This is a genomic window from Streptomyces sp. NPDC048191 (genome assembly GCF_040652655.1).
Lineage (GTDB): Bacteria > Actinomycetota > Actinomycetes > Streptomycetales > Streptomycetaceae > Streptomyces.
Genome location: NZ_JBEZMO010000021.1, coordinates 25,157 through 140,499 on the forward strand (window position 1 = coordinate 25,157; position 115,343 = coordinate 140,499).

The window sequence follows — 115,343 nt, forward strand, 5'->3', positions numbered from 1 at the left end:
TTGTGTTTTCAGGTGTGTACTCCGCCGCCGCCGGCCGGCGCGCGGCCCCCCCCCGTCCCGCCCTTCCCGCCCGGGCCTGTGCCTAGAGGTTGCCCCGCTTGGCCTGCTCCCGCTCGATCGCCTCGAACAGGGCCTTGAAGTTGCCCTTGCCGAAGCCCATCGAGCCGTGCCGCTCGATGATCTCGAAGAAGACCGTCGGCCGGTCCTGGACCGGCTTGGTGAAGATCTGCAGGAGGTAGCCGTCCTCGTCGCGGTCGGCGAGGATCTTCAGCTCGCGCAGGGTCTCGATCGGGACGCGGGTGTCGCCGACCCACTCGCCGAGGGTGTCGTAGTAGGAGTCGGGGGTGTTGAGGAACTCGACGCCGGCCGCGCGCATGGTGCGGACGGTCTGCACGATGTCGTTGGTGTTCAGCGCGATGTGCTGGACACCGGCGCCGCCGTAGAACTCCAGGTACTCGTCGATCTGGGACTTCTTCTTGGCGATCGCGGGCTCGTTGATCGGGAACTTGACCTTCAGGGTGCCGTCCGCGACGACCTTCGACATCAGCGCGCTGTACTCGGTGGCGATGTCGTCGCCCACGAACTCCTTCATGTTCGTGAAGCCCATGACCTTGTTGTAGAAGCCGACCCACTCGTTCATCCGGCCGAGTTCGACGTTGCCCACGCAGTGGTCGACGGCCTGGAAGGTGCGGTGGGCGGGCGGCTCGACGATGGGCGCCGCGGCGACGAAGCCGGGGAGGTAGGGGCCGTCGTAGCCGGAGCGGTCGACCAGGGTGTGGCGGGTCTCGCCGTAGGTGGCGATCGCGGCGAGGACGACGGTGCCGTGCTCGTCCTTCACCTCGTACGGCTCGACGACCGAGCGGGCGCCGTGCTCGACGGCGTAGGCGTGGGCGGCACGGGCGTCCGGGACCTCGATGGCCAGGTCGACGACGCCGTCGCCGTGCTCGGCCACGTGCTGGGCGAGGAAGTGGCCCCAGTCGGTGCTCGCCTTGATCACCGAGGTGAACACGAACCGGGCGGAGCCGTTCTCCAGCACGTAACTGGCGGTCTCGCGGCTGCCGTTCTCCGGTCCGGAGTAGGCGACCAGCTTCATGCCGAAGGCGGTGGAGTAGTAGTGCGCCGCCTGCTTGGCGTTGCCCACGGCGAAGACGACCGCGTCCATTCCCTTGACCGGGAAGGGGTCGGCCTGCCGGGCGGTGTCGGGAGTGTGGTGTGTGGTCTGCGTCATAGCGGAAGGGTGGCCCCACTCTGCAAGGTGCGCAATAGTTCGCGTATTCACTGGGCAATCTGTTCAGTGACAGGACCGCACTGACGGTCTTTCTGTACAGGATGCCCATCCCTGGGGGTGCCGTGGCGATCGATCATCTGGACGGGCGGATCATCGTGCTCCTCGCCCGGGAGCCGCGGATCGGCGTGCTGGAGATGTCCCGGCGGCTGGGCGTCGCCCGGGGCACCGTGCAGGCGCGTCTGGACCGGCTCCAGTCGAACGGAGTGATCCGCGGATTCGGTCCGCAGGTGGATCCGGCGGCCCTCGGATATCCGGTGACGGCCTTCGCCACCCTGCAGATCCGGCAGGGCCAAGGGCCGGACGTGCGGGCGTACTTGACCACCGTGCCGGAGGTCCTGGAGCTGCTGACGACCACCGGCAGCGGGGACATGCTGTGCCGGCTGGTGGCCCGCTCGAACGCCGATCTTCAGCGGGTGATCGACCGGGTCGTCGGTTTTGACGGCATCGTCCGGGCCTCCACGGCGATCGTCATGGAGAACCCCGTTCCGCTGCGGATCATCCCGCTGGTGGAGCAGGCGGCCGCGGACAGCGGCGAAGGGACGTAGGCCGATGCCGGGGTGAGCGCGGGAGAACGTCCGGCACGGCGGGCAGACGGAGAAGCCCGTCTAACAGCCCGGCACCGAGGACGCGTGCTTCTCCAGGGCCACCAGGGAGTTCACCGCGTCCTTCAGTGTGGTGACCGGGACCAGGCGCAGGCCCTTGGGGAGTTCCGCCCTGGCGTCGGCGCACTCGGCCTTCGGGACCAGGAAGACGGTGGCGCCGTCGCGGCGGGCGGCCTGGGTCTTCAGGGCCACCCCGCCGACCGCGCCGACCTTGCCGGAGGCGTCGATCGTGCCCGTGCCGGCGATGGTGCGGCCGGCGGTGAGGTCGCCGCCGGCGCCGTCGCCGTGCAGCTTGTCGATGATCCCCAGGGTGAACAGCAGGCCCGCGCTCGGCCCTCCGACGTCGGCGAGCTTCAGCGTGACCTTGACCTTGTCCGGGCTCAGCCCGAGGTACTTCAGCGCCGCCTGGCTCGCCGCGTCCTGGGACTGCCGCATCTGCGCCTCGTTGTGCTTCTCGATCTCCTTGACGGTGTCACCGCTCGGGTAGACCGCGTCGCGCGGCATGACGGCCCGGTCGGTGCGGAACCAGCTGCCGGCCACGTCCCCGAGGGTCACCCGGGCGTCGGGACCGGTCGCCACGATCGTGACCATCCGCAGCTGACCGCTGGTCCGGCGGACCGGCGCGCCGGAGACGGTGATCACCTGAGTGCCCTGGTTCGAGCCGAGCACGTTCGCCGTCATCCCGGGCTCGGCCACCGAGAACGGCAGCGGCGCGAGGGCGGCCGTGGCCAGCAAGGCCACGACGGGCAGGGCGCAGACGGCTACGGCCTGGGGACGCGTGAGACGTGAGAGCACGGGATCAATCTAACGCGACCACGACCTGCGCCTTATGCCGCGTACAGGTCCCGTCGCGCTCTGGTGAACCGGCGCAGCGCCTCCGGCCGGGGTTCGGTGCCGATTCCGGGGGTGGTCGGGACCGGCAGGTGGCCGTCCACCAGCACGAACGGCTCGGTGATGTCCTCGGCGAAGTAGCGCGAGGAGGCGGAGGTGTCCCCGGGGAGGGTGAAGCCGGGCAGGGCGGCCAGCGCGAGGTTGGGGGCGCGGCCGACGCCCGTCTCCAGCATGCCGCCGCACCACACCGGGACGCCGTGCGCGTGCGCCACGTCGTGGACCCGGCGGGCCTCCAGGTAGCCGCCGACCCGGGCGGGCTTGACGTTCACCACCCGGCAGGCGTCCATCGCGATCGCGGCGGCCGTGTCCGAGGCGTGGTGCAGGGACTCGTCCAGGCAGACGGGGGTGCGCAGGCGCTTCTGCAGCTGGGCGTGGGCGTGCAGGTTGTTCTCCTGCAACGGCTCCTCGATCAGCAGCAGCCCGAACGCGTCGAGGCGCCGCAGGTGCTCGGCGTCGGCGAGGGTGTAGGCGGTGTTTGCGTCGACCTGGAGGGGGAGCTCGGCGCCGAAGCGCTCGCGGACCGCGCGTACCGGTTCCACGTCCCAGCCGGGCTCGATCTTCAGCTTGATGCGGACGTAGCCCTCGGCGAGGTACCGCTCGACGTCGTCCAGCAGCTCGGGCACCGAGTTCTTGATGCCGACCGACACCCCGGCGGGCACCCGGTCGCGTACCGCGCCCAGATAGGTGGCGAGCGGCATGCCGTACGAGCGCAGCTCGGCGTCCAGCAGGGCCGTCTCCAGGGCGGCCTTCGCCAGCTCGTGGCCCTTGATCTTCGCCAGGGCGGGAGCGAGCGCGGCCGTCGTGAGGTCCGGCAGGGCGGTGACGCGCGGGATCAGGAAGTCGCGCAGCACGATCTCGGCGCCGGCGACGAACTCCGAGCAGTACAGCGGCTCGGGGTCGGCGGCGAACTCCGACCAGCCCTCGGCGGAGTCGGTGACGACGTGGAGGAGGAAGGTGTCCTTCGTCGTCATCGTGCCGAAGGACGTACGGAACGGGGTGACCAGCGGGATCGCCACGTGCACGATCTCGACGCGCTCCAGCTTCACGCGGCCTGCTCCGTCCGTGCCAGCGTGTACCAGCCGTCGCGGGACATCCCGGTGGCCCGGAACCCCTCCGTGAAGGCCTCCACGAAGACGTCCCGCACCGCGTACCGCCAGCGCAGGGCCAGCGCCGGGTCGGCGGCCCGCAGCTTGACGACGTCCTCGGGCACCCGGCACCACAGATGCCGGCCGTCTCGCCGGGCGAGGGGGTCGCCGTCGGGCGCCGTCCGCACGACGGGACCGCGGGCCGGGACCTCGTGCGCGCTGCCGGGCGCCGCCGCCAGATCCCAGGTCACGGTCAGCCGGTCGCTCTCGTCGCCGTCGTTCACGCCGTCGGCCATCGGGCCGTAGAAGTCGACCAGGTACTCCGTGCCGGTGGCGCCCAGCTTGGCCAGGTTGAAGCGGGCGTTGCGGCCCACCAGCGGGTCGAAGGTCCAGCGCATGGTGCGGGCGCCCGCGCCGAGGGCCCAGTCGCGCTGGGCGAGCTTCACGGCGTGCCCGAGCCCCCGGTCGGCGGCGGCCACCAGCGAGTACGTGCCGCGCTCGGGGCCGAGGACGGCGACGGACGCCCCGGCGAGCCGCTGCCCGTCGTACGCGGCGTGCACGGCTCCGCCGGCGTGCACCAGGCTGTGCAGGACCTCGGCCGGGTAGGGCGGGGCGGTGCGGGGGGTGCGCCAGACGTCGCTGAAGTGGTCGGCCACGGCCGCGAGGGAGGCGACGTCGTGGACGGTACGGATGGTGACTCCTGCTGTCATGGGCACGAGTCTCGAAGGAGCCGGCCCCGCGTGTGTTGTGCGAGTGGCCAACGCCTGCGTACGTTCGTTTCAGCATCCGCCAATCGCACATCCCGCCCCCGTCCCGCTCCTGGGAGCTCCTCATGGACGTCTGCACCCTCGGCGACCTCCTCGACGTCGTCGGCGGCCCGGCCCTGCGCCTGCACACGGCCCCCGCCGGTCAGGCCGCACCGGTCACCGAGGCGGTGCTCCACGACGGCCGCACCCCGCTCCCCCGGCTGCCCGGCGCGCTGCTGCTGGCGGTCGGCGTGCCCGCGGCCGAGGCCGGGCCGCTGCTGCGGGCGGCGGCGGAGGCCGGGCTGACCGGGGTGGTGGTGCGGGGCGAGGACGCGCCGGTCGCGGAGGCGCAGGAGCACGGGGTGGCCCTGCTGTCCGTCGCCGAGGACGCCCCCTGGCACCGGGTGCACCTGCTGCTGGCCTCGGCCATCGCCGCCCGGCCCGCCGCCGGGACCGCCGACAGCGGACTCGGCGACCTCTTCGCGCTGGCCGACGCGATCGCCACGGCGGCCGGCGGAGCCACCGCCGTGGAGGACCCCCGGCAGCGGATCCTCGCCTACTCCACGGTCCCTGGCCAGCCGGTGGACGAGGACCGCCGGCAGGGCATCCTCGGCCGCCAGGTGCCGGCCAGCGCGGAGAACACCGAGCAGTACCGGCGGCTGTTCGCCGCCGACCGCCCGCTCAGGCTGCCCGCGCTCTCGGACGGTGACCTGCCGCGGCTCGCGATGCCGGTGCGGGCCGGCGGGGAGACGCTGGGCTCGGTGTGGGTGATCGACTCCGGCTCGCTCGCCCCGGACGCCGAGGACACCCTCGCCCAGGGCGCCTCCGCGGCCGCCCTGCTCCTGCTGCGCGAGCGCGCGGCCCGGGAGCTGGCCCGGCACCGGGGCGGCGAACTGCTGCGCCGCCTGCTGGACGGCACGGCGGCGGATCCGGCGGCGGCCGCCGAGCGAGTGGGGGTCGTGGGACCCGCCCGGGTGGCGGCCTTCGTCCTGGACTCCGCCGCGAGCGTCCCGGACGCCGAGCGCACGGCACTGCGCCTGCTGGACGTCGTACGCCTGCAGTGCGAGGCGCGTTACGGACGGCACGCGGGCGTGCTGGCGGACGGGGTGGTGTACGCCGTGCTGCCCGGGCCCGGAGAGCGGCACCGCAGGCTGGCCGAGGACATCGTGGCGCGGGCCGGGCAGGCACTGCGGGTGCCGGTGCGGGCGGCGCTCGGCGAGGTCGTGCCGGACGCGGCCGGGCTCGCGGACTCCCGGGCGGACGCGGACCTGGTGCTGCGGGTGCTGGACGCGGAGCTGCCGGTGGCCACCGTGGACGAGGTCCGGCCCCGCGTCACACTGCTACGGCTGGCCGAAGTGATGGGAGAGCGAAGGGAGTTGAGCGCGGGCGCCTGGCGGCGGGTGCTGGCGTACGACGCCGCGCACGGCACCGAGTACGCGCGCACACTCGTCTGTTGGTTCGACGCGGGCTGCGACATGGCGGGCGCGGCCAGGCTCCTCGCCGTGCACCCCAACACCTGCCGCTACCGACTCCGCCAGCTCCAGCAGCACGCCGGGGTCGACCTGGACGACCCCGACGAACGACTGGTGCTCTGGCTTCAGTTGCGGGTGCTGGCGGGTCTCAGCCCAGCCATGCCGTGAGCCGCTCCGCGCAGGTGTGCAGGTGCTCGACGGGCACGTACTCCCCCGCGGTGTGGGCGAGGGAGGGGTCCCCGGGGCCGTAGTTGAGCGCGGGCACGCCCAGCGCGGCGAACCGGGCGACGTCCGTCCAGCCGAGCTTGGGCCTCGGCTCGGCCCCGAGCGCGGCGACGAGCCCGCCGACCCGGTCCAGGTGGGGCAGCGCCCCCGCTACGGCCTCGGTGACCCGCACCTCGTACTCCGGGAAGAGCGAGCGCACGTACGCCTCCGCCTCGCCGGGTGAACGGCTCGGCGCGAAGCGGCAGTTGACGGTGATCACGCACTCGTCGGGCACGACGTTCCCGGCGACCCCGGCCCGTACGGCGACGGCGCTGAGCCCCTCCCGGTACTCCAGCCCGTCGACGACGACCCGCTGCGGCCGGTGCTCGTCGAGGCGCCGCAGCACCCGGCCGGCCTTGTGGGCGGCGTTGACCCCCTGCCAGGCGCGTGCGGTGTGGGCGCGGGCGCCCTCGACCACGATGTCGGCGGTGAGGATGCCCTGACAACCGGCCTCCACACCGGCGTCGGAGGGCTCCATGAGGATGGCCAGGCCGGCGTCGGCGAGCAGCTCGGGACGCTCGGCGCCGATGCGGGCGAGCCCGTTCCGGTCGCCCTCGACCTCCTCGCACTCGTAGAAGACGTAGGTGAGGTCGCGGGCGGGTGCGGGCACGGTGGCCGCCAGCCGCAGGGCGACGGCGACCCCGCCCTTCATGTCGCAGGCGCCGAGCCCGTGCACCCGGCCGTCGGCGAGCCGGGAGGGCAGGTTCCCGGCGGCCGGAACGGTGTCCAGGTGCCCGGCGATCACGGCGCGTTCACCCCGTCCGAGAGCGGTGCGGGCGACGACGGAGTTGCCGACCCGCTCGACGGTGAGGTGGGGCAGGTCGCGCAGGGCCGTGTGGACGGCGTCAGCGATGGCGGCCTCCCGCCCGCTCTCGGAGGGCAGGTCGACGAGGGCGCGGGTGAGGGTGACGACGTCGGCGGAGAGGTCGAGGGCGGGGGCGGTCATGCGAGGTCTTCCCGGGTCCGGTCGAGCTTGGAGTGCCGGATGCCGTAGAGGCCGTAGATCACCAGTCCGACGGCCATCCACGCGCCGAACGCGATCCAGGTGTCGGCGCCCAGGCTGCCCAGCATGTAGACGCAGAAGCCGACGCCGAGCAGGGGCGTGACGGGCGAGAACGGCACCCGGAAGGAGCGCGGGGTGCCGGGGCTGCGCCGGCGCAGCAGCACGACGGCCAGGTTGACCAGCATGAACGCGAACAGGGTGCCGATGCTGGTGGCGTCGGCGAGGCTGCCGAGCGGGACGAGGGCGGCGAGCACCGCGATGAAGCCGGACACGATCACGGTGTTGGCGCGGGGCACTCCGGTGCGGGGATGCACCTTGGCGAACAGGGGCGGCACCAGGCCGTCGCGGGCCATCGCGAACAGGATCCGGATCTGCCCGTACTGCACGGTGAGCACCACGCTGGTGGTGGCGACGACCGCACCGGCGGACAGCAGGACCGGCCACAGGTTCCCGCCCCCGACGGAGCGTACGAGCACCTCGCTGAGCGTGGCCTCGGTCCCCGCGAACTGCTTCCACGGCATGGCGCCGAGCGCGGCGACCGCGACGAGGACGTACAGGGCGGTGACCAGGACGAGGGACAGGATGATGGCGCGCGGCAGGTCCCGCTGTGGATTGCGCGCCTCCTCGCCCGCGGTGGAGGCGGCGTCGAACCCGATGTAGGAGAAGAAGAGCGAGGCCGCTCCGGCGCTCATGCCGGCGGCGCCGAGCGGGAAGAGGGGGTGGAAGTTCCCGGCGCGGAAGGCCGTGAAGGCGACCGCGCAGAACAGCACGAGGGCGGCGATCTTGACGCCCACCATGACGGTGTTGGCGACCGCGCTCTCCTTGGCCCCGCGCAGCAGGACGACCATGGCGAGCACGACGATGAGGGCGGCGGGGATGTTGAGGGTCCCGCCGGCACCCGGCGGAGCGCTGAGCGAGTCCGGCAGGGTCACGTGGAGGGTGAGGTCGAGCAGCTCGTTGACGTACTGCCCCCATCCCACGGCCACGGCGGCGACGGACACCCCGTACTCCAGGATCAGACACCAGCCGCACACCCAGGCGACCAGCTCGCCGAGGGTGGCGTAGGCGTAGCTGTACGAGGATCCCGAGCCGGGGATCATGCCGGCCAGCTCGGCGTACGAGAGCGCCGAGAACAGGGCGGTGACGCCGGCCAGCACGAAGGAGACGACGATGGCCGGACCGGCCTCCGGCACGGCCTGCCCGAGCACCACGAAGATGCCGGTGCCGAGGGTGGCACCCACGCTGAGCAGCGTCAGCTGGGCCACGCCCATGGTCCGCCTGAGCGGGCTGCCGGCGGCTTCCCCGACGAGGTGTCGCACCGGCTGGCGCCGGGTGAGCCGACGTGTCCGTCTTACCTGTGGTCCGGCCTCCGGCCGGGTGCCGACTGTGTCCACCGCGGTGATCCCTCCGCCTCAGGGGTGTTTGGCCCTTGATGATGCGGAGGTACGGAGGGGGTCGGGTGGGCCGATCGGCCAAAGGTGCCAGCGGCTCTTTGGCCGGATCGGCAAGGGGGTGGTGGGCGCCGTGTGCCGGGCGCGGACGCGTTGTGCCCCTGAAGCACAGGCCGGCCGGTCAGCGCAGGGCCTCGGCGACCTCCCGCGCCGCCTCCACCACCCTCGGCCCGACCCGCTCCGGCACGGAGTCCGCAAGCATCACCACGCCCACACTGCCCTCGACCCCGGTGACCCCCACCAGGGGCGCCGCGGCGCCACTCGCCCCGGCCTCCAGTTCCCCGTGCGTGAGGGTGTACCCGGGATCCACGGACGGCGACTGCCGTGCGGACAGGATCGCCCTGCCCGCGGCCCCCCGGTCCAGCGGATGCCGGAAACCGGCCCGGTAGGCCACGTGGTAGTCGGTCCAGGTCGGTTCGACCACGGCGACGGCCAGCGCCTCCGTGCCGTCCACCAGCGTCAGGTGCGCCGTCGCCCCGATGTCCTCGGCGAGCGACCGCAGCGCGGGCAACGCGGCCTCCCGCACCAACGGATGCACCTGTCGGCCGAGCCGCAGCACCCCGAGTCCGACCCGGGCTCGCCCGCCCAAGTCACGCCGGACGAGGGCGTGTTGTTCCAGGGTGGCGAGCAACCGGTACACGACGGTACGGTTCACGCCCAGTTTCGTGGACAACTCGGTGACGGTCAGCCCGTGGTCGGTGTCGGCCAGCAGCTTGAGGACGCGCAGTCCCCGGTCGAGCGTCTGAGAGGTCTCCGCGGTCACGACGCCCACTCCTTTGGTGGTGAGGTCGGCGGACCCCTGAGCGACGGATGCGTCGCCGAGTCCCGTCGGCGACGCGCTTCAGAGGCCGCCGATCGGCAGGACGGTCCGGCGGCTCCGGGCCATGTCGCTTCACGGCTGCGCTCCGCGGCGGCGCTGCCACGGGGCGTGTGCGTAGCGGGACAGTAGCGAAGCTGGTTCGCTGAGCGGAAGCCTCCGTCCAGAATCCGGGCAAGACTACTTCCGGCCTGCCTGTATTCGTCCGGATACGCACACGCACCAGCATCCTGCACCGGCGGAACCCCGCACCGGGCGGAGTGTCACCGCATACGGGTCGCCCACTCCTGCACCTTGGCGATCCGCTGCCGCAGCTGCCCCGCCGTCGCCTCCGCGCTCGGCGGCCCGCCGCACACCCGCCGCAGCTCGGTGTGGATGACCCCGTGCGGCTTGCCGCTCTGGTGGACGTACGCGCTGACCATGGTGTTGAGCTTCTTGCGCAGCTCCATCATCTCCTTGTGCGAGACGACGGGCCGCCGCTCGGCCGGCAGTTCCAGCAGGTCGGCCTCGGTGTCCGGCTTCTTGCGGCTGTGCGCGATCTGCCGGGCCTGCCGCTTCTGCAGCAGCAACTGCACCTGGTCGGGCTCCAGCAGCCCGGGGATGCCGAGGTAGTCCTGCTCCTCCTCGCTGCCCGGATGCGCCTGCATGCCGAACTCGGCGCCGTCGTACAGCACCCGGTCGAAGACGGCGTCGGACTCCAGCGCCTCGAAGGGCAGCATGTCCTGCTCGCCGGTGTCCTCGTCCTGCTGCTTGTTCGCCTCCTCCATCTCCTTCTCGGATTCGGCGTACGGGTCCTCCTCGCCCTCCTTCTTCGGCTTGTCGAGGGCGTGGTCCCGCTCCTTCTCCATCTCGTTCGCGAAGGTCAGCAGGTCGGGCACGGTCGGCAGGAACACGGACGCGGTCTCGCCGCGCCGCCGGGACCGTACGAAACGCCCGACGGCCTGTGCGAAGAAGAGCGGGGTGGAGATGGTCGTGGCGTAGACGCCCACCGCGAGCCGGGGCACGTCCACGCCCTCGGACACCATGCGCACCGCGACCATCCACCGGTCGTTGCTCTCGCTGAACTCGTCGATCCGCTTCGAGGCGCCGGCGTCGTCGGACAGCACGAGCGTCGCCTTCGTCCCCGTGATCTCCCGGATCAGCTTGGCGTAGGCGCGGGCGGAGTCCTGGTCGGAGGCGATGACGAGGGCACCGGCGTCCGGAATGGCCTTGCGGACCTCGGTGAGCCGCTGGTCGGCGGCGCGCAGCACGCTGGGCATCCACTCGCCGCGCGCGTCGAGCGCCGTACGCCAGGCCTGGCTGACCGCGTCCTTGGTCATCGGCTCGCCGAGCCGGGCGGCGATCTCGTCACCGGCCTTCGTGCGCCAGCGCATGTTGCCGCTGTAGGAGAGGAAGATCACCGGGCGGACGACGTGGTCGGCGAGCGCGTTGCCGTACCCGTACGTGTAGTCGGCGGCGGAGCGGCGGATACCGGCGTTGTCCTCCTCGTACGTCACGAAGGGGATGGGGTTGGTGTCGGAGCGGAACGGCGTACCGGTCAGCGCGAGCCGGCGCGTGGCGGGCTCGAACGCCTCCAGACAGGCCTCGCCCCAGGACTTGGAGTCACCGGCGTGGTGGATCTCGTCGAGGATGACGAGGGTCTTGCGCTGCTCGACCCGGTTGCGGTGCAGCATGGGGCGCACGCCGACACCGGCGTAGGTGACCGCGACGCCGTCGTAGTCCTTGCCGAGGGGGCCCGCACTGTACTCGGGATCGAGCTTGATCCCTATTCTCGCGGCCGCCTCGGCCCACTGCTTCTTCAGGTGCTCGGTCGGCGCGACCACGGTGACCTGCTGCACGACGTGGTGGTGCAGCAGCCAGGAGGCGAGCGTCAGCGCGAAGGTCGTCTTGCCGGCGCCGGGCGTGGCGACGGCGAGGAAGTCACGCGGCTGCTCCTGGATGTACTTCTCCATCGCCCCCTGCTGCCAGGCACGCAGTTTGCTGGCGGTACCCCAGGGCGCGCGGCCGGGGAAGGCGGGCGACAGGTGGTGGGAGTGGGAGGAGGTGGCGGCGGTGGTAGTCACGGTCTCCGTTTAGTGGGGCTGGGCGGATCGGCTACGTATGACAACCGGGCCACCCTACCGGCGCCCCGACGCTGTCAACGCGCGAACGAGGCCGGGTCGCCCACGGGTGGGACCCACGTCACAGCCGCCGCAACCGCCCGGCGATCACCGTCACGTCACCGGCGGCCCCGGAGGCCACATCGACGACCAGGTCGTATGCGGTGTCCTGGTCGACGTCGGCGAGGTCGACGCCGTCGACGGCGAGGAAGGTGGCCATCGCCAGGTCCGGTCGGCGGTCGCCTTTCCCGGCTCGGCGGTCGACCGACTTCGCGGGTCAACGACCGCGCGCCCGCACCCGTGTCGTCACCCACGCCCCCACGAGCGCCACCCCGGCCATCGGCAGGAAGACGGCGGCGAAGGCGGCGGGACGGGTGCCGTCGGCGGCCGTGGCCGTGGCGGCCGCCGTGCCACCGCCACCGAGGGCGGCGAAGGCGGCGCCGGTCGCGGCGAGGAGGACGACGTTGGAGAGGGCGTCGGAGATCTGGAGCGCGGCGGAGTTGGCGCCGGCCTGCTCCGGCGCGGACAGCTTGAGCAGGAGGACGCTGGTGGAGGAGATCACCAGGCCCATGCCGAAGCAGCCGAAGGCCCAGGCGACGGCGACGGTCCAGACGGGCACGGAGTGCACCAGCACACCGGGCGCGGCGGTGATCGCGGCGGCGACCAGCACCATCCCGACGGTCATCAGCCGCTCCCGGTACGGCTGCACGCGCGGACGGGACTGCACCCAGGAGCCGAGCGCCCAGGTGCCGCCGCCCGCCGCCAGCGAGAACCCGGCGAGCGTGGGGGTGAGGCCGCGCTGGGTGACCAGCATCAGCGGGACGAAGGACTCGGCGGCGACGAAGGAGCCGGCGGACAGTCCGCGCAGCAGCACGACGGAGGGCAGCCCGCGGGCCGCCCGGTAGGTACCGCGCGGGAGGAGACCGAGCACGGCGGGCACCAGCAGGGCGGCACCGGCCAGCCCGGGGAGGAGGGAGAGGAGGCGCAGGTCCTGGGCGGCGTACTGGAGGAGGCCGGCGCCGAGGGAGATGCCGAGGGCGAGCCGGATCCGCCGGCGGTCGAAGGAGGGAGTGCCGGCCTCCTCGTCCACCGGGCCGGACGCCGTGCGTCGTATCTGCGGCAGGGCGAGGGCCAGCGGGAACACGACGAGGACGGGGATGCCGAGGAAGACCCAGCGCCAGCCGAGGTGTTCGGTGACGGTGCCGGAGGCGAGCGGACCGACGATCGAGGGGACGACCCATCCCGCCGCGAAGGCCGCCATGATCGCGGGGCGCAGCCGCTCGGGGTAGGCGCGGCCGACGACGACGTACAACGCGACGATGACGAGGCCGCCGCCCAGGCCCTGTACGGCGCGGCCGAGGATGAACACCCACATGCCCTGTGCGGTCCCGGCGACGACCAGTCCCGCGGCGAAGGCACCGATGCCGGTGGTCAGCGCGCCCAGGGGGCCGCGCCGGTCGGACCACTGGCCTGCCAGCACCATGCCGGACAGGCTGGTCGTGAAGTACCCGGAGAAGGCGAACGCGTACAGGGCGACGCCGTCCAGCTCCCGCGCCGCGACCGGCATGGCCGTCCCTACGGCGGTGGCCTCGAAGGCGATCAGCAGCACGACGGAGACGATCCCGATGCTGAGCGCCCGGTAGGAGCGGCTCAGGACGCCGTCGTCAGCTCTCTCGGCGGGTTCGGGCACGACAGCGGCGTCGCGGGGCTCCAGTGCGGTCATGTCCGTCAGGGTAAGGGCCGCAACCCGGTTTGACCCCTGTCGATGGTCGGGCCCGCACCGCGACCTTGGTCCTACGCCCCCGTTTCATGAACGCCGTGTGGCAGTCGCGTTGCGGCCCCGCCGATCCCCTTGAGCCGCTCGGCGCCGGCGCCGTAACTTCGTTTCCACGAACACGGCCGTGTGCCCGAGTGGTTCAGGGGCTCGCCTGCAAAGCGAGTTACGTGGGTTCGAATCCCGCCACGGCCTCCATTTTCCCTTGCGTTCAGCCCCGGAGCCGTTTCGTCCAGTAGTGCCGGTCGGCGTCGGATGCCGTGCTCGTGGGGTCGACGGCCGACAGGATGTGGATCATCACCGCGGCCACCTCGTCGTACGCCACGGTCGTCAGTTCGTTGCCCAGGTGCTCGTCGATGGTGCGCTCGTGGTGCAGGAGCCAGAGCGTGAAGGCGAGGGTGGAGACGTCGGTGTTGAGGCGGTGGAGCGTCGCCTCCGGCTCGCTGAAGGTCAGGATCGCGCCCGTCCTGCCGTCGAGCACCAGGCTGTTGGCCTCGGACAGCCGGCCCAGGCGGATCAAGTGGTCGGCGTGGGCCGGGAGTTCGGCCAGGGGGTGGTCGTCCGCGCACTCTTCGGCGAAGTACTCCCGGAGGGTCGGCAGCGGGACGTCCGTGTCGGCGTGGAAGAGGACCGCCTCCTCGGGCAGCCCGGTCTCGCGCAGGAAGCGCCGGGTCGGCTCGTGGGTGAGCGTCGCCGGGAAGTCGACCTCCTCGAAGCGGGCCACCCTGCCGTGCCCGAACTCCTGGTCCAGCAGGCGCGCGGGGACGTCCAGGGTGAGGCCGGACGTCGTGCCGGGGCCGGCGGCCAGGGCGAGCGGGCGGATGAGGGCCGCCACCTTCCAGTACGGCGGGACCTCCCCGTCCGCGCCCTCCGCGAAGAGGGACAGCAGACGGCGGGTGGCCTCGGCCACCGCCCCGGGGCCGTACTGTCCCGCGAGGGAGGCGAAACGGCCGCGCAGTCCGGCCAGTTCCTCGGTGACGGCGGCGAAGCGCAGCAGCGTTGCCAGGGAGGGCGCGAAGGGGCGGGGGGCGGCCGGGTCGAAGAGGTAGGCCGTCGTCAGCTCGCCGGTGCCGCCGTCGAGCAGGATGGACTCGCGTGCCATGCCCGCCGGGTTGAGGAGTTCGCCTATGACCAGGCGGTCGCGCAGCTCGTCCGCCACCCGGAACGGGCCGTCGGTGGCGTCGGCGAGCGTGCGCAGGCCGTGCGTGAGCAGGGGGGAGAAGGTCAGCAGGTCGGTGTCCAGAGGCAGCCCGGAGCCGCTGAGCAGGCCACGCGTCGGCGCGTGCGTGACATAGCGGTCCAGCTCCGCCTCGGTCAGCGTGATCGCCGGGATCCCGGCCTCGGTCGTGCTCATCGCTCCCCCGCGATCTTCCCCATGTGCGCCGACGTGCTGTGCGCCCGCGTGCGTACGTCGTCGTGCGCGGCGCTCACCCGGCCGCCCCCACTGCCCCGCACACTACGCCGCCCCACTGACAACGGCCCTCACCAGGAAGGACGTCAGGCGACCCGGGCACGTTGCGTCGGTGACGGGCCGACTGCCGCCGTGGCCGGTCTTCGCGCGGCCGTTCTCGCGGGCCCCGGCCTCGGGTCCTCGCCGAGCGGCACGTCCCGCACCACCCCCGTGGAGCCGGCCTCCGCGCACGCGTCCGTCGTCGCCGCCGACTGGCGGTGGCGCAGCCGGAGTCGGGGCGTCGCTTCCCGTTCCCCTCGAGGGGGTGCTCCGCCGGCCCCTCGCGGCCATCCGGCGGAAGGCGTCACACCGGACGGGCGCCGCGCGGCCGGGCTTCCGCCAGGAGCTGCGCCACCGTCGGCCCGCTCGCGGCCATCACCCCGTGACGACCACGGCATCGTCGATCACGTACGGCGGCGGCTCACTGGGCCGTCACCACCGCCGCCTGCGGGCGGATCGGGAGCCGGTTGACCGGGCGGCCGGTGGCCGCGCGGACGGCGGAGGCGATCGCGGCCGGCGCCGTGACGACCGGGACCGCGCTGACGGACTTCGCGCCGAAGGGGGCGACCACGTCCCGTTCCTCGACCAGTTTGACGATCCGGATGTCCGGGGCGTCCAGCGCGGTCGGCAGGGCGTAGCCGGTCAGGTCGGGGTGGCGGATCAGGCCACGCGGCGTGCGGAGGTTCTCCGTCAGGGCGATGCCGACGCCCTGGGTCACGCCCGCCTCGATACGGGCCGCCAGCTGGGTCGGGTTGAGGACGCGGCCCACGTCCTGGGCGACGGCCAGTTCCACCACCCGGACCGAGCCGAGCTCGATGTCGACGTCGACCACCGCGCGGACGGCGCAGAAGGCCAGGCCCACGAACGCGTCGCCCTGGCCGGAGGCGTTCAGCGGCTCCGTGGGATGCGGGCGGCACTGCGCCGTCGCCCACAGCTCCTTGCCGTCCATCGCCTCGGTGACGGTGGTCGACAGCACACCGTCGTACGAGGTGATCTTGCCGTCGGTGATCTGCAGCAGCTCGGTCGACATGCCGAACTTGTGCGCCAGGGGCTGCAGGAGCTGGGTGCGGACCATCTTCGCCGCCCGCTCCACCGCGCCGCCCGACACCCAGGTGTGCCGTCCCCGGCAGCCCGCGCCGGCCGGTGGCTGGTCGGTGTCGACCGGCGCCACGTGGACTTCCTCGATGCCGAGGGTCTCCTGGACGATCTGCCGGGCGAGGGTGGTGAAGCCCTGGCCGGTCTCCACCGCCGCGCAGAGGACGGTCGCGACACCGTCGTGCACCTTGACCGTCGCCGTGGACACCTCGTCGGCGCCCTCCGCGCCGAGCATGTGCACCATGCCGAGGCCGTAGCCGACGCCCCGGCGCACCGCGCCCGGTTCGCCCGCGCCCTCGGGGCCGCCGGGCAGCAGCCACTCGTCCTCGGGGGTGTCCTTGGGCAGGGCGGGCAGCGGGAAGTCCCGCACCGCCTGCAGGAGTTCGGCGACGGGGGCGGGGCACGTCACGGTCTGGCCGATCGGGAGCACGTCACCCGTCGCCAGCACGTTGCGCAGGCGCATCTCGGCCGGGTCCAGGCCGAGCTTCTTGGCCAGCTTGTCCATCTGCGCCTCGTAGGCGGCGCACACCTGCATGGCGCCCTCGCCGCGCACATGGCCGGAGGGCGGGTTGTTGGTGCGCACGGCCCAGCCCTCGATGAAGGCGTTCGGGACGATGTACGGGCCGCACGCGAAGGAGACGGCGGCGGCCAGGGCGTCGGAGGAGGTGTCGGCGTACGCGCCCGCGTCGAGCAGGATCTGCGCCTCCACCTTCACCAACTTGCCGTCAGTGTCGGCGTGGTGGCGGTAGCGCAGCAGGGTGGGGTGGCGGTGGGCGTGGCCGAGGAAGGACTCCTCGCGGGTCGCGGTGAGCTTCACCGGGCAGCCGGTCTTCAGGGCGAGCAGGCCGAGCGGCAGCTGGAAGCCCTGGTCCTCGCGGTCGGCGGTGGCGCCCGGCACCCCGGTGACGACGATCTTCACCCGATCGGGGGGCAGGCCGTAGCAGGCCGCGGCGGTGTTGCGGTCGGCGTGCGGGTCGGTGGAGGCCAGGTACAGCTCCACGCCGCCGTCGGGGCGGGGCACGGCGAGGCCGGCCTCGGCGCCGATGGGGGCCGGGTCCTGGCGCCCTATGCGGTACAGGCCCTCGACGACGACCTCGCCGACGGCCTCCGGGTCGCCGTGGTGCAGCGGGATGTGCCGGATCAGGTTGCCGTCGGGGTGCAGCGGCTCGGCCTCGAAGGCCTGCTCGGGATCGGTGACCGGGTCGAGTACCTCGTACTCGACGATGACGGCCGCCGCGGCCATCCGCGCGGTGTCCGGGTGGTCGGCGGCGACGGCGGCGATGGGCTCGCCGTGGTGCCGTACGACCTCGGAGGCGAACACCGGCCGGTCGGGCGCGCCCCGGCCGTGGCGGGGGGTGCCGGGCACGTCCTCGTGCGTGACGACGGCACGTACGCCGGGCATCTCGCGCGCGTGGCTGGTGTCGATGGAGACGATGCGCGCGTGCGCGTGCGGGGAGCGCAGGACGGCCGCCCACAGCAGGCCCTCGGCCCACAGGTCGGCCGCGTACGGGAAGGTGCCCTCGGTCTTGGCGCGGGCGTCGGCGTGCGGGAGGGAGGCGCCGAGGCCGTGCGGCAACGCCTCGGCCTCGGGAGCGGGTTCCGCGGCGGTCGTCGCCGTGGCGGCTTCGTTGCTCACCCCTGGCCTCCGTCCTGGCCGTAGTGCTGGTCGTGCGGGCCGTGCGGTCCCGGTGTGCCGTGCGGCGGTGTGCCGAACGGGTCGGGCGTGCCGTACGGCGGCGTGTCGCCGTAGCCGCCGGGAGCGGTCTGCGGCGTGTCGAACGCGCCCGGCGCCTCGAACGCCGACGGGTTGACGCCTCCGGCGCCGGGGCCCGCCTGGTGCGGGATGCGGGCCTCGTCCGCGTCCGGCTCGGCGTCGGCGCCATGGGAGGCCTCGCGTTCGGCGACGACCTCCTGCACGGCGTCCAGCACGCCCCGGTAGCCGGAGCAGCGGCACAGGTTGCCGCACAGCGCCTGCCGGGTCTCCAGTTCGGTCGGCGCGGGGTTGCCCTCGAGCAGGTCGTGCAGGGTCATCGCCATGCCGGGCACGCAGAAACCGCACTGCACGGCACCGCAGCGGGCGAGAGCGCGCTGCACGTCGGAGGGCTGCCCGTCGGTGGCCAGGCCCTCGACCGTGCGCACCTCGCTGCCGGCCGCGGTGACCGCCGGGACCAGGCAGGAGGCCACCAGCCGGCCGTCGACCTGGACGTTGCAGGCCCCGCACTCGCCCTGCGAGCAGCCGTCCTTGGCGCCCGCGAGACCGAGCCGTTCCCGCAGGACGTACAGCAGTGACTCGCCGATCCAGGCGTCGCCGACGGGCCGGTCGGCGCCGTTGACGCGCAGGACGTAGGAGGCGAGCGGGTGGTCGTCGTGCGCCGGCCGGGGTGCGGCGCTCTCCTCGGCGGCCTCGTCCTCGGCCGCCTGCGCGGCGGCGGTTGCCGCGTCCGCCGGGAGTTCCCCGGGCTGGTCCTCGGGGTGCTCCGGGTGTCCGGGGGCGCTGTGGGCGGAAGCTTCCGGGGTTGCGGCGGCGGGTCCCTCGCCGGGCTCCCCGGGCGCTTCCCCCGTCGTGTCGTGCGGGGCGCCCGCAGCGGCTCCGTGCTCGGGTGCGCCGGCCGTGTCCGCCGTTGTGGCGGCCTGCGGAGCGGAGCCGTGGCGTGTGGGGCCCTCGTGGCCCGCCGGGCCGTCAGCGGGGCTCTCAGGGGCCTGCGCGGGCGCCTGCGCGTCGGCGGGTGCGCCCGGACGGCCGGCCTCCACGTGACCGTGACCGGACTCCGCCCCGGAACGGTCGTGCCCGAACTCCGGGTGACCGGCCGCCGCCTGGGCCGTTTCCGCGGGGGCCGCGCCCGGCTGACCCGGTTCCGGGTATCCCGCCGGGGCGTGCCCGTACGACACCTCGCGCGCGTACGACGCGTCCTGCGCCGGCGTGTCGCCGGCCGGGTGGGCGCGGTCCGGCCCGGCGGCGGGTTCCGCGTCGGCCGGGCTCTCGCCCCAGGCGTGGCCCGCGCCGTCCGTCGCCCAGGGCGCGGGCGCGCCGCCCGGCAGGGTGGCCGGCGGGGTGCCGCCCCACTGCTCGACCAGGGCGGACGTGGTGAACTCGCCCGACTCGTCCGGCAGATCACCGCCGACGACGGGGATCGACCACTGCCCGGTGACGTCGTGCCCCTGCCCGGCGGGAGCGGCGGGATCCTCGAAGGTCCAGTGCTGGGTCGCGCCGGGGTTGTAGGTGAACCGGTCGTCCGCCTGCTGTGCCTGCGGCGTGACGTTCGGGTCGGGCCATTCGGCGCCGCCCGCGGGCGCGGCCCAGGTCCCGGGCGCGGCGGGGTCGCCGGTGCCGGGGTCGGCCGCTATCCGCGGCGGCACATAGCCGTGACCGGGCGCGGCCAGCGGGCTGTCGCCCGCCAGCAGGGCGTCGATGCCGCCCTCGGGGAGCTTGACGAAGGCGGTGGCGCCGTCGTCGTAGTCGCCCTGGGGCAGCGGGTCCCAGCGTCCGCCCTGGGGCCTGCCCTCTCCGTGCTGGTCGTCGGTCACGACAGCGCCCTCCCCAGTGCTCGTCGGGCCAGCGCGGCGACGGTGCGCCGCAGGTGCAGTACGGCGGGCGGGAGCGGGGCCACCGAGCCGTCGGGCTCCGGCGCCGGGTCCGGGATGCAGGCCGCGGCGACGTACTCGCCGAAGGCGTTCAGGGCCTCCGGGACGAGCGCGCGGTCGTTGTCCCAGTCGATCAGCTGGGCGACCCACTGCTCGGCCTCCAGGGGCCTGAGCGGCATCGGCGCTATGGCGCCGACGGCGCACCGCACTCCGCGCCGGGCGGGGTCGAGGACGAGGGCCACGGAGGCGAGCGCACGGCCCGGGCCGGTGCGTCCGGTCGCCTTCAGGAAGACCTGCGGGGCGTGCAGCAGCGGCACGCGCACGTACCCGATGAGTTCGCCGCCGCGCAGCATCTCCATGCCGGCCAGCAGGTGCGACACCGGGATCTCCCGGCGGGCCCCGCCCGGGCCCGCGATGATCAGCGTCGCCTCCAGGGCGGCCAGTACGGGCAGCGCGTCACCCGTGGGGGCCGCCGAGGCGATGTTGCCGCCGAGGGTGCCCGCGTTGCGGATGTGCGGCGGGCCCGCGGCACGCGCGGCGGCGGCGAGCGCCGGGATCAGGGCCGCGAAGTCGGGGCGGCCCATGCGCGCGTGCGTGAGGCCCGCGCCGAGCAGCGCGTGGCCGTCCTGGTACTGCCAGCCGCGGATCTCGCTGATCCGCCCGAGACCCACCAGGGCGGCGGGCCTGAGCTGACCGGAGTTGACGGCGGCCATGAGGTCGGTGCCGCCCGCGACGGGCACGGCGGCGGGCATGGCGGTGAGGGCCGCCACCGCCTCGTCCAGCGTCGTGGGCAGCGTGACGGCCTGCGCCGCCTGCGGTGCGTGCGTGGTCAAACCGGCTGCCCCTTCCCGCTGCCCCACCTGGTCCCACCTGTGTGGCCGTACGGTACGTGCTCACAGGGCGGACGTGGCAACTCTGGCACATCTTCGCAAGGGCCGAACGCACGGGTCCGCTAGGAGGCGCTAGGAGGCATTCGCCCACCTCATCGCAGAGATGGTCCGTTTTCGCACGGCATCGCCGGTGCGCTCCGATTGACACTCTTCGGTGACCCTTGGAGCGGTTTTCCGGCACTTGTTCGGGAAAGACGCCTGGACCGGGCGGTCACTTGTTCGGCGGCCGTCCCTCGATCGGGCGGCCGAGCACGCCGGGCCGCTTCTGCCACGGCCGGGGCCCGGTGGGCGGCCGGTAGGCGACTCCGAGGGCGTCGAGGCGCGCGTAATGGACGTCCATACGGCACTCGAAGCCGGCGAAGTCCCGTTCGGCGGGGGCGGGCAGCCGGCTCCAGGCCACCTCGGCGAAGGCCGCGAGCCGGGGGAAGGCCTGGTAGTCCACGCGCCCGGCGTCCTCCAGCACCTCGGTCCAGACGTTGGCCTGAGTGCCCAGCACATGCCGGGCCTCGTCCTCGGTGAGGCCGTCCGGAACGGGTTCAAACCGGTAGACGTCCTCCAGGGTGCGCACGAACCCGATCGGCACCGGCTCGTCCTCGCCGGGGGCCTGACGGTGGTCCAGATACACGTACTGCTCCGGGCACATGACGACGTCGTGGCCGGCCCGCGCGGCCGCGATCCCGCCGCCGTAACCGCGCCAGGACGACACCGCCGCGCCCTCGGCGAGCCCGCCCTCCAGGATCTCGTCCCAGCCGATGAGCCGGCGGCCGCGCGCGGCGAGCCAGGCGTCGAAGTGCCCGATGAACCAGGACTGCAACCCGTCCTCGCCGGCGAGAGCGAGTTCCGCGATCCGGGTCTTGGCGGTCACCGACGCGGTCCACTGCTCCTTGCGGCACTCGTCGCCGCCGACGTGGACGAACTGTGAGGGGAACAACTCCAGAACCTCCTCGAACACCCCCTCGTAGAAACGCAGGGTGGTGTCGGTGGGGGCGAGTACGTTGGCGGAGATCCCCCAGTTGTCCCAGACGTTGAGGGCGGTGGTGTCGATGACGTCGGTGTTGCCGAGTTCCGGATACGCGGCGATGGCGGCCTGCGAATGGCCCGGTACGTCGATTTCCGGGACGACGGTGATGTGCCGCTCGGCGGCGTAGGCGACGATCTCCCGGATGTCGTCCTGGGTGTAGTAACCCCCGTGCGGTTTCTCGTCCCACAGGGGCGAGGCCCGGTGACCGAATTTCGACCGCGACCGCCAGGATGCGGTTTCGGTCAACTTCGGATACCGCTTGATCTCGATCCGCCAGCCCTGGTCGTCGGTCAGATGGAAGTGGAAGACGTTGAGCTTGTGCGCGGCCATCAGATCGAGGTAACGCAGCACGCCCTCCTTGGGCATGAAGTGCCGGGCCACGTCGAGGAGCAGACCGCGCCAGCGGAACCGCGGGGCGTCCCGGACGGCGACCGCCGGGAACTCCCACTCGGTCCGGCCGCTGACCGGAGCACGCCGGAAGGCCTCCGGACCGAGGAGTTGACGGAAGGTCTGGGCGCCCCAGAACAGGCCGGCCTCGCTCGCGCCGTCGACGCGGACGAGCAGGCCGTCCGCGCACAACTGGTAGGCCTCGGGACTGCCCAGTTCGTCCGCCAGCGAGGGCCTGATCCGCAGCAGGACGCGGGAGCCGCCGTCCCGGTGCGGGGACAGCGGCAGCCCGGTCGCCGCGCCGACGGTCGTCCGCAGCCAGTGCGCGACCCGCCCGGTGCCCTCGGTGGCCTCGATCCCGGTGTCCGCGTCGAGGACGAATCCGGTGCCGCCACCGGGCAGCGAGGCCGAGAGGCGGCTCGGCGCCGGGATCAGCGCCACGTCGGGTTCCGGGGAAAGGGGCGTGTCGCTCATGTCGTCGTCAGTCCTCTGCCGCGCCACCAGGAAGGGCATTGCACCATGCGCAACGGCCATTTCGCCACGCACAACATCGTGAGGCTACGGACTCCCCGGCCCCGCCCACAAGAGGTCTGAACCACTCGTCCCGGGCACCCACGCGAAGGCCCCCGGCACACGCGCATCGCACACGCACCGGGGGCCCACGACCGCGGGCGGACCCTTACTTGTCGCCGCCCTTGTCGTCGCCACCGCTGCCCATGGACTCGTAGATCTCCTTGCACATGGGGCACACGGGGTACTTCTTCGGGTCGCGGCCCGGCACCCAGACCTTGCCGCACAGCGCCACGACGGGGGTGCCGTCGAGGGCGCTCGCCATGATCTTGTCCTTCTGGACGTAGTGGGCGAAGCGCTCGTGGTCGCCGTCGCCGTGGGACACCTGTGGCGTCGGCTCTACGAGGGTCCCCGTACCAGTCCCGCGCTCGGGCTCAAGAGTGCTCATATCAGCAAGAGTAATCAACCGCCCGGGACTGTGGGCCCAGGGCTTGCACAACGAGCGTCACTGGCTGTGACACGGCGTTTGCGTCCAGTCCTACCGGGAGACTTCCCGGGAAGGTCAGGGGCGGCCGACTGCGCCCCGCGTCGCCACAACGCCCATGCACGTGCCTGGATGTTGCGGGAGCTGTTCCGGTCCGCGTGATCAACGAATCCACAGTTCCGGCACGCGAACCGGGCCTGCGAGATCCGGTTCGCCTTGTCGATGTGCCCGCACTGGGCACAGGCGCGGGAGGTGTACGCCGGATCGACATACACGACCGGCACCCCCGCCTTGCGGGCCTTGTACGAGATGAACTGCCCCAGCTGGGCGAAGGACCAGCTGGAGTGAGTGGCCCGTTGGGGCTTGCGAAGCCGTACCCGTCCGCGGATGCCCGTCAGGTCCTCCAGGGCGATCCCACGGCCGGTGCGTTCCGCCTCGGCCACCACATGCTTGGCGATCTTGTGGTTGATGTCTCTGGTCCGTCGCGCCTCCTTGCGCCTGCGCTTCTTCAGGCGCCGCTTGGCGGAGGAGGTGTTCTTGCGCTGCAGCTTGGTGCGCAGCTTCCGCTCACGCACGCGCAGGCGATTGAGCTCGCGCCCGGCCATGATCTCACCGTCGGAGGTGGTCGCGATGTTCACGATGCCCAGATCGATGCCGAGGAAGTCTCTTGGCTCGGCGTTCAAGGGCGCTTCCGGGACCTCACACGTGGCGTTCAGGAACCACATACCGTCGCGGCGCACAAGGTCCGACTCGCCTTTGCGGCGCAGGGCCAGGGTGGCCAGGTGCTCGGGCCTCGCGGTGAACACCACGTCCTTCAGCCGCCCGGCCACCGTCCAGATCGAGATCCTGCGTTCCGGGATCTGCCAGGACAGCATCCGGTCGTCGTACGGCTGGGCCCCCTCCGACCGGAAGACAATCGGTTTCTCCGAGGCTCGCCGATACCGTTTCGAGCCCGGTTTGCCGAAGTTGCCGGCCCTCAGGTTGGCCTTGAGCGTGGCGTATGCATCGCACGTCTTCTTGATCACGTGCTGGGCGGCCTGCGCACCAAGCCCCCACCTGGCCTTGACCTCGGCGTAGGTGTGCTCGCGCAGCGCGAATTTCCTCTTCACGTCGTTTTCAAACGCCACCTCGCTGACCCAGGTGGCCGCGTCGTTACAGGCGCGCAGGGTCGCCTCAAGCGCAGCCGCCTGCACGGGGGTGGGCACCAGCTTCACCTGCACGACCAACTTCACACTCGCCAGGTTATGCACCGAAGTCGGACCTGCTTTTCGAGAGCACAGACGACTTACCCGAAAGAGTGATCCATCGCTGCCTGGCTCTGCGTCCGCACCCGCATCAGTTGAGCGAAGGGTCGTCCGGATACGTGGCCACCATCGCCAGCTCGTTGCGCTGGCGGCGCAGCACCTCGCGCCACAGGCGCTCGGGGGCCGGTGAGGACACGTCGCCGGGCTCCGACTCGACCACGTACCAGGCGCCCTCGACCAGCTCGTCCTCCAGCTGGCCCGGGCCCCAGCCGGCGTATCCGGCGAAGATCCTCAGGGAACCGAGGGCCGCGGCCAGCAGTTCCGGCGGGGCCTCCAGGTCGACCAGGCCGATCGCGCCGTGCACCCGGCGCCAGCCGAGGGGGGCGAGGTCGCCGTTCGCGCCGCCCGGGATGACCGCGACGCCGAGCGCCGAGTCCAGCGAGACGGGCCCGCCCTGGAAGACCACTCCGGGCTCGCCGGCGAGGTCGGCCCAGCCCTCCAGGATGTCCCCCACGTCCACCGGCGTGGGGCGGTTGAGGACGACGCCGAGGGAGCCCTCCTCGTCGTGGTCGAGAAGGAGCACCACAGCGCGGTCGAAGTTCGGGTCCGCCAGGGCGGGAGTGGCCACGAGCAGCCGCCCTGTGAGCGAGGACACCTCGGTCATGCCAGACATGATCCCGCATCTTCCCCTCCGGTGGGGAGCCAATCGGAGTGCGGGAGTGAACGCAGCTCAGGGAGCACGGAAGCGTCCCGGGCGCACATCCGTGTCCGGTGACCCCATGTGCCCGAAAGGGAACGGTTCGTGTTGTGACACAGCTATGACGCGGTTGGGTGGTACTCGGGCTTACGGACGGGGGGTAATCGGCGATTACCCTGTCTTCCCGGCCCCTGCGCACAGTGATCGGCCGGCCCCTGCCCAACTCATCGGAACGCGAGATACATGACCGTCAACGACGATGTCCTGCTTGTCCACGGCGGAACCCCGCTGGAGGGCGAGATCCGTGTCCGCGGTGCGAAGAACCTCGTACCGAAGGCCATGGTCGCCGCCCTGCTGGGCAGCGCGCCGAGCCGCCTGCGCAACGTTCCCGACATCCGTGACGTGCGGGTCGTCCGTGGCCTGCTCCAGCTGCACGGGGTGACGGTCCGCCCGGGCGAGGAGCCCGGCGAGCTGGTGCTCGACCCGACGCACGTCGAGAGCGCCAACGTGGCTGACATCGATGCCCATGCGGGGTCGAGCCGCATCCCGATCCTGTTCTGCGGGCCGCTGTTGCACCGTCTCGGCCACGCGTTCATCCCCGGCCTCGGCGGCTGTGACATCGGCGGCCGGCCCATCGACTTCCACTTCGACGTGCTGCGGCAGTTCGGCGCGACCATCGAGAAGCGCGCGGACGGCCAGTACCTGGAGGCCCCGAAGGGCCTGCGCGGTACGAAGATCCGGCTGCCGTACCCGTCCGTGGGCGCGACCGAGCAGGTGCTGCTGACGGCCGTACTGGCCGAGGGCGTCACGGAGTTGTCCAACGCGGCCGTCGAGCCGGAGATCGAGGACCTCATCTGCGTGCTGCAGAAGATGGGCGCGATCATCGCGATGGACACCGACCGCACGATCCGCATCACCGGTGTGGAGAAGCTCGGCGGCTACACGCACCGCGCCCTCTCGGACCGTCTGGAGGCCGCCTCCTGGGCTTCCGCGGCGCTCGCGACCAACGGCAACATCTACGTCCGCGGCGCCCAGCAGCGGTCGATGATGACGTTCCTGAACACCTACCGGAAGGTGGGCGGTGCCTTCGAGATCGACGACGAGGGCATCCGTTTCTGGCACCCGGGCGGCCAGTTGAAGTCCATCGCGCTGGAGACGGACGTGCACCCCGGCTTCCAGACCGACTGGCAGCAGCCGCTGGTGGTGGCGCTGACGCAGGCCACGGGGCTGTCCATCATCCACGAGACGGTCTACGAGTCCCGGCTGGGCTTCACCTCGGCGCTGAACCAGATGGGCGCGCACATCCAGCTCTACCGCGAGTGCCTGGGCGGCTCCGACTGCCGCTTCGGCCAGCGCAACTTCCTGCACTCCGCGGTCGTCTCGGGCCCGACCCGGCTGCAGGGCGCCGACCTGGTCATCCCCGACCTGCGCGGCGGCTTCTCGTACCTGATCGCGGCCCTGGCGGCCGAGGGCACGTCCCGCGTCCACGGCATCGATCTGATCAACCGCGGCTACGAGAACTTCATGGAGAAACTGGTCGAGCTCGGCGCGAAGGTGGAACTGCCGGGCAAGGCGCTGGGCTAGTCCGCGTCAACGGCGAAAGGGCGGCCCCCCTGCGAGGGGGGCCGCCCTTTTCAGCGTCTTCGGCTCAAGCGCCCCAAGGGGGCGCGGGGAACTGCGCGACCAGCCACGACGGGCCCGCAGCCGCCCACGGCGCTCCACCGCAGCGGCACTCCGGTGGACCGGCGCTCGAAGCGGAGCGCTTACTTGCCCTTGGCCGCTTCCTTGAGCTTGGAGCCCGCGGTGACCTTCACGCTGTAGCCGGCGGGGATGTTGATCGGCTCGCCGGTCTGCGGGTTGCGCGCGGTGCGAGCGGCACGGTGGGTGCGCTCGAAGGTCAGGAAGCCGGGGATGGTGACCTTCTCGTCGCCCTTGGCGACGATCTCGCCGACGGTCTCGGCGAACGCGGCCAGCACGGCGTCGGCGTCCTTGCGGGTCACCTCGGCGCGGTCGGCCAGCGCGGCCACCAGCTCACTGCGGTTCATGTTGTTACTCCCGTGTTTTTCTTGCCGTTGGGGTGTGCCACGCGGCGGATCCGCCCGAGGCACTGCGATGCCGATGCGCTCGCGCCCTTGGGGGTGCCCCCGGGGGACGTAGTCCCTGGGGGAGCATCCTGCCCCTACCTGCGGCGGTAAAGCCAATCCGGCACCCGTAGGAGTCGTGAGAACACCCAGGGGAGTCACACGAAAGGCGCCCGCTCGGCGTCACCCTAGAGCGCGCCCGGCATCAGCTGGTTCCACGACGCGCCGGTACGGGCGCCGCCGTGGTGATCCTCACAGCCCCTGCACAGTACGACACGCCGTCACCGGGCCGACGCCCGGCCGCCGCTTTTCCTTCACCCGGCCGGGCACGCGGCGGCGCCCGGACCGGATCCCGGTGCGGCTAGGCCGTCGCCCCGGCGGCCTTCGCGGCCTCGCGGACCGCGCCGGCGACGGCGCCCGCGACCTTGTCGTTGAAGACGCTGGGGATGATGTAGTTCGGGTTGAGCTCGTCCTGGCTGACCACGTCGGCGAGGGCCTTCGCGGCGGCGAGCATCATCTCGGTGTTGACGGTGCGGGACTGGGCGTCCAGCAGGCCGCGGAAGACGCCCGGGAAGACCAGCACGTTGTTGATCTGGTTCGGGAAGTCGGAGCGGCCGGTGGCCACAACGGCGGCCGTCTGACGGGCGATTGCCGGGTCCACCTCGGGGTCGGGGTTCGCGAGCGCGAACACGATGGCGCCGTCGGCCATGGCGGCCACGTCGGTGCCGTCGAGGACGTTCGGGGCGGAGACGCCGATGAACACGTCGGCGCCGCGCACGGCCTCCTTCAGGGTGCCGGTGAGGCCCTCGGGGTTGGTGTTGTCGGCGATCCAGCGCAGCGGCGAGTCGGCCGGGGCGTTCACCAGGTCCTCGCGGCCGGAGTGGACGACACCGTGGATGTCGGCGACGACGGCGTTCTTCACGCCCGCGGCGAGCAGCAGCTTGAGGATGGCCGTACCGGCCGCGCCGGCGCCGGACATGACGACGCGGATGTTCTCGATGGCCTTGTCCGTGACGCGCAGGGCGTTGGTCAGGGCGGCGAGGACGACGATGGCGGTGCCGTGCTGGTCGTCGTGGAAGACGGGGATGTCGAGGGCCTCGCGCAGGCGGGCCTCGATCTCGAAGCAGCGCGGCGCGGAGATGTCCTCCAGGTTGATGCCGGCGAAGCCCGGGGCGATGGCCTTGACGATCTCGACGATCGCGTCGGTGTCCTGGGTGTCCAGGCAGATGGGCCAGGCGTCGATGCCGGCGAAGCGCTTGAAGAGGGCCGCCTTGCCCTCCATCACGGGGAGGGCGGCCTTCGGGCCGATGTTGCCGAGGCCGAGCACCGCGGAGCCGTCCGTCACGACCGCAACGGAGTTGCGCTTGATGGTGAGGCGGCGGGCGTCCTCGGGGTTCTCGGCGATCGCCATGCAGACGCGGGCCACACCGGGCGTGTAGACCATGGAGAGGTCGTCACGGTTGCGGATCGGGTGTTTCGACGCCATCTCGATCTTGCCGCCGAGGTGCATCAGGAACGTACGGTCGGAGACCTTGCCGAGGGTGACGCCCTCGATGCCGCGCAGCTTCTCGACGATCTCCTCGGCGTGGGCCGTGGAGGTGGCCGCGATGGTGACGTCGATGCGGAGCTTCTCGTGGCCGGACGCGGTGACGTCGAGGCCGGTCACCGAGCCTCCGGAGGACTCCACGGCGGTGGTGAGCTGCGAGACGGCGGTTCCGCTCGCGGGCACCTCCAGCCGGATGGTCATCGAGTAGGAGACGCTGGGCGCCGTTGCCATGGCCGACTTCCTCTGCTTTCACCGTGTCGCGAGTTGTGCCGTCCGATCGTCGCACCTACCGCGGAGTACGCGGTAGTCGCCCTGGATTGCGGACGTTTTGTTCATGAGCGGTGCCTGATTGCCGCACGGTTTCGGAAAACCACTTCCACCATACGAGAGACGATCAGACAAAGAAAGAGACCCACGTCACACAGACGTGGGCCTCTCTCACGCTTACGACACCGACCCGCCATGCTCGCCTCGCGGCAAGTGGTCCCTCGCAGGGACGAAGGTTGGGCCCGGGGGCTTGGATCGAGCCGGTGCCGCAACCAGGCTAACAAACGGATGCCGAGGACCATTCCCCTCGCGGGGAGTTCACAGAAATCTCAGTCTCTCAGCAGATCCGGCACCCCGGCCGCGTCCGGCTCGTCCCGCTCCCCCGACACCACCGTCAGCTGCTGGGTGGCGCGGGTGAGGCCCACGTAGAGCACGCGCAGGCCGGCCGGGGACTCGTCGGCGATCTCCGCCGGTGAGACGACGACCGTCGCGTCGTACTCCAGGCCCTTGGCCTCCAGGCTGCCGAGCGCCACCACCCGGTCGCCGAGCCCGGCCAGCCAGCGGCGGGCCTCCTCGCGCCGGTGCATGGCGACGACCACGCCGACCGTGCCGTCCACCAGGTCCAGCAGCCGCTCGGCCTCGGCCCGTACGGTCCGCTGCAGCGAGTCCCGTACGACGGTGAAGCGCGGCTCGACCCCGGTGGAGCGGACCGCGCTGGGCGCCTCGGAGCCGGGCATGGCGAGCGCGAGCACCTTGGCGGCCAGCTCGGCGATCTCGGCCGGGTTGCGGTAGTTCACGGTGAGCTGGAAGCGGCGCCGGGGCCGGGTCCCGAGGGCCTCGTCGCGGGCCTCGGCGGCCTCGTCCGGGTCGGACCAGGAGGACTGGGCCGGGTCGCCCACGACCGTCCAGGTGGCGTGCCGGCCACGGCGGCCGACCATGCGCCACTGCATCGGTGTGAGGTCCTGCGCCTCGTCCACGATGACGTGCGCGTACTCGGTGCGCTCCTGTGCGAGGCGCTCGGCCCGCTCGCGCTGCGTCTCCTCGCGCACCGGCATCAGCTCCTCCAGGCCGGTGAGCTGGTCCAGCGGGTCGAGCTCGCGCTTCTTCTTCGGGCGGGCCGGGGCGCCGAGGATCGCCTGGAGCTCGTCCAGCATGGCGATGTCGTGCACGGAGTGGCCGTCGCGCTGGAGGGAGCGGGCGACCTTGCGGATCTCGCCGGGGTTCAGGGTCCGGCGGGCCCAGCGGCCGAGCCGCCGTTCGTCCGCCATGGCGGCGAGGACCGCCTTCGGGGTCAGCTCGGGCCACCAGGCGGCGAGGAAGGCGAGGAAGGAGTCCTCCGAGGCCACGTCCTCGTCGAAGGAGGAGCGCAGCTCGGCGGCCAGCTCCGGGTCGGAGTGCCGGGTGGCCGCTCCGGACTTGGCCCACAGGGCGTCCAGGAGCAGCTTGCGGGCGCGCGGACGGAGCAGGTTGACGGGCGCGGTGCCGCCGAGGGCGGTCCTGCGGATACGTTCCAGTTCCTCCGCCTCCAGTTCGAGACGGCGTCCGAAGGCGACGACACGGAGGCGGGACGGCGGCCCGTCGAAGGGGCGTGGCCCACCGTCCTCGTCCGCCGTGCGGGTGTCGGCCGGCCCGAGTTCCAGGGCGCCCCGGGCGGCCTTCCGCAGCACCTTCAGCATCCGGTACGAGCCCTTGGCGCGGGCCACGGACGGGGAGTCGTACAGCGTGGCCTCGACGCCGTCGACGAGGGAGCCGATCGCGCGGATCGCGACCTGGCCCTCCTCGCCGAGCGAGGGCAGCACGCCCTCGGTGTAGGCCACGAGCAGCGGAGTCGGGGAGACGATGAGGATGCCGCCCGCGTACCGGCGTCTGTCCTGGTAGAGCAGGTAGGCGGCGCGGTGCAGGGCGACGGCGGTCTTGCCGGTGCCGGGGCCGCCCTCGACGTAGGTGACGGAGGCGGCGGGGGCGCGGATGACCAGGTCCTGCTCGGCCTGGATGGAGGAGACGATGTCCCGCATGGTGTGGGTGCGGGCCTGACCGAGGGCGGCCATGAGGGCGCCGTCGCCGATGACGGGCAGCTCACGGCCGTCGAGGAAGGCGGTCAGCTCGGGGCGCATCAGGTCGTCCTCGACCCCGAGCACGCGGCGCCCCTTGGACCGGATGACCCGGCGCCGTACCACCCGGCCCGGCTCCACCGGGGTGGCCCGGTAGAAGGGCGCGGCGGCGGGCGCCCGCCAGTCAATGACGAGTGGCGCGTAGTCCGCGTCGAGCACGCCGATGCGCCCGATGTGCAGGGTCTCGGCGATGTCGGCGGTGCTGTCGTCGCGCACGGCGCCGTCGGCGGGTTCCACTGCGGTGTAGGCCCCGTCGGGGCCCTTCTTGCCGTCCTTGCCGAGGAGCAGGTCGATCCGCCCGAAGAGGAAGTCCTCGAACTCGTTGTTGAGCCGGTTCAGGTGGACGCCGGCCCGGAAGACCTGCGCGTCCCGCTCGGCCAGCGCGCCCGGGGTGCCGACCTGGCCCCGCTTGGCCGCGTCGTTCATCAGGAACTCGGCTTCGTGGATCTTCTCCTCGAGCCGCCGGTACACCCGGTCCAGGTGTTCCTGCTCGACGCTGATCTCCCGGTCACGGACGGAATCCTGTGCGTCGTGTACCGAGCCGACCGCGGACTGCTGAACCTGAGCGGCCACCGGGCCCCCTTCTGACGTGCTGAGCAACCGTCAACCGTACGCGAAGAGGGTCCGTCAAAGCTACGGGACGACACCTTCCCCGGGGGCGCGGGGCGGTGTCGTGTGCGGCTGCGCCGCCCGGGCGCGCCCAGCCGGGCGCGGGCGGCCGGCACTCGGCCGGACACGCCCGGCCGAGTCCGCCGCGGGTGCTACGCGTCGACCTGCACGAGCTTCTTGCCCTGGAAGGTCACGACCTCGAAGTGGTCGATCTCGTTGGGCTTGAAGGCCGCCGCGCCGCCGATGTAGAGCGGTTTCTTGGACTCCGGCGTCTTCCCGTCCGGGATGCCGTAGCCCGCGTCCGGCACGGACCAGGAGGACATCGTCACGCGCTGCCCGTTCTTCGCGACGAGCACCAGGGAGCACTTGATCGGGCCCTTGGCGTTCTTCAGCTCCAGGACCGCCTGGGTGCCCCAGTCCTTCCGTGCCATGCCGACGGTGGCGCTGATCTGCGACGACGGGTCCGTGGCCGACTTCTTGTCGGGCATGGACTCGAAGGTGGTCTGCGCCGAGGAGGCGGCGACCTGGCCCCCGCCGCCGTCGGAGCCGCTGTTCGCCGCCACCGCGGCCAGCGGTCCGGCGATGATCAGCGCGGCCGCCGCCGCGATCATGTAGAAGCCGCGCCGGCGCTTCTGGGCGCGCTTCTCCGCGACCTCGTCGACCAGCTTCTCCACGATCCGCGGGCTGGGCCTGGCGGACAGCGACTCGCCGATCGCGGGGGTGCTGCCGGAGCCCGGCAGGTCCGCGAGCGCGGCCAGCATCGGCTCCATCCCGGCCAGCTCGTCCAGCTGCTGGGCGCACCACTCGCAGCCTGCGAGATGCGCCTCGAAAGCGGTTGCCTCGGCGTCGTCGAGAATTCCGAGGGCATAGGCGCCGACGGTCTCGTGCTCGCTCGGCACCGAAGATCCCGATTGGGGGCTCATGGGCCCAGACATACCCGGACCACCCGCACCGAATCCCTGCATCCCCCCGTAACCACTGCTCATCACGCCGTCACCCCCCGCTCCTCCAGTGCCAGCTTCATCGACCGCAGGGCGTAGAACACCCGAGAGCGCACCGTGCCGCTGGGTATACCAAGCGTCTCGGCCGCCTCATTGACCGTACGCCCCTTGAAGTACGTCTCGACGAGGACCTCCCGGTGGGCCGGGGTCAGGTCGTCGAGCGCGTCCGACAGCGTCATCAGCCACAGCGCCTTGTCGATCTCGTCCTCCGCGGGGATGACCTCCAGCGGCGACGGATCGACCTCCTGCGGCCGGGCCTGCCGGCTGCGGTGGCCGTCGATGACGATGCGGCGCGCGACCGTCACCAGCCAGGGGCGTACCGATCCGGTCGCCCGATTGAGCTGACCGGCGTTCTTCCAGGCACGGATGAGGGTTTCCTGTACGACGTCCTCGGCGCGCTGCCGATCACCGGCGACCAGCCGCAGGACATACGCAAGCAGAGGTCCGGCGTGCTCTCGATACAGCGCACGCATCAGCTCCTCATCCGGTTCCGAGGGCTGTGAGGACATGCGATGTCGGGCCCTCGATCCACGTTCATTGGCCACGGCCGCATCCTTGCGCACGCCCACCTCCGGTGTCCGGGGGTTCCCCCAGTCGGTCGCTCGCCCACCCGTACGGAAGGGAGCGGCGCGGTGTTCAAACGGAGGTGACAGTTTTCTCGGGGGTGACGTGACGAGGGGGACATGGCCGCACATACCCCCCGCGTGATCTTCACAATTCCGACACGCCACCGAGGGTGATCACAATTTCCGGTGTACGGGCCACTCAAACGCGGTGTTGCGAAAATCACGCCCTCGCGAGCGCGGCCCGTCGCCGGTGCCGGGCCACCCGCTCCCGGTTCCCGCAGACCTCGCTGGAGCACCACCGCCGGCGCCGCCCCCGGGACGTGTCCAGGTACACGAGCGGGCAGTTGTCCCCCTCGCACTCCCGTACGGCCGCCCGCGCGACGGGATCGGTGAGCAGTTCCACGGCGTCCCGCGCGACGAGCGCGAGCAGCCCCGCGCAGGCCGGCGGCTCGGCCAACTCCCGGACCAGAGCGCCTCCCTCACCGCGTACGGCGCGCAGGACCGGGGGCGCGGCTCGGGCGAGCTCGTTGACCCGCCCGAGCGCCCGCACGGACGAGGGCGTGTCCACGGCGTGCGGGCTGCGCACCAACTGCCCGACGTACACGCGCAGTTCCCGGAAGGGGGCCGGCCACGAGGCGTCCGCGTGACCGAGCGCCGTCCCCTCCGGCACCAGTCGGGCTCCGCCGATCCACGCGCACAACCCCTCGACGGAGTCCAGCCGTTCGGCCGGGTGCGTGGTCGCGAGGAGATCGAGACAGATCCGTCCGGCGTCGAACCGCGGCTCGTAGGGGGGCGTGGCCGTACCCAGTGCCATGTGCCTGTCACCGCCTAGGCAGGAAGCGTGGGGTCTTCCCTTCACAGTGCCTTCCCCGGCGCCCGGCCGGAACCCCTCGTACCGGCTGGACGCACACGCATGCGGACGCGCGCCTCGGCCATGTCCGGGTGCCGGGGTCTCCCGGTTCCCTGGGGGCATGACGAACACGACGAACCAGACCACCCCAGCGGGCGCGATCACCGCGACGGCCACGCCCGGCAGGTCCGCCGTCCTGATCGCGGCCACGATCACCACGGGCCTGAGCGCCGGGGTCTTCTACATCTTCGCCTGCGCGGTGATGCCGGCCCTCGCCCGCAGCGACGACCGGACGTACGTCGAGGTCATGCGGAACATCAACACCGTGATCCAGAGCCCGGTGTTCTTCCTGTGCTTCATGGGGGCGCTGCTGCTGACCGGCCTGTCGGCGTGGCAGCTGCGCCGGTCCCCGTGCGGGAGATGGGTCCGCGCGGCCCTGCTGGCGTACGCCCTGGTCCTCCTCGTCACGACGGCGTTCAACATCCCGCTCAACAACGCCCTGGCGGCGCAGGGCGATCCGGCCGCCCTGCGCGAGCACTTCGAGGGCCCCTGGGTGGCGTGGAACGTGGTACGGGCGCTCGGCTCGACGCTGTCCCTGGGGCTGCTGAGCCGGGCCCTGATGCTGTACGGCCGCTCCGCCCGCTCCGCGTAGGAGCCCGGCCGGCGGACCTCGCTCGCTACGCGTCCGCGTACTTCGCGTCCGCCGCCGGGTCCAGGGCCAGCCGGTAGCCCCGCTTCACCACCGTCTGGATCAGCTTCGGCGCCCCGAGAGCCGTGCGCAGGCGGGCCATCGCCGTCTCCACCGCGTGTTCGTCGCGGCCCGCGCCCGGCAGGGCGCGCAGCAGGTCAGCCCGGGGCACCACCCAGCCGGGACGGCGGGACAGGGCCCGGAGCAGGGACATGCCGGCCGGGGGAACCGGTTTCAGGGCGCCGTCCACCAGGACCGCGTGCCCCCGGATCTCCACCCGGTGCCCGGCGATGGGCAACGCGCGGGCGCGGGCCGGGAGTTCCTGGCACAGCAGCTGGACCAGGGGGCCGAGGCGGAAGCGCTCCGGCTGGACCGTGTCCACGCCGTGCGCCTGCAGCGGCAGCGCCGTGACCGGGCCGACGCAGGCCGGCAGGACGTCGTGGGAGAGCGCCGCCAGCAGCTCCGGCAGCAGGCGGCGGTCCTCGGCGCGGGACAGGAGGGATGCGGCGGCCGGGGCACTGGTGAACGTCAGGGCGTCCAGGGACCGCGCCACCGTCGCGTCCAGCAGGCGGTCCAGCGGGGTGACGTCCTCCGGGGGCATCCAGCGGTACACCGGCACCGGGAGCACCTCCGCTCCCCCGGCACGCAGGGACTCGACGAACCCCGGCAGCGGTTCGCCGTGCAGCTGTACGGCGATACGGCGGCCGTCCACGCCCTCCTCGAGGAGGCGGTCCAGGACCTCGGCCAGGGATTCCGACGACGGCGACCACTCCTCCGTCAGACCGGCCGCCCGGATCGCCCCCTTGACCTTGGGACCCCGGGCCAGCAGCTCGGCCTGCCGGAGCCGGCCCAGCAGCGGATCGCCCAGGCCCCAGCCCTCGGCCGCCTCGACCCAGCCCCGGAAGCCGATCGCCGTGGTGGCCACGACCACGTCCGGGACGCGGTCGATGATCTCCTTCGTGGCGGCGAGGAGTTCGCCGTCGTCGGCGAGCGGCACGATCCTGAGGGCCGGTGCGTGCAGGACCGCGGCACCGCGCCGGTCGAGCAGGGCGCTCAGCTCCTCGGCCCGGCGCGCGGCCGTGACGCCCACGGTGAATCCCGCGAGCGGTCCGTGCTCGGGGTGCTGCTCTTCGTCGTACATCGGCTCTCCTAGCTGACCGGCGCGCCGTTCGAGCCTGTCAACGGTGCGTGACAGGCTCGGTTCGGCTTGATGTCACCGGTGTTACGTCACACTTCGGCGTAGCTGAGCTGCGGCTTTGTCTCCGCTGCCGGCACTGTCCCACCCTGCCGCGCCGCGCGGCGAAGGTATACGGCCCACGTCACCGCGAAGCAGAGGGCGTAGAAGGCGAGGAAGGCGACGAAGGCGCCGGTGCCGGATCCGTAGGAGAGGAAGGACTGGCGGAAGGCCAGGTTGATGCCGACGCCGCCGAGCGCGCCGACCGCGCCGATCAGCCCCATCGAGGCGCCGGACAGCCGCCGTCCACAGGCCACGGCCGCCTCCCCCGTCAGCCCCTTGGCCAGGGCCTTCGCCTGGAAGATGCCCGGGATCATCTTGTACGTCGAGCCGTTGCCGAGCCCGCTGAGCACGAACAGGACGACGAAGACGGACACGAACAGCCCCAGCGACTTCTCCCGGCTCGCCACGATCAGTACGGCGGTGGCGGCGGCCATGGCGACGTAGTTCCACAGGGTGATGCGGGCGCCGCCGAACCGGTCGGCGAGCCGGCCGCCGAGCGGGCGGATCAGGGAGCCGAGCAGCGGGCCGATGAACGTGAGGTAGGCCGCCTGGAGCGGGGTGCGGCCGAACTGGATCGTCAGGACCTGGCCGAAGGCGAAGCTGTAGCCGATGAAGGAGCCGAAGGTGCCGACGTAGAGGAAGGACATGATCCAGGTGTGGGCGTCCCTGGCGGCGTCCTTGGCCGCCCCGGTGTCGTTCTTCACCGTCGCCAGGTTGTCCATGAACAGGGCGGCGAGGGTCGCGGCCACGACGATCAGCGGGATGTAGATGCCCAGCAGGACGCGCGGGCCGCCGTTCGCGCCGATGACGGCGAGGGCGACGAGCTGGATGACGGGCACGCCGATGTTGCCGCCGCCGGCGTTCAGGCCGAGCGCCCAGCCCTTGCGCCGCAGCGGGAAGAAGGCGTTGATGTTGGTCATGGAGGAGGCGAAGTTGCCGCCGCCGATGCCGGCCAGCAGGCCGACGAGGAGGAACGTGGTGAAGGACGTTCCGGGTTCCATGACCGCGAAGGCGGCGATCGTCGGTACGAGGAGGAGGCAGGCCGAGATGATCGTCCAGTTGCGGCCGCCGAAGACCGCCACGGCGAAGGTGTAGGGGACGCGCACGACGGCACCGACGAGGGTGACCATCGAGGTCAGCAGGAACTTGTCGGCGGGGGTGAGCCCGTACTCCGGGCCCATGAAGAGGACCAGCACGGACCACAGGGTCCACACCGAGAAGCCGATGTGCTCGGAGAGCACGGAGAACCAGAGGTTCCGGTTGGCGATCCGCTCGCCGGTCGCCCTCCAGAATCCCTCGTCCTCCGGGTCCCAGCGCTCGATCCAGCGGCCACTTCGTCGGGTGGGGACTGGGGCTGTCATCGCTCCTCCAGGGGGCTCCGGGCTGCTCTGTCTGCCGTACGACTCACTGAGCCCGAAGGTAGGGAGGACGCGTTTCCGTGCCTGTGGCTGCGGGTGACCGGAAGGGAACGTTGCTCTCACTCGCGGGGAGGCGGCCCGGTGAGGGCGGGCCGCCGGGAGCTCAGGACGCGATGCGGTACCGGTGCTCCGGACGGCCCGTCGCCCCGTAGCGCAGGATCAGCCGGACCATGCCCTCCTTGACGAGGTACGACAGGTAGCGCTGGGCGGTGGCCCGGGAGACGCCGGTCAATTCCGCGGCCTCGGCTGCCGACAGGTCGCGGTGGGCGGCCCGCAGCGCCTGCTGGACCAGCGCGAGCGTGGGCGCCGAGTGGCCCTTGGCCGGCACCCGGGGGACGGCGGGTGGCCGGACCGCGCTGAACAGGGCGTCCACATCGGCCTGTTCGGTCTCCGTGGTCTGCCCGAGGGTGTCGACGCGGTGCTGGAGTTCGCGGTACGAGGTGAGCCGCTCGGCGAGGTCGGCGGAGCCGAAGGGTTTGACCAGATAGCCCACGGCGCCGAGTTTCATGGCGGTGCGCACCGAGGCGATGTCCCGGTCGGCGGTGATCATGATGGCGTCGGGGCGGGCACCGCCCGCGTCCCCGGTCAGCCGCCGCAGGACGTCCAGTCCGCTGCCGTCGGGCAGGAAGACGTCCAGCAGGAGCAGGTCGGGGCGGAGTTCGGAGGTGGCCTGGAGCGCCTCGGTCACGGTCGCCGCCTCGCCCACCACCTCGAAGCCCCGGACCCGGGAGACGTAGTCGCAGTGGATGTGGCTGACCCGGAAGTCGTCGTCCACGACCAGGGTGCGGATCATCAGCGGTCACCTCCCACGGGCGACGACTTCGTCCGCCCGGCCGTCACGAGGTCCGGCAGGGGCAGTCGTACGGTGAAGACCGCCCCGGGGCCCTCGCTGACGGTGATCGCACCACCGTGCCGCGACACCAGGCGATGGACCAGGGCCAGGCCCAGGCCGCGTCGGGCGGTGCCCCGGTCGGGGCGGGTCGACCAGCCGTCCTCGAAGATCGTGTCGTGGGCGCCGGGCGGAATGCCGGGGCCGGAGTCCGCCACCCGTACGGTCGTGCCCCGCTCGTCCTCGGCGAGCGTGAGCCGCACCGCGCGCCCGCCCGCCGGAGGCGGCCCGTCGCCCGCCGCGTCGATCGCGTTGTCCAGCAGGTTGCCGACGATCGTCAGCAGCCGCGGCAGATGGGGCGGGTCCTGGCCCAGCGCGGAGTCGTCGTCGAGTTCGACGCACACCCCGCGTTCGGCGGCGACCGTGGTCTTGGCCACGACCAGGCCGACCATGAGCGGGTTGCCGATCCGCCCCCGCACGGACTCGGTGAGCGCCTGCCCGCCGCCCGCCGACTCCACGGCCAGCTCGTACGCGTCGTCGTGCGCCCCGATGTCCAGCAGCCCGGCGACCGTGTGCATCCGGTTGGTGAACTCGTGCTGCTGCGCCCGCAGCGCGTCGGTCAGCCCGCGCACCGAGTCCAGCTCCCGCAGCAGCCCGACCAGTTCGGTGCGGTCGCGGACGGTCACCACCGCGCCCAGTGCGCGCCCGTGCAGGGTCACCGGCATCCGGTTGACGACCAGGCAGTGCTCGTCGGTCAGCACGCTGATGTCGGTTCCGGTCAGCGTCCCGTCCAGGGCCCGGCGCAGCCGTCCGTCGGGCAGCACCTCCGCCAGGGTGCTGCCGAGCGCGGTGCCGAGGCCGAGCAGGCGGCGGGCCTCGTCGTTCACCACGGTGATCCTGCCGTCCGGGGCGAAGGCGAGCACACCCTCCCGGATGCCGTGCAGCATCGCCTCACGGTCCTGCAGCAGCCCGGCGATCTCCTCCAGCTCCAGCCCGAACGTGGTCCGCTTCAGCCGCCCGGCCAGGCCGAACGCGGCCACCGAACCGAGCGCGGTGGCGATCGCCGCGTACACGGCGAAGGTGGGCAGCTCGTGCCACAGTTCGCCGAGCACGTCGTGTTCCGGGATGCCCACCGACACCTCGCCGACCAGTTCGCCCGTCGGCCCGTACAGCGGGACCCGGCCGTTGGCGGACCGCCCGGTGGCGCCCTGGTCGGTGCCGACGTGCGGCCGGCCGTCCCGCGCCACGACCGGCTCGGACACCCGCGAGCCGACCAGTTCCGGCATGGGGTGCGAGTGGCGGATGCCGCGCAGGTCGATGACCACCACGTACGACGCACCCGACGACTGCCGGATCCGCTCGGCGACGGCCTGGACGACGTCACCGCCGCCCTGCTGCATGGCCCGCCGGATCTGCGGGTCCGCGGCCGTCGTCCGGGCGATGGCCACGGCCCGCTCCTCGTAGGTGCGGTCGAGGGCGGAGCGTTGCGCGAAGGCGAACAGGACGAATCCGATGACGCCCGTGAGCGCCAGGATGACGAGCTGGCTGACCAGGATCCGCGCGGACAGTCTCCCCCTCCCGCCGCGCCCGGTCCGTATACGGATGGGTGTCACAGGTGCCTCTTCGCCCCTGTTCCGGTTGCTGCCGGGCCGGCCCTGCGCCGGACCCGTGGTGGCGTGATTGTGCCTGATGGCCGAAATCCTGCCCACCCCTGGAGCGCTGAGCTAAACGAGCAGAACCCCGGTTTACGCGGCTATCGCGGGATACCTCGGAAACAGCGACGTCACACCGGGTGGCCTCTAGCGTCTGCCTTCCTCGACCCCGACGAGGTGTGGAAGGAGAGGCCTCACATGGCTTCGCGAAACGATGTCGCGAAGAGCCCGAACGCCGGCGGCGGCACCGCTGCGGCGGCGCGCGAGGACGCGCGCATCGAGATATCCGGGCTCACCAAGCGATTCCTGACCCCTGCCGGTGAGGTGTTCACAGCGCTGCAAGGCGTGTCGTTCACCGTGGAGCCGGGCCAGTTCTGTGCGGTGGTCGGTCCCACCGGCTGCGGCAAGTCGACCACGCTGAGCATGGTGTCCGGGCTCGACCGGCCCAGCGAGGGCTCGGTCCGGGTCGGCGGCCGTGAAGTGGACGGCATCACCGACGGCGTCAGCTTCATGTTCCAGGCGGACGCCCTGCTGCCCTGGAAGACGGTCCTCGGCAATGTGCTGATGGGACCGGTCTTCCGTGGCGTGCCCAAGCAGCAGGCGCAGGCCTCGGCCCGTGACTGGTTGCGCCGGGTGGGCCTCACGGGGTTCGAGGACCGGTATCCGCACCAGCTCTCCGGCGGTATGCGCAAGCGCGTGGCGATGGCCGCGGCGCTGATCAACGAACCCAAGATCCTGATCATGGACGAGCCGTTCGGCGCCCTGGACGTGCAGACCAAGGCGATCATGTCGACCGAACTGCTGGGCCTGTGGGAGCAGATCCGCCCGTCCGTCGTCTTCATCACCCACGACCTCGACGAGGCCGTGGCCCTCGCCGACCGGGTCGTCGTGATGACCTCCGGCCCCGGGTCGGTCAAGGCGGTCTTCGACATCGACCTGCCGCGCCCGCGCGGCTCCGTCCAGGAGATCCGCTTCCAGCCCCGCTTCATCGAACTCCAGCAACAGATCTGGGAAACGCTGCGCGAAGAGGTCGAGCGCGCCTACGCACGCACCGCAGGAGGCACCGCATGACCACGACGTCCACCGCGCCCGACTCGGTCACGGGCGGCGGACAGGCCTCGGCGGCGGCCGCCGCCAGGCAGGCGGCCCGGCGCCGCGTCGCACGGGTGTGGGCGGGCCGCATCGGCATCGCGGCCCTCGTCATCGGCGGCTGGCAGGCCTTCACCGCCTGGGGCATCGTCGACCCGTTCTTCTTCGGGCAGCCGTCCGGCATCTGGACCCGGCTGCTCGACCTCTTCCAGAACGGCACCGAGTTCGGCTCCTTCTACACGAACATCTGGACCACCATCCAGGAAGCGCTCGTCGGCTTCGCCGTCGGCGCCGTCACGGGAGTCGTCTTCGGTGTGGCGCTCGGCCAGAGCCGCTACCTGTCCGACGTCCTCGGGCCCTACATCAAGATGGTCAACGCGATCCCGCGGATCGTCCTCGGCTCGATCTTCATCGTCGCCTTCGGCATCGGCGTGACCCCGAAGATCCTGCTCGCCGCCGTGCTGGTGTTCTTCATCGTCTTCTTCAACGCCTTCCAGGGCGTCCGCGAGGTCGACCGCAACATCCTCGCCAACGCCCGGGTGCTCGGCGCCTCCCAGACCCAGATCATCCGGCACGTCATCGTGCCCTCCGCGCTCACCTGGATCATCGCCAGCCTGCACAGCGCCTTCGGCTTCGCCATCGTCGGCGCGCTGGTCGGCGAGGTGCTCGGCGCGCAGAGCGGCCTCGGTCTCGTGATCAAGACCGCGCAGAACAACTTCGACCCCAACGGTGTGTTCGCGACGATGCTCGTCATCGCCGTCATCGTGCTGGGCGCGGAGTGGCTGATCGGCAAGCTCGAACACCGGCTGCTGGCCTGGCGCCCGCCGGCCGCCTCCGAGGCCAACTCCCTGTGAACTCCCCCTCCACCTCCCTCTCCCCGCGTTGCGCGTCCCCGTACCCCCGAAAGGAAAGAGCCGCCATGTTCAGCAGAGCCCTCACCGCATCGCTCGTCACCGTCCTCACCCTCGGCGCGGCCACCGCGTGTTCCAGCAGCTCGGCCGGCTCCGGTTCGAGCGGCTCCGGCGGCACCCCGACCGTCAAGCTCATGGCCGGCGGCATCGACAAGCAGATCTACCTGCCGTACCAGCTCGCCCAGAACCTCGGCTTCTACAAGAAGTACGGCGTCAACGTCGTGCTCAGCACCGAGCAGGACGGCGGCACCGGTGCCGAGGACGCCATGGCCTCGGGCCAGGTGGACATGGCGGGCGCCTGGTACAACCACACGATCGACTTCCAGGTGAAGGGCAAGGCCGTCGAGGACGTCGTCCAGCTGTCCGGGGCGCCGGGTGAGCGGGAGATGTGCGCCACGAAGAGCGGAGTGCACTCGGCCGCCGACTTCAAGGGCAAGACCCTCGGCGTCACCGACCTGGGCTCGGGCACCGACACTCTCACCCAGTTCCTGGCCGCCAGGAAGAACGTCAAGACGGGCGACTTCCACCGGATCGGTGTCGGCGCGGGCTCCACGGCCATCGCCGCGCTGCAGAACGGCAAGGTCGCCTGCGTGATGACGACGCAGCCGACGGTCGCCGCGATCGAGAAGAAGGGCGTCGGCTTCTCGGCGGTCGACGTGGCCACCACCCAGGGTGCCAAGGCCGCGACGGGCGGCGCCTGGCCGGCCGCGGGTGTCATCGCCCGGACCGACTGGGTGAACTCGCACAAGGACGCGGTGCAGAAGGTCGTCGACGCGCTCGTGGCCACCATGCACTGGATCAACACCCACAGCGCGGCCGACATCGCGGACAAGCTGCCGCAGTCGTTCGTGCAGAACCAGCTCGTGACCAAGGCCGACTACGTCAAGGCCCTGACCGAGGACAAGGGGCAGTTCCTCCCGGACGGCATCATGCCGGCGGGCGGCCCGAAGAACGTCCTGGCCACCGAGGTCCTGGTCGGCCACGCGACCTCGAAGGTGAACCTCGCCACGACGTTCACCAACGACTTCGCCATGGCGGCCAACAAGAAGGAGGGCCTCACCACCACGACGACCCCGGCGGGCGCGGACGGCTGATCCCGGGCTCCGGCGCCGGCTACGGCCGGCGCGGAGCCTGCCCCCGGCCGGCGCTCATCGTCCTGTCGTCCGTCGCGGGGATCCAGCTCCCGCCCGGCCGGCGCAGCCAGCCCTCCGCCTCCGCGATCCGGGCCGCCGCCCCGCGCAGGGCGTCCAGCCCGGGATGGACCAGCCCCCTGCGCCACACCAGGGAGACCGGTGACAGCGGCACGGGATCGACCAGGGGGCGGAGGACCGTGCGGGGCAGGGCGGGGAAGTCCACCACGGCCAGCACCGGATGCCGGCTCTTGGCCATGATCCGCTCGAACTCCTCGTCCCCGACGGCCAGCGGCAGGGGCGGGGCGAGCCGGACGCCGTACTCCTCGAAGAGAGCGCGGGCCAGATCGGTCCACTCCGGGGTGCGCGGGTTCCCGGCACCGGCGTACACCGTCTCCCCGGCCAGCTCGGCCACGGGCACCTGGGGCAGACCGGCCAGCCGGTGGTCCTCGGGCAGGACGACGGCCATCGGCTCGTACCGCACCGGCTGCTGTTCGAGGCCCGACCTGAGCGCCGGGTCCAGGCCGGCGAAACGGCCGAACGAGACGTCCAGCCGACCGGACAGCAGCTGTTCGGCGGCGCCGGTCAGGCCGCTCTCGTAGCGGGCCATCAGCTCGCAGTCCGGGGCGAGTTCACGGGCCCGGTGCAGCACCCGGCGGCCGGTGACCAGGCCCGGAGAGTTGAGGTCCACCAGCAGCGCGCGGGCCTGTCCGAAGGCCGCGAGCAACTCGTCCTGCGCCGCCAGGACCCGGCGCGCGTACGGCAGCAGCCGGACGCCGTCGGCGGTCAGCGTCACCTGCCGGGTGGTCCGTACGAGGAGTTCGGCGCCCAACTCCCGTTCCAGCCGCCGTACGTCACGGCTGAGGGCCTGCTGGGCGACGTACAGACGGGCGGCCGCCCGGGTGAAGTGCAGCTCCTCGGCGACGGCGACGAAGGCACGCAGGAGACGGGGGTCCACGGGGTCGGGCACGGCACGCAACTTACAACACGGGTGCGTGAATCGGCGCCGAGAAGGTGTTGGACCCCTTGATCCACTCCGGGCGAGGGTGGACCCATGCCCCCGCTCATATCCGCGACCCGCGCCTACCGCCGTCTCTTCTCCCTCCCCGGCTCCCGGGCCTTCACCACCGGCAACCTCCTCGCCCGCCTGCCCATGGGCATGTTCAGCGTGAGCGCGGTCGTGATGATCGCCGGCTCGCGGGGCTCGTACGCCCTGGCCGGCGCGGTCACCGCGACCGGTCTCGCGGCGACCGCGCTGGCCGGGCCCTGGATCGCGCGGCTGGTCGACCGGCACGGGCAGGCCCGCATCGCCGTACCGGCCACGCTCCTCTCCGTCCTCGGCAGCCTCGCGCTGCTGCTGTGCGTGCGCTACGGCGCCCCCGACTGGACCCTGTTCGCCGCGTACGCCGCGACCGCCGCCACCCCCAACATCGGCGGCCTGTCCCGCGCCCGCTGGGCGCACCTGCTGGGCGACGACCCCGGTGCGCTGCACACCGCGAACTCCTTCGAACAGGCCGCCGACGAGCTGTGCTTCATGCTCGGCCCGGTGCTCGCATCCTTCCTCACCGGCACGTTCTTCCCCGAGGCGGGCACGCTCACCGGCGCGGTGCTGCTCTGCGCCGGCATGCTGCTGTTCGCCGCCCAGCGCGCCACCGAGCCGCCGCCACGGGCCGGTTCACGGGCCCGGTCACCGCTGCGCAGTCCGGGTCTGCCCCCACTGCTGGTCTGTTTCACCGCGACCGGGGCGGTGTTCGGTTCGATGGAGGTCGTGACGATCGCCTACGCCGACGCGCTGGGACATCGCGCGGCGGCGGGCGCCGTCCTCGCCCTGCAGGCGACGGGCTCCTGCGTGGCGGGCCTGGTGTTCGGGGCGATGAAGCCGGCGGGTGTGCGGCTGGGCCACTGCCTGGCGGGGATGGCGGCGCTGATGACGCTGCCGTGGGCCGCCGCGGGGACCGCCGGTTCGCTCTGGGCGCTGGCCGGTGCGCTGCTGGTGGCGGGGATGGCGACGGCACCGACGATGGTCACGGCGATGACGCTGGTACAGCGACGCACCCCGGCCGACCGCCTGAACGAGGGCATGAGCCTGGTGGTGACCGGTCTGCTCACGGGGATCGCATGCGGCTCGGCACTGGGGGGCTGGGCGGCGGAGCACCTGTCCCCCACCGCCGCCTACGCCGTCCCGGCGAGCGCCGCTGCCCTGGCCCTGGGGGTGGGCACTCTCACCGGCGCCGACCGGGTGCCGCCGCGCCGAGAGGCCGACGGCACCGCGGTTGCCTAGGGGCGCGGGGAACTGCGCGGCCAGCCGCCAGGCACCCGTACCTGGCGACGGCGAAGCGCCCCCACGACAAAGGCCCCGCCGCTGAGGAGCGACGGGGCCTTGCCCACATGGGGTGAACCCCCGGAGGGGTTTGGTGGAGATGGCGGGAATCGAACCCGCGTCCAACGGTGCGGAATCAGGGCTTCTCCGTGTGCAGTCCGCTGCGCTTTTCTCGGCCCCGGCGATCACGCGAACAAGTCGCCGACGGGCCCAGTCACTGTTTGGTTTCCCTCTTCACCCCGTGACCGGGATCAAGGTTTAGTTCCCTAGCTGATGCCAGGATCCGGGTCGGGAACAGCCCCGGGCTGACACTTCGCAAGTCGCTACTTAGGCAGCGAGGGCGAAGGAATCGCGCTTGGTGTTGGCGATTATTTTTTGCGACATATGGTTTACGAGATCATTGCCGCTTCCTCGACACGCTTCCCCTGCTTCGACAGCCGCTGTCGAAACCGATCATCCCCATGTTGCTGTGTTTAATTAACAACAGTTCGATCCCTCCGTGGAGGGTCCGCGCACCCTCTGTGGAGTGCACTGCCATCGTACGTGACCAACGCACGACGGTGCCAGCCTATTCCCCGGCGGTCGGCCGGCTAGACGCCGCGCTGCCTGCGCTTCGCCGCCGCGATCGCCCGGTCCGACTCCCGCCGGTCCTGCTTCTCCCGCAGCGTCTGCCGCTTGTCGTACTCCTTCTTGCCCCGCGCGAGGGCGATCTCGGCCTTCGCGCGGCCGTCCTTGAAGTAGATGGCGAGGGGCACGATCGTGTGACCCGTCTCCTGGGACTTCGACTCCAGCTTGTCGATCTCCTCGCGGTGCAGGAGCAGCTTGCGCTTGCGGCGCGCGGAGTGGTTGGTCCAGCTGCCCTGGTGATACTCGGGGATGTGGGCGTTGTGCAGCCACGCCTCACCCCGGTCGATCTGGACGAAGCCGTCGGTCAGCGAGGTCCGCCCCTCGCGCAGCGACTTGACCTCGGTGCCCATGAGCACGAGCCCGGCCTCGTAGGTGTCGATGATCGCGTAGTCGTGCCGGGCCTTCTTGTTCTGGGCGACGATCTTGCGCTTGCCGCCCTTCTCGCCGTCCCGGGCCTTGGCGGCCCCGCCGCCCTGCTTGGGCTGGGACTCCTTCGGTACGTACATTCCCTTGCTCATAGTGCCGACCATTTTCGCACCACACCGGGGGTGTGAGTACAGCCGATTACGAGTGGCTACGAAGCGTCGCCCAGGCCGGTGAGGACCGTCGCGGCCCGCCGCAGCGCGTCCGGGCCGGAGTCCAGGTCGGGGGTGATGCCCCGGCCGTCGACGGCGTGGCCGGAAGGGGTGCGGTAGTGGCCGACGGTCAGCTCGGCCACCGAGCCGTCGGGCAGGTCGGTCGGCATCTGGATGGAGCCCTTGCCGAAGGTGCGCGAGCCGATCACCACCGCGCGGCCGCGGTCCTGCAGGGCCCCGGTGAGCATCTCGGCCGCGCTCATCGTGCCGCCGTCGACCAGGGCGACCAGGGGCCGGTCGGTGTCGCCGCCGGGTTCGGCGTGCAGGGAGCGCTGGGCGCCGTCGACGTCGTAGGTGGCGACCAGGCCGCCGTCGAGGAAGGCGGAGGCGGTCTCCACCGCCTCGGTGACCAGGCCGCCGGAGTTCCCGCGCAGGTCCAGGACGACCCCGCCGTCGGCCGGGGCCTGCCGGACCGCCGCGCGGACGGCGTCCCCGGAGCCCTTGGTGAACGCGGCGATCCTGATGACGGTGACCCCGCCGGGCAGCCGGCGCACGGTCACGGAGTCGGTGGACAGGCTGGCCCGGCGCAGTGTCTCCGTCCACGCGCGCGTGCCGCGCTGCAGGCCCAGCGTGACGGGCGTACCGGCGGACGCGTCGTCGGCGTCGCCGCGCAGTAAGGAGACGACCTCGGTGACGGGCCGCCCGTCGACCTTGCCGCCGTCGACGCTGCGCAGCCGGTCGCCCTTGCGGATCCCCGCCTCGGCGGCGGGCGAGCCGGGCTGCACCTTGGTCACCTCGATCCGGCCGTCCAGCTCGCGTCGCGCCCACAGGCCGACACCGGTGTAGCGGCCGTCGAGAGCCTCCTGGAACTCCTGGTACTCGCCTTCGGAGTAGACGGCGCCCCACCTGTCCCCGCTGCGGCTGACGGCCTGTTCGGCGGCGTCCATCGGGGACTTGCCGTCGGCCATCGCGTCGGCGGCCGCCTTCTGGACGTCCTCGTGCCGGCTGGCCGTGGGCGCAGGTCCGGCGGTCGCCCTGCGCACGGAGGCGGCGGGCTCGGTCTCCGGGAAGGAGCCGGTGGCGGCGCCGGTGACCAGGACGCCGGCGAAGACCAATGTCAGGGCGGCCCCGCGGCGGAAGCGACGGGGCTGACAGAACAGGTCTCGGCCTGACATGGCGGTGAGTCTAGGACAACGCGAAGGGCCGCACGGGCCGATGCCCGTACGGCCCTCTTGGGATGCGTCACACCTTCAGGTACTTGCGCAACGCGAAGAACGCCGCCAGCGACGGCATCACCACGCTCGTGGCGAGGATCAGCGGCAGCTTGGTCAACACCGCGTCCCAGCCGACGAAGTTGATGAGCGTGAGCTTCGTGGACAGGGCCATGCCGTGGTCGATGGTGAAGTACCGCCCCACCACCAGGGCCACGCAGGCGACTCCGCCGCCGATGAGTCCGGCGACCGCGGCCTCGGCGATGAACGGCGCCTGGATGTAGAAGCCCGAGGCGCCGACCAGGCGCATGATCCCGGTCTCGCGCCGGCGGCTGAACGCGGAGACGCGCACGGTGTTGACGATCAGCAGCAGCGCGACGATCAGCATCAGCGCCATCACGCCGAGCGCGCCCCGGTTCATCAGGTTCAGCAGCGTGAAGAGGTTGTCCAGGATGCCCTTCTGGTCCTGCACGGACTGCACACCGGCGCGCCCGTTGAAGGCCGAAGCGATCACCTGGTACTTCTGCGGGTCCTTCAGTTTGATCCGGTACGACTCCTGCATCTGGTCCGGCGTGAGCGAGCCGGCCAGCGGGGAGTTGCCGAACTGCTCCTTGTAGTGCTTGTACGCCTCGTCCTGCGACTCGTACGCCACCTTCTCGACGACCGGCATCTTGTGCAGGTCCGAGAGGATCTGTTTCTTCTGGTCCTCGGTCACCGCGCCCTTGGCGCATTTGACGTCCGAGTCGGCGTCGTGCTTGTTGCACAGGAAGATCGAGACGTTGACCTTGTCGTACCAATAGCCCTTCATGGTGCTCACCTGGTCGCTCATCAGCAGCGAACCGCCGAACAGCGCCAGGGACAGGGCGACGGAGACGATGACGGCGAAGGTCATCGTCAGATTGCGGCGGAGACCGACACCGATCTCCGACAGGACGAACTGGGCGCGCATGGCGTCTGGTCGAGCCTTTCCGTCGTGAACTTGCTTAGTGCTGGTAGCCGTAGACGCCGCGGGCCTGGTCGCGGACGAGGCGGCCCTTCTCCAGCTCGATGACGCGCTTGCGCATCTGGTCCACGATGTTCTGATCGTGAGTCGCCATGATGACCGTGGTGCCCGTCCGGTTGATGCGGTCGAGCAGCTTCATGATGCCGACGGAGGTCTGCGGGTCGAGGTTGCCGGTGGGCTCGTCGGCGATGAGCAGCTTGGGCCGGTTGACGAAGGCCCGCGCGATGGCGACGCGCTGCTGTTCACCACCGGACAGCTCGCCGGGCATCCGCTCCTCCTTGCCGCCGAGCCCGACGAGATCGAGCACCTGCGGCACGGACTTGCGGATCTCGCCACGGGACTTGCCGATGACCTCCTGGGCGAAGGCCACGTTCTCGGCGACGGTCTTGTTCGGCAGGAGCCGGAAGTCCTGGAACACCGTCCCCAACTGGCGGCGCATCTGCGGCACCTTCCAGTTGGAGAGGCGCGCGAGGTCCTTGCCCAGCACGTGCACCTGACCGTGGCTGCACCGCTCCTCGCGGAGGATGAGCCGCAGGAAGGTGGACTTTCCGGAGCCGGAGGACCCCACGAGGAACACGAACTCGCCCTTCTCCACTTCCAGGGAGACATCCCTGAGTGCGGGGCGGGTCTGCTTGGGGTAGACCTTGGAGACGTTGTCGAATCGGATCACGGATGCACCACGGGTAGCCGGGGGTAGATGAGCGTGACCATACGCGAACCGGGAGTGCAAGTGCAGTCGCAGGTCGAGGTTGGGTAAGGCTTGTACGTTTTTGTACCGGCCCCTGTGCCCGCCCGGCTCTCCAAGGCCCCGCGCACGGGCTCCGCGAACCTGGCACAGTGGAGGGGGAACGTTCTCGTTCCCGTGAGCGTTGTACGAGTGATGGCCGGTGCGAGGAGGGCGAGCGCATGACGTACGACCGGTTGGTGTGCGCGAACTGCGCGGCGCCCGTGAGCGAGGGCCGGTGCCCGGTGTGCCGTGCCAACCGCGAGCGACTGCAGCAAGAGGGTTTTCTGGGCGGGGTCAACCCCATGGCGCTGATCGCGCTGCTGGCGGTGCTCATCGCCGCGCTGGCGCTGCTGGCACACCAGACCGCGTAAGAAAAGCCCGAGAAACCCGTCAGGGCCCGGAGCGTCGAGCTCCGGGCCCTTCCGTGTGCGCCTCGGGCGCGCTGCGTGACCGTGTGGCTACGCTCAGGCGGCCGCGCCGCCCCGGCCGTTCACCAGACGCGGCAGGACGCGGAAGCCGATACCGCCGGCGATCATCGTCGCGGCACCGATGACCAGGAACGCGGTCTGACCGGCACCGGTCTCGGCGAGCTGCTTGTCACCGCCCTGGGGCTTGCTGTCGGAGCCCGTGTCGGTGAGGGTCGAGGAGCCCTGGTCCTGCGAGGTGTTGTTGTTGCCGCCCTGCGGGGTGTCGTTGTTGCCGCCGGTGCTGCCGGAGCCACCGGAGGTGCCGGTGCCACCCGTGTTGCCGGAGCCGCCGCCGGTGGTGCCGTTGCCGCCACCGTTGCCGTTGCCGCCGCCGTTGTCACCACCGGTGGTGCCGTTGCCGCCACCGTTGCCGTTGCCGCCGCCGTTGTCACCACCGGTGGTGCCGTTGTCGCCACCGGTGGTGCCGTTGTCACCGCCGGTGCCGTTGTCGCCTCCGGTGGTGCCGTTGTCACCGCCGGTCGTGGTGTCGCCGCCGCCGATGACACCGCCGATGGTGACGTCACCGCCAGTCGTGTCGGTGCCGCCCGTGGCGTCGCCGCCGGTCGTGTCGGTGCCGCCCGTGGCGTCGCCGCCGGTCGTGTCGGTACCACCCGTGGCGTCGCCACCGGTCGTGTCAGTACCGCCCGTGGCGTCGCCGCCCGTGGTGTTGGTACCGCCTGCGGTGCAGATGCCGAGGTTGCAGCCGCCGTCGTCTCCGCCGTCAGTGCCGCCGTCGTCGTTCCCAGCGTTCGTGTGCACACCCAGGCTGATCGGGCCCGCCTCGACACCGAGGTCCAGGGCGGAGGCCGCGCCGGCCGCGGTCAAGGACGCACCGGCCGCGATCACGGCGCCGGCGGCTATCCGCGCGACCCGGATCCGCGTCTTCTTCGTCATATGGTTGCTACCCCCAGTAGCTGTTCGTCAATGAGGCGTCGCGTGGGGCGTGCCGTGATCGACGGGAGGCAGCCGGTGACGAAGTCCGCGTCAACTCATTCCCCCGGTTCACATGCGCCCCTTAAGTACGCATGCCGCGCCTCACCTTTCCGATTTTTCAAAGCAACGTCAAGGCCGTTGCGGGCGCGATGTCCCCTCAAGGGGCGTTTGCGATGAGTTGAAGCCTGTGAGTGTGATGTAAAACCCAGACAAAAGACAACTGCCGCCTCTCGGGCGGCAGTTGTCATGTCGACAAAATTACTTCTCCTGCTGCTTGCGCCAGCGAATGCCGGCCTCCAGGAATCCCTCGATCTCACCGTTGAACACGGCCTCGGGGTTGCCGACCTCGTACTCGGTGCGCAGGTCCTTGACCATCTGGTACGGGTGCAGGACGTACGAACGCATCTGGTTGCCCCAGGAGTTGCCGCCGTCGCCCTTGAGGGCGTCCATCTTGGCCTGCTCCTCCTGCCGGCGCCGCTCCAGCAGCTTGGCCTGGAGGACGTTCATGGCGGTCGCCTTGTTCTGGATCTGCGACCGCTCGTTCTGGCAGGAGACGACGATGCCGGTGGGCAGGTGCGTGATGCGCACCGCCGAGTCGGTGGTGTTCACGCCCTGACCACCGGGACCGGAGGACCGGTAGACGTCGATGCGCAGGTCGGACTCGTCGATCTCGACGTGGTCGGACTGCTCGACGACGGGAAGCACCTCCACACCCGCGAAGGAGGTCTGGCGGCGGCCCTGGTTGTCGAAGGGCGAGATGCGCACGAGGCGGTGCGTGCCCTGCTCGACGGACAGGGTGCCGTAGGCGTACGGCGCCTGGACCGAGAAGGTGGTCGACTTGATGCCGGCCTCTTCGGCGTACGACGTCTCGATCAGCTCCGTCTTGTAGCCGCGCTGCTCGGCCCAGCGCAGGTACATGCGCTGGAGCTTCTCGGCGAAGTCGGCGGCGTCGACGCCACCGGCCTCGGCGCGGATGTTGACCAGCGCCTCACGCGAGTCGTACTCGCCGGACAGGAGGGTGCGGACCTCCATCTCGTCCAGCGACTTGCGCACCGCGGCCAGCTCGGACTCGGCCTCGGCCCGGGTGTCCGGGTCGTCCTCCTCCTCGGCCATCTCGAAGAGGACGGCGAGGTCGTCGATCCGGCCCCGCAGCGCCTCCGCCTTCCTGACCTCGGCCTGGAGGTGGGAGAGCTTGCTGGTGATCTTCTGCGCCTCGTCCGGGTTGTCCCAGAGGGACGGCGCGGCCGCCTGCTCCTCGAGCACGGCGATGTCTGCCCTCATCCTGTCGAGGTCCAGGACGGCCTCGATCGACTCCATGGTCGAGGAGAGGGACTTCAGCTCTTCGGATACATCGACGACTGCCACGGTTCCAGCGTAACGGCTGTTGCAAGCGACCTGGCCCGTGCGTCTCCCGGCGCCGCGGTCGGCCCCGGGTGGGTCAGGGGGCCGACGTGCTGTGGGTGTCCCGGGCCGGCGGGTCGTCCCCGCCCGAAGAGGCGAGCCACGCGCCGACGCCCACGACGGCCGCCAGCACCACTCCGGCCACTCCCAGCGTCACCCTGCGCCGCCGCACCGCCGCCCGGTGCTTCGCCGACCCCGGCCGGGGCGCACCGGCGGCCCGGGGGGCGCGAGCGGTCCCGTGCGCGCCTCCCGCGAGCTCGTCCGGGCCCGGCACCCTCATCGACGTGTGCGTGTCCCGGTTGGAGTCCGGCTTGGCGCCCGGCACCAGCGACACCGCGCCCCGCCGCCGTACCGGCTCACCACCCGGTGGCACCGCCGGCGCCGGCTCGTCCTGGGCCGCCTGCTCCAAGAGGTCCGGCTCGTCCACGTCCAGCGGCGGTATCCCGGCCAGCACCGGCAGCTGCTCCCGCAGCCGCGCGGCCAGCTCCGAGGCGCGCAGCCGGGAGGCGGGAGCCTTGGCCAGGCACTGCACGAGCAGCTGCCACAGTTCCTCCGGGATACCGGGCAGGGGTACGACGGTCTCGGTGACGTGGCGGCGGAGGACCGCGCCCGGGTGGCCCCCGCCGAACGGGGTGAAGCCCGCCAGCAGCTCGTACAGGACGGTGGCCAGGGCGTAGATGTCCACGGACGCGCGCGGCGGCAGGCCCTCGACGATCTCGGGGGCCAGGTAGTCCGGCGTGCCGATGATCTTCGTGGCCCGCGTCCGCTTCGGCGAGTCGATCAGCTTGGCGACGCCGAAGTCGGTGAGCAGGGCCGGGTGGGCTCCGCCGGGGCCCAGCGGGCCCTGCATGTCGAGGAGGACGTTCTCGGGCTTGACGTCCCGGTGGACGACGCCGGCCGCGTGGGCCGCCGCCAGCGCGTCGGCGATGTCGGCGACGATCGCCACGGCCGCCTCGGGGGCGAGCCGCCGCTCGCGCTCCAGGCGGGTGCGCAGGTCGGTACCGCGCACGAGGTCCATGACCAGGGCCAGGTCGTTGCCGTCGACCACCAGGTCGCGCACGGTGACGATGTGCGGATGCTCCAGGCCGAGCAGGGCGGTGCGCTCCTGGACGAAGCGTCCGACGAGCTCCTGGTCGGAGGCGAGGTCCTCGCGCAGCAGCTTGACGGCGACGGGACCCTCCGGCCCCTCGCCCAGCCACACCGTGCCGGCGCTGCCCCGCCCCAGGATCTGGTTCGCGGTGTACCGGCTGCCGATCTTCCGTGCCAAGACTGCTCCTACAGACGCGTGTTGTCGCTAAAACTACGCGCCTGACGAGCCAACCTTCACCGCGGAGACGGAAATCACCCGCCAGATGTCGACAAATCCGCAAACTCGCAGGGGGTTACCGCGAGTTCGCCCGTTCAGTTGCCGCCGCCGGAGGAACCGCCCAGGTCCTTGATCCACCTGCCGACCTGATGGGTCCAGTGGCTCACCTCGTGCCAGTAGCCGCGGCCCTGGCCGATCCAGGTGTGCACCGGGGTCAGCTCATAGATCAGCCAGCTCGCCACGACCAGGATGACGATCGTGAACAGACAGCCCTTCAGGCAGCCGAGTCCCGGGATCTTCATCGGGTTGGCACTGCGCTGCCGCGGCGCGCGGGGCTCGCGCGCGGGCCGCTGCGGCTCCGGCGCGTACCGCTGCGGCGGGGCGTACTGCTGGGGCTGCTGCTGCGGCGCATAGCCGTACCCCTGCTGGTACCCCTGCTGCCGGCCGCGCGGCTGCGGCTGCTGGGGGCGCCCCTGCGGGGCCTGCCGCGGCTGCTGCTGGGGACGGGCGACCTGTCGCTGGGGCCGGTGGCGCAGCGGGTCGTCCTCCGGGGACAGGTACTGGACCTGGGTCTGCTCGTTGCGGTCGCGGGCGGCGCGCAGCTGGGTCTGCCAGGGGTGCGGCTGCTCGGGCTGCTGCCCCTGCGGGCCCGTGTTCGGCAGCACCGCCGTGGGGTCCGCCGTACCCGTGTTCGGCAGTACGGCGGTGGGGTCGGCCGCGCCGACGGGGCCGCCGGTGTGCGGCAGCACACTGGTCGCGGCGTTCGGGTCGTACGCGCCCTGGGGCCCGGTGTTCGGCAGCACCTGGGTGGGGTCGGCGGCACCGGGCACGCCCGGGACGGCCGTCGGGGCCGGGTCGGGGGCGAGCAGCGCGCCCACGCCCTCGGCGGCGGCGATCTGCGCGGCGTTCGCGTGCACGCCGACGCCCTCGGCGACGACCCTGAGGCCCCGCGCCAGGTTCTCGGCGCTCGGCCGCTCGTCGGGGTTCTTGCGCAGGCAGCGCTCTATGACCGTCCACAGCGGGTCCGGGACGGTGGAGGGGCGGCGCGGCTCGGCGCTCAGGTGCTGGTGCAGCACCTCCAGGGCGGTGCTGCCGGCGAACGGCGGGCGGCCGGTGACCAGCTCGTACAGCAGGATGCCGGCGCCGTAGATGTCGACCGCCGAGGTCTGCGGGCGGCCCTCGGCGGACTCCGGTGCCACGTACGCGGGCGTGCCGACGAACTCCTGGGTGCGGGTCAGGCCCGGGGAGTCAGCGAGGCGGGCGATGCCGAAGTCGGTCAGCATCGGGTGCATCTGCCCGTCGTGCTGCTGCAGCAGCACGTTGGCGGGCTTCAGGTCGCGGTGGACGACGCCGTCGGCGTGGCTCGCGGCGAGCGCGTCGGCGATCTGTGCCGTCAACAGCGCGGCGGCCACCGGCGTCAGGGAACCGTTCTCGCGCAGGTAGCGGTGCAGGTCGGGGCCGTCGACGAGGTCCATGACCAGCGCCAGCAGGTCGCCCTCGACGACCAGGTCGCGGACCCGGACGATGTTCGGGTGGGTGAGCCGGAGCAGGACGGAGCGCTCGCGCAGGAAGCGCATCACGATGTCCGGGTCGCTCGCCAGCTCCTCCTTGAGGACCTTGATGGCGACCGTCTCGCCGGGCTGCCCGGGCACCGCCGCCTCGGCACCCGCCGTCTCGCGCTGGCGGGCACGCCAGACGGTGCCTGTGGCGCCGCGTCCGAGCGGCTCCTCAAGCAGGTACTTGCTGCCGACTGGCCGCACGTCACGCGCTCCCTGCTGCTTGCTGATGCTTGCTTGCCTGCATTCCGGTAATCGTTCCGGTTGTTCCGACCCACTGTAGTGCCGCCCCCGAGGGCACTACGTAAGCGTTCCCGAGCATGTTCGATGTGTTCGACGGAAAGACGCTCATGTCGGTCCACCGGTTGCCGCAGGGCGGACGTGACCGATCTCAAATGATCGTTTGCGCGGCACTGGTCAGGCACTTTTGGGGGCAGAGCCGACCAATCAAGATCACTTGTCACCGGGTGCCGGGCGCGTTGTCAGTGGCAGGTGCGAGGATGCCTTTCAGTACTGGCTGACGTGCTCGTGTGGGGTGGGGATGCAGATCCGGCTGACCGTCGTAGACCCGCTGGGCCCGGTCCCGCAGCGGGGCCGCCCCGCGAGCCGCGACGTGCTGGTCACGGCGCCCACCGGCACGGATCTGGCCGCGGTCACGTCGGCGCTGGCCGCGGCGGTGGCCGGTGAGGGCCGTGACGTCTCCGGCTCCCCCGTCGTGCTCTACGCCGGCGCCGAGCGCCTCGACCCGCGCCGCTGCACCCTCGGCGAGCCCCCGCTGGTCGACGGTGCCGTGCTGTCCCTGGGCGCCCCGGCGGCCGCCGAGCCGCATCCCGAGCTGGACGACGCGCCGACCCAGCTGCACGTCGTCGCCGGCCCCGACGCGGGCGGGGTCCATCTGCTGCACGGCGGCCGCATCACCGTGGGCCGCTCGGCCGACGCCGACGTACCGCTGGACGACCCCGACGTCTCCCGGCTGCACTGCGAGGTCACCGTCGGTACGGACGGCCGCATCTCGGTCGCCGACCTCGGTTCCACCAACGGGACCACGCTGGACGGGACGCGGTTGGGCGAGCGCCTGGTGCGGTTCCCCGCCGGGAGCCTGCTGCGGATCGGGGAATCGGCCCTGCGGGTTACGCCGTCCGGGGGACCGGGGGCGCGCGTACGCACCGTCTCCGACGGTGAGGGGTGTGTGCGGGTCGTCGGGGACGCTGCTTCGCGTGCGGATGCGTCCGGGGCGGGTTCCGGATCCGGGTTCCCGGTCGCACCACCCGTGCGGGAGTCACCGTCGGCGACTGCGGGCGGTCATCCGGGGGACGGGGCCGCCGGTGCGGGGGCTGCCCCCGCGGCCGGGCAGCACGGCTACGACTCCGGTGGCTGGGGGACGTCCGGCAGCGGAGGGCAGGAGCACCGCCGGGCGGAGTCCGCCGTCGTGCCGGGGCAGGCCGGGGCGCCCCGGATCGAGAGCGCGCCCGGCGCCGCGGCCGGCGGGGACACGCACGCGGGGCGCCTCGGCATCGGAGGAAGGGACGAGGAGCCGCTCGACGACGGCCGTGGAGCAACCCCCGGCAGAGGCATCGACGCCCCTCAGGGCGCACGCCGGCGCGGCCTCGGCGCGTGGGCGCGCCGGCTGGCCGGCGCACGCGCCGAACAGCCCCCGGGCCCGGAGGCCCACGGGAGCACCACCGCCCGCACCGACGCCGGCCCGGTGGCCGTCGCCCCGCAGCAGCCCGAGACCTGGCCTGACCCCGCCGCCCTGTTGCTGACGGCGCTCGGGCCAGGGCCCCGGCTGTGGGAGCGCGGGACGCGTCATACGGAGGCGCTGACCGTGCGGCTGGGCACGGCCGACCGGAGCACGCCGGACGGCTCCGGCCTGCTGCCCGCGGTGCCCGTCACGGCGGCACTGCGCGAGGCGGGCGCGCTGGGCCTGGCCGGTCCGCGGCCCCGGCTGTCCGGACTGGCCCGTGCGGTGCTGGCCCAGCTGGCGGCGCTGCACTCCCCCGACCTGCTGGAGATCGTCCTGATCAGCGCCGACCGCTCCCGTCCGGTGGCGGAGCGCACGGCCGAGTGGTCGTGGCTGGGCTGGCTCCCGCATGTCCGGCCGGGCCACGGCCAGGATTGCCGGCTGCTGCTGGCCTACGACCGTGAGCAGGCGGCGGCCCGCACGGAGGAACTGCTGCGCCGGGTGGAGGACCACGCGGCGACCGGCAGAAGCGCGGCCCGTCCCGCGTCCGTCTCCGCCCGCGTCCCGGCACCCGGCACCGCGCCGGACGCCCCCGCACACGTCTCCCCCACGGCTGCCGAGGGCCAGGTGTGCCCCGCACCCGGCCCCGGCGCGGGTGCCGCAGGCCGGACGTTCCCCCCGGGTGCGCCCGCCCAGGGCCCCTCCCCCGAGGCGTTCGGCGCCCCCGCGCAGGCCCCGGCCACCGGCGACCGCGGCACCTCCGGCCTGCCGGACACCCCGGCCCAGGGACTCGTGCCCGGCCGTCCCGGTGCCGCCACCCCCGTCGCCGACGCCCCCGGCCCGCGCGCCCAGCACCTCTCCCCCGGCCGCACCTCCCCGCACCCCGCCGGCAGTGCCCCGGCCCGGGGAGTCGTCGCCGGCCACCCCGCCACCACCGAAACCGCCACCACCGAAACCGCCTCCGGCGGCCCCGCCCAGGCCGTCCCCTCCTCCGACGGCGGGTACGCCCTGCGCGCCCACCCCCCGTCGGGCGCCCCCACCGGCGCTTCCTCCGGCCCCGCGCACCGCCCCTCCTGGGCCAGGGAGGGCGACGACGCCGGCGGTACCGGGGGGTTCCCCGGGCCGTACACCGTCGTCGTCGTGGACGGGGATCCCGGTGGCAGCGCCCTGCGGGAGGCCGTGGCGCGGCTGGCCGTGGCCGGACCGCGGGCCGGGATCCACGTGATCTGCCTCGCCGAGACCGAGCCCGCCTCCCCCGCCTCCCCCGTGACGCTGACGTACGAGGCCGCGTGTGCGGTGACACCGACGTTCCGGCACTGCGGTGCCGTGGCGCTGCTCGGCGGTGACGTCGCGACGGCACTGCATCTGCTGCGGGTGGCGCCGAGCGGTCCCGTCGGCCAGGGGACGCTCGCCGCCGTGGACGCCGTCTCCGTCGCCTGGGCGGAGCGGTTCGCGCGGGCGCTGGCGCCGCTGCGTCCGGACGGCCCGGCCGGCGGGCGGGACACCCGCGTGGCGGCGCCGTTGCCGCAGTCGGCGCGGCTGCTGGACGAGCTGGGGCTGGCCCGGGCCACCCCGGCGTCGCTGATGGCGCGCTGGGCGGACGCGGCGGACGACACCCGGGCGCTGGGCGGCCGGGCGCGGGCGGTGCTCGGTGCCGGTCCGCGTGGGCCGCTCACCGCCGACCTGGTGGCCGACGGGCCGCATCTGCTGGTCGAGGGGCCGGCCGGCAGCGGTCGTACGGAGTTGCTGCGGGCCGTGGTGGCCTCGCTGGCCGCCGCCGAGCGACCGGACCGGCTGGGCGTCGTGCTGATGGACGGCCGGGACGGCACCGGGACCGGCACGGCACACGGCGAGGGCCTGCGGGCGTGCACCGAGATACCGCATGTGACCACTCATCTGATCGCCAACGACCCCGTGCGCATGCGGGAGTTCGCCCAGTCGCTGTCCGCCGAGCTGAAGCGGCGGTCGGAGCTGCTGGGCCGCACGGACTTCGCCCAGTGGCACACGGGGCGTGAGGTGTCGGGCCGGATCGTGACGCAGCGCACGGCCGCGAACGGGGACATAGAGACGCCGCCCAGCTCCACCCTCCGGCTCCGGCCGGGCGCGGCGGCCCGGCAACGGGCGGAGGCGGCACCGCCGTTGCCGCGGCTCGTGGTCGTCGTCGACGACCTGGACGCGCTGGTCTCGCCCCCGCTCGGCTCGCCGGGCCGGCCCGCCGCCGGGTCGGTGATGCGCGCGCTGGAGGCGGTGGCCCGGGAAGGCGAGCGCCTCGGGGTGCATCTGGTGGCGGCGGCCGGGGTCGGCGGGCGTACGGCGGAGACGGAGCCCGCGCGCAGGGCGACCCTGCGGATCGCCCTGGACGCCCCCCAGCAGGGGCCGGACGAACCGGCTCCGGGCCGCGGCACGGTGGCGTTCGCGGACGGGCGGGTCGTGGGCTTCCAGGGCGGCCGGGTGACGGGCCGTATCCCGCGTACGGCGACCCAGCGGCCGACGGTGGTCCCGCTGGACTGGCAGCGCATGGGCGATCCCCCGGCCCGTCGTCCCGTGCGGGAGCTGGGCAACGGCCCCACCGACCTCGCTCTGTTGGCGAGCGCGGTGGAGCGCGCGGCACGAGAGGTCTCGGCCGCTGAGGTGCCGTCCCTGCTGTAGCCGGAAAATCCCCGCGAGAAAGAGGCATGCACACCTGGTCACGAGCCGGTCACGATGAGCCGCTCGACACCGCAGGCGCTCTTGCCCACCCCGTGCGGCCCGCGTAGACCGGACCGCACGGGACACGCTCGCCGACGTTCACCAAGAACGACGAACGGGGAAGTGATGCGCAACATGAGCAGCACCATCCGGACACACAGGGCCGTCACCACACTCGCCGCACTGCTCGCGGGAGCGCTCGCGCTCACCGCCTGCTCCAGCAGCGACAACGGCAAGAAGGGCAGCGGGGGCGAGAGCGGCGGCGCCGCCCCCACCGGCTCCACCGTCAGCCTGCCGAAGCTGAACGGCGCGAACCTGGAGATCGCCGCCGTCTGGACCGGTCAGGAGCAGAAGAACTTCAAGCAGGTCCTCGCCGAGTTCGAGAGGCGCACCGGCGCGAAGGTCACCTTCGTACCCGCGCAGGACCCGATCATCAACTTCGTCGGTTCGAAGATCGCGGGTGGTCAGCCGCCGGACGTGGCGATGCTGCCGCAGCCCGGCGCCATCAGGCAGGCCGTGCAGCGGGGCTGGGCCAAGCCGCTCGGGCCGGACGCCCTGAAGGAGCTGCGGAAGAACTACTCCCAGGGCTGGCAGGACATCGGCAAGGTCGGCGGCAAGCAGTACGGCATGTACTACAAGGCCGCCAACAAGTCGCTGATCTGGTACAACGCCAAGGTCTTCCAGAACGCGAACGCCAAGGAACCGAAGACCTGGAAGGACCTGCTGGCCGCCGCGCAGGCGGTGTTCGACTCCGGTGTCACGCCGTTCTCGGTGGCCGGCGCGGACGGCTGGACGCTGACGGACTGGTTCGAGAACGTCTATCTGTCCCAGGCGGGGCCGCAGAAGTACGACGAGCTCGCCCAGCACAAGATCAAGTGGACGGATCCCTCGGTCAAGCAGGCGCTGACGACGCTCGCACAGATCTGGGGCAAGAAGGACTATCTCGCGGGCGGCCAGGACGGCGCCCTGCAGACGGAGTTCCCGGCCTCGGTCACCCAGACCTTCACCGGCGGCGACCAGCCGAAGTCCGCGATGGTCTACGAGGCCGACTTCGTGCAGGTCAACATCGGTGAGACCAAGGCGAAGGTGGGCACGGACGCGAAGGTGTTCCCGTTCCCGGCCGTCGGCTCCACCACGCCGGTGGTCTCCGGCGGTGACGCGGCGGTGATCCTGAAGGACTCCAAGGCCGCCCAGGCCCTGGTCACCTTCCTCGCCTCCCCGGACGCGGCGACGATCCAGGCCAAGCTCGGCGGCTATCTGTCGCCGAACAAGAACGTGCCGGTCCCGGCGTACCCGAACGCGGTGCAGCAGAAGATCGCCAAGGCACTGATCGCGTCCGGCGACGACTTCCGCTTCGACATGTCCGACCAGGCGCCGCAGGCCTTCGGCGGCACCCCGGGCAAGGGCGAGTGGAAGGACCTGCAGGACTTCCTGAAGAACCCCACGGACGTGGCGGGCACGCAGGCGAAGCTGGAGAAGGACGCGGCGGCCGCGTACGGAAGCGGGAGCTGATCCGGCGATGGCGTCGGCGGCAACGGCGGCCGGGGCCCCACCGGGCCCCGCCGCGCCCCGCAGTCGCAAGAGCGTGACCGGCACCCGCAAGACCGTGGCAGCGCTGTTCCTGCTGCCCGCCCTGGTGCTGCTCGGCGCGCTCGTGGTCTACCCGATCGGGTACTCGGTCGTCCGCAGCTTCTACAACTCCTCCGGTGACGGCTTCGCCGGCGCCGACAACTACCAGACGCTCTTCACCGACGACGGCATCCGCACCGCGCTGAAGAACAACGTCATCTGGGTGGTGTTCGCGCCCACGGTGTCCACCGCGCTCGGACTGATCTTCGCGGTCCTGACCGAACGGGTGCGCTGGGGAACGGCGTTCAAGCTGGTCGTCTTCATGCCGATGGCGATCTCGATGCTGGCGGCCGGGATCATCTTCCGGCTGGTGTACGACCAGGACCCGCACAAGGGCGTGGCGAACGCGGTGTGGGTGGGCGTCCACGACACGTTCGCCCAGTCGTCGGCGTTCCCGAAGGCCCACCCGGGCCGCCGGTCGCCGCTCGTCGCGCAGAACGGCGGCTTCGTCACCAAGGCCACGGTCCACGCCGGTCAGTCGGTCGCCCTGCCCCTGGTCGGTGTCGCCCCGGACCAGATGCCCGACGGCGTGCGGAGGGCCGTGGCCGCCAGGCCGGAGCCGGGGAGGATCACCGGCACCACCTGGCAGGACTTCACGCGCGGCAAGGGCGTCGGACGGCTCGGCGTGCCCGACCCGTCCGAGCTGGGCTATGCCGGGATGCGGATCGAGGCGGTGAAGGACGGCAAGGTGGTGGCCTCGACGAAGGCGGCCGGCGACGGCACCTTCACGCTGCCCGCGTCCGCCGACGGGGCCCGGCTGCGGCTGCCCGCGAGCAACTTCCGGGAGCCGTACAACGGTGTCGAGTGGCTCGGCCCGGCGCTGGTCACCCCGGCGGTCATCGGGGCGTACGTATGGATGTGGGCGGGCTTCGCGATGGTGCTGATCGCGGCCGGGCTCGCGGGCGTGCCCCGGGAGCTGCTGGAGGCCGCGCGGGTGGACGGCGCCACCGAGTGGCAGGTGTTCCGCAAGGTCACCGTGCCGCTGCTCGCGCCGGTCCTCGCGGTGGTCACCGTCACGCTGATGATCAACGTGCTGAAGGTGTTCGACCTCGTCTACATCATCGCCCCCGGCTCCTCCCAGGACGACGCGAACGTGCTCGCCCTGGAGCTGTACCGCAAGGGCTTCGCCGAGAACCAGCCGGGCGTCGCGAGCGCGATCGCGGTGCTGCTGCTGGTGCTCGTGATCCCCGTGATGCTGTTCAACGTGCGCCGGCTGAGGCGGGAGGTGCGGCGATGACCTGGCTGCTGGAGAGGATCAACGGCGGTCTGGTGCGGGTCTTCCTGATCGTCGTCGGCCTGTTCTGGCTGGTGCCGACCATCGGTCTGCTCATCTCCTCGCTGCGCGCCCCCGAGGACATGAGCGCGAGCGGCTGGTGGAAGGTGTTCGGCAAGCCGTCCCAGCTGACCTTCGACAGCTACCGCAAGCTGCTGGAGAACGGCGACATCACCCACTCCCTCTGGAACACCGTCCTGATCACGGTCCCGGCGACGATCCTGGTGGTCGTCATCGGCGCGCTCGCCGGTTACGCGTTCGCGTGGATGGAGTTCCCCGGCCGGGACTGGTGCTTCCTGATCGTGGTCAGCCTGCTGGTCGTCCCCGTGCAGGTGGCGCTGATCCCGATCGCCGAACTCTTCGGCAAGATCGGCCTGTTCGGGTCCATCCTCGGCGTGGTCCTTTTCCACACCGGGTTCGGTCTGCCGTTCGCGGTGTTCCTGCTGCGCAACTTCTTCGCGGAGATCCCGCGTGAGCTGCTGGAGGCGGCCCGCCTGGACGGCGCCGGTGAACTGCGCCTGTTCGCACGGGTGGTGATGCCGCTCGGCGGGCCGGCGATCGCGAGCCTCGGCATCTTCCAGTTCCTGTGGGTGTGGAACGACATGCTGGTCGCCCTGGTGTTCACCGATTCGGGCAGCCAGCCGATCACGGTCGCGCTGCAGACGCAGGTACGGCAGTTCGGCAACAACATCGACGTGCTGGCGCCCGGCGCGTTCATCTCCATGGTCATCCCGCTGGCCGTGTTCTTCGCGTTCCAGCGTCAGTTCGTGTCCGGCGTGATGGCGGGCGCGGTCAAGTAACGACGTTCACCGGCAGTTTTCCCCGGGGCGGGCCGTAAGGGGCCCGCCCCTCGCCGGTCACCGGCCGTCCCCCACATGACGCAGGGACCCGTAACCAATTCACTCCATCGGCCGTTCCCGGTCAGAACACCCCGCGCCGACCGACGACCCATGGATGCCCCTTGCCCAGGTTCAGTGTCATTGTCCCCGCGTACGAGGTCCAGGCGTATCTCTCCGAGTGCCTGGACTCGGTGCTCGCGCAGTCGTACCCCGATCTGGAACTGATCGTCGTGGACGACTGCTCACCGGACGCCTGCGGCGCGATCATCGACGAGTACGCGGTCCGCGACGCCCGGGTACGGCCCGTACACCTGGCCGAGAACCAGGGGCTCGGGCGGGCCCGGAACGCGGGGATGGCCGAGGCGAGCGGCGACTACCTGGTCTTCCTGGACAGCGACGACACGCTCACTCCGGACGCGCTGCGCTCGATCGCGGACCGGATCAAGGAGACCGGCGAGCCGGACGTGCTGGTGTACGACTACGCGCGCACCTACTGGGACGGCCGGACGGTGCGCAACCAGCTCACCGGCCCGCTCACCGAGCAGGGCGCCGCGCCGTTCCGGCTGGAGGACCGGCCGGGGCTGTTCCGGGTGCTGATGGTGGCCTGGAACAAGGCCTGCCGGCGGGACTTCGTCGAACGCCACGGCTTCGCGTTCCCGCCCGGCTACTACGAGGACACCCCCTGGACCTTCCCGGTGCTGATGGCGGCGGAGTCGATCGCCACCCTGGACCGGGTGTGCGTGCACTACCGGCAGCGCCGGCAGGGCAACATCCTCGGCACCAGCAGCGACAAGCACTTCGATCTCTTCGAGCAGTACGACCGGGTGTTCGCGTACCTCGACGGGCACCCCGAAATGGCGCGGTGGCGGCCGGAGTTGTTCCGCCGGATGATCGACCACTACGCGACGGTGTTCACCAAGCGGGGCCGGCTGCCGCGCGGCAGCCACGGCGAGTTCCTGCGCCGGGCCCGCGCCCACTACCGTCGTCACCACGTCCCCGGCACCCGGATGCGGCGACGGAACGTACTGGTCCGCTTCGGCCTGCACCGCACGTTCCGCGCGCTCCGGCTGGCCTCGGCCGTGCGCCGACGGACGCTGAAGACGGCCGTGAAACTGGCCCGCGCCGTGCGCTTCGGCGCGCTGCGTGTGCACTACCGGATCCAGCTGCGGCTGCCCGTCCGCTCCGACCGCGCGGTGTTCGCCTCGGGCGCGGGCCGGGGCCACGGCGGCGACCCGGGGGCCCTGGAGGAGGCGTTCCGCACCCACGCACCGCACATCCGCACCGCGTGGATCGCCCACCCCGAGCACCAGCACGCGGTCCCGCCCGGCCCGCGCCGCCTGCGGCCCGGTACGGCCGCCTACTGGACGGCGCTGGCCCGCTCCAAGTACCTGGTCACCGACGCCGACCTGGGCCCGGGCCTGCGCAAACGGCACGAGCAGGTCCTCGTCCAGACCGGGCAGGGCACCCCCCTCGCGCACATGGGCCTGGACCTCCTGGAGCGCCCGGCCGCGGCCCGCGACACCGACTTCGCGCAACTGCTGCGCGGCGTCGACCAGTGGGACGTCGTCCTGTCCGGCAACCGGCACTCCACGCTGACCTGTGGGCGGGTCCTCCCGGGCCGCTACACCACGCTGGAGTACGGCGCCCCGCGCAACGACGTCTTCCAGCGGGCGACCTCGGCGGACGTGACCCGGCTGCGCGAGTCGCTGGGGATCCCGCAGGACGCGGTCGCGATCCTGTACGCACCGGCCCACCGTGACTACCTGCGCACCCAGCACCCGCAGCTGGACCTGGAGCGGATCGTGCGCCGCCTCGGCCCGCGCTTCGTGATCCTGGCCCGCACCCGGGGCGACCACCGTCCGGAGGGCCCGCGGGTCATCGACGTCCGCGACCACCCGAGCGTGCAGTCCCTGTGCCTCGCCTCGGACGTCCTGCTCACCGACTACTCCTCGATCATGTTCGACTACGCCAACCTGGACCGCCCGATCGTGGTGCACACCGGCGACTGGGCGGCGTTCCGGGCCTCCCGCGGCACCTACTTCGACGTGCGCGTCCTCCCGCCGGGCGCGGTCGCGCGCAGCGAGGACGAGCTGATCGACATCTTCGCGACCGGCCACTGGCGCGGCTCGCGCTCGGCCCAGCTGCGGGCGGCGTTCCGGGAGCGGTTCTGCCCGTACGACGACGGACGCGCCGCCGAGCGGGTCGTACGGCATCTGGTGCTGGGCGAGACGGACGGGCAACCGGCGTTCGTGCCCTTCGCCGAGCGCCATCCGGTGCCCTCGGCCTGCGCCCGCTCCCCGCTGGCCACCGTGGAGCAACCTTCCGGTTCCCTCCCCGTCACCGAGAAGCGCTGAACGCCGTTGATCCCTCCGGGAGTTTCCATGCCCCTCGGCTCGACGCGCCCCACCCCGAGCCGGCCGTCCACCTGGCGTCCGGCGGGGCGGCCCGGCCGCGTCCGCAAGACGACAGAAAGAGCAGAATGCCCCGCTTCAGCATCATCGTCCCGTCCCATGGGGTCGCCGGCCGGCTGTCCCAGGCGCTGGACTCGGTTCTCGGCCAGTCCTTCGGCGATCTGCAGCTGATCCCCGTCTGTGACGCCCCCGACTCCCCGGCCGCCGCCGTGGTCGCCGGACACGCGGCGCGGGACTCCCGGGTGACCCCGGTCAACTCGCCGCCCTCCGCCGGACTGAGCGGGGCGCGCAACGCGGGGATGCGCACGGCGACCGGCGCGTACGTGCTGTTCCTCGACGGGGACGACCTGCTGCTGCCGGGCGCGCTCGCGGCGCTGGACGCCCGGCTGACCGAGACCGCCGGCGTGGACGTGCTCTATGCCGAGCACGAGCGCGCCCCCTGGTGGGAGGGCGAGCCGACCAACCCGGCCGCGGCGTTGCTCGCCGGGGCCCCGGAGGGTGCCTTCGCCCCGGCCGACCTGCCGGAGCTGACCGGTATCCCGTTCCCCGCGTGGAGCGCGGTCTACCGCCGCGCCTTTCTCACCGAGCACGAACTCACCTTCCCCGACAGCCACTTCACCGACCTCGGCTGGGGCGGGCTGACCACCGTCGCGGCCCGCCGGATCGCGGTGCTGCGCCGGGTCGTCGTACGCCACCGGCTGCGGCGGCAGGGCAGTCGGCTCAATCTGCCGGGACCGCACCAGCACACCGTGCTCGACCAGGTGGACCTGGTGCTGACCCGGGCCGCCGAACGCGGGCTGCCCGCCGAGCGGGTCCGGCCGCTGTTCGAGCAGCTGTTCACCTACGTGCTGAGGACCGCGTCCCGGCCGGAGCGGCTGCCGTCCGGGCACCGGGCCTTCTTCCGCCGTGCGGCCCGCCTCTACCGCCGTCACCGGCCGGCCGGCTTCCGGGCGCCCGGCGGCAGCCTGGGGGTGCAGCACCGGCTGCTGGCGACCGGGGCGTACAGCGCGTTCCGGGCGCTGCGCGGCACCAACCGGATGGCTACCGGGGCGGCCGGGCGGCTGCCGCGCCCGCGCCTGGTGCGCAGCCGGCTGCGCTACCTCCGCGACCTGCGCCGCCCGCTCGACCCCAACCTGGCGGTGTACTGCGCCTACTGGGGCCGCGGATACGCCTGCAACCCGGCCGCGATCCACGCCAAGGCCCGCGAACTCGCCCCGCACATCCGCTCGGTGTTCCTGGTCGAGGCCGACCAGGCGCACGCGATGCCGAAGGACGTGGACTTCGCGGTGATCGGCTCCCGCCGGTACTGGGAGGTGCTGGCCCGCGCGACCTACCTGATCAACAACGCCAACTTCGCGGACGCGGTCGTCAAACGGCCCGGCAGTGTCCATCTGCAGACCCAGCACGGCACTCCGCTGAAGAAGATGGGCATCGACCAGGCGGCGTACCCCGTGGTGGCCGCGGCGACCGGCAGCTTCGCCCGGCTGCTGGCCCGCGTGGACCGGTGGGACTTCAACCTCACCTCCAACCGGCACTCCACCGAGATGTGGGAACGGGCCTTCCCCGGCTCGCACGAGATCCTCGAGTACGGCTATCCGCGCAACGACGTGTACTGCACGGCGACGGCCGAGGACGTCCGCCGCATCCGGCGGGAGCTGGGCGTGCCGGAGGGAAAGACGGCCGTCCTGTACGCGCCGACCCACCGCGACTACCACACCGGTTTCGAGACGGGGCTGGATCTGGAGACCTTCGCCGAGCAGGCCGGCGAGGACGTCGTCGTCCTGCTGCGCGCCCACTACTTCTACGACCGGGGCGGCAGGCGGAGCACCGGCCGGATCATCGACGTCACCTCGCACCGCTCCTCCGAGGAGGTGTGCCTGGCCGCCGACGCGCTGATCACCGACTACTCCTCGATCATGTTCGACTATGCCAACCTCGACCGGCCGATCGTCGTGTACGCCGACGACTGGGAGGTCTACCGGGAGGTCCGCGGCGTCTACTTCGACCTGATGGAGCTGCCGCCGGGCCCGGTGGCGCGGACGCCCGAGGAGCTGGCCCGCGTCTTCCGCGACGGCTCCTACGCGGGCGCGCGGTCCACGGCGGCACGGGCCGACTTCCGCGAGCGCTTCTGCCAGTTCGACGACGGGCGCGCCGCCGAACGCGTGGTGCGCCGGGTGCTGCTCGGTGAGCCGCCCGAGTCGATCCCGCCCGTGATCCCGCTCGCGGAGCGCACCCCGGCCCCGGCCGCCTCCGCCCTCGTAAGGAGCTGACGTCAGCCGTGCCCCGCTTCAGCATCATCGTCCCCGTCTTCAAGGTGCAGGGTTTCCTGCGCGAGTGCCTCGACTCGGTGCTCGGACAGTCGTACGGCGACTTCGAGGTGGTCGCCGTGGACGACCGCTCGCCCGACGGCTGCGGCGCGATCCTCGACGAGTACGCCGAACGCGACCCGCGGGTGCGGGTGCTGCATCTGCCCGAGAACGTGGGCCTGGGCCGGGCCCGCAACGCCGGCCTGGAGCAGGCGAAGGGCGACTACGTCCTCTTCCTCGACAGCGACGACGCCTACACGCCGGGCCTGCTGGCCGCCGCGGCCGACCGGCTGACGGGTGCCGGCGACCCGGACATCCTGGTCTTCGACCATGTCCGCACCCACTGGTGGGGCCGTGGCGGACGCAGCGACGCGTCCCCCCTGCTGGACCGGGCGGGCCTGGGCACCTTCAACCTGCGGGAGAACCCCGAGTACGTCCACCTCTTCCTGGTCGCCTGGAACAAGGCGTACCGGCGCTCGTTCTTCCAGGAGCACGACCTGGGGTACGCGCCGGGGCTGTACGAGGACGCGCCGGTCACCTACCGGTCGATGGTCCTCGCGGACCGCATCGCCTGCATGAACCGGATCGGCGTGGAGTACCGGCAGCGTCGGCAGGGCGCGATCACCAGGACGCCGGGGCGCCGTCACTTCGACATCTTCCCGCAGTACGAGGGCCTGTTCGCGTTCCTCGAGGAACGTGCGGACCTCGCCTGGGCGCGCCCGCTGCTGTTCGAACGGGCGCTGGACCACATGCTGTTCGTGCTCGCCCGGGAGGACCGGGTGACGCCCGCCGACCGCCCCGACTTCTACCGCGAGATCCGTTCCTTCCACCGCCGCCGTCTCCCGGAGGGCTTCACCCCGCCCGAGGGCCCCCGGGGCACCGAGATGCGGCTGCTGGCGTCGGCGCCCTACGCGTCGTACGCGGCGCTGCGGGGCTGGCGGGGACTGCGCGCGACGGCGGCGAAGGGCAAGCGGCGTGCGGCCCGCACCGTCTCGGGGCGCTCCCAGCGGGCCTGGTACGCCGCCCAGCTCAGGCTGCCGCTCGATCCGCATCTCGCGGTCTACTCGTCCGCCCATCACGGGGGTGTGACCGGCGACCCGGCCGCCATCCACGCCAAGGCCCGGGACCTGGCCCCGCACATCCACGGGGTGTGGGTGGTCCGGGAGGACGCGGTGGGCACCGTGCCGCCCGGCACCGACCATGTGACGCCGGGCTCGGCGCGTTACCACGCGGTCATGGCGCGGGCCACCTACTGGGTGAACGACGTCAACTGGCCGGGGAATCTGGTCAAACGGCCGGGCAGCGTGCATGTGCACACCCACCAGGGCACCCCGCTCGAGTACATGGGCGCCGATCTGCTGACCAAGCCGGGGGCCCGGCACGGTTTCAGCGTGCCGCAGATGCTGCGCCGAGCCGACCGCTGGGACTACAGCCTGGTCGCCAACCGGCACTCCGAGCTGGTCTGGGAGCGGGCCTACCCCTGCCACTTCACCTCGCTGCGCACCGGCAGTCCGCGCAACGACGTACTGGTGAACGGCGGTCTGAGCGGCTTCCGCGAGCGGCACGGCATCCCTGCGGACCACACGGTCGTGCTGTACGCGCCGACCCGCCGGGACTACCGCCGGGGCGGGCACGTGGACCGGATCGACGTGGCCCGGTTCGCGGCAGACCTCGGCGCGGGGCACACGCTCGTCGTGCGGCTGCATCCGTCGCTCGCGAGCGGGCCCGTGCGGGGCCTGGGCCTCACCGAGCTGGACCAGCGCGGGGTCGTCGTCGACGCGACCGACGAGCCGTGCCTCCAGGACGTCCTGCTCGCCACGGACGTGCTGGTCACCGACTACTCGGCGGTGATGTTCGACTACGCCAACCTGGACCGGCCGATCGTGGTGCACGCCGACGACTGGCCCGCCTTCACGGCGAGCCGGGGCGCCTACCTCGACATCACGGCCGAGCCGCCGGGCCATGTCACGCGCTCCTACCGGGAGCTGGCCCGGCTGTTCGCCTCGGGGTCCTGGCGGGACGAGGAGTCGGCGCGGCTGCGCGCGGCCTTCCGGGCCCGGTTCTGCGAGTTCGACGACGGCCGGGCCGCCGAGCGCGTGGTGCGGACGCTGCTGCTGGGCGAGCCGCTGACCGGCCCGGGCGCGGTGCGGATCCCGGGGCAGGCGGTCGGGCGGGACGCGCTGACGTCGGCGTAGGGAGTGTGACCGGGGCGTCGGCCGCCGCTCAGAGCCGACACCCCGGTGGCTCGTGCGACTACTCGATGACGAGGTCGACGTCGATGTTGCCGCGGGTGGCGTTGGAGTAGGGGCAGACCTGGTGGGCGGTCTCGACGAGCTTGCGGCCGGTCTCCTGGTCAAGGCTGTCCGGCAGCTCGACGCGCAGCGTCACCTTCAGGCCGAAGCCCTCGCCCTGCTTGCCGATGCCGACCTCGGCGGTCACCGCCGCGTCGCTGACGTCGACCTTCGCCTGCCGGCCGACGAGGCCGAGGGCGCTGCCGAAGCAGGCGGCGTAACCGGCGGCGAAGAGCTGCTCGGGGTTGGTGCCCTCGCCGTTGCCGCCCAGTTCCACGGGCGGGGCCAGCTTGAGGTCGATCTTGCCGTCGGAGGAGATGGCACGACCGTCACGGCCGTGGGTGGCGGTGGCGACGGCGGTGTAGAGCGCGTCCATGGTGAACCGTCCTTCTCGATGCTCTCGATGCGGTGTCCGTTGCGAGCACAAGTAGAGCACACAATTAAGTTGTGCACAACTAAATGGGCCGCAAGAGCTACTCTGGACCCATGACCGCCACGCCCGCTCCCGCTTCCGCCCCCGACGCCGACTGGCTCCGCCTGGACCGCCAGATCTGCTTCTCCCTGCACGCCGCGTCCCGCGCCTTCAACGGCGTCTACCGCGTCGTCCTCAAGGACCTCGGGCTCACCTACCCGCAGTACCTGGTGATGCTGGTGCTGTGGGAACAGGGCGATCTGCCCGTCAAGAGGCTCGGCGAGCAGCTGCGGCTCGACTCCGGCACGCTGTCCCCGCTGGTCAAGCGACTGGAGACGGCCGGCCTGGTGCGCCGGGAGCGCAGCTCCGAGGACGAGCGCTCGGTGCGGGTGCGGCTCACCGAGGAGGGCGCGGCGCTGCGCGAGCGGGCCCTGGAGGTCCCGCGCCGCATCGGCCGCGCGACCGGCTTCGACCTCGCGGAGATCGCCGAGCTGCGCGAACGCCTCGACCGGCTCACGACCGCCCTGGACGCGGCGGCCCTGACTGCGGGGCAGGAGGCCGGCTAGCCGCCGCGGGCGCCCGGTCACGGACGTACAGCCGTACGACCACCCCGCCGCGCCGCACCTGCTGCCGTCCGGTGAAATCCCGCCGCAGTTCGGCGAGTTTGGCCCGCTCGGCGGGTTTGCGCACGCTCCAGCGCCCGGCGAGCAGCTTCCGGTCGGCCACGACCCACACCCGTTCCAGCCGCGCCAGCCGGTGCCGCATCTCACGGGGCCCGGCCTCCCGCCCGTACAGGGTCCCGGACGCGGCGGCGCCCTTCACGAGCGCCACGTCCCGCGTCCCCCGGAACGCCCCCGGGTACGTGAGGGCCACGTTCCGCACGTGCGCCGGCAGGAACAGCACCGCGTCCCCGGGCGCCGTCTCCCGTGCGACGGCCCGTGAAGCGGCCGCGAGATCGTCGGGCCGGGTACCCGGATCACGGTCCGCGCGCAGCAGGGGGAGCTGGTGCAGGAAGGCCAGGACGACGGCGAGGACTCCGGCGAGCGTGACGAGACGGGGCGGCAGCGAGCTGGGCAGCCGCAGGCGTCCCACCAGCCCCGCCACCCGCTCGGCCCCGGCCGCCACCAGCAACGGCGCCCCGCTCAGCGCGTACAGCACATACCGGTCGACGAACAGCGGGGAGACCTGGGACGCCGCCATCAGCACCGCCGGCGGCACCACCGTCAACGGCAACGCCACCCCCGCGAGGGTGAGTTCGCCGCGCTGACCCAAGATCGCCGCCGACCCGGCCAGGGCCAGGGCCAGACACACGGCGTACACCCCCTGCGAAGGCCCGAGGAACCCGCGCAGCAGCTCTTCCGCCGTGACCGCCGTGGGCCTGCGCAGCCATGCCACCTGCGCCGACTGCCCCCGTGACACGAGCACCATCGGCACCAGTGACGCCGCGACCCCGGCCGCCGCGCACGCCCATCCGCGCCACGCCCTCCCCACCCGGGCCAGCGCCAGCGACGCCGCGTGGGCGCACAGCAGCAGCACCGCGAACTCGTGCAGCCAGCAGGTGAGGCCGAGCACGGCGCCGTAGGCGGCCCAGGACCCGGGAGAGCCGCCCCGCACGGCCCGTACCAGGAGCAGCGTCGCCGCCGTGGCCCCGGCGGCCACCAGGGCGTACGAGCGGCCCTCCTGCGCGTAGTGCCCGGCCATCGGCGCGACGGCGTACAGCAGCCCCGCCCACAGCCCGACGCGCGGCCGGGCCAGCCGGGTGCCGAGCGCCGCCACCAGCCCGGCCGTCACGGCCGCCGCGCCCACCGACGGCAGCCGCAGCCCGACCTCGCCGGGGTGGACGGTGAGGACGGCGTGCGCGAGGAGGTAGTACAGGCCGTGCACGGCGTCCACACCGTGCAGCAGCGCCCAGATCTGCGGCACCGTACGCCGCCCGACCTGGAAGCTGACGGCCTCGTCGCGCCACATCCCGCCCCGGTCGAGCCCCCAGAGCCCGACCGCGAGCATCACCAGCGCGGGCACGCACACGGCGACCCGGCGGCGGTTCCGGGCCCCTCGGCCCTTCGGTACGTGCGGCATGCCACCGGCCGGTACGACGACTGCCGTACCGGCCGCCCGACGCGCGTGCGTTTTCACAGGAAGCCCGACGTTCACCACGGCCCGACCTTTTGCGATTAGCCAATCTTTTTCCGGTCATGACGGCGTATCGGCAGGAATGCACCACCCGTGCCCCGTAGGCTCCCGTGCGATGAACCGTCTCCGTGTCAACTGCGGCCCGGTCCTCGGCGTCACCGTCCTCTGGCTGAGCACCCGTGCCCTGATGCTGTGGCTGCTCGTCGACGAGAGCGCCCCCGTGCTGGGCGGCGGGTCGGTGGCCCGTGAGGTGTGGCGGCTGTACTCCCACTGGTACGACGTCCTCGCGCACGGCTCCTTCCCGACGCACGACACGCTGTGGCAGTACCCGCCGGGTGCGGGCCCGGTGCTGCTGGCGCCGGGCCTGCTGCCGTGGCTGACGTACTTTCAGGCCTTCGTGCTGCTCACGCTGGCCGTGGACGCGGTGGTCACGGCGGCGCTGGTCCGCGCGGGCCGGCGTCCCGGGCGCAGCCTGCTCGGCGCGGGCCTGTGGACGGGCGGCCTGCCGCTGCTGCTGCACCTCCCCCTGGCCCGGTACGACGTCCAGGTCACCGCCCTGGCCGTGCTCTCCCTGCTGGCTCTCGGCCGCTCCCCGCGCGCGGGCGGGCTGTGCGGGGTGTTCGGGGCGCTGGGCGCGCTGGTGAAGGTGTGGCCGGCGCTGGTGCTGCTGGGCACACCGCGGGGGCGGGTCACGCGCGGCGCCTGGAGGTGGGCGGCTGCGGCCGGAACCGCCTCGCTCGGCGCCCTCACCCTGTCGTTCGAGCACCCGCTGTCCTTTCTGCGGGAACAGGGCGGGCGGGGCGTGCAGATCGAGTCGCTCGGCGGCACGGTGCTGAACCTGGCGCGGCACGCCGGCTGGCCGGGCCGGGCCTGCTACCAGTACGGCGCCGTCGAGCTGGCCGGGCCCCATGTGCACGCCGTCGCCACCGTCTCGCTGGGCCTGACGGTTCTCGCCTTCGCGCTGCTCGTGCTGTGGCGGGTGCGGGCGCGGCGCTGGAGCCAGGCGACACCGTTCGACGCGGCGCTGTGTGCGGTGCTGCTGTTCACGGTCACGAGCCGGGTGATCAGCCCGCAGTACATGATCTGGCTGATCGGTCTCGCCGCGGTGTGCCTGACCTCACGGCACACCGGCCAGCGGCCGGTCGCGGCGCTGGTCCTGGCGGCGACGGCGCTGAGCACCGCGGTGTTCCCGATGGACTACCACGAGGTGGTCGACGGCACCTGGAGGGGCTGTCTGCTGATGCTGGCCCGCAACGGAGTCCTGGCGGCCGCCGCCGTGCTCTCCTTCGTCCGGTTGTGGCGATCGACACGGCAGGATGAAAAGACCGTGCAAACAACGGAACCCCGCCTCGATTCCGACCGTCTTCCGGACCGAGCGCTAAGTCTCTCTTAACGGCGTATTACCGAACAATCCTACGCTCCCGGCCCGTGGACCCGATGCGATCAGACCCGCAACACACATCCGAGACAGCCGGCACCGCCGACGGGCCGCGCGCGGCGCAGGTCGGTGTCGTCGTCATCGGCTACAACGACCGCGCCCATGTGGGCGACGCCGTGCGTTCGGCGCTCGCCCAGGGACCGGCGGTCTCCGAAGTCGTCGCCGTCGACGACTGCTCCACCGACGGCAGCGCCGAACTGCTCGAGCGGCTGGCCGCCGGCGAACCCCGGCTGCGGGTGGTGCGCAGGGCGGAGAACAGCGGCGGCTGCGGCAGCCCGCGCAACGCCGGGATCGACGCGGTGACGACACCGTACGTGATGTTCCTCGACAGCGACGACGTGCTGCCGCCCGGTGCGGTGGACACGCTGCTGACGGCGGCCACAGAAGCGCACGCCGAGATCACGAGCGGGTTGTGCGTCCGCCGGGAACTGCCCTCGGGGCGTGAGCAGCCCTGGCAGGCGCCCCTCTACACGGCGCGCACCGTCCTCGCGCGCCCCTCCCAGCGACCGCGCCTGGTCCACGACACGCTGTGCGTCAACAAGCTGTACCGCACCGACTTCCTGCGCGAGCACGGCATCCGCTTCCCGGAGGGCCGCTTCCTCTACGAGGACATCGTCTTCACCGCGCGTGTGCTGGCCGCCGGCCCGCGCGTCGCGCTCGTACCGGACCAGGTGTACGTGTGGCACGTGCGCCGCGGCGCCGAGCAGCTGTCGCTCTCGCTGGACCGGGAGCACATCGACAACTGGAAGGCGCGCACCGAGGCGTGCGCGCTGGCGTACGACATCCTGCTGGGCGCCGGTCAGAAGGAGCTGGCGCGGGCGGCGCGGGCCAAGTTCCTCGACCACGAGGTGCGCATGTACGCGCGCGAGCTGGGACTGCGCGACACGCACTACCAGCGTGCGTGGTGGACGCACACCCAGGAGTACCTCGCGCGCTACGACGCCGCCGACTGGGAGCTGAACCCGGGCGCCCCGGGCCGGCTGCTCGCCCGGGTCGTCCTGGAGTCGCCCGAGCCCCGCGACCTGTCCCGGCTGCGTGAACTCGCCGCCCGCCCGGCACGCCTGCTGCCGCCCTACGCCCGCACTCCCGACGGTGTCCCCGTCTGGTCCGCCGACCTCCCGCAGGTCACCCTCACGCCGTTCCTGACCCGCCCCGCCGGTCTCCTCCCGCTCACGCTCGACGCGGAACTGCGGCCACGCGCGCGTGCCTCGCAGCTGCGCCTGCGGCTGCACGAGCTGTACGGCAGGGTGGCCGAGGCCGGACCGCGCGAGATGGACGTGGAGTGGCAGTCCCGGGACGACGACCGGACGCGGGGGCGTACGACGGTCCCGCTCACGCCCTCGGATCCGGAGAGCTGGTCGGCCGAGCTGCCCGTCGACCTGGCGGCGCTCGGCGCGGGCACCTGGGACCTGCGGCTGACCGTGCGTTTCGCGGACGGCGCGGAGCGGGAGGTCACGGCGCACGCGCTGGCGGGCGACGGCCGACTGCGCCGGCGCGCCGTCCCGAGCGTCCGGCACGGCGTGCTGTTGGTGCAGCCGTACGCCACGCACTCCGGCGCGCTGGCCGTACGCGTGGCGACCGGCGTGCAGGGCGCGCTGCAGGTGGCACGCGGCAGGCTGCGCCGCCTGCTGCGCTGAGACGCCCACTGCTTCACTGAGAGAGACACCCGCTGCTCCACCGAGCGGCTGCACGAGCCTTAACTGACGAGGAGACGGCCGCAATGACCTGGCTGATCACCGGCGGTGCCGGATACATCGGGGCACACGTCGTACGGGCGATGACCGAGGCGGGCGAGAGCACGGTCGTCTACGACGACCTGTCCACCGGCATCCCCGAGCGCGTACCGGCGGAGGTACCCGTGGTGCGCGGCTCCGTCCTGGACGCCGCCCTGGTGGCCCGCACGCTCGCCGAGCACGAGATCACCGGGATCGTGCACCTGGCGGCGAAGAAGCAGGTGGGCGAGTCGGTGGAGCGGCCGCTGCACTACTACCGGGAGAACGTGGAGGGCCTGCGCACCCTCCTGGACGCGGTGACGAGGGCGGAGATCCCCTCCTTCGTCTTCTCCTCCTCGGCAGCGGTCTACGGCATGCCGGACGTCGACCTGGTGACGGAGGAGACCCCCTGCCTGCCGATGTCCCCCTACGGCGAGACGAAGCTGGCCGGCGAGTGGCTGGTCCGCGCGACGGGCAGGGCGACCGGCATGTCCACGGCCTCCCTCCGCTACTTCAACGTGGCGGGCGCGGCCGGCCCCGAACTCGCCGACACCGGCGTGTTCAACCTGATCCCCATGGTCTTCGAGAAGCTCACCGAAGGCGCACCGCCGCGCGTGTTCGGCGACGACTACCCGACGCCGGACGGCACCTGTGTGCGCGACTACATCCACGTGGCCGACCTGGCCGAGGCGCACGTCACCGTCGCCCGCGCCCTGGCGTCCTCCCCCGGCACCGACCTGACCCTCAACATCGGCCGCGGCGAGGGCGTGTCCGTCCGCGAGATGATCGACCGCATCAACGCGGTCACCGGCTACGACCGCCCGCCGACCGTCACCGCGCGCCGCCCCGGCGACCCCGCCCGCGTCGTCGCCTCGGCCACCCGCATCGCCACCGAACTGGGCTGGCAGGCCAAGTACGACGTCCAGGACATGATCACCTCGGCCTGGGAGGGCTGGGTGCACCACCACCCGGAGGCGGCACGGTCGTAGGCTCCGCGGGTGGACGTTCCCGGAGTTCTCGAACGCGCGGTCGGCGCCGTACTCGGCTCCGCCGTCGGCGACGCCCTCGGAGCGCCCTTCGAGTTCGGCCCCGAGGGCGCCTTCTCCGCCCGTTTCCCCCGTCCCGGGCAGGGCGGCGAGATGTGCGGGGGCGGGGGCTGGGAGCCGGGCGAGGCCACGGACGACACCCAGATGGCGGTCCTGACCGCCGAGTCGCTGCTGGACCGCGGCGGCCTGGACCTGCCCGACGTCTTCCGGCGCTTTCAGCGGTGGGCGGCGGCCGACCCGAAGGACATCGGCCTCCAGACGGAGGCGGTCCTGACCGGCGGCGACCCCTGGGACACGGCCGCCGCGCTGCACTTCCAGGTGAGCCAACGGGCGGCGGGCAACGGCGCGTTGATGCGGGCGGCCCCTTCCGCGGTGCGCTTCGCCCGCGACGGCCGTGCGCCCACCATGACCGCGGCCCGCCGTCTCTCCGCGCTCACCCACGGCGACGGCGCGGCGTGGGAGGGCACGGCGGCGCTGCACGACCTGATCCGCGTGGCCCTCGAGGGCGAGGACCCGCTCGTCGCCGTACCGCAGACGCTGGCCGCCCTCCACCCCGACCACCGGCAGCGGTACTCGGTGGTCCTCTCCCCCGACTGGCACCCGGACCACGCGACCGAGTTCAACGGGGCGGTGTGGCCGTGCCTGGGTTCGGCGGTGTGGGCGCTGCGGACCACGGCGTCGTACGAGGAAGCGGTCCGCGCGGCCGTCGACCTCGGCGGAGACACGGACACGGTCGCGGCGGTCACGGGGGCGCTGGCCGGAGCGGTGTACGGGGCCGGCTCGATCCCGGCCCGCTGGACCGAACCCCTGCACGTGCCGCTACCGGGGTCCGACGGCCGGGTACTGCGCGCCCGGGACCTGGCCGGACTGGCCGAGCGGCTGGTCGTCCCCGCCGAGCCGCCGGCCCGGGGACCGGGCGCCCTCACAGCGCCTTGAGCGCCCCCGCCGTGGCCCGCGCCAGCTTCTCCAGGTACCCCTTCGGCAGCTTCGGGGAGCGGATCACCACCGCACGCCAGTACAGCGGCCCGGAGATCAGGTCGAGCGCGAGGTCGGGATCGACACCCGCCCGCACCTCCCCCCGCTCCTCCGCCGCGGCCACGATCTTGCTGGCCACACCCTCCTGCCCGTCCCGCAGGGCCTTCTGGAAGGCGTCGGCGATATCGGGATTGCGGGCCGCCTCCGCCTGGAGGTCGGGGATGATCTGCGAGGCCACCGGGTGGCGCAGGGCGCGGGACGTCACCTCGTAGAGCAGGCGCAGGTCGCCCTCAAGGGAGCCCGTGTCGGGGACCGGAAGGCCCAGGACCGCCATCGCCGAGACCACGTCCAGCACCAGGTGCAGTTTCGACCGCCACCGCCGGTACACCGCGGTCTTGCCGACACCCGCCCGCCGCGCGATGCCCTCGATGGACATACGTGCGTATCCGACGGCCGCGAGTTCCTCGAAGACCGCCGCCCGGATGGCCTCGGTCACGTCCTCCCGGAGTACGGCGGCCCCCGCGGGGGTCCGGCGCGGACGCGTCGGCGGATCGTCGGCGTTCGTCGTCATGACCCACAGCATAGGCCGTTACGACGAAACGGTTGCGTTCCGACGTCGATTGGTTCTACGCTCGCGTTGCGACGATACGATCCCGTTCCGACGTAAGAGAACGTGAAGAGAAGCGTAAGGAAACGTCGGAGCACGGTGACCCGAGCGCCCCGGCTGCCGGCCGGGCTGCGGCACCCCCTCCCCCGAGCGAAAGCAGCGGATGTGAGCCAGGTCCTCGACACACCGCCCCCCACCCGGGCCCCGGCCGACGACGATCTCGCGGCACTGGCCGCCCGCCACGGCCTGTCGGTCAGCGGCGCCCGTCCCTCCCTGCCCGAGTACGTCCGCCAGCTGTGGGCCAGGCGACACTTCATCGCCGCCTTCGCCACCGCGAAGCTCACCGCGCAGTACAGCGAGGCGAAGCTCGGCCAGATCTGGCAGGTCATGAACCCGCTGCTGAACGCCGCGGTCTACTACTTCATCTTCGGCGTGCTCCTCGGCACCAGCCGCGGCGTGCCGGACTACATCCCGTTCCTGGTGACGGGCGTGTTCATCTGGACGTTCACGCAGAGCTCGATCATGGCGGGCACCCGCGCGATCTCCGGCAACCTCGGGCTGGTCCGCGCCCTGCACTTCCCGCGCGCCTCCCTGCCGATCTCCTTCTGCCTGCAGCAGCTCCAGCAGCTGCTGTTCTCGATGACCGCGCTGGTCGTGATCATCCTGTCCTTCGGCATCCCGGTCACCCCGCGCTGGCTGCTCGCGATCCCCGCGCTGGTCCTGCAGTCCGTCTTCAACGCCGGCGTGTCGATGATCATGGCCCGGTGGGGTGCCAAGACCCCGGACATCGCCCAGCTGATGCCGTTCATCCTGCGCACCTGGATGTACGTGTCCGGTGTGATGTGGAGCATCAGCAAGCTCACCAAGAAGGACCACCTGCCGCACATCGTCACGATCCTGCTGGAGACCAACCCGGCCGCGGTCTACATCGACCTCATGCGGTACGCGCTGATCCACAGCTTCCACGGCAAGCAGCTGCCCCCGCACGTCTGGGCGGCGGCCACGGGCTGGGCCCTGCTCGCCGGCATCGGGGGCTTCATCTACTTCTGGAAGGCTGAGGAGACGTACGGCCGTGGCTGAGCAGACCTCCACCGACAAGACCCCCGCCGACGGCGCCGGGACCAGCGGCATCCCCACCGTCGTCTGCGACGGCGTCGACATCGTCTACCGGGTCAACGGCACCGGCGCCGGCCGCGGCTCCGCCACCGTCGCCCTCAACCGCATCCTGCGCCGCAAGCAGGCCGAGAAGGCCGCCGGTGTGCGCCGGGTGCACGCGGTGAAGAAGGTGTCGTTCGTCGCCTACAAGGGTGAGGCGATCGGCCTCATCGGGACGAACGGCTCCGGCAAGTCGACCCTGCTGAAGGCGGTCGCGGGGCTGCTGCCCGTGGAGAACGGCCACATCTACACCAACGGCCAGCCCTCCCTGCTCGGCGTCAACGCGGCCCTGATGAACGACCTCACCGGCGAGCGCAACGTCTACCTCGGCGGCCTCGCCATGGGCATGTCCCGCGAGCAGGTCAGGGAGCGCTACCAGGACATCGTCGACTTCTCCGGGATCAACGAGAAGGGCGACTTCATCACCCTGCCGATGCGCACGTACTCCTCCGGCATGGCCGCCCGGCTGCGCTTCTCCATCGCCGCCGCCAAGGACCACGACGTCCTGCTGATCGACGAGGCCCTGGCCACCGGTGACCGCAGGTTCCAGATGCGCTCGGAGGAGCGGATCCGCGAGTTGCGCGAGAAGGCGGGTACGGTCTTCCTCGTCAGCCACAACAACAAGTCGATCCGGGACACCTGCGAACGGACGCTGTGGCTGGAGCGCGGCGAGCTGCGCATGGACGGGCCGACCGAGGACGTCATGAAGGAGTACGAGGCCTTCACCGGGGACAAGAGCGACAAGACGGCCAAGAAGCCGGCACCCAAGAAGGCGGCCTGACCTCGATCGGAGTAAGAAGGCGACATAAAAGTGACCGGAACGGAAACCGCAGGCCACGGAACTGCCTCTTCCTTCTTGAGCCCTCTTACCCCACACGCGGATATCCCTTTCATCCGCTTAGTGACAGTATGTTATGAAGGGTGACTCAACCCACGAGCCGAAGGAGTCCACAGCGATGCCCCAACTCAGCGTCATCGTCTACGGACCGAACGCACAGGGGCATCTGACAGAGCTACTGGACTCTCTGGAAGCCCGCCCGCTCCCCGACGCCGAGGTGATCGTCGCCGCGATCGGCGACTGGGCGCGGGAGACGGCCGAGGGCCACGCCCCGGAGACGGTCGTCGTGCCGCTGCCCGAGGGCACCGGTGACGCGGCGGCCCGGGCAGCCGGCGCCGCCCGCGCGACCGGCCGCTGGCTGCACTTCGTCCACGCCAAGGACAGCCTGCCGGCCGGTGCGCCCCGGCTGATCGCGGAGCGGACCGCCGAACTGGACGCCACCGACGGCGCCGAGGCGGACGTCCTGGTCTTCGACCACGTCACCACCACCTGGCAGACCGCCGCCGGCCCCTCCCGCGACGGCCGCTTCCTCGCCGCCGTCGGCCGCGACAGCCTGCCCCTGGACGAGTCCGCCGACCTGCTGCGCCTCACCCCGCTGCTCGGCAACCGCGCCCTGCGCGCCGGCTTCTGGCGGGCGCACGAGGAGCGGCTCACCACCGACGACGAAGCGCACGCCGCCCACGCCGCCCTGCTGCACGCCGGCCGCGTCGCCTGCCTGAACCAGGTGGCGTACGAGAACCGTGAGCTGCGCCCGGAGAGCCTGCCGCCGCTCGCCCCCGAGGACCGGTTCGCGCTGATCGACCGCTACGAGTCGCTGCTCGCGCTCGCCAAGGACCGCCGCGCCGCCCGCGCGGTGCTGTACGACCTGATGATGCGCGACCTCGTGCGCACCTTCGCCGGGGAGAACCTGCCCGACGCGGTGGCCCGCGAGTTCTTCCGCCGTGCCTCCCTCGCCGCCGTCCGCTGGCGCCCCGCGAACCACGAGCGCCCGGCGGGCGTGGAGGGCGTACGGCACGCCCTGCTGGAGGAGGGCGCGTACACCAAGTACCGCGCGTTCCAGGCCGCCAACCGCACCCGCCGCGCCGCCAAGAAGGCCGTACGCACCCGTAAGAAGCAGGTCGGCGCCAAGCTCCGCGACCAGCAGTACCACCGGGCCCTGAGCCGCCCGGTCAACCCGAACCTGGCCGTGTTCGACGCCTACTGGGAGCGCGGAGTGGCCTGCAACCCGGCCGCGATCGCCGCCAAGCTCACCGAACTCGCCCCGCACATCCACCAGGTGTGGACGGTGTCGAAGCAGAACGCGGCCCTGCTGCCGCCCGGCACCGACCACGTGATCCCCGGCACCCGCCGCTACTGGGAGACCCTGGCGACCGCCAAGTACCTGACGAGCAACGTCAACTTCCCCAACGCGGTGGTCAAACGCCCCGACGCGATCCACCTCCAGACCCACCACGGCACCCCGCTCAAGCGCATGGGCCTGGACCAGAAGGAACACCCGGCCGCCGCCAAGGGCCTCGACTTCAAGGCCCTGCTGTCCCGCATCGACAAGTGGGACTACAGCATCAGCGCCAACAGCCACTCGACCCGCATGTGGGAGCGCGCCTACCCGGCCCGCTACACCTCCCTCGACTACGGCTATCCGCGCAACGACGTCTTCTACACCAGCGACGCCGCGTCGGTCCGCGCCGCCCGCGCCCGCCTCGGCATCCCGCCCGGCAAGACGGCCGTCCTCTACGCGCCCACGCACCGCGACTACGAGGCCGGCTTCACCCCGCGCCTGGACCTCGCGGCCTTCGCCGACCGCCTCGGCGAGGACACCGTGCTGCTGGTGCGCGCCCACTACTTCTACGGCGGCGCCGCCTCCCCGCTGACCGGCCTGCGCCGCTCCGGCCGGATCATCGACGTCTCCTCCTACGACCCCGTCGAGGAGCTGTGCCTGGCCGCCGACGCGCTGGTCACGGACTACTCGTCGATCATGTTCGACTACGCCAACCTCGACCGCCCGATCGTCGTCTACGCCGACGACTGGGAGACCTACCGGACCACCCGCGGCGTCTACTTCGACCTGACGGCCGAGCACCCCGGCCAGGTCGCCCGCACCCAGGAGGAGCTGACGGAGATCTTCGCCTCCGGCGCCTGGCGCGACGAGAGCGCGGCGAAGGCCCGGGCCGCCTTCCGGCGCCGGTTCTGCGAGTACGACGACGGCCGGGCCGCCGAACGGGTCGTACGACGGGTGTTCCTGGGCGAACCGGAGGAGTCACTGCCACCGGTGATCCCGCTCGAGGAACGCACCCCCGCCCCGACCCCCGAGGAGGCCTCGGCATGACGACCCCCGACGTGACGGTGACGGTCATCGTCTACAACGACGCGGCCCGCCTCCCCCGGGCGGTCGCCTCGCTGCGCGCGCAGACGCACGCCAACATCGAGATCATCATCAGCGACGACCACTCCACCGACGACACGCCGGCCGTGGCGCGCCGGCTGGAGTCCGAGGACGACCGCGTCCGCTACCTCCGCCTGCCCGAGAACAGCGGCGGCTGCAGCGCCCCGCGCAACCGGGCCATCGAGATCGCCCGGGCGCCGTACCTGATGTTCCTCGACAGTGACGACGAACTGACGCCACGGGCGGTCGAGTTGCTGCTCGCCGCGCACCGCGAGCGCGAGGTGGACTTCACCATGGGCGCCGTGCGCCGGCACCGGGTGGACACCGGCCGCCGCACGACCTGGATGCCGCATCTCGTCGCCGAGCGCCGCACGGTGGAGGGCATCGACGCGGACCCCCGGCTGCTCTTCGAGCACCTGTCGACGAGCAAGATGTACGCGCGCTCCTTCCTGGACGGTCACGAACTGCGCTTCCCGGAGGGCATCCACTACGAGGACCAGCTGTTCTCGGCGCAGGCGTACTGCCTGGCGAAGGCGTTCACGATCATCCCGGATCCGGTGTACGTCTGGTACATCGACCCGTTCGCGGCGGCGGCCTCGGCGTCCATCTCCAACCAGCGGCACAAGGTCACCAACGTCCGCGACCGGGTCCATGTGCAGCGGCTGATCGACGACTTCCTGGTGGAGAGCGGTCACGCGGGACTGCGCGAGGACAAGGACTACAAGTTCCTCAAGCACGACTTCCGGATGTACGCGGGCGACCTCCCCTACCGGGACGAGGAGTGGCTGAGCGCCTTCGCGGACATCATGAACCCCTACCTGGACACCCTGTCCCCCGGCGCGTACGCCCGGCTGCCCCGCCCCGAGCGGGTGGTGCTGGAGCTGCTGCGGGAGGGCCGCCTGGACGACGTCCGGCTCGCGGCCCGCGGACTCGGGCACGGGGTGGCGCCGAGGCAGGTCACGGCCGACGCGGCCGGTGTCCCGTACTGGGGTGACAGCGTGCCCGCGTCCGACCACGGCCGCCGCGAACTGGACGTGTCCGACCTGGAGTTGGACACGCGCCCGTTCCCAAGCGCGCACTTCCGCCACGAGATCGTCGAGCTGACACCGGGCCGCGGGGCCTCCCTCACCCTGGCCGTCCGCACCTACGACCCGGGCCTGCGCCTCCCGGTCGGCCCGCAGCGCGCCGGGCTGGTCCTCTCCCCCGGCAACCGCCGGATGACGGTCCCCTTCCGCCTCGACCCGGTCCGCCCGGGCGTCTTCGAGGGCACGGTCCACCTGGACCTGACCGAGGCGCCGCTGCCCCTGCAGGGCTTCTCGGGCGTACGCCACCCCCTGGTCCGGCTCCAGCAGCAGGGCCTGTCCCACTCCGGCCTCCTGCTGGCGCCGCTGACCTTCCCCACCCTCACGGCCCGCATCGAATACCGCTCCGGTGCGGCGCCGCACGAGCTCACCATCGAACCGGAGGGCCGCAACCCGGGCCGCCTGCAGTTCCGCTGGCGTCCGGTGGGCGTGACGGCCCGGGTCATCCGCCCGGTCGTCCGACGAGTGGCCCGCCCCAAGGTGCGCAAGGCGGCGAAGCTGCTGTCCAGCGTGCTGAAGTGAGAGGGCCGCGTCCGTAGCGCCGTCCGGGAGGTGGTGGACACCACCTCCCGGACGGCGCTCAGCGCACTACCCGGTACAGCACCTGTCCAGCGGGCCCCCCGGTCACCTTCCGAAGCCCCGGCCCGGCAAGGCCCCCCGGACCCACGACCCACTTCACGCCGTACTCCCGCAGGATCCGGGCCCGGTCGGAAGAGGACGTCCCCGCGGCGAAGTACCTCTCCACCGCCGCCTCCCGCCGCGCGGCGTCCGCCAGGAACACATCCGGATACCCCGGCGCCACGGTGTACGCCCCGTACGCGGGGATCTGCCGCGCGGGCGACGTCCGCGCCATCACCACGTCCCCGTACTTCACCCACGGCGTGATCCAGTGGTACCCCACCCACGGCGTCCGGTACTTCGAGGCGACCACGGAGGGCAGGGCAGCCCGCCCCGTCGCATAACCGAGCGTCCCCACCTGTGTCCACGCGCCGACGACCAGCGCGGCGCCCAGCACACACGCCCAGCACACCCGCACGGCCCGCCGTCCCGCCGACACGACCTCCAGCGCGGCGGCGAGCTGCGCCGGGATCAGCGCGGCCGGCAGCGCGCGGCCCCACGAGTAGTGCCCGCTCAGCCCGCCCGCGGCGAACACCAGCGCACCCAGGACGAAGAACAGGACCAAGGGGTCCCAGCGGTCACGGCGGAAGCGGAGCGCCAGCGCCGCCACCCCGAGCAGCACCAGCCCGAACCGCGCGGCCAGGTCCTCGTACAGCGGCTTGTGGATGGCCTCCAGGTCGGCGCCCGCCGAGAAGAGCGAGAAGAAGTCGTAGTACGGCCACAGCCCCAGCAGGAGCAGACCCAGGGCCAGCGCGGCGCCCAGCCGCAGCAGTGCCGGGCGGGGCGGTCGCGCCGCGATCACCGTCGCCAGCGCGCCGAGCGAGGCCACCACGCCGGTGAACTGGTGGCACAGCAGGACCAGTGCCCAGAGCGCACCGAGCCACAGCCACCTGCCCCACGGGGCTTCCGCGCGTACCGCCCGGGTGAGCCAGGCCCAGAAGTGGAAGGTGAGGCCGAGCGCGAAGACGCTGGGGTACGACACCGTCAGCGCGAGGGAGTTCAGGCCCAGGAAGCCGGACCAGTTGAACAGCAGCGGGCCCCACAGGAAGAGCAGGCTGAGCAGGGCGAGGGCGGGGGCCGCGCGGTGGGCGCTGAGCGTGCGGACGTAGCGCCACACCCCGGTGGCCAGCAGCGTCAGCCCGACCAGCGCGGCGATGCGCAGGACCACGAACACCGACAGGCCGGTCACCTTGGCGAGCGCGCCCAGCACCAGCATCCACGGCGAGTAGTAGGGGCTCGGCGTGTCGGCGTCGACCAGCGGGTTGCCGGGATGGAAGAGGTTGTGGCTCAGGCGCTGGACGGTGGCGGCGTGCATGCCGAGGTCGCCCGCCCACGGCAGACGGACGATCACCACGAGCATCAGGACCAGGACGAGTGCGGCGGCAGCCTGCGGCAGCGCCAGGCCGGCCCGCCCGGCGCCGGACGGCGGCTGCGTGCGGCTCACCGGTTCGGTGTCAGACGGTGCGGTGTGCATCCTGCTGGAACACCCAGGTGCGGTAGACGAGGAAACGGAAGGCGGAGGCGAGCACGATCGACAGTGCCTTCGCCACATTCGATCCCAGCACACTGTGCAGGCCGAGACCGTGGTAACCGAGCCAGAACAGGCCGATTTCCATCACGACACCGAGGCCGCTGAACACGAAGAACAGGATGATCTGGCGGCGCGTACGCGAGGCCCGGTCACGATAGGCGAAATAGCGGAAACCCAGGTAATTGGTCGCCATCGCGATACAGCTGGCCAGTACGGTCGCGGTCATCGCCCGCCAACCCAGCCCGTGCAGCAGCAGGTTGAAGATCAGGAAATTGACGAGCACACCGCTTCCGCCGACGATCCCGAACTTCACGACCTCCAGCACGACCCGTGCGACGGGCCGCCGGGCCGGAGCCGGAGCCGGCGCGGGTGCGGGCGCCGGGCGGGTCTCGGTGAGATGAACAGTCACAGCGCAGACCCTATCCGAAAAGCACCGATTAGCAGGAAACGGTAAATTCGCTGATCATTTTTGGCTAAGGGTCGGCAAGAAAGGGAACGCCCCGGGCCGATTCGACGTCGGGCCCGGAGCGCTCTCACCGCCATCCGGCTCTCACTGCCATCCGGCTCTCATGCCGTACGGCTACGAATGCGTGCGCAGCAGCGTCCGCATCGTACGCATCGCCACCGACAGGTTGGCGAGGTCGAAGGTCTCCGAACCGCGGATCTCCTCCAGGGTGGTGCGCGCCCGGCTCAGGATGGGCGCGTTCTTCTGCTCCCAGGCCACGAAGCGCTGCTCGGGAGTGGCGGTGCCGTTGCCCGCCGCGAAGACGTCCGCGGTGAGCGCCGCGTGCGCCGCGTACAGGTCCTCGCGGATGGAGGCGCGGGCCATGGACTGCCAGCGGTCGGCGCGGGGCAGCTCGATGATGCGGTCCATCAGCTGGGTGATGTCGAGCCGGTCGGCGAGGTCGTAGTAGATCTCGGCGACGTCGAGCGGCTCCTTGCCCATGCGGTCGGCCACCGACACGATGTCGAGCGTCGGGAAGGCCGAGGAGAACCCGGCCACGCGCGCGGCGAGTTCGTCCGGGACGCCGGCCGCGGACAGCTCGTCGTACACGTGCTGGTACCACTCCAGGTCCGCGCCGCGCAGCAGCTTCGGCAGCTCCTGCCAGACCCGCTCCACCCGCTCGGCGAAGAACTCGACCGTCTCGGCGAGCTGCAGCGGCTGCGGCCGGTTGTTGAGCAGCCAGCGCGTGCCGCGCTCGACGAGCCGGCGCGAGTGCAGCCGGATGCGGGTCTGGACGGCCGCGTCGACCTTGTTGTCCAGGTCCTCCACCGCGTCCCACACCGGCGCCGAGCAGAAGATCGCGCGGGCCGCGGTCTGGGCCCGGACGATCTCCTCCAGGGAGGCGCCGGTCTCCTCGCGCAGACGGTGCAGATACGTCGTACCGCCCGTGTTGACCGTGTCGTTGACCAGCACGGTCGTGGTGATCTCACGACGCAGCGGGTGGTTGTCGATGGCCTCGGCGAAGCGCTCGCGCAGCGCCGTCGGGAAGTAGGCGTGCAGCAGGCCGCGCAGATACGGGTCGTCCGGCAGCGAGGTCTGCAGCAGCTCCTCGGAGACCGTGATCTTCGTGTACGCCAGCACGACGGCCGTCTCCGGGCTGGTCAGGCCGTGGCCCTGGGCGAGACGGTCACGGATCTGCCGGTCGGTCGGCAGGAACTCCAGCGCCCGGTCCAGGTGGCCCTCGCGCACCAGGTGGCGGAGGAACCGCTGCTGGGCGTGGAGCATGGAGCCCGCCTGGGACAGGGCGTTGGCCAGGGCGGTGTTCTGCGCGTAGTTGTTGCGCAGGACCAGCGCGCCGACCTCGTCGGTCATCTCGGCGAGCAGCTTGTTGCGCTGCTTGACGGTCATGTCGCCGTCCGCGACCAGGCCGTTCAGCAGGATCTTGATGTTCACCTCGTGGTCGGAGGTGTCCACACCGGCGCTGTTGTCGATCGCGTCGGTGTTGATCTTGCCGCCGTGCATGGCGAACTCGATGCGGCCGAGCTGGGTCAGGCCCAGGTTGCCGCCCTCGCCGACGACCTTGACCCTGAGGTCCTTGCCGTCGACGCGGATGGCGTCGTTGGCCTTGTCGCCGACGTCCCCGTGCGACTCCGCCGACGACTTCACGTACGTGCCGATGCCGCCGTTCCACAGCAGGTCCACCGGCGCGTGCAGGATCGCCTTCATCAGGTCGGCCGGGGTCATCTTGGTGACCTTGCCCTCGATGCCGAGGGCCTCGCGGATGTGGGCGTTGACCGGGATCGACTTGGCGCTGCGCGGGAAGATCCCGCCGCCCGCCGACAGCAGCTCGGTGTTGTAGTCGGCCCAGGAGGAGCGGGGCAGCTCGAACAGGCGGCGGCGCTCGGCGTACGACGTCTCCGCGTCCGGGGTCGGGTCGATGAAGATGTGCCGGTGGTCGAAGGCGGCGACCAGGCCGATGTGCTCGGAGAGGAGCATGCCGTTGCCGAACACGTCGCCGGACATGTCACCGATGCCGACGACCGTGAAGTTCTCGGACTGCGTGTCCACGCCCAGCTCGCGGAAGTGCCGCTTCACGGACTCCCAGGCGCCGCGCGCGGTGATGCCCATGCCCTTGTGGTCGTAGCCCGCGCTGCCGCCGGAGGCGAAGGCGTCGCCCAGCCAGAAGTTGTACTTCTCGGCGACCCCGTTGGCGATGTCCGAGAAGGTCGCGGTGCCCTTGTCCGCCGCGACGACGAGGTAGGTGTCGTCCCCGTCGTGCCGGACCACGTCCTGCGGGGGCACCACCTCGCCGGCGACCATGTTGTCGGTGATGTCGAGCAGGCCCGAGATGAACATCTTGTAGCTGGCGATGCCCTCGGCGAGCCACGCGTCGCGGTCCACGCTCGGGTCGGGCAGCTGCTTGGCGACGAAGCCGCCCTTGGCGCCGACCGGCACGATGACGGTGTTCTTCACCATCTGCGCCTTGACCAGGCCGAGGATCTCGGTACGGAAGTCCTCACGCCGGTCGGACCAGCGCAGACCACCGCGCGCGACCTTGCCGAAGCGCAGGTGCACGCCCTCGACCCGCGGGGAGTACACCCAGATCTCGTACGCCGGGCGGGGCGCCGGCAGGTCCGGGATGGCCCGCGGGTCGAACTTCATGGAGACGTAGTCGTGCGGCTTGCCGCCGAGCGCCTCCTGGAAGAAGTTCGTGCGCAGGGTCGCCTTGATGACGGTGAGGAAGGACCTGAGGATCCGGTCCTCGTCCAGGCTCGCCACCTGGTCCAGGGCGGCGTCCAGCTCCTCCAGCAGGGCGTCCGTGATCTCCAGTCCGGCCTTCTGCCGGTCCGGCGACATCCGCGCCTCGAACAGCGAGACGAGGAGCCGGGTGGTGTGGACGTTGTTGCGGAGGGTGTCCTCCATGTAGTCCTGCGAGAAGGTGGAACCGGCCTGCCGCAGGTACTTGGCGTAGGCGCGCAGCACCATCGCCTGCCGCCAGGTCAGCCCGGCGCTCAGCACCAGGGCGTTGAAGCCGTCGTTCTCCGCCTTGCCGGTCCAGGTGGCGGCGAAGGCCTCCTGGAAGCGCTCGCGGGCGTCGTCGGCGAGGTGTTCGCCGCCGCCCGCGGCCTTCGGCATGCGCAGACCGAAGTCGTAGATCCAGGCGGTGGTGCGGTCCGCGCAGCGCAGCTCGTACGGCCGCTCGTCGGTGACCTCGACACCGAGACGGCTGAGCACCGGCAGCACCTGCGAGAGGGAGACCGAGCCGCCCTTCTGGTAGATCTTGAACCGGCGCTCCTCCGGGCCGGCGCCCACCGGCTCGTACAGGCTCAGGCTGAAGGTCTTGTCCTCGCTGAGCTGCTCCAGGTGGACCAGGTCGGCGACCGCGGCGCGCGGGGTGTGGTCGGCCTTGTAGCCCTCGGGGAAGGCGTGGTTGTAGCGGCGCAGCACCTCGGCCGCGTGCTCCTCGCCGCACTCGGCGGTCAGCGCCTCGGCGAACGCGTCCGCCCAGGAGCGGGCCGCCTCGACCAGGCGGGCCTCGATGCGGTCCTTGTCGGCGTCCGACAGCTCGGGCAGCTCGGTGCCCGGCGGGACACGGACGACGAAGTGCAGCCGGGACAGGATCGACTCGGTGTTCCAGGCGGTGAAGTCGACGCTGACGCCGCCGAGCTCCTCCTTCAGGATGTCGATGATCCGCAGGCGGACACCGGTGGTGTAGCGGTCGCGCGGCAGGTAGACGAGGGCCGAGTAGTAGCGGCCGTACTCGTCCTGGCGCAGGTAGAGCCGCAGCCGGCGGCGCTCCTGCAGGTACAGCACGGACGTGACGATGGACTGCAGCTCGGCGACGGGCGTCTGGAACAGCTCGTCGCGCGGGTAGGTCTCCAGGATCTGCAGCAGGTCGCGGCCGTCGTGGCTGTTGGGCGAGAACCCGGCGCGCTCCAGCACCTCGTCGACCTTGCGGCGGATCACCGGGACCCGGCGCACGGACTCGGTGTAGGCGGCGGAGGAGAACAGCCCGAGGAAGCGCCGCTCCCCGACGACGTTGCCGTCCGCGTCGAACTTCTTGACGCCGATGTAGTCCAGGTACGACGGCCGGTGCACGGTGGCCCGGCTGTTGGCCTTGGTCAGCACCAGCAGCTTGTGCTCGCGGGCCTTGGCGCGGGCGTCGGCCGGCAGCCGCTCGAAGGACGGGCTGACCGGGTGCTGCTCGTCCTCGGCGTGGTGCGGGTCCGAGCGCAGTATGCCGAGCCCGGTGCCGGGCACGGCGGCGAGCGTGTCGTCGTCGCGCAGCTGGTACTCGCGGAAGCCGAGGAAGGTGAAGTGGTCGTCGGACAGCCAGCGCAGCAGCTCGCGGGCCTCCTCGACCTCGGGCCGGGGCAGGTCGCCCGGCACGGGCTCGCTGTCCAGGTCGGCGGCGATCCGGGTCGCCGCGTCCCGCATCTTCTCCCAGTCCTCGACGGCCTCGCGGACGTCGGACAGCACGCGCAGCAGATCGGCGGTGATCTGCTTCAGGTCCGCGCGGTCGGTCTCCCGGTCGATCTCGACATGGATCCAGGACTCGAAGTGCGCGTCGTGCGGCAGGTCGCCGCCCGGCGGGGTCGGCAGGACCTCGATCAGCTTGCCGGTGAGGTCGCGCCGGACCACGAACTGCGGGTGGATGACGACGTGGATGCCGCGCCCGCGGCGGGTCAGCTCATTGGTGACCGAGTCGACGAGGAAGGGCATGTCGTCGGTGACGACCTCCACGACCGAGTGGCTGCAGGTCCACCCGTTCTCCTCCACGGTGGGGGTGTGCACGCGCACGTTCGCCGTGCCCTGGGGGCGGTTCTCGGCGAGACGGTAGTGCGAGAGTGCGGCGCCGAAGACGTCGACCGGGTCGCGGTCGGTGAGGTCTTCCGGGGCGGTGTGCAGGTAGTAACGCTGGAGGAACGCGAGTACGGACTCGCTGTCCGGGGTGCCCGGGGAGCCCTTGCCCGTGGTCCCGGTCGGTAGGTGCCCCCCGACCGGGCTGTTCTCAGCTACCCGGGCAGCCCTCTCGAGCAGCTCGGCCTTGGCTTCGTCCAGCTTGGTCTGCATTGTCCTCTGACTCCTGTCGCGCGCCGTTGCGTGACGTAGAAGGAAGTACGGTCTCTTTCCCTCCGGCTCGACGCCACGGCCCGGGGTGTCCGGTCCGCTCAGACGCTATGCCGCGAGGTGAGATGAGCGGGGGGAATTCAGCCATTCTCGACACGCCTGTCGGGTGTGACGCTGCTCTCGGCGCCGCCGTTCGAAGGGGTGTCGTCGGCGTCCCGGGAGCTGCTGCCACCCCGTCCCGCCCGCGAAGACCAGCGACCGCCGCCCGGTCACGGAGGTGCTCCGTGCAACCCGGGCGCAGGGCAGGGGCAGCATCGCCCCCGCGAGATATCGCGCTGATCACGCCACAAGGCTATCGCTCCTCACCCGGGGCCCGTCATGAGCCGTATGTGTACAAAACCGAGGGGTGAAGTTTGACGTTCTGCACAGGGGTGGTGTGGGGACCGGTGGCGTATCCGGGAGGCCGGGCGCGGGGCGCGTGTGCCGTCCGGGGGCGTCCGGTCGCGCGGTGAGAGACACGACCGCACCCTGAGTACAGGGCACCCCGCCCCCGCGTGGGGCGCCCGGACGAGGGCCGGAACCGCGACCGCCCCCTTGGCAAGCACGCCCGGTGTTGGCACGTTGCCCAGGGACAGTGCGTCCCGCCCGGGAGCACCGGAGTATTCGGAGGAGCCGACATGCCCGCGAAGATCCTGATCGTCACCGGCGACGCGGCGGAGTCCCTGGAGGTCCTCTACCCGTACCAGCGGCTGCGCGAGGAAGGCTACGAGGTCCACATCGCGGCCCCCTCCCGCAAGACCCTCCGCTTCGTCGTCCACGACTTCGAGCCCGGCTACGACACCTACACCGAGAAGCCCGGTTACACCTGGCCCGCCGACCTGGCCTTCTCCGACGTGGACCCCGGCGAGTACGCGGCTCTCGTCATCCCCGGCGGCCGGGCCCCCGAGTACCTGCGCAACGACGCCGAACTCCGCAAGATCCTCAAGGCGTTCTTCGACTCCGACAAGCCGGTCGCCCAGATCTGCCACGGCCCGCTGCTCACCGCCGCGATCGACAGCCTGCGCGGCCGCCGGGTCACGTCGTACCCCGCGCTCGAGCCGGACATGCAGGCGGCCGGAGCGAGCTTCCAGGACACCGAGGCCGTGGTCGACGGCACCCTCGTCTCCTCCCGGGCCTGGCCGGACCACCCCTCGTGGATGCGCGAGTTCCTGAAGGTCCTGCGCAGCAAGGCACCGGTGACCTGAAGCGGAACCCACCCCCGGCGCGCGCGGCTACGCCGCTATTCGCTGCGCTTCCTCGACCGCCTCCGCGAGCGTGTCCACCACCGGCACTCCCACTTCCGCCAGACTGTCCCGGCTGTGCGACCCCCCGGTGTACAGCACGGCCCGGGCCCCCGCCTCACGCGCCGCGATCGCGTCGTCCGCCGCGTCCCCGATCACCACGGTGCGCGCCGGTTCGACGACCCCGGTCAGCGCCGCCAGGTGCCGCACCATGTGCTGGGCCTTGCTGCCGCCGGACGGCCCCGTACGCCCCTCGACCCGCAGAAAGTGCGCCTCTATCCCGAAGCCCCTTACGAGCGGCACCAGTTCCGCATGGCCGTACATGCTCAGCAGCGACTGGCTGTGCCCCGCCGACCGCCAGCCCGCGAGCAGCTCCGCCGCGCCCTCGGTCAGACCGCAGCGCTCCCGGTGCGCCGTGTAGTGCCGGTGGAAGACGCCGTCCATCAGCTCCCACTCGGCATCGGTGGGCAGCCGGCCCAGCAGCCGCTCGTAGAACTTCGGCACCGGCACGCAGTACAGCGAGCGGTACTGCTCCAGCGTGATCGGCGCGAGGCCCAGCTCGGCGAAGGCCGCGTTCGTCGCCACGATGATCGCGTCGTTGTCGTGGAACAGCGTGCCGTTCCAGTCCCAGACGATGTGCGCGCTTGCCTTCATCCCCATGCCGAAAACCGTACCCGCTCCCACTGACAACGCCGGTCGCGGGCCGATCCGCCCAGGTCAGGACGGGTCAGACCAGGTTGGGGATCTCCTGCGTGGCGTACCACAGCAGCTCGTGGTCGTCCGCTCCGTCCACGACGAACTGGGCGTCGTCGTCTCCGCCGTCGGCCGCCTCCAGCGCGTCCGCCGCCGCGGCCACGTCCTGCTCCGCGTCGTCGGCGTCGACGTGCACCGCGGCCGCCTTGGCGAGCGGCACGGCCGCCGTCACGGTCACCTCGCCGAGCGCGGACGGGTCGAGCGCGCGGTCCGGGTCGGCGCTCGCCGCACCGTCGGCCACGTCCACGGCGACCACGACCCGGCGCCGTACCGCACCCGGGTCCGCCGCCAGCAGCCGCAGCGAGGCCAGCGAGGCCCGGCTGAGCGCGGCGTACTCCAGCTCCTCGATGTCCTCGGAGAGGTACCACTCGCGCAGGGCGGGCGTGACGGCGTACGCGACGAAGGGGCCGCTCCCCAGCTCACCCGTCTTGTGCGCCTCGGCGAGACCGGGGAGGGTCAGGGGGACGTAGACGCGCATGCTGGCCGCTCTTTTCCGCTCAAAGGCTCCGCTGAGGCCCCGGGGAAGGCCCGCTGCCGCGGCTCCCGGAGGGCCTTCAGGATACGTGCGCCCGTCCCCTTTCGGGTCCCTGCCCACGCCCCTGGAGGCGTCCACTCCGGGCCGTGGATTCACCCGGTGCACCCGCCTCGTACCGGGGTTCCGGGCCCCTCGACTCCCTCGGATAGGTGAACCTGCCCGCCGCTGCGGGGCTCTCGTGCCCGTCCTTGCCACCCCGCTCCCCGCCCCGTACAAGATCCCCACCAGCGAGTTACCGCCCGGTATCGAACCGGGCCAGCCGAACGGGGACCCCGTGAACAAGGTCATGAGCCGCACCCTCCAGCCCCGCCCGCGCCACCGCCCACCGACCCGCCACGACACCCGCCGCCCGGGCGGTGCCCCGCCCCGGAAGCCGTCGGTCAGGGGCAGGAGCGAGCTGCCGCCGGCCGCCGCCCGCAACGCGCGCACGGCCCTCACAGCCCCGCAGACCACGAGGCCGCCGCTACGCCCCACCGACGTCTTCGCCGACCGTCTGCTGGCCGTCCTGAGCGGTCAGCGGCCCGTCCACTGGATGCTCCGCCACACCGCGGGCCGCGCCTACGACGAGCTGGCCCGCCTGGCCGAGCGCAGCCCCCTGCGCACCCGCGGATCCCGCCCCGTCGTCCACGACATCGGCTACTACGTCCCCAGCGAGGACGCCCTGGAGGTCTTCGCCCGCATCGCCGCCGGCGACCGGCTCCGCGCCCTGGCCTTCCGCCTGGAACGAGGCCAGGACCTGCGCTGGCGCTGCACAGCCGTGGAAACCGGCCCGCGCCCCTAACGCCCGCCCCCGCGGGCGCGGACCAGCGGGACAGCCCGCCGGCCGACCCCGGCACAGGGCATCTGAGCAGCGACGCGAAAGGGCCGGGTCCCAAGAGGAACCCGGCCCTTTCGTCAACGGCTGGAGTGCCGCGGGCGACCGCTACTTCTTACGGCGCCGGCCGCCCTTGGCCTGCCGCCGCCGCTCGGCCCGGGTCAGCCCGTCCGCCTCGGAGCGGACCGGCTCGTCCTCCTCCAGGTCACGCTCGACGATGCCGCCCTCACCGTCCACGGTCGGCGCCGAGAAGTGCAGCTCCCGCCGCTGCGGGACGTCCAGCCCCTTCGCACGGATCTCCGGACGGGCCCCGGCCTGCGCCGGAACCGTCTCGGGGGCGCCCTCGCCGACCAGTTCCTCGGCCTCGACCGGGACCTCCTCGACCTGCTGCTCGACCTGGACCTCCAGGTTGAACAGATAGCCGACGGACTCCTCCTTGATGCCCTCCATCATCGCGGTGAACATGTCGAAGCCCTCGCGCTGGTACTCGACCAGCGGGTCCTTCTGCGCCATCGCGCGCAGGCCGATGCCCTCCTGGAGGTAGTCCATCTCGTAGAGGTGCTCGCGCCACTTGCGGTCGAGGACCGACAGCACGACCCGGCGCTCCAGCTCACGCATGATCTCGGAGCCGAGCTGCTCCTCCCGGGACTCGTACTGCGCGTGGATGTCCTCCTTGATGGACTCGGAGATGAACTCGGCGGTCAGTCCGGCACGGTCGCCGGCGGCCTCCTCCAGCTCCTCGATGGTGACCTTCACCGGGTACAGCTGCCGGAAGGCGCCCCACAGCCGGTCCAGGTCCCAGTCCTCGGGGAAGCCCTCGGCGGTCTCCGCTCCGACGTACGCGTCGATCGTGTCGTCCATGAAGTGCTGGACCTGCTCGTGCAGATCCTCGCCCTCCAGCACGCGCCGGCGCTCGCCGTAGATGACCTCGCGCTGCCGGTTGAGGACCTCGTCGTACTTCAGAACGTTCTTACGGGTCTCGAAGTTCTGCTGCTCGACCTGCGACTGCGCGGACGCGATCGCGCGCGTGACCATCTTGTTCTCGATCGGCACGTCGTCCGGCACGTTGGCCATGGACATCACGCGCTCGACCATCTGGGCCTTGAACAGGCGCATCAGGTCGTCGCCCAGCGAGAGGTAGAAGCGGGACTCGCCCGGGTCGCCCTGACGGCCGGAACGACCGCGGAGCTGGTTGTCGATACGGCGCGACTCGTGCCGCTCGGTACCCAGCACGTAGAGCCCGCCGAGGTCCTCGACCTCTTCCTTCTCGGCCTTGACCGCCTGCTCGGCCTTCTCCAGGGCGGCGGGCAGTGCCGCGGCCCACTCCTCGATGTGCTCCTCGGGGTCGAGGCCGCGCTGGCGCAGCTCCGCCTCGGCGAGGTCCTCGGGGTTGCCGCCGAGCTTGATGTCCGTACCACGGCCGGCCATGTTGGTGGCCACGGTCACCGCGCCCTTGCGGCCGGCCTGCGCGACGATCGACGCCTCGCGCTCGTGGTGCTTGGCGTTGAGCACCTCGTGCTGGATGCCGCGCTTGCTGAGCTGCTGCGAGAGGTACTCCGACTTCTCGACGGACGTCGTGCCGACGAGGATCGGCTGGCCCTTCTCGTGCTTCTCGGCGATGTCGTCGACGACGGCCTCGAACTTGGCCACCTCGGTGCGGTAGATCAGGTCCGACTGGTCCTTGCGGACCATCGGCTTGTTGGTGGGGATCGGGACCACGCCGAGCTTGTAGATCTGGTGGAACTCGGCGGCCTCGGTCATCGCCGTACCGGTCATGCCGGAGAGCTTGCCGTAGAGGCGGAAGAAGTTCTGCAGGGTGATCGTGGCGAGCGTCTGGTTCTCGTCCTTGATGTCCACCCCTTCCTTCGCCTCGATCGCCTGGTGCATGCCCTCGTTGTAACGGCGGCCGGCGAGGATACGGCCGGTGTGCTCGTCGACGATCATGACCTCGCCGTCGATGACGACGTAGTCCTTGTCGCGCTTGAAGAGCTCCTTGGCCTTGATGGCGTTGTTCAGGTAGCCCACGAGGGGGGTGTTCACCGACTCGTAGAGGTTGTCGATGCCCAGCCAGTCCTCGACCTTGGAGACGCCGGGCTCGTGGATGGCGACCGTGCGCTTCTTCTCGTCGACGTCGTAGTCGCCGGTCTCCTCGACGCCCTTGAGCGGGTTGCCCGCCTCGCCCTTCTTCAGGCGCAGGACCAGCTTGGCGAAGTCGCCGTACCACTTGGTGGCCTGGTCGGCCGGGCCGGAGATGATCAGCGGTGTACGGGCCTCGTCGACCAGGATGGAGTCGACCTCGTCGACGATCGCGAAGTTGTGGCCGCGCTGCACCAGCTCGTCCTTCGACCACGCCATGTTGTCACGCAGGTAGTCGAAGCCGAACTCGTTGTTCGTGCCGTAGGTGATGTCGCAGTTGTACTGCTCGCGGCGCTGGGCCGGGGTCATGCTGGCGAGGATGCAGCCGACGCTCAGGCCGAGGAACCTGTGAACGCGACCCATCATCTCGGAGTCGCGCTCGGCCAGGTAGTCGTTGACCGTGACGATGTGGACGCCGTCTCCGGAGAGGGCGTTCAGATACGCGGGCAGGGTGCCGACGAGGGTCTTGCCCTCGCCGGTCTTCATCTCGGCCACATAGCCGAGGTGGAGGGCGGCGCCACCCATCAGCTGCACGTCGTAGTGCCGCTGGCCGAGCACGCGCTTGGCAGCCTCACGGACGGTGGCGAACGCCTCGGGGAGCAGGTCGTCCAGGCTCTCACCATCGGCGTACCGCTGCTTGTACTCATCGGTGAGGGCCCGCAGCTCGGCGTCGGAGAGGTCGACGAAGTCCTCTTCGATGGAGTTGACCTGGTCCGCGATGCGGTGCAGCTTGCGCAGGATCTTGCCTTCGCCTGCACGCATGATCTTCGAGAGGACGGACACGGGGGTTTGTCTCCTTGCCGGTCGGGCCTGGGACGGTCGGTTTCCATTTGACTTACTGAGCAACGGCCATCGTATGCGAGGACCCGGCCGGGCCGGGAGGCCTGGCGCCCTGGCGGCTGCTTCATCCAGGACAACGGACGGGGAACGCGGATAGTGCCGCATCGGCGCGAGGATTTGCGCGAATTGTGATCACGTGCTCACGTATAGCGAAAAACGATGGCCGGACCGCGTACCGCCGAGCACAATCAGCCGATGGAACCCGTCACACTCACCACGGACCGCCTGGTCCTGCGCACGGTCGACCCGCACGACACGCAGGCGGTGTACGAGGCGGCGCAGGACCCCGACATCCAGCGCTGGACCACGGTGCCGTCGCCGTATCTGCACGAGCACGCGAGCGGCTTCACCGAACAGCTGGTCCCCGACGGCTGGGCACAGGGTTCGATGTTCACCTTCGGCGTCTTCCTCACCGGCGGGGAACTCGCCGGCATGCTCGGTCTCACCATGCGCTCCCTCGGCGTAGCGGAGGTCGGCTTCTGGGCCACCAAGGAGCACCGCGGCCACGGCTATGTCACCGAGGCCACCCTCACCGCCTGCCGGTGGATCTTCACCGCGGTCGGTGTCGACCGGGTCGAATGGCGTGCCGAGGTCGGCAACCACGCCTCCCGCGCGGTGGCGGAGCGGGCGGGTTTCACCATGGAGGGCACCCTGCGCTCCGCGGTCAACAACAAGGGAGTGCGCCGGGACTGCTGGGTCGGCTCCCTGCTCCCGTCGGACCTCGGCCTGCCGTCCACGGCCCCGTACCTGCCCGCCCGCGCCTAGGGAAACCGCAGGTCAGCCCGCACTGTCAGTGGCACCCTCTATCGTCCGGGGGCATGACGACGCTGCCGCGCCCGACCACCACGCTCACCGCGGACGACGCCCGCCGCATCGCCCTGCGGGCCCAGGGGTTCCTCGGCGCGCCCGACCGGCGGTCCGGGGTCCGCGGCGTGCTGCGCCACCTCGGCGCGGTCCAGCTGGACACGATCTCGGTCCTCGCCCGCTCCCACGAGCTCGTGCCCTACGCCCGGCTCGGCGCGGTCGGCCGCAAGACGGTCGAGGCCGCCTACTGGCAGGACACGCACGCCTTCGAGTACTGGTCGCACGCGGCGTGCATCCTGCCCGTCGAGGAGTGGCCGCACTTCGCCTTCCGCCGCCGCGCCTACCGTGACCGCCCGCACTGGAACCACGAGCTGCCCGAGGGTGTCTACGACCAGGTCATCAAGCAGCTGCGGGCGGAAGGCCCGCTGACCTCCACGGAGCTGGGCGGCGCGAAGAAGACGAGCGACTGGTGGGACTGGTCCGGCACCAAGGTCGCCGTGGAGCGCGCGCTGATGTACGGCGAGGTGGTGTGCGTCGAGCGGCGCGGTTGGAAGCGGGTGTACGACCTGGCGGAGCGCGCCGTCCCGGACGCGCTGCTGCACGACGAGCTGGACGACGCCGAGTGCCTGCGCCGCCTGGTCCGGCTGGCCGGCGAGTCCCTCGGGGTCGGCACACGCGCGGACATCGCGGACTACCACCGCCTCAAGGGCGAGCAGGTCGACGCGGTCGTCGCCGACTCGGGTCTGGTGCCGGTCGAGGTCGAGGGCTGGTCCAAGCCGGCCTGGGCCGACCCGGCGGCATTGGCGACCCCGCCGCGCGGCCGTCACCGCACCACGCTGCTGTCGCCGTTCGACTCGCTGATCTGGGAACGGGCACGCACGGAGCGCATCTTCGGCTTCACCCACCGCCTGGAGGCGTACGTACCCAGGCCCAAACGGGTCTACGGCTACTTCGCCATGCCGGTGCTCGCGGGCGGCCGGCTGGTGGGCCGGGTGGATCCCGCGCGCGAGGGGCGCACGCTGGTGGCCAAGCAGGTCACGCTGGACGGCCCGAAGGCGGTCCCGGCGGTCGCCCAGGCCCTGGTCGAGGCGGCGACTTGGGTGAACTGCACGGACGTCCGAGTGGAGCGGGTGGACGAACCCGGTCTGCGCGAGCCCCTGGCCAGGGAACTCGCCCGCACCCTCGGCTAGCCCCCCGGTCCCGCTACCGGATCTCGAGGATCTTCTCCCGCATCGCGTAGACCACGGCTTCCATCCTGGAGTGCAGCTGAAGCTTCTCCAGGATGTTGCGGACGTGGTTCTTCACGGTGTTCTCGGAGATGAACAGCTCTTTCGCGATGTCCCGGTTGTTCATCCCGGTGGCGACGAGCTTGAGTACCTCCAGCTCGCGATCGGTCAGCCGGGGGGCGGGGACCAGCCGGCGCTCGTCGGTGCGCTGGATCATCGACTTGAACTCGGTGAGCAGCTTGGACGCCATGGAGGGGCTGATCTGCGACTGCCCGTCGGCCACCGCGCGAATGGCGGTCGCCACCTCGTCCGTGGAGATCTCCTTGAGCAGATATCCGGTCGCGCCCGCCTTGATCGCCTCGTAGAGATCGGCCTCCTCGTCGCTGATCGTCAGCATGATGATCTTGGCGCTGGGGGCGACTTCCTTGATGGAGGTACAGGCCTCGATCCCGCCGCGCTTGGGCATGCGAACGTCCATCAGCACGATGTCGGGCAGCAGGTCGGCGGCCTTGTCCACGGCCTCGGCACCGTCGCCGGCCTCGCCGACGACCTGGATGTCCTCCTCGGCCGCGAGCACGATCTCCAGGCCGCGCCGGAAGAGGGCGTGGTCGTCCACCACCAGGACTCTGATCGGCTCCGCGCGCGCGGAGCCCGTGTCCGGGCCCATGCCGGTGACACCGTCGTCGCCATCCTCGTTCCGCATCGGTCCGAAGGTGTCCGCCATCGTTCCTCCCCCTGAGGCTGTGGCCTGTGGTCCCGTGCCATCGCCAACCCAAGGCAGCGGCCCACCGGTTGGGCCGGTCCGGCCATGATTTCATGCCCGGGCGACCCCGGGGTGACGTGCGGGGCGTGAAGTGGTCGCACACAGGTGCCCCTGGGGGCGCACACGCGCTTCCAGGGGCACCGGCTCATAGTGGACCGGGTGGTTCAGCCGCCCAGCGTGCCACCCGCCGCGGGGGGCTGCGCCTCAGCGACCATCGGGTCCGTGCTGAGGTGGATCACGCCGTAGTCGTAGGCGTGCCGCCGGTAGACAACGCTCGGTTCCTTCGTCTCCGCGTCGACGAACAGGTAGAAGTCGTGGCCGACCAGTTCCATCTCGTAGAGGGCCTGGTCGAGGCTCATCGGGGCTGCGACGTGGGTCTTCTCGCGGACGACAAGGGGGCCGTCGCCCTTGACCTCCAGCGAGCCGATCTTCTTGGTCGGCACCCCGTCCGTCTCTTCCTCCTGCGCGGGGAGGCCGTTGCCGTTCAGCGTCGCCGCGCCCGGGACGTGGTCGGGCACCTCGGCCGCCGAGATCCGGCGTGCGCCTCGCCGCGAGAAACGCTTGTCGTGCTGCTTGCGCAGCCGGGCGTCCAGTTTCTCCGCCGCCAGGTCGAGTGCCGCGTACGGATCGCTGGCCGCCGCTTCCGCCCGGATCACCGGACCGCGGGAGCGGAGGGTGATCTCCACTCGGTCACAGCGGTCGGCCTGTCGGGGGTTGGGCTCCTTGGACACCTCGACGTCGAGGCTGATCACCTTGGCATCGAGCCTCTGGATCTTCTCCAGCTTCAGCTTCTCGGCCACGTGCTTGCGGAACCGCTCGGGCACCTCGGTCTTGCGGCCTTTGACGACGATGTCCACGCAGAACTCCGTTCCCGGATCGCTCCACCCGCTCGGCGGAGCATCTCCCTTTTGCACCAGGTCCGGTGAGCACCGGACCTCGGACTCGGTGACTTCCACCTCCTCCTCCCCCTGGGGCGAGGTCTCCACCCCACCGGCACGGGTGATTGCGGAAAACCCCGTGGCACGGCATTCCGATATGAGAGGTGTGGCCTGCGGCTTTCCTCACAACCGAACATATCTCGCCCGGACGGATGTCGTCACCCTCTACTCCGGCGTACCTCCGTTCAGGTGAATTACCCCTCTTGCTAGCTGCAACGATGCGAGTCAGAGGTCAGTTCCTGTTTATTTCGAAAGAATCCCGCGGGGCGGCGATCACGGCCGCATGGAGCACGCGCCGGAGGGGGTCCACCTCCGCATTTTCCGGTGCACCATGCACCCACTTACCGCTCTCCCACTGTGGTCCGGTCCGTCGTTCATCCCTTCCTTCCCGAGTTACGTCCCCGTACACGGCTGCGCTCACTCGAGTTCGCTCTTCTGCCACCTCCCGGACGGCCCGCGCCGCCTCGGCGAGGCTGGCGCCCGTCGTGATCAGGTCGTCGACGAGCACGACGTGACCCGAGCCGAGTAGCCGGGCTCCGCCCGCCGTCACCTCCAGCGCCCCCGCGAGGTTCGCGAGGCGTCGCCGCGCGTCGAGCCCGGCCTGGTCCACGACCGGGCGCCGCTGACGCAGCACGGCCGCCACCCGGGCCGGTATCCCGGTACGCCGCAGCTCCCCGGCCGCGGCAAGGGCCATCCGCCGCACCGGGTCGTGCCCACGCGCCCGCACGGCCCACCGGGCGGAGGGCACCGGGACGAGCAGCACCGTCCCGGGACGACCGGAAACGGCCGAGGCGGTGGCACCGGTATCACTCCCGCCGAGCCCCGCCCGCACGGCCCCGGCCAGGGCCGCGCCCAGCGCTCCCGCGAGGGCCAGCACGCCCCGCTCCTTGTGTGCGAGAAGGAGCGTGCGCACCTCCCCCGCGTACGCAGCCGCCGCGTGCACCACCGGCAGTCCGGCCGGCTCCGGCACCGGCCGCACCCGCCGCGCAGCGCCTCCGTACAGCGCGGCCCGGCAGCGCGGGCAGAGCAGCGTGCGAGGTGCTCCGCAGCCCGCGCAGTCGGCCGGCAGCACCAGGTCGGTGAGGTCCCGCCACCACCCCCGCATGTCCACCACTGTGCCAATGCCGAAGCCGCGAGGCCACCCCTGTGGAAAACGTCCTGTGGACAGCCGGAGCGGCGCCCCCTCATGGCCTCGGGGACGCGGAAAGGGGCGTAGCCGGGCGGAGTCGAGGAAGGGAGGCCATGCCCCGTAGGCAGGGTTGTGGGCAAGGCCGTGGACGGGGTCGGGCGTGTCGTCGGCCGACCCGGGACCGGCCGACGACACGCCCGACGGATGGACCGACGTTCAGCCCGGCTGTCCGACGTTCAGCCACGCTGCTCCGACGTTCAGCCACGCTGCTCCGACGTTCAGCCCGGCCAGACCGACGATCAGCCCGGATAGGCCGGTGCCGTCCCGTCCTTGTCCACCTTCTGCCACTGCGCCCCGGACGGCAGCCGTACGATCCCGTCGTCCTCCGAGTAGGCCACGAGAGGTACCCGGTCGTCCTCGGACGCGGCGATCGCCTTGACGCCGGTGACCGCGCCCGGCGCCGGGCCGTCCAGCGTGGAGCCGTCGACCTGGACGTACCGCATCTGCAGCACGCCGCCCTGCTCCCGGCCGACGACGAGCAGCCTGCTGTCCCCGGCCCACGACAGGGCGCTGACCTGCTCCAGGTCGGGTGCCGCGGAGCGCAGTTCGACCACCGACGTGCCCTGCCCGGTGCCGTCGTCGCGCTGGACCCGGCCGATGAGCAGGGACTGCTCGCCGTTCTTCTTCTCCACCACGAGCGCGATGCGCGCCCCGTCGGCGGCGACGCGCGCGTCCTTGATCGTCCCGGACAGGTCAGGGACCGCGACCTCTTCCGGCTTGGCGACGCCCTGTGGGAGGACGTACAGCCGCGGACGCCGCGGGTTGCGGTCGGCCACCCACAGGTCCCCGCGGGCGTCCCAGCTGGGTGTCGTCAGCCGGTCGTCCGACGTCGGACCCTGGCTGGTCACCAGCGCGTCCCCGAGCGAACCGCCCGACGCCAGCGACGTCACGTACAACGACCTGCCCTGATCGCCGACGCCAGCCGCGGTGTGTTCGTCCCGCGACACGGCCACCGACTCCAGTGCCTTGCCGCCCTCGCCCAGCGCACCCGGCACCGGGGCCGCGCTGCTGGTCGTGCTCCCTGTCGGTATCCGCACGAGCCGGTGCTTGGCGTCGAGGTAGTACAGGTTGTCGGGGCTCTTGGCCGAACCGCGCCAGGCGGTGGTCTCGGCGCGCTCCTCGCTCAGGTCGCAGAGCCGGTGGCCGCCGACACCCTGCAGCTCGACGGACTCCAGCGTCGGCGCCAGGTTCCGCAGCGTGAACAGGAGCTGCGTCGCCATCTCGGTGCACTTGGTCGCCGCGACCTGGGACACCTTGAGGTTCAGCGGCACGGTCAGCTTGTTCTGGTCGTCCGGCGCCAGGCCCGACACGTCCTTCTGCAACGCCGTACCGGTCGGGAAGCTGGACCTGACGACCGGGCCGAGCCAGCGCGTGGGGCCGCTCACCAGCGAGCGCACCATCTGCGTCATCGGGTCCACCTTGCTGCGCACGAACACCGGATCGGCGACCGCCACCGGTTCCGCCGTGGACCCGACCGTGGTGTCGGAGGCGAAGTAGTACTTGTCGACGGACGTGTAGTTGCGCTGGAAGTCCGACTTGCCCATGACGACACCGTCGGGCAGCCCGTCGATGCGCCACTGACCGTTCTTGGGGTCCCGCGTGAGGTGCACCTTCTTGCGGTAGGAGCCGGCGGCCGGCTTGTACGCCTGCTGCGCGTCCACGGTCGCGACCTGGCTGCCCGCCAGGACACAGGTGACGCTGCTGGTCGGCTCCGAACCGTTGCCCGCCCGGCAGTCGGGCTCGATGCTCGGCCCGTTGGCGAGGACGGTGGCGGACTGCTCGGGCCGCCAGGTGTGCGCCGCGTCGGACGTCAGATACTTGCGTGCCGTGTCGTACGCGGGGTCGTCGCTGGTCAGCGCCTCCAGGAAGCCCTGCATGATCTCGGCGGGCCCGGCGCCCTCGGCCGGCGGCATGGCGAACACACGGACACCGGTGTCCTGCCGCGGCGTGGACTCCACGTTGCGCAGATCCCCGCTGTCGGGCATCGAGGCGCATCCGGCCAGCAGTACGGCTCCCAAGGCGGCGTAGGCCACCGCGCGTCCCGGCCTTGGCCGGGCGCCCCCCGGGCGGTCAGCGCCCACGAAATGCCTCCCCTGACTCCGTCGAGTCCTCCGCCGCGACCGCCTCCGGCCGGGCCGTACCCGGGCCGGGCGCGGCTTCCGTCGCGGGCCTGTCGTCCGCGCGGCGCGCGCCACCGGCGGGCCGGGGCACCACGCGCGCGCCGTTGCCGTTGCCGGGCAGTGCGGCCGGGTCGGCCGCGGGCCCGACGGCGGACAGCCGAGGCGCGATCGGGGCGCGCGGCGGCAGCGCGGACGCCTGGGCCCCGCCCTGCTGCACCGGAACGGTCGCCCGCTTCTCCTCGCCCCCGCCGGGCAGGCCCGCCTCGTCCAGACCACGGTTGCGGCGCGAGTCCTTGGGCTCCAGCGGTATCGGCGATCCCCGCAGCGGCTCGTCCGCGGTCCTGGGCAGCGTCAGCCGGAACTGGGAGCCGCCGCCCGGCTCGCCCCAGGCCTGCAGCCAGCCGCCGTGCAGCCGCGCGTCCTCCAGGGCGATCGACAGCCCCAGGCCCGTACCGCCGGTGGTACGGGCGCGTGCCGGGTCCGCCCGCCAGAAACGGCTGAAGACGCGTGTCGCCTCGCCCGGCTTGAGTCCCACGCCGTAGTCGCGGACCGCCACGGCGACCGCGCCGCCGGCCGAGGCGAGCCTGACGACGACGTCCTTGCCCTCGCCGTGCTCGACGGCGTTGACGACGAGATTGCGCAGCACGCGCTCCACGCGCCGGGCGTCGGCCTCGGCGACCACGGGCTGCTGATCGCCGAGCACGCGTATGTGCGTGCCCTTGCGCTCGGCGAGCGGCTCGGCACCGCTGACCACGCGCCGCACGACCTCCCTGAGGTCTATCGGCTCGGCCTCCAGCGCCGCCGCACCCGCGTCGAAGCGGCTGATCTCCAGCAGATCCGCGAGCAGCGACTCGAACCGGTCCAGCTGGTCGGCGAGCAGCTCGGCCGACCGGGCGGTCACCGGGTCGAAGTCCTCGCGCGCCTCATGGATGACATCGGCGGCCATGCGGACGGTCGTCAGCGGGGTGCGCAGCTCGTGCGAGACGTCCGACACGAACCGGCGCTGCATCCGCGACAGGTCCTCCAACTGCTGGATCTTCACCTGAAGGTTCTGGGCCATCTTGTTGAAGGCCTCACCCAGGCGTGCGATGTCGTCCTCGCCGGTGACCTTCATCCGCTCCTGCAGGCGGCCGGCGGACAGCCGCTCCGCGATCCCGGCCGCCATCCGCACCGGCGTGACGACCTGGCGCACCACCAGCCAGGCGATGGCACCGAGCAGGACGACGACGAACAGCCCCGCGGTCGCGAGCGTGCCCTTGACCAGGCTCAGCGACTTCTCCTCCTGCGTGAGCGGGAAGAGGTAGTACAGCTCGTACGGTCGCCCGTTCGGGTCGTTGACCTGCTTGCCGATGACCAGCGCCGGCTGCGACTCCTTGCCGTTGGAGTAGACGATCCGGGTATAGCTCTGGGCGGCCGTCGTCCCGCTGTTGACCCGCTCACGCAGGTCGGCGGGCACGCTGGAGGTCGGGTTGACGTTCCCCGAGCCGCGGGGGCTGCGGCCGCCGCCGCTGTCGTCACCGACGGGCAGCGTGACCACGTCGAAGGCGCCCGCGCCACCACTGGACAGCGACTCCACGAGGTCGCTCATCCACTGGATGACGTTCTGCGCCTGCCGGCCGTCCGTGGTCGCCGTACCGTCGGCGGTGCCGGTCCCGGCAGCCGTACCGGTGCCCGTGCCGCCGGCCGCCTCGTCGGCCCTCTGCTTGGCCACCGCGAAGCCACCGGTGGCCTGGCTCTGGGAGGCCTTCACCTTCGCGTCCAGCAGGCCGTTGCGCACCTGCCCGATCACGACGAAGCCCAGCAGCAGGACCACGCCCAGGGACATCACCAGTGTCGTGGCGACGACCCGCAGCTGGATGTTGCGCCGCCACAGCCGCATCACCGGCAGCAACGGACGGCGCACCCAGCGCAGGAACAGCCTCAGCACCGGGCTGCCCTGGACCCCGCCCTCGAGGAGTCCGCCCTCGAACAGACTCCTGAACCGCGCACCCGCCGCCCGGCCGACAGGCCGCCCCGGACGGGCCCCGGACCGGCCGGGGGCCGAAGCGGCACTGTCCCCGGACATGTCAGCTCGGTCCGGCCTTGTAACCGACACCGCGGACGGTCACCACGATCTCCGGCCGCTCCGGGTCCTTCTCGACCTTGGAGCGCAGCCGCTGGACATGCACGTTGACGAGCCGCGTGTCGGCGGCGTGGCGGTAGCCCCACACCTGCTCGAGCAGCACCTCACGCGTGAACACCTGCCACGGCTTGCGGGCGAGAGCGACCAACAGGTCGAACTCAAGCGGAGTCAGCGCGATCGACTGCCCGTCCCGCTTCACCGAGTGGCCGGCCACATCGATGACCAGGTCACCGATGGTCAGCTGCTCCGGCGCCGGCTCCTCCGACCTCCGCAGCCGCGCCCGGATACGGGCGACCAGCTCCTTCGGCTTGAACGGCTTGACGATGTAGTCGTCGGCGCCCGACTCCAGGCCCACGACGACGTCGACGGTGTCGCTCTTCGCCGTGAGCATCACGATCGGCACCCCGGACTCCGCCCGGATCAGCCGGCACACCTCGATGCCGTCCCGCCCGGGCAGCATCAGGTCCAGCAGCACCAGATCGGGCTTGGTCTCCCGGAAAGCGGCCAGCGCCTTGTCGCCGTCGGCTACGAAAGACGGCTCAAAACCTTCACCACGCAGCACGATGCCGAGCATCTCGGCCAGTGCGGTGTCGTCGTCGACGACAAGGACTCGTCCCTTCATAAACGACATCATCCCATTCTCATAACAGCGACAGGCGCCCTGGTGAGGGAGGTCACTGGCCGGTGACCATAGTCGTACGGGGCGGTCACTGTCTGCCCCTGTCCGCCGATGTCGATGTCAGTCACGGATATCGGCTCCGCGTCGGTCCACTGCCGACCCACCGTCGCCGCTCGCCATCACGGCTCCACACGCACAGGATGGACATGACGGACCTGAAGGGCGACGCGGCGATGCGCCGGGACGCGACAGCCGGAAGGAGGCGCGACGCCCATGCCCCAGTTCATAGATGTCCACCACGGGATGAAGGGCATCACGGCAGATCAGCTGATGCAGGCCCACAGGGCCGACCTCGCCATCGAGAACGAGGAAGGCGTCCACTTCGAAAAGGCCTGGGCCGACCCGGACTCCGGCACGGTCTACTGCCTCTCCGAGGCACCCTCGGCCGAAGCAGTCCAGCGCGTCCACGAACGCGCCGGTCACCTGGCCGACGAGATCCATCCGGTCCCCCTGACGGTGTGACCCGATGTCAACGGCCCCTTCCCCGCGGATCACCGCAGGTGGAGGGACCGTTTCCGTCGGTGGAGACGACGTCGCCCCATCAGTTGACCGTCACCTCAGTTGACCGCCACCTGGCGCGCCCTGGCACACAGCTCCGCAAGAGCATCGGCGGTCACGGGTGAAACGGCTCCCTCCTCGGTGACTATCGCCGTCACCAGCTCGGGCGGTGTCACGTCGAACGCCGGGTTGTACGCCTGGGTACCCAAGGGGGTCACCGGAACCCCGCCGCCAGCTCCCGTCACCGGCACCTGGGGCACTGTGACCTCAGTCACTTCGAAGCCGGGCCGCTGCTCGACCTCGATGGACGCCCCGTCCGGGGTGTCCGGGTCGACCGTCGTCACCGGTGCCACCACGATGAACGGCACATGGTGGTACCGCGCCAGTACGGCGAGCGGATAGCTCCCCACCTTGTTCGCCACCGAGCCGTCGGCCGCGATCCGGTCCGCCCCGATCAGCACCGCGTCCACCTCACCCGCCGCGAACAGGGATCCCGCCGCGTTGTCGGTGAGCAGGGTGTACGCCATGCCGCTGCGGGCCGCTTCGTACGCCGTGAGGCGGGCACCTTGCAGCAGCGGTCGCGTTTCGTCCACCCACAGCCGCCGCAGCCGCCCCTCGCGATGGGCCGCGAGCGCCACCGCGAAGGCCGTGCCCTCGCCGCCCGACACCAGCGAACCGGTATTGCAGTGAGTGAGGATCCGATGCCCGCCGCCGGGCAGCAACTCGTCCAGGAGCGCCAGACCATGAGCCGCCATCCGGGCGCTGGCGTCGGCGTCCTCCTCGTGCAACGCCCGCGCCGCGGCCAGAGCAGCAGCCGCCGCCTCGGTGGCGTCGCCGCTCCTCGCGAGCGCCGCCTGATGCGCGGCCTCGGCCCGGCGCACGCCGACGGACAGGTTCACCGCGGTGGGCCGGGCGTGCTCGAGCGCCTGGGCCGCCTCGGCAACGTCGAATCCTCGCGCGGCGGCGAGCGCGACACCGTACGCACCCGCGATCCCGAGCAGCGGTGCCCCGCGCACGGCGAGCGTACGGATCGCCTCCACCAGCGCCGACGCGTCCGTGCACACCAACTCGACCTCCTCGGCGGGCAGCCGAGTCTGATCGAGAAGCACCAGCACAGGGCCTTCGGGTGGTTCCTCCCATCGGATCGCAGGTATCTCGGTCGGCCGCTTGTCCCTGTCGCTTCGCGCCTGCTGATCAGCCATGCGGTCAGTCTGCCCCGGATCCGGCGGACAATTGAAGGAATCCGGCGCCTGCCGCGGCCGGTCCGCAGATCACCAGCCCATGGCACGATGGCTGCCAACCTGCCGCCGCGACCGCGGACGGGCACCGAGAAGGAGCTTAGATGACAGACACTCCGGGCTGGGCCTCGCCCGGATCCGCCCCGACGAACGAGGGGCGGGAACCCGGCGCGTCCGGTCCCGCCGAGCCTGCCGACCGCCCCGGCGACACCGCGCCCGCACCACAGCCGGACGCGAACGCGCAGAGCCCGGGCGGAAAGTGGTCCAAGGAGCAGCCGCCACCGGGCCAGTGGTCGGCGCCCACCGGTGCCCCCAGCCCCCACCAGGCCCCGCCACCCCCGCCCCCCGGCCCGGGCTGGGGCGGCCGCCCGCCAGGAGCTCCCGGCACCGGCGGCTACGGCGGCGGGTACACGGGTCCTCCCGGCGGCTACGGCGGCCCGCCCGCGGGTTACGGCGGCTACGGAGGCCCGCCCCCCGGATACGGCGCCCCCGGCGGCTACGGAGCCTGGGGTGGCGGCTGGGGCGGCCCCCCGCCCGCGGCCAAGCCCGGCGTCATCCCGCTGCGCCCGCTCGGCGTCGGCGAGATCCTCGACGGGGCCGTCTCCACCATGCGCGCCCACTGGCGTACGGTGCTCGGCATCTCGCTGGCGGTCGCTCTCGTCCTGGACGTCAGCACCGTCCTGCTGCAGGGCTTCGTCCTGAAGGACACCGCCTTCCAGACGACGATCAACGATCCCAACGCCAGCCCCCACGAGGCGCTCCACGCCCTGCGCGACACCATGATCGGCAGCGGCGTCATCTCGGTGATCCGCTCGGTCGCCGTCATCATCGCGACCGCGCTGCTCACCACCATCACCAGCCGAGCCGTCCTCGGCAGACCGGTCAGCGCCGGCGAGGCCTGGCGCGAGGCCCGGCCGCAGATTCCGAAGCTCTTCGGGCTGCTCGTCGTGCTCGGCCTGATCTTCGCCGCCGTCGTCATCGTCGGAGTCCTGCCCGGTCTCCTCGTCCTGCTCACCGGCAACAGCGACGGCGGAGCCGCTCTGCTCGCCCTGGGCATGCTCGCAGCCACCATCGTCGTGGTGTGGCTGGGAATCCGCTTCTACCTGGCCGCACCCGCCCTGATGCTGGAACGGCAGGGCATCGTGAAGTCCCTGAAGCGCTCCGCGAAGCTCGTCCGCGGCGCCTGGTGGCGCACCTTCGGCATCGTGCTGCTCACCCTGCTCATCACCGGCATCGTCTCGGCGATCATCACCATCCCCTTCACCGCCATCGGGGCCGGCGTGAGCGGCGACAACATCAACAACGTGCTCGGCACCAGCGGCGGACACATCGGCTGGACGTCCCTGATCATCAGCGGGATCGGCGTCCTGATCGGCACCACGCTCACCCTCCCGATCAGCGCGGGCGTCACCGTCCTGCTCTACATCGACCAACGCATCCGCCGCGAGGCCCTCGACCTCGAACTGGCCCGCGCCGCCGGTGTACAGGGCGTCGGCGCCCCCGGCCCCGTCCCCGGGAGCTGATGCGGTGAGTCTCACGGGGGGAGCGCTCACGGCGGTGGCCCAGGCGGGCGCCGGCGGCACGGTCGTACGAGGCCTGCTCCGCGCGACGGACACGGCCGTCCACGCATCCGGCGGCTCGGGAGACGAGCCGCCCGTGACCATCCCGCGCGGTCCCGCGCGAGAGGCGGCTCGCCGCGAACTGTCCAAGCGGATGTACCACGAGAACGACCCCGGACTGTTCCAGCGCGCCCTCGACGCGTTCTGGAACTGGCTCGGCCGGGTGTTCAACTCGGCTGCCTCCGCGACGCCCGGCGGCACGGTCGGCCTGATCGTCGTGGTCCTGTTCGTCGTCGCCGTCCTGGCCGCCCTGTGGTGGCGCCTGGGCACCCCACGCCGGCAACCCTCCACCGCCACCGTCCTGTTCGACGACCGCCCCCGCAGCGCCGCCGAACACCGCTCGACCGCCGAGGCCCATGCGGCCGAGGGCCACTGGAACCAGGCCGTACAGGAACGCATGCGGGCGATCGTCCGGGCCCTGGAGGAGCGGACCCTGCTCGATGTCCGGCCGGGCCGCACCGCCGACGAAGCGGCCGCCGAGGCCGGCCGGACCCTGCCCGCACACACCGACCGACTGCGCGCCGCGGCCCACGAGTTCGACGACGTGACATACGGCGGACGCAGGGCGACCCAGCAGTCGTACCACCGCATCGCCGAACTCGACCGTGACCTGGAGCGCACCAGGCCCGCACTCGACCACAGCACCGCCAACACGGCCCACAGGACCCGCCAAGGGGCCGCCCAGTGACCGCCGAGGCCACCACACCGACCACGTCCACCGCGCCCACCGTCCGCCAGGTGTGGACCCGCGCGCGAGGCATCACCCTCGCCGCCGTCCTGATCCTCGCGGCGGCCGTCGCCATCGCCGCCGTACGCTCCACCGTCCGGCACGGCGAACTGGACCCGCGCTCCGCCGACCCCTACGGCAGCCGCGCCGTCGCCCAACTCCTCGCCGAACGGGGCGTCTCCACACGCGTGGTCACCACGCTGGGCGGGGCACGCGCCGCAGCCGGGCCGGACACCACTCTCCTGGTCGCGGCGCCCGACCTGCTGACGAATCGTCAACAGACCGAGCTGCGCCGGGCCACCGCGACATCCGGCGGGCGCACGATTCTCATCGCGGCCGGCAGCTCGTCCGTCGAGCATCTCGCCCCCGGAGTCGCCGCCGACCCCGCCACCAGCGCCGACACCACACTCGCCCCAGGCTGCACCCTGCCCGAGGCCCGGCGCGCGGGCAGCGCCGACACCGGTGGCATCCGCTACACCACCACCCGCCTCGGCGCCAATTCCTGCTACCCCAGCCAGCGCCTCGCCACCCTGCTGCGCATCCCCGAGACCTCCGGGAGCGGTGACACCGTCGTACTCGGCGCGCCCGACATCCTCTACAACGACCGCCTCGACAAGCAGGGCAACGCCTCGCTCGCCCTCCAACTCCTCGGCTCCCGCCCCCATCTGGCGTGGTACCTCCCCTCGCTCTCCGACGCTTCGGCCACCGACAGCGGCGACCGGAAGACCTTCCTCGACCTGCTCCCCTCAGGGTGGCTCTGGGGCACCCTGCAGCTGCTCATCGCAGCGGCCCTCGCCGCCTTCTGGCGGGCACGCCGATTCGGCCCCCTCGTACCCGAAAGACTCCCCGTCGCGATCCGCGCCTCCGAGACCGCCGAAGGCCGCTCCCGCCTCTACCGCAAAGCCAACGCCCGCGACCGCGCGGCCACCGCTCTTCGCTCCGCCACCCGCACCCGCCTCGCCCCCCTCGTCGGCGTCCCCGTCACCCAGGCGCACACGCCCGAGGCGCTGCTCCCCGCCCTGTCCGCGCACCTCACCAGCGACGGACAGGCCCTGCACGCCCTCCTCTTCGGACCGCCGCCCGGCGACGACGCGGCCCTCCTCGCACTCACCGACCAACTCGACGCCCTCGAAAGAGAGGTACGCCGTCCATGATGGCCCCGACCACTGACAACGCCGGGAACACCGGGGACGCGGCCACCGCCCGCGCCTCCCTGGAGGCCCTGCGCGCCGAGATCGCCAAAGCCGTGGTCGGCCAGGACCCCGCCGTGACCGGCCTCGTCGTCGCCCTCCTCTGCCGCGGACACGTTCTCCTTGAAGGAGTCCCCGGAGTCGCCAAAACGTTGCTCGTCCGCACCCTCGCATCCGCACTCGAACTGGACACCAAACGTGTGCAGTTCACCCCCGACCTCATGCCGAGCGACGTCACCGGCTCCCTCGTCTACGACACCCGCACCGCCGAGTTCTCCTTCCAGGAGGGCCCGGTCTTCACCAACCTCCTCCTCGCGGACGAGATCAACCGCACCCCGCCCAAGACCCAGTCCTCCCTCCTCGAAGCCATGGAAGAGCGCCAGGTCACGGTCGACGGAAGGCCGCGCCCGCTCCCCGAACCGTTCCTGGTCGCCGCGACGCAGAACCCGGTCGAGTACGAGGGCACCTATCCCCTCCCTGAGGCTCAACTGGACCGTTTCCTCCTCAAACTGACGATCCCTCTCCCCTCACGCCAGGACGAGATCGACGTCCTGACCCGCCACGCCTCGGGCTTCAACCCGCGCGACCTGCACGCCGCCGGCGTACGCCCCGTCGCCGGCCCCGCCGACCTGGAAGCGGCCCGCGCCGCCGTCGCCAAGACCGCCGTGTCTCCCGAGATCACCGCCTACGTCGTGGACATCTGCCGCGCCACCCGGGAGTCGCCCTCCCTCACCCTCGGCGTGTCCCCGCGCGGTGCCACCGCCCTCCTGGCCACCTCACGCGCGTGGGCATGGCTGACGGGCCGCGACTACGTCATCCCCGACGACGTGAAGGCCCTCGCCCTGCCGACCCTGCGGCACCGGATCCAGCTGCGCCCCGAGGCGGAGATGGAAGGCGTCACGGCGGACTCCGTCATCAACGCCGTCCTCGCCCACGTCCCGGTTCCCCGCTGATGGCACTGACCGGACGCGCCGCCCTCCTCGCGGCCCTCGGATCGATTCCCGTCGGCGTCCTGGAACCCGGCTGGACGGGCATCCTCGCGGTCAATGGCCCCCTGGCCCTCGCATGCGCCTGCGACTACGCCCTCGCCGCACCCGTACGACGGCTCGGCCTGTCCCGGACCGGCGACACCTCCACCCGCCTTGGTGAGACCGCCGACGTCACCCTCACGGTCACCAATCCGTCCCGCCGTCCCCTGCGGGCACAGCTGCGAGACGCATGGCCTCCCAGCAGTTGGCAGCCGGGAACCGAGACCAAGGCCTCACGCCACCGTCTGACCATCCCCCCGGGCGAACGACGACGCGTGACCACCAGGCTGCGCCCCACCCGCCGCGGCGACCGCCAAGCGGACCGCATCACCATCCGGTCCTACGGTCCCCTCGGCCTCTTCTCCCGCCAGGGCACCCACAAGGTGCCCTGGACGGTACGGGTCCTGCCCCCGTTCACCAGCAGAAAGCATCTCCCGTCGAAGCTCGCCCGATTGCGTGAACTCGACGGCCGCACCAGCGTGCTCACCCGCGGGGAGGGAACGGAGTTCGACAGCCTGCGCGAGTACGTTCCCGGAGACGACACCCGCTCGATCGACTGGCGGGCCACCGCTCGGCAGTCCGCCGTCGCCGTTCGCACCTGGCGCCCCGAACGCGACCGCCACATCCTGCTCGTCCTGGACACCGGTCGTACGTCCGCCGGCCGTGTGGGCGACGCACCACGCCTCGACGCCTCCATGGACGCCGCTCTTCTCCTCGCGGCCCTGGCCTCCCGAGCCGGCGATCGTGTCGCCCTCCTGGCCTACGACCGCCGAGTACGCGCCCTGGTCCAGGGCCGCTCGGCAGGAGACGTGCTGCCGGGCCTCGTGAACGCGATGGCCCCGCTGGAACCGGAACTCGTCGAGACCGACGCCCGCGGCCTGACCGCGGCGGCTCTGCGTACGGCACCGCGCCGTTCCCTCATCGTGCTGCTGACGGCGCTGGACGCGGCACCGGTGGAACAGGGCCTGCTCCCCGTGCTTCCGCAACTCACTCAGCGACACACGCTTCTGATCGCCTCGGTGTCCGATCCGCACATCGCACGCATGGCCCAAGCCAGGGGAAACGCGGAAGCGGTTTACGAGGCGGCGGCAGCGGCTCAGGCCCAGAGTGAGCGTCAGCGGACTGCTGAGCAGCTTCGCCGCCACGGGGTGACGGTCGTGGACGCGACGCCGGGGGATCTGGCGCCTGCACTGGCGGATGCGTATCTGGCTCTGAAGGCGGCGGGCCGGCTCTGACCGGCTCCGGCTCCGCCTCCCTTCGGGGAAATGCCAGCCCCTTAAACGCAGAAAGGCCCACGCCGTGTGGCGTGGGCCTTTCC

88 protein-coding genes, 1 tRNA gene and 1 other RNA gene are annotated in these 115,343 nt (G+C 71.9%); 36 read left to right on the plus strand and 54 right to left on the minus strand.

The window, feature by feature from the left end; translation table 11 throughout:
* Positions 1-82: 82 nt before the first annotated feature.
* Positions 83-1,228 carry a 4-hydroxyphenylpyruvate dioxygenase gene (gene hppD / locus AB0D93_RS28800; RefSeq protein WP_362125152.1) on the minus strand — a complete coding sequence of 382 codons (1,146 nt, stop codon included), beginning with the start codon at positions 1,226-1,228 and terminating at the stop codon, positions 83-85.
* Between the two features lie 122 nt (positions 1,229-1,350).
* On the opposite strand from hppD, the gene AB0D93_RS28805 reads away from it, so the two are divergent.
* A complete protein-coding gene (locus tag AB0D93_RS28805) occupies positions 1,351-1,833 on the plus strand; it encodes an Lrp/AsnC family transcriptional regulator (protein WP_362125154.1) in 483 nt (160 codons plus the stop codon).
* Between the two features lie 60 nt (positions 1,834-1,893).
* Here the strand turns inward: AB0D93_RS28805 and AB0D93_RS28810 are convergent, their stop codons facing one another.
* The 3 genes from AB0D93_RS28810 to AB0D93_RS28820 are packed head-to-tail and all read right to left on the minus strand — an operon-like array spanning position 1,894 to position 4,576.
* The gene (locus AB0D93_RS28810) at positions 1,894-2,685 is read right to left on the minus strand and encodes a S16 family serine protease (protein WP_362125157.1); all 792 of its coding nucleotides are present in this window, start codon (positions 2,683-2,685) and stop codon (positions 1,894-1,896) included.
* A 32-nt stretch (positions 2,686-2,717) separates the two neighbouring features.
* On the minus strand, positions 2,718-3,827 hold the full coding sequence (gene menC / locus AB0D93_RS28815) for an o-succinylbenzoate synthase (protein WP_362125160.1): 1,110 nt from the start codon (positions 3,825-3,827) through the stop codon (positions 2,718-2,720).
* Positions 3,824-4,576 (minus strand): chorismate synthase, encoded by a 753-nt coding sequence (locus tag AB0D93_RS28820; RefSeq protein WP_362125163.1) that lies wholly within the window; start codon positions 4,574-4,576, stop codon positions 3,824-3,826. Before AB0D93_RS28820 ends, menC begins: the two co-directional genes overlap by 4 nt.
* Positions 4,577-4,698: 122 nt before the next feature.
* On the opposite strand from AB0D93_RS28820, the gene AB0D93_RS28825 reads away from it, so the two are divergent.
* Positions 4,699-6,252, plus strand: a complete 1,554-nt coding sequence (locus AB0D93_RS28825) for a helix-turn-helix domain-containing protein (protein ID WP_362125166.1) — start codon at positions 4,699-4,701, stop codon at positions 6,250-6,252.
* Here AB0D93_RS28825 and dapE read toward each other — a convergent pair.
* The 6 genes from dapE to AB0D93_RS28855 form a co-directional block, all read right to left on the minus strand.
* Positions 6,233-7,294: a succinyl-diaminopimelate desuccinylase gene (gene dapE / locus AB0D93_RS28830; protein WP_362125169.1), complete on the minus strand. Its 1,062-nt coding sequence runs from the start codon at positions 7,292-7,294 to the stop codon at positions 6,233-6,235. The genes AB0D93_RS28825 and dapE overlap by 20 nt on opposite strands.
* The gene (locus AB0D93_RS28835) at positions 7,291-8,745 is read right to left on the minus strand and encodes an amino acid permease (RefSeq protein WP_362125172.1); all 1,455 of its coding nucleotides are present in this window, start codon (positions 8,743-8,745) and stop codon (positions 7,291-7,293) included. The genes dapE and AB0D93_RS28835 overlap by 4 nt, the downstream gene beginning before the upstream one ends.
* Before the next feature lie 178 nt (positions 8,746-8,923).
* Positions 8,924-9,565 (minus strand): helix-turn-helix domain-containing protein, encoded by a 642-nt coding sequence (locus AB0D93_RS28840; RefSeq protein WP_362125175.1) that lies wholly within the window; start codon positions 9,563-9,565, stop codon positions 8,924-8,926.
* Positions 9,566-9,882: 317 nt separating this feature from the next.
* On the minus strand, positions 9,883-11,682 hold the full coding sequence (locus tag AB0D93_RS28845) for a DEAD/DEAH box helicase (RefSeq protein WP_362125178.1): 1,800 nt from the start codon (positions 11,680-11,682) through the stop codon (positions 9,883-9,885).
* 118 nt (positions 11,683-11,800) lie between these two features.
* Positions 11,801-11,938: a hypothetical protein gene (locus tag AB0D93_RS28850; protein WP_362125181.1), complete on the minus strand. Its 138-nt coding sequence runs from the start codon at positions 11,936-11,938 to the stop codon at positions 11,801-11,803.
* Positions 11,939-11,995: 57 nt separating this feature from the next.
* A complete protein-coding gene (locus AB0D93_RS28855) occupies positions 11,996-13,441 on the minus strand; it encodes an MFS transporter (protein WP_362125184.1) in 1,446 nt (481 codons plus the stop codon).
* Between the two features lie 174 nt (positions 13,442-13,615).
* On the opposite strand from AB0D93_RS28855, the gene AB0D93_RS28860 reads away from it, so the two are divergent.
* A tRNA-Cys gene (locus tag AB0D93_RS28860) sits at positions 13,616-13,690 on the plus strand.
* Between the two features lie 13 nt (positions 13,691-13,703).
* Here AB0D93_RS28860 and AB0D93_RS28865 read toward each other — a convergent pair.
* The 8 genes from AB0D93_RS28865 to AB0D93_RS28900 form a co-directional block, all read right to left on the minus strand.
* Positions 13,704-14,846, minus strand: coding sequence for an SUKH-4 family immunity protein (locus AB0D93_RS28865; protein WP_362125187.1), 1,143 nt, complete (start codon positions 14,844-14,846; stop codon positions 13,704-13,706).
* A gap of 517 nt (positions 14,847-15,363) precedes the next feature.
* A complete protein-coding gene (locus AB0D93_RS28870; protein WP_362125189.1) occupies positions 15,364-17,673 on the minus strand; it encodes a molybdopterin cofactor-binding domain-containing protein in 2,310 nt (769 codons plus the stop codon).
* Positions 17,670-19,562: a 2Fe-2S iron-sulfur cluster-binding protein gene (locus AB0D93_RS28875; protein WP_362125192.1), complete on the minus strand. Its 1,893-nt coding sequence runs from the start codon at positions 19,560-19,562 to the stop codon at positions 17,670-17,672. Before AB0D93_RS28875 ends, AB0D93_RS28870 begins: the two co-directional genes overlap by 4 nt.
* On the minus strand, positions 19,559-20,452 hold the full coding sequence (locus AB0D93_RS28880; RefSeq protein WP_362125194.1) for an FAD binding domain-containing protein: 894 nt from the start codon (positions 20,450-20,452) through the stop codon (positions 19,559-19,561). Before AB0D93_RS28880 ends, AB0D93_RS28875 begins: the two co-directional genes overlap by 4 nt.
* A 268-nt stretch (positions 20,453-20,720) precedes the next feature.
* A complete protein-coding gene (locus AB0D93_RS28885; protein ID WP_362125197.1) occupies positions 20,721-22,391 on the minus strand; it encodes a beta-N-acetylhexosaminidase in 1,671 nt (556 codons plus the stop codon).
* Positions 22,392-22,596: 205 nt separating this feature from the next.
* Positions 22,597-22,875, minus strand: coding sequence for a DUF3039 domain-containing protein (locus AB0D93_RS28890; protein ID WP_143638399.1), 279 nt, complete (start codon positions 22,873-22,875; stop codon positions 22,597-22,599).
* A gap of 14 nt (positions 22,876-22,889) precedes the next feature.
* Entirely contained in the window at positions 22,890-24,143 is a 1,254-nt protein-coding gene (locus AB0D93_RS28895; protein WP_362125200.1) for a transposase, read from the minus strand.
* Between the two features lie 103 nt (positions 24,144-24,246).
* Positions 24,247-24,819: a YqgE/AlgH family protein gene (locus AB0D93_RS28900; protein ID WP_069780554.1), complete on the minus strand. Its 573-nt coding sequence runs from the start codon at positions 24,817-24,819 to the stop codon at positions 24,247-24,249.
* 276 nt (positions 24,820-25,095) lie between these two features.
* Between AB0D93_RS28900 and murA the strand changes: the two genes are divergently transcribed.
* Positions 25,096-26,436, plus strand: a complete 1,341-nt coding sequence (murA, locus tag AB0D93_RS28905; protein WP_362125204.1) for a UDP-N-acetylglucosamine 1-carboxyvinyltransferase — start codon at positions 25,096-25,098, stop codon at positions 26,434-26,436.
* Between the two features lie 179 nt (positions 26,437-26,615).
* On the opposite strand, the gene AB0D93_RS28910 is transcribed toward murA, so the two are convergent.
* From AB0D93_RS28910 to AB0D93_RS28935, 6 genes are all read right to left on the minus strand, one after another.
* Complete coding sequence (locus tag AB0D93_RS28910) at positions 26,616-26,897, minus strand: HU family DNA-binding protein (protein ID WP_023550134.1); 282 nt, start codon at positions 26,895-26,897, stop codon at positions 26,616-26,618.
* Between the two features lie 397 nt (positions 26,898-27,294).
* Entirely contained in the window at positions 27,295-28,710 is a 1,416-nt protein-coding gene (locus AB0D93_RS28915; RefSeq protein WP_362125207.1) for an NAD-dependent malic enzyme, read from the minus strand.
* Positions 28,711-29,075: 365 nt separating this feature from the next.
* Positions 29,076-31,430, minus strand: coding sequence for a UvrD-helicase domain-containing protein (locus AB0D93_RS28920; RefSeq protein ID WP_362125210.1), 2,355 nt, complete (start codon positions 31,428-31,430; stop codon positions 29,076-29,078).
* Positions 31,431-31,618: 188 nt separating this feature from the next.
* Positions 31,619-32,389: a zf-HC2 domain-containing protein gene (locus AB0D93_RS28925; RefSeq protein ID WP_362125213.1), complete on the minus strand. Its 771-nt coding sequence runs from the start codon at positions 32,387-32,389 to the stop codon at positions 31,619-31,621.
* Between the two features lie 62 nt (positions 32,390-32,451).
* Positions 32,452-33,036, minus strand: a complete 585-nt coding sequence (locus AB0D93_RS28930; RefSeq protein WP_030167252.1) for a sigma-70 family RNA polymerase sigma factor — start codon at positions 33,034-33,036, stop codon at positions 32,452-32,454.
* 217 nt (positions 33,037-33,253) lie between these two features.
* Positions 33,254-33,847 (minus strand): ABATE domain-containing protein, encoded by a 594-nt coding sequence (locus AB0D93_RS28935; protein WP_362125216.1) that lies wholly within the window; start codon positions 33,845-33,847, stop codon positions 33,254-33,256.
* Positions 33,848-34,004: 157 nt separating this feature from the next.
* On the opposite strand from AB0D93_RS28935, the gene AB0D93_RS28940 reads away from it, so the two are divergent.
* The gene (locus AB0D93_RS28940; RefSeq protein WP_362125219.1) at positions 34,005-34,535 is read left to right on the plus strand and encodes an anthrone oxygenase family protein; all 531 of its coding nucleotides are present in this window, start codon (positions 34,005-34,007) and stop codon (positions 34,533-34,535) included.
* A gap of 25 nt (positions 34,536-34,560) precedes the next feature.
* On the opposite strand, the gene AB0D93_RS28945 is transcribed toward AB0D93_RS28940, so the two are convergent.
* The 4 genes from AB0D93_RS28945 to AB0D93_RS28960 form a co-directional block, all read right to left on the minus strand.
* A complete protein-coding gene (locus tag AB0D93_RS28945; protein ID WP_362125222.1) occupies positions 34,561-35,712 on the minus strand; it encodes a uroporphyrinogen-III synthase in 1,152 nt (383 codons plus the stop codon).
* An 86-nt stretch (positions 35,713-35,798) separates the two neighbouring features.
* Positions 35,799-37,169, minus strand: coding sequence for a nitrate/nitrite transporter (locus tag AB0D93_RS28950; protein WP_362125225.1), 1,371 nt, complete (start codon positions 37,167-37,169; stop codon positions 35,799-35,801).
* A gap of 160 nt (positions 37,170-37,329) precedes the next feature.
* Positions 37,330-38,019, minus strand: a complete 690-nt coding sequence (locus tag AB0D93_RS28955) for a response regulator (RefSeq protein ID WP_362125228.1) — start codon at positions 38,017-38,019, stop codon at positions 37,330-37,332.
* Positions 38,019-39,668, minus strand: coding sequence for a sensor histidine kinase (locus tag AB0D93_RS28960; protein ID WP_362125231.1), 1,650 nt, complete (start codon positions 39,666-39,668; stop codon positions 38,019-38,021). The genes AB0D93_RS28955 and AB0D93_RS28960 overlap by 1 nt, the downstream gene beginning before the upstream one ends.
* Positions 39,669-39,905: 237 nt before the next feature.
* Between AB0D93_RS28960 and AB0D93_RS28965 the strand changes: the two genes are divergently transcribed.
* From AB0D93_RS28965 to AB0D93_RS28975, 3 genes are all read left to right on the plus strand, one after another.
* Positions 39,906-40,778: an ABC transporter ATP-binding protein gene (locus tag AB0D93_RS28965; protein ID WP_362125234.1), complete on the plus strand. Its 873-nt coding sequence runs from the start codon at positions 39,906-39,908 to the stop codon at positions 40,776-40,778.
* Positions 40,775-41,650, plus strand: a complete 876-nt coding sequence (locus tag AB0D93_RS28970) for an ABC transporter permease (protein ID WP_362125237.1) — start codon at positions 40,775-40,777, stop codon at positions 41,648-41,650. Before AB0D93_RS28965 ends, AB0D93_RS28970 begins: the two co-directional genes overlap by 4 nt.
* 65 nt (positions 41,651-41,715) lie before the next feature.
* On the plus strand, positions 41,716-42,801 hold the full coding sequence (locus tag AB0D93_RS28975; RefSeq protein WP_362125240.1) for an ABC transporter substrate-binding protein: 1,086 nt from the start codon (positions 41,716-41,718) through the stop codon (positions 42,799-42,801).
* Positions 42,802-42,820: 19 nt separating this feature from the next.
* Here AB0D93_RS28975 and AB0D93_RS28980 read toward each other — a convergent pair whose 3' ends face one another.
* Complete coding sequence (locus AB0D93_RS28980) at positions 42,821-43,807, minus strand: LysR family transcriptional regulator (protein WP_362125243.1); 987 nt, start codon at positions 43,805-43,807, stop codon at positions 42,821-42,823.
* A gap of 84 nt (positions 43,808-43,891) precedes the next feature.
* On the opposite strand from AB0D93_RS28980, the gene AB0D93_RS28985 reads away from it, so the two are divergent.
* Positions 43,892-45,118, plus strand: a complete 1,227-nt coding sequence (locus tag AB0D93_RS28985; RefSeq protein WP_362125246.1) for an MFS transporter — start codon at positions 43,892-43,894, stop codon at positions 45,116-45,118.
* 131 nt (positions 45,119-45,249) lie between these two features.
* On the opposite strand, the gene ssrA is transcribed toward AB0D93_RS28985, so the two are convergent.
* The 5 genes from ssrA to ftsE form a co-directional block, all read right to left on the minus strand.
* Positions 45,250-45,618: a transfer-messenger RNA gene (gene ssrA / locus AB0D93_RS28990) on the minus strand.
* Positions 45,619-45,747: 129 nt separating this feature from the next.
* Positions 45,748-46,290 carry an SsrA-binding protein SmpB gene (gene smpB / locus AB0D93_RS28995; protein WP_153535457.1) on the minus strand — a complete coding sequence of 181 codons (543 nt, stop codon included), beginning with the start codon at positions 46,288-46,290 and terminating at the stop codon, positions 45,748-45,750.
* Positions 46,291-46,358: 68 nt separating this feature from the next.
* A complete protein-coding gene (locus tag AB0D93_RS29000; protein ID WP_362125249.1) occupies positions 46,359-47,534 on the minus strand; it encodes a S41 family peptidase in 1,176 nt (391 codons plus the stop codon).
* Between the two features lie 67 nt (positions 47,535-47,601).
* Positions 47,602-48,519 carry a permease-like cell division protein FtsX gene (gene ftsX / locus AB0D93_RS29005; protein ID WP_362125252.1) on the minus strand — a complete coding sequence of 306 codons (918 nt, stop codon included), beginning with the start codon at positions 48,517-48,519 and terminating at the stop codon, positions 47,602-47,604.
* A gap of 34 nt (positions 48,520-48,553) precedes the next feature.
* The gene (gene ftsE, locus AB0D93_RS29010; protein ID WP_023550110.1) at positions 48,554-49,243 is read right to left on the minus strand and encodes a cell division ATP-binding protein FtsE; all 690 of its coding nucleotides are present in this window, start codon (positions 49,241-49,243) and stop codon (positions 48,554-48,556) included.
* 236 nt (positions 49,244-49,479) lie between these two features.
* Between ftsE and AB0D93_RS29015 the strand changes: the two genes are divergently transcribed.
* Positions 49,480-49,671, plus strand: coding sequence for a hypothetical protein (locus tag AB0D93_RS29015; protein WP_360160477.1), 192 nt, complete (start codon positions 49,480-49,482; stop codon positions 49,669-49,671).
* Positions 49,672-49,764: 93 nt separating this feature from the next.
* Here AB0D93_RS29015 and AB0D93_RS29020 read toward each other — a convergent pair whose 3' ends face one another.
* The 4 genes from AB0D93_RS29020 to AB0D93_RS29035 all read right to left on the minus strand — a co-directional run bounded on the left by AB0D93_RS29020 (position 49,765) and on the right by AB0D93_RS29035 (position 55,167).
* Positions 49,765-50,661 (minus strand): hypothetical protein, encoded by an 897-nt coding sequence (locus AB0D93_RS29020; RefSeq protein WP_362125257.1) that lies wholly within the window; start codon positions 50,659-50,661, stop codon positions 49,765-49,767.
* Positions 50,662-50,958: 297 nt separating this feature from the next.
* Positions 50,959-52,065 (minus strand): peptide chain release factor 2, encoded by a 1,107-nt coding sequence (gene prfB / locus AB0D93_RS29025; RefSeq protein WP_362125260.1) that lies wholly within the window; start codon positions 52,063-52,065, stop codon positions 50,959-50,961.
* 73 nt (positions 52,066-52,138) lie between these two features.
* Positions 52,139-53,368, minus strand: a complete 1,230-nt coding sequence (locus AB0D93_RS29030; protein ID WP_362125263.1) for a serine/threonine-protein kinase — start codon at positions 53,366-53,368, stop codon at positions 52,139-52,141.
* Positions 53,369-53,502: 134 nt separating this feature from the next.
* A complete protein-coding gene (locus AB0D93_RS29035; RefSeq protein ID WP_362125266.1) occupies positions 53,503-55,167 on the minus strand; it encodes a protein kinase in 1,665 nt (554 codons plus the stop codon).
* 337 nt (positions 55,168-55,504) lie between these two features.
* Between AB0D93_RS29035 and AB0D93_RS29040 the strand changes: the two genes are divergently transcribed.
* The 7 genes from AB0D93_RS29040 to AB0D93_RS29070 all read left to right on the plus strand — a co-directional run bounded on the left by AB0D93_RS29040 (position 55,505) and on the right by AB0D93_RS29070 (position 69,985).
* Positions 55,505-59,293 carry an FHA domain-containing protein gene (locus AB0D93_RS29040; RefSeq protein ID WP_362125271.1) on the plus strand — a complete coding sequence of 1,263 codons (3,789 nt, stop codon included), beginning with the start codon at positions 55,505-55,507 and terminating at the stop codon, positions 59,291-59,293.
* A gap of 165 nt (positions 59,294-59,458) precedes the next feature.
* Complete coding sequence (locus AB0D93_RS29045) at positions 59,459-60,844, plus strand: ABC transporter substrate-binding protein (protein ID WP_362125274.1); 1,386 nt, start codon at positions 59,459-59,461, stop codon at positions 60,842-60,844.
* 73 nt (positions 60,845-60,917) lie between these two features.
* Positions 60,918-62,198: a sugar ABC transporter permease gene (locus tag AB0D93_RS29050; RefSeq protein WP_362125277.1), complete on the plus strand. Its 1,281-nt coding sequence runs from the start codon at positions 60,918-60,920 to the stop codon at positions 62,196-62,198.
* Positions 62,195-63,034 (plus strand): carbohydrate ABC transporter permease, encoded by an 840-nt coding sequence (locus AB0D93_RS29055; protein WP_362125280.1) that lies wholly within the window; start codon positions 62,195-62,197, stop codon positions 63,032-63,034. Before AB0D93_RS29050 ends, AB0D93_RS29055 begins: the two co-directional genes overlap by 4 nt.
* Positions 63,035-63,195: 161 nt before the next feature.
* Positions 63,196-65,427, plus strand: coding sequence for a bifunctional glycosyltransferase family 2 protein/CDP-glycerol:glycerophosphate glycerophosphotransferase (locus AB0D93_RS29060; protein ID WP_362125283.1), 2,232 nt, complete (start codon positions 63,196-63,198; stop codon positions 65,425-65,427).
* Between the two features lie 125 nt (positions 65,428-65,552).
* Positions 65,553-67,754 (plus strand): CDP-glycerol glycerophosphotransferase family protein, encoded by a 2,202-nt coding sequence (locus AB0D93_RS29065; RefSeq protein ID WP_362125286.1) that lies wholly within the window; start codon positions 65,553-65,555, stop codon positions 67,752-67,754.
* Positions 67,755-67,762: 8 nt separating this feature from the next.
* A complete protein-coding gene (locus AB0D93_RS29070) occupies positions 67,763-69,985 on the plus strand; it encodes a bifunctional glycosyltransferase family 2 protein/CDP-glycerol:glycerophosphate glycerophosphotransferase (RefSeq protein ID WP_362125289.1) in 2,223 nt (740 codons plus the stop codon).
* Between the two features lie 58 nt (positions 69,986-70,043).
* Here AB0D93_RS29070 and AB0D93_RS29075 read toward each other — a convergent pair whose 3' ends face one another.
* Entirely contained in the window at positions 70,044-70,457 is a 414-nt protein-coding gene (locus AB0D93_RS29075; RefSeq protein ID WP_362125291.1) for an organic hydroperoxide resistance protein, read from the minus strand.
* Between the two features lie 110 nt (positions 70,458-70,567).
* Between AB0D93_RS29075 and AB0D93_RS29080 the strand changes: the two genes are divergently transcribed.
* Positions 70,568-71,059 carry a MarR family transcriptional regulator gene (locus AB0D93_RS29080; RefSeq protein ID WP_362125293.1) on the plus strand — a complete coding sequence of 164 codons (492 nt, stop codon included), beginning with the start codon at positions 70,568-70,570 and terminating at the stop codon, positions 71,057-71,059.
* Here AB0D93_RS29080 and AB0D93_RS29085 read toward each other — a convergent pair.
* The gene (locus AB0D93_RS29085; RefSeq protein ID WP_362125296.1) at positions 71,007-72,572 is read right to left on the minus strand and encodes a glycosyltransferase family 39 protein; all 1,566 of its coding nucleotides are present in this window, start codon (positions 72,570-72,572) and stop codon (positions 71,007-71,009) included. The two genes, AB0D93_RS29080 and AB0D93_RS29085, sit on opposite strands and share 53 nt — an antisense overlap.
* Positions 72,573-72,741: 169 nt before the next feature.
* On the opposite strand from AB0D93_RS29085, the gene AB0D93_RS29090 reads away from it, so the two are divergent.
* The 4 genes from AB0D93_RS29090 (at position 72,742) to AB0D93_RS29105 (ending at position 77,758) form a co-directional block, all read left to right on the plus strand.
* Positions 72,742-74,019 (plus strand): glycosyltransferase 87 family protein, encoded by a 1,278-nt coding sequence (locus AB0D93_RS29090; protein ID WP_362125299.1) that lies wholly within the window; start codon positions 72,742-72,744, stop codon positions 74,017-74,019.
* 44 nt (positions 74,020-74,063) lie between these two features.
* Positions 74,064-75,701 (plus strand): glycosyltransferase family A protein, encoded by a 1,638-nt coding sequence (locus AB0D93_RS29095; RefSeq protein ID WP_362125384.1) that lies wholly within the window; start codon positions 74,064-74,066, stop codon positions 75,699-75,701.
* Between the two features lie 83 nt (positions 75,702-75,784).
* The gene (galE, locus tag AB0D93_RS29100; RefSeq protein WP_362125302.1) at positions 75,785-76,765 is read left to right on the plus strand and encodes a UDP-glucose 4-epimerase GalE; all 981 of its coding nucleotides are present in this window, start codon (positions 75,785-75,787) and stop codon (positions 76,763-76,765) included.
* Between the two features lie 9 nt (positions 76,766-76,774).
* Positions 76,775-77,758, plus strand: coding sequence for an ADP-ribosylglycohydrolase family protein (locus AB0D93_RS29105; protein ID WP_362125305.1), 984 nt, complete (start codon positions 76,775-76,777; stop codon positions 77,756-77,758).
* Here AB0D93_RS29105 and AB0D93_RS29110 read toward each other — a convergent pair.
* Positions 77,745-78,368, minus strand: coding sequence for a TetR/AcrR family transcriptional regulator (locus AB0D93_RS29110; RefSeq protein WP_362125308.1), 624 nt, complete (start codon positions 78,366-78,368; stop codon positions 77,745-77,747). The genes AB0D93_RS29105 and AB0D93_RS29110 overlap by 14 nt on opposite strands.
* Positions 78,369-78,569: 201 nt before the next feature.
* Here AB0D93_RS29110 and AB0D93_RS29115 point away from each other — a divergent pair, with 201 nt between their 5' ends.
* The 4 genes from AB0D93_RS29115 to AB0D93_RS29130 all read left to right on the plus strand — a co-directional run bounded on the left by AB0D93_RS29115 (position 78,570) and on the right by AB0D93_RS29130 (position 84,384).
* On the plus strand, positions 78,570-79,484 hold the full coding sequence (locus AB0D93_RS29115) for an ABC transporter permease (RefSeq protein ID WP_362125311.1): 915 nt from the start codon (positions 78,570-78,572) through the stop codon (positions 79,482-79,484).
* Positions 79,477-80,340: an ABC transporter ATP-binding protein gene (locus AB0D93_RS29120; protein ID WP_362125314.1), complete on the plus strand. Its 864-nt coding sequence runs from the start codon at positions 79,477-79,479 to the stop codon at positions 80,338-80,340. The genes AB0D93_RS29115 and AB0D93_RS29120 overlap by 8 nt, the downstream gene beginning before the upstream one ends.
* Positions 80,341-80,515: 175 nt before the next feature.
* The gene (locus AB0D93_RS29125) at positions 80,516-82,723 is read left to right on the plus strand and encodes a CDP-glycerol glycerophosphotransferase family protein (protein WP_362125317.1); all 2,208 of its coding nucleotides are present in this window, start codon (positions 80,516-80,518) and stop codon (positions 82,721-82,723) included.
* Entirely contained in the window at positions 82,720-84,384 is a 1,665-nt protein-coding gene (locus tag AB0D93_RS29130) for a glycosyltransferase family 2 protein (RefSeq protein ID WP_362125320.1), read from the plus strand. Before AB0D93_RS29125 ends, AB0D93_RS29130 begins: the two co-directional genes overlap by 4 nt.
* Before the next feature lie 58 nt (positions 84,385-84,442).
* Here AB0D93_RS29130 and AB0D93_RS29135 read toward each other — a convergent pair whose 3' ends face one another.
* The 3 genes from AB0D93_RS29135 to AB0D93_RS29145 form a co-directional block, all read right to left on the minus strand.
* Positions 84,443-85,840: a hypothetical protein gene (locus tag AB0D93_RS29135; RefSeq protein WP_362125387.1), complete on the minus strand. Its 1,398-nt coding sequence runs from the start codon at positions 85,838-85,840 to the stop codon at positions 84,443-84,445.
* Positions 85,841-85,934: 94 nt separating this feature from the next.
* Entirely contained in the window at positions 85,935-86,324 is a 390-nt protein-coding gene (locus AB0D93_RS29140) for a GtrA family protein (protein ID WP_362125323.1), read from the minus strand.
* Positions 86,325-86,591: 267 nt separating this feature from the next.
* On the minus strand, positions 86,592-91,529 hold the full coding sequence (locus AB0D93_RS29145) for an NAD-glutamate dehydrogenase (protein ID WP_362125326.1): 4,938 nt from the start codon (positions 91,527-91,529) through the stop codon (positions 86,592-86,594).
* A gap of 674 nt (positions 91,530-92,203) precedes the next feature.
* On the opposite strand from AB0D93_RS29145, the gene AB0D93_RS29150 reads away from it, so the two are divergent.
* A complete protein-coding gene (locus AB0D93_RS29150) occupies positions 92,204-92,770 on the plus strand; it encodes a DJ-1/PfpI family protein (protein ID WP_362125329.1) in 567 nt (188 codons plus the stop codon).
* A 27-nt stretch (positions 92,771-92,797) separates the two neighbouring features.
* Here AB0D93_RS29150 and AB0D93_RS29155 read toward each other — a convergent pair whose 3' ends face one another.
* Together AB0D93_RS29155 and AB0D93_RS29160 are read right to left on the minus strand one after the other, a co-directional pair.
* A complete protein-coding gene (locus AB0D93_RS29155) occupies positions 92,798-93,466 on the minus strand; it encodes an HAD family hydrolase (protein WP_362125332.1) in 669 nt (222 codons plus the stop codon).
* A gap of 67 nt (positions 93,467-93,533) precedes the next feature.
* On the minus strand, positions 93,534-94,037 hold the full coding sequence (locus tag AB0D93_RS29160; protein WP_362125335.1) for a hypothetical protein: 504 nt from the start codon (positions 94,035-94,037) through the stop codon (positions 93,534-93,536).
* Between the two features lie 331 nt (positions 94,038-94,368).
* On the opposite strand from AB0D93_RS29160, the gene AB0D93_RS29165 reads away from it, so the two are divergent.
* Positions 94,369-94,875: an Rv3235 family protein gene (locus tag AB0D93_RS29165; protein ID WP_362125338.1), complete on the plus strand. Its 507-nt coding sequence runs from the start codon at positions 94,369-94,371 to the stop codon at positions 94,873-94,875.
* A gap of 141 nt (positions 94,876-95,016) precedes the next feature.
* Here the strand turns inward: AB0D93_RS29165 and secA are convergent, their stop codons facing one another.
* Positions 95,017-97,827: a preprotein translocase subunit SecA gene (secA, locus tag AB0D93_RS29170; RefSeq protein ID WP_362125341.1), complete on the minus strand. Its 2,811-nt coding sequence runs from the start codon at positions 97,825-97,827 to the stop codon at positions 95,017-95,019.
* Between the two features lie 252 nt (positions 97,828-98,079).
* Between secA and AB0D93_RS29175 the strand changes: the two genes are divergently transcribed.
* Positions 98,080-98,649, plus strand: coding sequence for a GNAT family N-acetyltransferase (locus AB0D93_RS29175; RefSeq protein WP_362125344.1), 570 nt, complete (start codon positions 98,080-98,082; stop codon positions 98,647-98,649).
* Positions 98,650-98,702: 53 nt separating this feature from the next.
* A complete protein-coding gene (locus AB0D93_RS29180; protein ID WP_362125347.1) occupies positions 98,703-99,878 on the plus strand; it encodes a crosslink repair DNA glycosylase YcaQ family protein in 1,176 nt (391 codons plus the stop codon).
* 13 nt (positions 99,879-99,891) lie between these two features.
* Here AB0D93_RS29180 and AB0D93_RS29185 read toward each other — a convergent pair whose 3' ends face one another.
* The 6 genes from AB0D93_RS29185 to mtrA form a co-directional block, all read right to left on the minus strand.
* On the minus strand, positions 99,892-100,638 hold the full coding sequence (locus AB0D93_RS29185) for a response regulator transcription factor (protein ID WP_362125350.1): 747 nt from the start codon (positions 100,636-100,638) through the stop codon (positions 99,892-99,894).
* A 203-nt stretch (positions 100,639-100,841) separates the two neighbouring features.
* Positions 100,842-101,534: a ribosome-associated translation inhibitor RaiA gene (gene raiA / locus AB0D93_RS29190; RefSeq protein ID WP_362125353.1), complete on the minus strand. Its 693-nt coding sequence runs from the start codon at positions 101,532-101,534 to the stop codon at positions 100,842-100,844.
* A gap of 313 nt (positions 101,535-101,847) precedes the next feature.
* Complete coding sequence (locus AB0D93_RS29195) at positions 101,848-102,720, minus strand: ComF family protein (protein WP_362125356.1); 873 nt, start codon at positions 102,718-102,720, stop codon at positions 101,848-101,850.
* 323 nt (positions 102,721-103,043) lie between these two features.
* Positions 103,044-104,885, minus strand: a complete 1,842-nt coding sequence (locus tag AB0D93_RS29200; RefSeq protein ID WP_362125359.1) for an LpqB family beta-propeller domain-containing protein — start codon at positions 104,883-104,885, stop codon at positions 103,044-103,046.
* Positions 104,875-106,989 carry an MtrAB system histidine kinase MtrB gene (mtrB, locus tag AB0D93_RS29205; RefSeq protein WP_362125362.1) on the minus strand — a complete coding sequence of 705 codons (2,115 nt, stop codon included), beginning with the start codon at positions 106,987-106,989 and terminating at the stop codon, positions 104,875-104,877. The genes AB0D93_RS29200 and mtrB overlap by 11 nt, the downstream gene beginning before the upstream one ends.
* Before the next feature lies 1 nt (position 106,990).
* Complete coding sequence (gene mtrA / locus AB0D93_RS29210; protein WP_191870552.1) at positions 106,991-107,680, minus strand: two-component system response regulator MtrA; 690 nt, start codon at positions 107,678-107,680, stop codon at positions 106,991-106,993.
* A 258-nt stretch (positions 107,681-107,938) separates the two neighbouring features.
* Between mtrA and AB0D93_RS29215 the strand changes: the two genes are divergently transcribed.
* The gene (locus AB0D93_RS29215; RefSeq protein ID WP_362125365.1) at positions 107,939-108,187 is read left to right on the plus strand and encodes an SCO4226 family nickel-binding protein; all 249 of its coding nucleotides are present in this window, start codon (positions 107,939-107,941) and stop codon (positions 108,185-108,187) included.
* 95 nt (positions 108,188-108,282) lie between these two features.
* On the opposite strand, the gene mtnA is transcribed toward AB0D93_RS29215, so the two are convergent.
* A complete protein-coding gene (gene mtnA / locus AB0D93_RS29220; protein WP_362125368.1) occupies positions 108,283-109,425 on the minus strand; it encodes an S-methyl-5-thioribose-1-phosphate isomerase in 1,143 nt (380 codons plus the stop codon).
* A gap of 140 nt (positions 109,426-109,565) precedes the next feature.
* Between mtnA and AB0D93_RS29225 the strand changes: the two genes are divergently transcribed.
* The 5 genes from AB0D93_RS29225 to AB0D93_RS29245 all read left to right on the plus strand — a co-directional run bounded on the left by AB0D93_RS29225 (position 109,566) and on the right by AB0D93_RS29245 (position 115,260).
* On the plus strand, positions 109,566-110,984 hold the full coding sequence (locus tag AB0D93_RS29225) for a glycerophosphoryl diester phosphodiesterase membrane domain-containing protein (RefSeq protein ID WP_362125371.1): 1,419 nt from the start codon (positions 109,566-109,568) through the stop codon (positions 110,982-110,984).
* A gap of 73 nt (positions 110,985-111,057) precedes the next feature.
* The gene (locus AB0D93_RS29230; RefSeq protein WP_362125390.1) at positions 111,058-111,768 is read left to right on the plus strand and encodes a DUF4129 domain-containing protein; all 711 of its coding nucleotides are present in this window, start codon (positions 111,058-111,060) and stop codon (positions 111,766-111,768) included.
* Positions 111,765-112,961: a DUF4350 domain-containing protein gene (locus AB0D93_RS29235; RefSeq protein ID WP_362125374.1), complete on the plus strand. Its 1,197-nt coding sequence runs from the start codon at positions 111,765-111,767 to the stop codon at positions 112,959-112,961. Before AB0D93_RS29230 ends, AB0D93_RS29235 begins: the two co-directional genes overlap by 4 nt.
* Entirely contained in the window at positions 112,958-113,950 is a 993-nt protein-coding gene (locus AB0D93_RS29240; RefSeq protein ID WP_362125377.1) for a MoxR family ATPase, read from the plus strand. Before AB0D93_RS29235 ends, AB0D93_RS29240 begins: the two co-directional genes overlap by 4 nt.
* Positions 113,950-115,260: a DUF58 domain-containing protein gene (locus AB0D93_RS29245; RefSeq protein ID WP_362125380.1), complete on the plus strand. Its 1,311-nt coding sequence runs from the start codon at positions 113,950-113,952 to the stop codon at positions 115,258-115,260. The genes AB0D93_RS29240 and AB0D93_RS29245 overlap by 1 nt, the downstream gene beginning before the upstream one ends.
* The last annotated feature ends 83 nt before the right edge of the window (positions 115,261-115,343 follow it).

Bases quoted from the DNA above. Each gene is read 5' to 3' on its own strand.
- hppD (WP_362125152.1), bottom strand. From the start codon at position 1,228: ATGACGCAGACCACACACCACACTCCCGACACCGCCCGGCAGGCCGAC.
- AB0D93_RS28820 (WP_362125163.1), bottom strand. From the start codon at position 4,576: ATGACAGCAGGAGTCACCATCCGTACCGTCCACGACGTCGCCTCCCTC.
- AB0D93_RS28825 (WP_362125166.1), top strand. From the start codon at position 4,699: ATGGACGTCTGCACCCTCGGCGACCTCCTCGACGTCGTCGGCGGCCCG.
- dapE (WP_362125169.1), bottom strand. From the start codon at position 7,294: ATGACCGCCCCCGCCCTCGACCTCTCCGCCGACGTCGTCACCCTCACC.
- AB0D93_RS28850 (WP_362125181.1), bottom strand. From the start codon at position 11,938: ATGGCCACCTTCCTCGCCGTCGACGGCGTCGACCTCGCCGACGTCGAC.
- AB0D93_RS28855 (WP_362125184.1), bottom strand. From the start codon at position 13,441: ATGACCGCACTGGAGCCCCGCGACGCCGCTGTCGTGCCCGAACCCGCC.
- AB0D93_RS28865 (WP_362125187.1), bottom strand. From the start codon at position 14,846: ATGAGCACGACCGAGGCCGGGATCCCGGCGATCACGCTGACCGAGGCG.
- AB0D93_RS28885 (WP_362125197.1), bottom strand. From the start codon at position 22,391: ATGAGCGACACGCCCCTTTCCCCGGAACCCGACGTGGCGCTGATCCCG.
- AB0D93_RS28890 (WP_143638399.1), bottom strand. From the start codon at position 22,875: ATGAGCACTCTTGAGCCCGAGCGCGGGACTGGTACGGGGACCCTCGTA.
- AB0D93_RS28900 (WP_069780554.1), bottom strand. From the start codon at position 24,819: ATGACCGAGGTGTCCTCGCTCACAGGGCGGCTGCTCGTGGCCACTCCC.
- murA (WP_362125204.1), top strand. From the start codon at position 25,096: ATGACCGTCAACGACGATGTCCTGCTTGTCCACGGCGGAACCCCGCTG.
- AB0D93_RS28910 (WP_023550134.1), bottom strand. From the start codon at position 26,897: ATGAACCGCAGTGAGCTGGTGGCCGCGCTGGCCGACCGCGCCGAGGTG.
- AB0D93_RS28915 (WP_362125207.1), bottom strand. From the start codon at position 28,710: ATGGCAACGGCGCCCAGCGTCTCCTACTCGATGACCATCCGGCTGGAG.
- AB0D93_RS28925 (WP_362125213.1), bottom strand. From the start codon at position 32,389: ATGAGCCCCCAATCGGGATCTTCGGTGCCGAGCGAGCACGAGACCGTC.
- AB0D93_RS28935 (WP_362125216.1), bottom strand. From the start codon at position 33,847: ATGGCACTGGGTACGGCCACGCCCCCCTACGAGCCGCGGTTCGACGCC.
- AB0D93_RS28940 (WP_362125219.1), top strand. From the start codon at position 34,005: ATGACGAACACGACGAACCAGACCACCCCAGCGGGCGCGATCACCGCG.
- AB0D93_RS28945 (WP_362125222.1), bottom strand. From the start codon at position 35,712: ATGTACGACGAAGAGCAGCACCCCGAGCACGGACCGCTCGCGGGATTC.
- AB0D93_RS28950 (WP_362125225.1), bottom strand. From the start codon at position 37,169: ATGACAGCCCCAGTCCCCACCCGACGAAGTGGCCGCTGGATCGAGCGC.
- AB0D93_RS28955 (WP_362125228.1), bottom strand. From the start codon at position 38,019: ATGATCCGCACCCTGGTCGTGGACGACGACTTCCGGGTCAGCCACATC.
- AB0D93_RS28965 (WP_362125234.1), top strand. From the start codon at position 39,906: ATGGCTTCGCGAAACGATGTCGCGAAGAGCCCGAACGCCGGCGGCGGC.
- AB0D93_RS28970 (WP_362125237.1), top strand. From the start codon at position 40,775: ATGACCACGACGTCCACCGCGCCCGACTCGGTCACGGGCGGCGGACAG.
- AB0D93_RS28975 (WP_362125240.1), top strand. From the start codon at position 41,716: ATGTTCAGCAGAGCCCTCACCGCATCGCTCGTCACCGTCCTCACCCTC.
- AB0D93_RS28985 (WP_362125246.1), top strand. From the start codon at position 43,892: ATGCCCCCGCTCATATCCGCGACCCGCGCCTACCGCCGTCTCTTCTCC.
- smpB (WP_153535457.1), bottom strand. From the start codon at position 46,290: ATGTACGTACCGAAGGAGTCCCAGCCCAAGCAGGGCGGCGGGGCCGCC.
- AB0D93_RS29000 (WP_362125249.1), bottom strand. From the start codon at position 47,534: ATGTCAGGCCGAGACCTGTTCTGTCAGCCCCGTCGCTTCCGCCGCGGG.
- ftsX (WP_362125252.1), bottom strand. From the start codon at position 48,519: ATGCGCGCCCAGTTCGTCCTGTCGGAGATCGGTGTCGGTCTCCGCCGC.
- AB0D93_RS29015 (WP_360160477.1), top strand. From the start codon at position 49,480: ATGACGTACGACCGGTTGGTGTGCGCGAACTGCGCGGCGCCCGTGAGC.
- AB0D93_RS29020 (WP_362125257.1), bottom strand. From the start codon at position 50,661: ATGACGAAGAAGACGCGGATCCGGGTCGCGCGGATAGCCGCCGGCGCC.
- AB0D93_RS29040 (WP_362125271.1), top strand. From the start codon at position 55,505: ATGCAGATCCGGCTGACCGTCGTAGACCCGCTGGGCCCGGTCCCGCAG.
- AB0D93_RS29045 (WP_362125274.1), top strand. From the start codon at position 59,459: ATGCGCAACATGAGCAGCACCATCCGGACACACAGGGCCGTCACCACA.
- AB0D93_RS29055 (WP_362125280.1), top strand. From the start codon at position 62,195: ATGACCTGGCTGCTGGAGAGGATCAACGGCGGTCTGGTGCGGGTCTTC.
- AB0D93_RS29065 (WP_362125286.1), top strand. From the start codon at position 65,553: ATGCCCCGCTTCAGCATCATCGTCCCGTCCCATGGGGTCGCCGGCCGG.
- AB0D93_RS29075 (WP_362125291.1), bottom strand. From the start codon at position 70,457: ATGGACGCGCTCTACACCGCCGTCGCCACCGCCACCCACGGCCGTGAC.
- AB0D93_RS29080 (WP_362125293.1), top strand. From the start codon at position 70,568: ATGACCGCCACGCCCGCTCCCGCTTCCGCCCCCGACGCCGACTGGCTC.
- AB0D93_RS29085 (WP_362125296.1), bottom strand. From the start codon at position 72,572: ATGCCGCACGTACCGAAGGGCCGAGGGGCCCGGAACCGCCGCCGGGTC.
- AB0D93_RS29090 (WP_362125299.1), top strand. From the start codon at position 72,742: ATGAACCGTCTCCGTGTCAACTGCGGCCCGGTCCTCGGCGTCACCGTC.
- AB0D93_RS29095 (WP_362125384.1), top strand. From the start codon at position 74,064: ATGCGATCAGACCCGCAACACACATCCGAGACAGCCGGCACCGCCGAC.
- galE (WP_362125302.1), top strand. From the start codon at position 75,785: ATGACCTGGCTGATCACCGGCGGTGCCGGATACATCGGGGCACACGTC.
- AB0D93_RS29110 (WP_362125308.1), bottom strand. From the start codon at position 78,368: ATGACGACGAACGCCGACGATCCGCCGACGCGTCCGCGCCGGACCCCC.
- AB0D93_RS29125 (WP_362125317.1), top strand. From the start codon at position 80,516: ATGCCCCAACTCAGCGTCATCGTCTACGGACCGAACGCACAGGGGCAT.
- AB0D93_RS29130 (WP_362125320.1), top strand. From the start codon at position 82,720: ATGACGACCCCCGACGTGACGGTGACGGTCATCGTCTACAACGACGCG.
- AB0D93_RS29135 (WP_362125387.1), bottom strand. From the start codon at position 85,840: ATGCTCGTGGTGATCGTCCGTCTGCCGTGGGCGGGCGACCTCGGCATG.
- AB0D93_RS29145 (WP_362125326.1), bottom strand. From the start codon at position 91,529: ATGCAGACCAAGCTGGACGAAGCCAAGGCCGAGCTGCTCGAGAGGGCT.
- AB0D93_RS29150 (WP_362125329.1), top strand. From the start codon at position 92,204: ATGCCCGCGAAGATCCTGATCGTCACCGGCGACGCGGCGGAGTCCCTG.
- AB0D93_RS29155 (WP_362125332.1), bottom strand. From the start codon at position 93,466: ATGGGGATGAAGGCAAGCGCGCACATCGTCTGGGACTGGAACGGCACG.
- AB0D93_RS29160 (WP_362125335.1), bottom strand. From the start codon at position 94,037: ATGCGCGTCTACGTCCCCCTGACCCTCCCCGGTCTCGCCGAGGCGCAC.
- AB0D93_RS29175 (WP_362125344.1), top strand. From the start codon at position 98,080: ATGGAACCCGTCACACTCACCACGGACCGCCTGGTCCTGCGCACGGTC.
- AB0D93_RS29180 (WP_362125347.1), top strand. From the start codon at position 98,703: ATGACGACGCTGCCGCGCCCGACCACCACGCTCACCGCGGACGACGCC.
- AB0D93_RS29185 (WP_362125350.1), bottom strand. From the start codon at position 100,638: ATGGCGGACACCTTCGGACCGATGCGGAACGAGGATGGCGACGACGGT.
- AB0D93_RS29195 (WP_362125356.1), bottom strand. From the start codon at position 102,720: ATGCGGGGGTGGTGGCGGGACCTCACCGACCTGGTGCTGCCGGCCGAC.
- mtrB (WP_362125362.1), bottom strand. From the start codon at position 106,989: ATGTCCGGGGACAGTGCCGCTTCGGCCCCCGGCCGGTCCGGGGCCCGT.
- mtrA (WP_191870552.1), bottom strand. From the start codon at position 107,680: ATGATGTCGTTTATGAAGGGACGAGTCCTTGTCGTCGACGACGACACC.
- AB0D93_RS29215 (WP_362125365.1), top strand. From the start codon at position 107,939: ATGCCCCAGTTCATAGATGTCCACCACGGGATGAAGGGCATCACGGCA.
- mtnA (WP_362125368.1), bottom strand. From the start codon at position 109,425: ATGGCTGATCAGCAGGCGCGAAGCGACAGGGACAAGCGGCCGACCGAG.
- AB0D93_RS29225 (WP_362125371.1), top strand. From the start codon at position 109,566: ATGACAGACACTCCGGGCTGGGCCTCGCCCGGATCCGCCCCGACGAAC.
- AB0D93_RS29240 (WP_362125377.1), top strand. From the start codon at position 112,958: ATGATGGCCCCGACCACTGACAACGCCGGGAACACCGGGGACGCGGCC.
- AB0D93_RS29245 (WP_362125380.1), top strand. From the start codon at position 113,950: ATGGCACTGACCGGACGCGCCGCCCTCCTCGCGGCCCTCGGATCGATT.